At 62.3% G+C, this 95631-nt stretch carries 82 protein-coding genes, 2 pseudogenes and 1 riboswitch; of the genes and pseudogenes, 32 read left to right on the plus strand and 52 right to left on the minus strand.

Annotation, left to right across the window (positions count from 1 at the left end; all coding sequences use genetic code 11):
- Positions 1-139 precede the first annotated feature (139 nt).
- The 8 genes from CFE47_RS23865 to CFE47_RS23900 form a co-directional block, all read right to left on the minus strand.
- Entirely contained in the window at positions 140-1384 is a 1245-nt protein-coding gene (locus CFE47_RS23865) for an OprD family porin (RefSeq protein ID WP_286840839.1), read from the minus strand.
- 78 nt (positions 1385-1462) lie between these two features.
- The gene (locus CFE47_RS23870) at positions 1463-2848 is read right to left on the minus strand and encodes a tripartite tricarboxylate transporter permease (RefSeq protein ID WP_185710719.1); all 1386 of its coding nucleotides are present in this window, start codon (positions 2846-2848) and stop codon (positions 1463-1465) included.
- Positions 2848-3333 carry a hypothetical protein gene (locus CFE47_RS23875; protein WP_286840841.1) on the minus strand — a complete coding sequence of 162 codons (486 nt, stop codon included), beginning with the start codon at positions 3331-3333 and terminating at the stop codon, positions 2848-2850. Before CFE47_RS23875 ends, CFE47_RS23870 begins: the two co-directional genes overlap by 1 nt.
- Before the next feature lie 50 nt (positions 3334-3383).
- A complete protein-coding gene (locus CFE47_RS23880) occupies positions 3384-3779 on the minus strand; it encodes a hotdog family protein (RefSeq protein WP_185710717.1) in 396 nt (131 codons plus the stop codon).
- 2 nt (positions 3780-3781) lie between these two features.
- Positions 3782-4237, minus strand: a complete 456-nt coding sequence (locus tag CFE47_RS23885; protein ID WP_286840844.1) for an FAS1-like dehydratase domain-containing protein — start codon at positions 4235-4237, stop codon at positions 3782-3784.
- On the minus strand, positions 4234-5460 hold the full coding sequence (locus CFE47_RS23890; protein WP_286840846.1) for a CaiB/BaiF CoA transferase family protein: 1227 nt from the start codon (positions 5458-5460) through the stop codon (positions 4234-4236). Before CFE47_RS23890 ends, CFE47_RS23885 begins: the two co-directional genes overlap by 4 nt.
- Before the next feature lie 17 nt (positions 5461-5477).
- Positions 5478-6374, minus strand: a complete 897-nt coding sequence (locus CFE47_RS23895; protein ID WP_286840848.1) for a hydroxymethylglutaryl-CoA lyase — start codon at positions 6372-6374, stop codon at positions 5478-5480.
- A gap of 2 nt (positions 6375-6376) precedes the next feature.
- Positions 6377-7663 (minus strand): hydroxymethylglutaryl-CoA reductase, degradative, encoded by a 1287-nt coding sequence (locus CFE47_RS23900; protein WP_286840850.1) that lies wholly within the window; start codon positions 7661-7663, stop codon positions 6377-6379.
- 134 nt (positions 7664-7797) lie between these two features.
- Between CFE47_RS23900 and CFE47_RS23905 the strand changes: the two genes are divergently transcribed.
- Together CFE47_RS23905 and mntP are read left to right on the plus strand one after the other, a co-directional pair.
- Entirely contained in the window at positions 7798-9174 is a 1377-nt protein-coding gene (locus tag CFE47_RS23905; protein ID WP_286840852.1) for an aminotransferase-like domain-containing protein, read from the plus strand.
- A gap of 39 nt (positions 9175-9213) precedes the next feature.
- Positions 9214-9385: riboswitch (yybP-ykoY riboswitch) on the plus strand.
- A 10-nt stretch (positions 9386-9395) separates the two neighbouring features.
- Complete coding sequence (mntP, locus tag CFE47_RS23910; protein ID WP_286840854.1) at positions 9396-9959, plus strand: manganese efflux pump MntP; 564 nt, start codon at positions 9396-9398, stop codon at positions 9957-9959.
- Positions 9960-10083: 124 nt separating this feature from the next.
- On the opposite strand, the gene CFE47_RS23915 is transcribed toward mntP, so the two are convergent.
- A complete protein-coding gene (locus CFE47_RS23915; protein ID WP_286840856.1) occupies positions 10084-11151 on the minus strand; it encodes an NAD(P)-dependent alcohol dehydrogenase in 1068 nt (355 codons plus the stop codon).
- A 148-nt stretch (positions 11152-11299) separates the two neighbouring features.
- Between CFE47_RS23915 and CFE47_RS23920 the strand changes: the two genes are divergently transcribed.
- Together CFE47_RS23920 and CFE47_RS23925 are read left to right on the plus strand one after the other, a co-directional pair.
- Positions 11300-12118, plus strand: a complete 819-nt coding sequence (locus CFE47_RS23920; protein WP_286840858.1) for an alpha/beta fold hydrolase — start codon at positions 11300-11302, stop codon at positions 12116-12118.
- 182 nt (positions 12119-12300) lie between these two features.
- Positions 12301-13287 (plus strand): NAD(P)H-quinone oxidoreductase, encoded by a 987-nt coding sequence (locus CFE47_RS23925; RefSeq protein WP_286840859.1) that lies wholly within the window; start codon positions 12301-12303, stop codon positions 13285-13287.
- 186 nt (positions 13288-13473) lie between these two features.
- Here CFE47_RS23925 and CFE47_RS23930 read toward each other — a convergent pair whose 3' ends face one another.
- Entirely contained in the window at positions 13474-14592 is a 1119-nt protein-coding gene (locus tag CFE47_RS23930) for an alkene reductase (protein ID WP_286840861.1), read from the minus strand.
- A 78-nt stretch (positions 14593-14670) separates the two neighbouring features.
- Entirely contained in the window at positions 14671-15348 is a 678-nt protein-coding gene (locus CFE47_RS23935; protein ID WP_286840863.1) for a type 1 glutamine amidotransferase domain-containing protein, read from the minus strand.
- A gap of 158 nt (positions 15349-15506) precedes the next feature.
- Here CFE47_RS23935 and CFE47_RS23940 point away from each other — a divergent pair, with 158 nt between their 5' ends.
- Positions 15507-16445, plus strand: a complete 939-nt coding sequence (locus CFE47_RS23940; RefSeq protein WP_185710704.1) for a GlxA family transcriptional regulator — start codon at positions 15507-15509, stop codon at positions 16443-16445.
- Here the strand turns inward: CFE47_RS23940 and CFE47_RS23945 are convergent.
- The 3 genes from CFE47_RS23945 to CFE47_RS23955 are packed head-to-tail and all read right to left on the minus strand — an operon-like array spanning position 16432 to position 20663.
- The gene (locus CFE47_RS23945; RefSeq protein WP_286840866.1) at positions 16432-17853 is read right to left on the minus strand and encodes an aldehyde dehydrogenase family protein; all 1422 of its coding nucleotides are present in this window, start codon (positions 17851-17853) and stop codon (positions 16432-16434) included. The two genes, CFE47_RS23940 and CFE47_RS23945, sit on opposite strands and share 14 nt — an antisense overlap.
- On the minus strand, positions 17850-19145 hold the full coding sequence (gene aptA, locus CFE47_RS23950; protein WP_286840868.1) for an omega-aminotransferase AptA: 1296 nt from the start codon (positions 19143-19145) through the stop codon (positions 17850-17852). The genes CFE47_RS23945 and aptA overlap by 4 nt, the downstream gene beginning before the upstream one ends.
- 12 nt (positions 19146-19157) lie before the next feature.
- Entirely contained in the window at positions 19158-20663 is a 1506-nt protein-coding gene (locus tag CFE47_RS23955; protein ID WP_286840870.1) for a serine hydrolase domain-containing protein, read from the minus strand.
- Between the two features lie 141 nt (positions 20664-20804).
- On the opposite strand from CFE47_RS23955, the gene CFE47_RS23960 reads away from it, so the two are divergent.
- Complete coding sequence (locus CFE47_RS23960; RefSeq protein WP_286840871.1) at positions 20805-21683, plus strand: FCD domain-containing protein; 879 nt, start codon at positions 20805-20807, stop codon at positions 21681-21683.
- A gap of 248 nt (positions 21684-21931) precedes the next feature.
- Here CFE47_RS23960 and CFE47_RS23965 read toward each other — a convergent pair whose 3' ends face one another.
- The 6 genes from CFE47_RS23965 to CFE47_RS23990 form a co-directional block, all read right to left on the minus strand.
- The gene (locus CFE47_RS23965) at positions 21932-23170 is read right to left on the minus strand and encodes an OprD family porin (RefSeq protein ID WP_502695504.1); all 1239 of its coding nucleotides are present in this window, start codon (positions 23168-23170) and stop codon (positions 21932-21934) included.
- 155 nt (positions 23171-23325) lie between these two features.
- The gene (locus tag CFE47_RS23970; protein ID WP_286840875.1) at positions 23326-24954 is read right to left on the minus strand and encodes an ABC transporter ATP-binding protein; all 1629 of its coding nucleotides are present in this window, start codon (positions 24952-24954) and stop codon (positions 23326-23328) included.
- A gap of 2 nt (positions 24955-24956) precedes the next feature.
- Entirely contained in the window at positions 24957-25811 is an 855-nt protein-coding gene (locus CFE47_RS23975) for an ABC transporter permease (protein ID WP_185710697.1), read from the minus strand.
- Entirely contained in the window at positions 25808-26749 is a 942-nt protein-coding gene (locus tag CFE47_RS23980; RefSeq protein WP_286840877.1) for an ABC transporter permease, read from the minus strand. The genes CFE47_RS23975 and CFE47_RS23980 overlap by 4 nt, the downstream gene beginning before the upstream one ends.
- 12 nt (positions 26750-26761) lie before the next feature.
- Complete coding sequence (locus CFE47_RS23985; protein WP_502695505.1) at positions 26762-28294, minus strand: ABC transporter substrate-binding protein; 1533 nt, start codon at positions 28292-28294, stop codon at positions 26762-26764.
- A 275-nt stretch (positions 28295-28569) separates the two neighbouring features.
- Positions 28570-29076 carry a GNAT family N-acetyltransferase gene (locus CFE47_RS23990; RefSeq protein ID WP_185710694.1) on the minus strand — a complete coding sequence of 169 codons (507 nt, stop codon included), beginning with the start codon at positions 29074-29076 and terminating at the stop codon, positions 28570-28572.
- 315 nt (positions 29077-29391) lie between these two features.
- On the opposite strand from CFE47_RS23990, the gene CFE47_RS23995 reads away from it, so the two are divergent.
- Positions 29392-30264 carry an undecaprenyl-diphosphate phosphatase gene (locus CFE47_RS23995; RefSeq protein WP_286840882.1) on the plus strand — a complete coding sequence of 291 codons (873 nt, stop codon included), beginning with the start codon at positions 29392-29394 and terminating at the stop codon, positions 30262-30264.
- A gap of 131 nt (positions 30265-30395) precedes the next feature.
- On the opposite strand, the gene CFE47_RS24000 is transcribed toward CFE47_RS23995, so the two are convergent.
- From CFE47_RS24000 to CFE47_RS24020, 5 genes are read right to left on the minus strand one after another with little or no spacing between them, the layout of a single operon-like run.
- Positions 30396-31358: a Dyp-type peroxidase gene (locus CFE47_RS24000; protein WP_286840883.1), complete on the minus strand. Its 963-nt coding sequence runs from the start codon at positions 31356-31358 to the stop codon at positions 30396-30398.
- A 49-nt stretch (positions 31359-31407) separates the two neighbouring features.
- Positions 31408-32226, minus strand: a complete 819-nt coding sequence (locus tag CFE47_RS24005) for a sugar phosphate isomerase/epimerase family protein (protein ID WP_286840885.1) — start codon at positions 32224-32226, stop codon at positions 31408-31410.
- Position 32227: 1 nt separating this feature from the next.
- On the minus strand, positions 32228-33427 hold the full coding sequence (locus tag CFE47_RS24010; RefSeq protein ID WP_286840887.1) for an NAD(P)/FAD-dependent oxidoreductase: 1200 nt from the start codon (positions 33425-33427) through the stop codon (positions 32228-32230).
- A 2-nt stretch (positions 33428-33429) separates the two neighbouring features.
- The gene (locus tag CFE47_RS24015) at positions 33430-33750 is read right to left on the minus strand and encodes a MocE family 2Fe-2S type ferredoxin (protein WP_286840889.1); all 321 of its coding nucleotides are present in this window, start codon (positions 33748-33750) and stop codon (positions 33430-33432) included.
- A 58-nt stretch (positions 33751-33808) separates the two neighbouring features.
- On the minus strand, positions 33809-34930 hold the full coding sequence (locus tag CFE47_RS24020; protein WP_286840891.1) for a fatty acid desaturase family protein: 1122 nt from the start codon (positions 34928-34930) through the stop codon (positions 33809-33811).
- A gap of 161 nt (positions 34931-35091) precedes the next feature.
- Here CFE47_RS24020 and CFE47_RS24025 point away from each other — a divergent pair, with 161 nt between their 5' ends.
- Positions 35092-36135: a LacI family DNA-binding transcriptional regulator gene (locus CFE47_RS24025; RefSeq protein ID WP_286840893.1), complete on the plus strand. Its 1044-nt coding sequence runs from the start codon at positions 35092-35094 to the stop codon at positions 36133-36135.
- Here CFE47_RS24025 and rtcA read toward each other — a convergent pair.
- Genes rtcA through CFE47_RS24040 form a run of 3 tightly spaced genes read right to left on the minus strand, consistent with a single transcriptional unit; the run spans position 36132 to position 39185 of the window.
- On the minus strand, positions 36132-37145 hold the full coding sequence (gene rtcA, locus CFE47_RS24030; protein ID WP_286840895.1) for an RNA 3'-terminal phosphate cyclase: 1014 nt from the start codon (positions 37143-37145) through the stop codon (positions 36132-36134). The genes CFE47_RS24025 and rtcA overlap by 4 nt on opposite strands.
- An 11-nt stretch (positions 37146-37156) precedes the next feature.
- Positions 37157-37945: a nucleotidyltransferase domain-containing protein gene (locus tag CFE47_RS24035; protein ID WP_286840897.1), complete on the minus strand. Its 789-nt coding sequence runs from the start codon at positions 37943-37945 to the stop codon at positions 37157-37159.
- A gap of 13 nt (positions 37946-37958) precedes the next feature.
- A complete protein-coding gene (locus CFE47_RS24040) occupies positions 37959-39185 on the minus strand; it encodes an RtcB family protein (protein WP_286840899.1) in 1227 nt (408 codons plus the stop codon).
- Between the two features lie 214 nt (positions 39186-39399).
- On the opposite strand from CFE47_RS24040, the gene rtcR reads away from it, so the two are divergent.
- The gene (gene rtcR, locus CFE47_RS24045) at positions 39400-40980 is read left to right on the plus strand and encodes an RNA repair transcriptional activator RtcR (RefSeq protein ID WP_286840901.1); all 1581 of its coding nucleotides are present in this window, start codon (positions 39400-39402) and stop codon (positions 40978-40980) included.
- Here rtcR and CFE47_RS24050 read toward each other — a convergent pair.
- Complete coding sequence (locus CFE47_RS24050; RefSeq protein ID WP_286840903.1) at positions 40977-42932, minus strand: sigma-54 interaction domain-containing protein; 1956 nt, start codon at positions 42930-42932, stop codon at positions 40977-40979. The genes rtcR and CFE47_RS24050 overlap by 4 nt on opposite strands.
- 186 nt (positions 42933-43118) lie before the next feature.
- Between CFE47_RS24050 and CFE47_RS24055 the strand changes: the two genes are divergently transcribed.
- From CFE47_RS24055 to CFE47_RS24065, 3 genes are read left to right on the plus strand one after another with little or no spacing between them, the layout of a single operon-like run.
- A complete protein-coding gene (locus CFE47_RS24055) occupies positions 43119-44123 on the plus strand; it encodes a Gfo/Idh/MocA family oxidoreductase (RefSeq protein WP_286840904.1) in 1005 nt (334 codons plus the stop codon).
- A complete protein-coding gene (locus CFE47_RS24060) occupies positions 44120-44899 on the plus strand; it encodes a TIM barrel protein (RefSeq protein WP_286840906.1) in 780 nt (259 codons plus the stop codon). The genes CFE47_RS24055 and CFE47_RS24060 overlap by 4 nt, the downstream gene beginning before the upstream one ends.
- A gap of 19 nt (positions 44900-44918) precedes the next feature.
- A complete protein-coding gene (locus CFE47_RS24065; protein ID WP_286840908.1) occupies positions 44919-45845 on the plus strand; it encodes a sugar ABC transporter substrate-binding protein in 927 nt (308 codons plus the stop codon).
- 124 nt (positions 45846-45969) lie between these two features.
- On the opposite strand, the gene yghU is transcribed toward CFE47_RS24065, so the two are convergent.
- From yghU to CFE47_RS24085, 4 genes are read right to left on the minus strand one after another with little or no spacing between them, the layout of a single operon-like run.
- Positions 45970-46803, minus strand: a complete 834-nt coding sequence (gene yghU, locus CFE47_RS24070) for a glutathione-dependent disulfide-bond oxidoreductase (protein WP_286840910.1) — start codon at positions 46801-46803, stop codon at positions 45970-45972.
- 4 nt (positions 46804-46807) lie between these two features.
- Positions 46808-48253, minus strand: a complete 1446-nt coding sequence (locus CFE47_RS24075) for an efflux transporter outer membrane subunit (RefSeq protein WP_286840911.1) — start codon at positions 48251-48253, stop codon at positions 46808-46810.
- A complete protein-coding gene (locus tag CFE47_RS24080; RefSeq protein ID WP_185710676.1) occupies positions 48246-49418 on the minus strand; it encodes an efflux RND transporter periplasmic adaptor subunit in 1173 nt (390 codons plus the stop codon). Before CFE47_RS24080 ends, CFE47_RS24075 begins: the two co-directional genes overlap by 8 nt.
- A 1-nt stretch (position 49419) precedes the next feature.
- Positions 49420-52599, minus strand: a complete 3180-nt coding sequence (locus CFE47_RS24085; protein ID WP_286840913.1) for an efflux RND transporter permease subunit — start codon at positions 52597-52599, stop codon at positions 49420-49422.
- A gap of 211 nt (positions 52600-52810) precedes the next feature.
- Here CFE47_RS24085 and CFE47_RS24090 point away from each other — a divergent pair, with 211 nt between their 5' ends.
- Entirely contained in the window at positions 52811-53281 is a 471-nt protein-coding gene (locus CFE47_RS24090) for a MarR family winged helix-turn-helix transcriptional regulator (RefSeq protein WP_286840915.1), read from the plus strand.
- Here the strand turns inward: CFE47_RS24090 and CFE47_RS24095 are convergent.
- From CFE47_RS24095 to CFE47_RS24110, 4 genes are all read right to left on the minus strand, one after another.
- The gene (locus tag CFE47_RS24095; RefSeq protein WP_286840917.1) at positions 53278-54378 is read right to left on the minus strand and encodes an agmatine deiminase family protein; all 1101 of its coding nucleotides are present in this window, start codon (positions 54376-54378) and stop codon (positions 53278-53280) included. The genes CFE47_RS24090 and CFE47_RS24095 overlap by 4 nt on opposite strands.
- A gap of 142 nt (positions 54379-54520) precedes the next feature.
- Complete coding sequence (locus tag CFE47_RS24100; RefSeq protein WP_286840919.1) at positions 54521-55597, minus strand: extracellular solute-binding protein; 1077 nt, start codon at positions 55595-55597, stop codon at positions 54521-54523.
- On the minus strand, positions 55594-56475 hold the full coding sequence (gene aguB, locus CFE47_RS24105) for an N-carbamoylputrescine amidase (RefSeq protein ID WP_286840920.1): 882 nt from the start codon (positions 56473-56475) through the stop codon (positions 55594-55596). The genes CFE47_RS24100 and aguB overlap by 4 nt, the downstream gene beginning before the upstream one ends.
- On the minus strand, positions 56472-57521 hold the full coding sequence (locus tag CFE47_RS24110; RefSeq protein ID WP_286840922.1) for an agmatine deiminase family protein: 1050 nt from the start codon (positions 57519-57521) through the stop codon (positions 56472-56474). Before CFE47_RS24110 ends, aguB begins: the two co-directional genes overlap by 4 nt.
- Positions 57522-57655: 134 nt before the next feature.
- Between CFE47_RS24110 and CFE47_RS24115 the strand changes: the two genes are divergently transcribed.
- Entirely contained in the window at positions 57656-58528 is an 873-nt protein-coding gene (locus tag CFE47_RS24115) for a LysR substrate-binding domain-containing protein (protein WP_286840924.1), read from the plus strand.
- Positions 58529-58566: 38 nt separating this feature from the next.
- A complete protein-coding gene (locus CFE47_RS24120) occupies positions 58567-59163 on the plus strand; it encodes a glutathione S-transferase family protein (protein ID WP_286840926.1) in 597 nt (198 codons plus the stop codon).
- A 598-nt stretch (positions 59164-59761) separates the two neighbouring features.
- Here the strand turns inward: CFE47_RS24120 and CFE47_RS24125 are convergent.
- On the minus strand, positions 59762-60529 hold the full coding sequence (locus CFE47_RS24125) for an SDR family NAD(P)-dependent oxidoreductase (protein ID WP_286840928.1): 768 nt from the start codon (positions 60527-60529) through the stop codon (positions 59762-59764).
- A 137-nt stretch (positions 60530-60666) separates the two neighbouring features.
- On the opposite strand from CFE47_RS24125, the gene CFE47_RS24130 reads away from it, so the two are divergent.
- Positions 60667-61815 carry an aldose epimerase family protein gene (locus CFE47_RS24130; protein ID WP_286840930.1) on the plus strand — a complete coding sequence of 383 codons (1149 nt, stop codon included), beginning with the start codon at positions 60667-60669 and terminating at the stop codon, positions 61813-61815.
- Between the two features lie 112 nt (positions 61816-61927).
- On the opposite strand, the gene araH is transcribed toward CFE47_RS24130, so the two are convergent.
- From araH to CFE47_RS24165, 7 genes are read right to left on the minus strand one after another with little or no spacing between them, the layout of a single operon-like run.
- Entirely contained in the window at positions 61928-62896 is a 969-nt protein-coding gene (gene araH, locus CFE47_RS24135) for an L-arabinose ABC transporter permease AraH (protein ID WP_286840932.1), read from the minus strand.
- A 9-nt stretch (positions 62897-62905) separates the two neighbouring features.
- Entirely contained in the window at positions 62906-64408 is a 1503-nt protein-coding gene (gene araG, locus CFE47_RS24140; RefSeq protein WP_286840934.1) for an L-arabinose ABC transporter ATP-binding protein AraG, read from the minus strand.
- Complete coding sequence (locus CFE47_RS24145) at positions 64405-65409, minus strand: substrate-binding domain-containing protein (RefSeq protein ID WP_286840936.1); 1005 nt, start codon at positions 65407-65409, stop codon at positions 64405-64407. The genes araG and CFE47_RS24145 overlap by 4 nt, the downstream gene beginning before the upstream one ends.
- 50 nt (positions 65410-65459) lie before the next feature.
- Positions 65460-66323 carry an SMP-30/gluconolactonase/LRE family protein gene (locus CFE47_RS24150; protein ID WP_286840938.1) on the minus strand — a complete coding sequence of 288 codons (864 nt, stop codon included), beginning with the start codon at positions 66321-66323 and terminating at the stop codon, positions 65460-65462.
- A gap of 38 nt (positions 66324-66361) precedes the next feature.
- Positions 66362-67942, minus strand: coding sequence for an aldehyde dehydrogenase (NADP(+)) (locus CFE47_RS24155; protein ID WP_286840940.1), 1581 nt, complete (start codon positions 67940-67942; stop codon positions 66362-66364).
- 10 nt (positions 67943-67952) lie between these two features.
- Positions 67953-68942 (minus strand): AraD1 family protein, encoded by a 990-nt coding sequence (araD1, locus tag CFE47_RS24160; RefSeq protein ID WP_286840942.1) that lies wholly within the window; start codon positions 68940-68942, stop codon positions 67953-67955.
- Between the two features lie 15 nt (positions 68943-68957).
- Entirely contained in the window at positions 68958-70280 is a 1323-nt protein-coding gene (locus tag CFE47_RS24165; protein ID WP_286840944.1) for an MFS transporter, read from the minus strand.
- A 192-nt stretch (positions 70281-70472) separates the two neighbouring features.
- On the opposite strand from CFE47_RS24165, the gene CFE47_RS24170 reads away from it, so the two are divergent.
- The 5 genes from CFE47_RS24170 (at position 70473) to CFE47_RS24190 (ending at position 76958) form a co-directional block, all read left to right on the plus strand.
- The gene (locus tag CFE47_RS24170; RefSeq protein ID WP_286840946.1) at positions 70473-72209 is read left to right on the plus strand and encodes an IlvD/Edd family dehydratase; all 1737 of its coding nucleotides are present in this window, start codon (positions 70473-70475) and stop codon (positions 72207-72209) included.
- A gap of 48 nt (positions 72210-72257) precedes the next feature.
- Positions 72258-72980, plus strand: coding sequence for a FadR/GntR family transcriptional regulator (locus CFE47_RS24175; RefSeq protein ID WP_034103835.1), 723 nt, complete (start codon positions 72258-72260; stop codon positions 72978-72980).
- Between the two features lie 218 nt (positions 72981-73198).
- Complete coding sequence (locus CFE47_RS24180) at positions 73199-74548, plus strand: MFS transporter (RefSeq protein WP_286840949.1); 1350 nt, start codon at positions 73199-73201, stop codon at positions 74546-74548.
- Positions 74549-74569: 21 nt separating this feature from the next.
- Positions 74570-75559, plus strand: coding sequence for a LysR family transcriptional regulator (locus CFE47_RS24185; protein ID WP_185710665.1), 990 nt, complete (start codon positions 74570-74572; stop codon positions 75557-75559).
- The gene (locus CFE47_RS24190; RefSeq protein ID WP_286840952.1) at positions 75546-76958 is read left to right on the plus strand and encodes an aspartate ammonia-lyase; all 1413 of its coding nucleotides are present in this window, start codon (positions 75546-75548) and stop codon (positions 76956-76958) included. Before CFE47_RS24185 ends, CFE47_RS24190 begins: the two co-directional genes overlap by 14 nt.
- 47 nt (positions 76959-77005) lie before the next feature.
- Here CFE47_RS24190 and CFE47_RS24195 read toward each other — a convergent pair whose 3' ends face one another.
- Positions 77006-79132: a TonB-dependent siderophore receptor gene (locus tag CFE47_RS24195; RefSeq protein WP_286840954.1), complete on the minus strand. Its 2127-nt coding sequence runs from the start codon at positions 79130-79132 to the stop codon at positions 77006-77008.
- 202 nt (positions 79133-79334) lie between these two features.
- The gene (locus CFE47_RS24200; RefSeq protein ID WP_286840955.1) at positions 79335-80426 is read right to left on the minus strand and encodes an NADH:flavin oxidoreductase/NADH oxidase; all 1092 of its coding nucleotides are present in this window, start codon (positions 80424-80426) and stop codon (positions 79335-79337) included.
- A gap of 90 nt (positions 80427-80516) precedes the next feature.
- Here CFE47_RS24200 and CFE47_RS24205 point away from each other — a divergent pair, with 90 nt between their 5' ends.
- From CFE47_RS24205 to CFE47_RS24220, 5 genes and pseudogenes are all read left to right on the plus strand, one after another.
- Positions 80517-80816 carry an ArsR/SmtB family transcription factor gene (locus CFE47_RS24205; protein WP_286840957.1) on the plus strand — a complete coding sequence of 100 codons (300 nt, stop codon included), beginning with the start codon at positions 80517-80519 and terminating at the stop codon, positions 80814-80816.
- A gap of 90 nt (positions 80817-80906) precedes the next feature.
- Positions 80907-81797, plus strand: a complete 891-nt coding sequence (locus CFE47_RS24210; protein ID WP_286840959.1) for a bestrophin family protein — start codon at positions 80907-80909, stop codon at positions 81795-81797.
- Positions 81798-81954: 157 nt separating this feature from the next.
- Positions 81955-83034, plus strand: a pseudogene (locus CFE47_RS31850) (HAMP domain-containing protein); the annotation flags it as partial.
- A gap of 348 nt (positions 83035-83382) precedes the next feature.
- Positions 83383-83898: pseudogene (locus tag CFE47_RS31855) on the plus strand (methyl-accepting chemotaxis protein); the annotation flags it as partial.
- A 106-nt stretch (positions 83899-84004) separates the two neighbouring features.
- Positions 84005-84826, plus strand: coding sequence for a DeoR/GlpR family DNA-binding transcription regulator (locus CFE47_RS24220; RefSeq protein ID WP_286840963.1), 822 nt, complete (start codon positions 84005-84007; stop codon positions 84824-84826).
- Between the two features lie 138 nt (positions 84827-84964).
- Here the strand turns inward: CFE47_RS24220 and otnI are convergent, their stop codons facing one another.
- The 5 genes from otnI to ltnD form a co-directional block, all read right to left on the minus strand.
- Positions 84965-85750: a 2-oxo-tetronate isomerase gene (gene otnI / locus CFE47_RS24225; RefSeq protein WP_286840965.1), complete on the minus strand. Its 786-nt coding sequence runs from the start codon at positions 85748-85750 to the stop codon at positions 84965-84967.
- A 15-nt stretch (positions 85751-85765) separates the two neighbouring features.
- On the minus strand, positions 85766-87226 hold the full coding sequence (locus CFE47_RS24230) for a GntT/GntP/DsdX family permease (protein WP_286840967.1): 1461 nt from the start codon (positions 87224-87226) through the stop codon (positions 85766-85768).
- Between the two features lie 91 nt (positions 87227-87317).
- Complete coding sequence (gene otnC, locus CFE47_RS24235; protein WP_286840968.1) at positions 87318-87962, minus strand: 3-oxo-tetronate 4-phosphate decarboxylase; 645 nt, start codon at positions 87960-87962, stop codon at positions 87318-87320.
- Positions 87959-89251 carry a 3-oxo-tetronate kinase gene (gene otnK, locus CFE47_RS24240; protein WP_286840970.1) on the minus strand — a complete coding sequence of 431 codons (1293 nt, stop codon included), beginning with the start codon at positions 89249-89251 and terminating at the stop codon, positions 87959-87961. The genes otnC and otnK overlap by 4 nt, the downstream gene beginning before the upstream one ends.
- Before the next feature lie 10 nt (positions 89252-89261).
- Positions 89262-90167 (minus strand): L-threonate dehydrogenase, encoded by a 906-nt coding sequence (gene ltnD, locus CFE47_RS24245; protein ID WP_286840972.1) that lies wholly within the window; start codon positions 90165-90167, stop codon positions 89262-89264.
- Between the two features lie 230 nt (positions 90168-90397).
- Between ltnD and CFE47_RS24250 the strand changes: the two genes are divergently transcribed.
- The 6 genes from CFE47_RS24250 (at position 90398) to CFE47_RS24275 (ending at position 95274) form a co-directional block, all read left to right on the plus strand.
- The gene (locus tag CFE47_RS24250) at positions 90398-90988 is read left to right on the plus strand and encodes an amino acid synthesis family protein (RefSeq protein ID WP_049708911.1); all 591 of its coding nucleotides are present in this window, start codon (positions 90398-90400) and stop codon (positions 90986-90988) included.
- A 43-nt stretch (positions 90989-91031) separates the two neighbouring features.
- Entirely contained in the window at positions 91032-91865 is an 834-nt protein-coding gene (locus tag CFE47_RS24255; RefSeq protein WP_286840975.1) for an alpha/beta fold hydrolase, read from the plus strand.
- On the plus strand, positions 91862-93343 hold the full coding sequence (locus tag CFE47_RS24260) for an aldehyde dehydrogenase (RefSeq protein ID WP_286840976.1): 1482 nt from the start codon (positions 91862-91864) through the stop codon (positions 93341-93343). The genes CFE47_RS24255 and CFE47_RS24260 overlap by 4 nt, the downstream gene beginning before the upstream one ends.
- A gap of 12 nt (positions 93344-93355) precedes the next feature.
- Positions 93356-93841, plus strand: a complete 486-nt coding sequence (locus CFE47_RS24265) for a flavin reductase family protein (RefSeq protein ID WP_185710649.1) — start codon at positions 93356-93358, stop codon at positions 93839-93841.
- Between the two features lie 114 nt (positions 93842-93955).
- The gene (locus tag CFE47_RS24270; RefSeq protein ID WP_185710648.1) at positions 93956-94708 is read left to right on the plus strand and encodes a GntR family transcriptional regulator; all 753 of its coding nucleotides are present in this window, start codon (positions 93956-93958) and stop codon (positions 94706-94708) included.
- A 2-nt stretch (positions 94709-94710) separates the two neighbouring features.
- A complete protein-coding gene (locus CFE47_RS24275) occupies positions 94711-95274 on the plus strand; it encodes an NUDIX hydrolase (RefSeq protein WP_286840978.1) in 564 nt (187 codons plus the stop codon).
- The last annotated feature ends 357 nt before the right edge of the window (positions 95275-95631 follow it).

A 95631-nucleotide genomic window follows, 5' to 3' on the forward strand; every position in this document is an offset into this window, starting at 1 on the left:
AGGCAGACCACTGTCTATCTGAAAAATGGAGATCCAAATGTGGGAGCGGGCTTGCTCGCGAATGGAGTGTGTCAGTCAACAAATTCATTGGCTGATCCACCGCATTCGCGAGCAAGCCCGCTCCCACATTTTGAGAGTGTTACAGCAGCGACAACGGGTAACTGATGATCAACCGGTTCTCATCAAACTCATTCGTACTGAAGTCGCGCCGCAGCGTGGAGTTGCGCCAGCGCACATTCAGGTTCTTCGCCGGGCCGCTCTGTATCACGTAGGCCAACTCCGACTCGCGGCCCCATTCCTCACCATCGGTAACCGCACCGACGTGCGCATTGCTGCCCCGGATATACCTGGTCATCAACGTCAACCCCGGCACGCCTTGGGCGGCAAAGTCGTAGTCGTAGCGCAGTTGCCACGAGCGCTCCTTGGCCGCGTCATAGCTGGAGTTGTAGCTGTCGTTGGCCAGGCTGGTACCGGCGGTGCCATTGACGCGCATCCAGCCGTTGTCGCCGGACAGGCGTTGCAGGCCCACATAGAAGGTGTGCGCGCCGGTCCTGGCCGAGAGCATGGCCGACAGTGCACGGTTGTCCAGGGTGCCAGCGCGGGCGCTGCCGTTTTCTTCGCCGGAGAAGTACCCAAGGTTTGCACCCAGTACCCAACCGCCTACCGGTTGGCTGTGGATCAGGTTGAAATAGCGTTGCTGATAGATGTCCGCCAGCACTGAATACCAGGCGCCGACTTGGGTTTTCTTGTCGTTGAACTGGTATTCGGCGCCGCCGAAGTTGAAGCGGTCGGAGGTGGCATCCGGGCGGCCGCCCATGAACATGTCCTCCATGCTTGCGTCATTGCGCGGGCTGTTAGCGCGGAACTGGCCGCCGTACAAGGTCAGGCCAGTGATTTCCTTCGAGGTAATCTGCGCGCCGTGAAAGGTCTGGGTCAGTGAGCGGCCATCGTCCGAGCGCAGTACCGGCAAGGCCGGTGCCCACTCGCCCGCCTTCAATTCGGTGTTCGACAGTTTGGCTTTGAGCGCAACCCCAAGCCGGCCAAAATCGTCCGCCGGGCGGCCATCGCCATGCACCGGCAGCAACTGGGTGTTGGCGGTGCCCTTGCCACCGTCGAGCTTCACCGAGTACAGCCCCAGCACGTCCACACCAAAGCCCACCAGGCCTTCGGTATAGCCGGAACGCGCATCCAGGATAAAGCTCTGGGTCCACTCCTCGGCCTTGGCCTGGGGGTAGTTGCCATTGACGAAGTTGCGATTCAAATAGAAGTTGCGCAGGTTCAGCGAGGCCTTGCTGTCGTCCAGGAAGCCCTCGGCATGGCTGCTGCCGGCGGTAAGCGCCAGGCACGTGAGTACCACTGGGTTGGAGCGCAAAAGGATCTTCATTTTTATTATTCCTTTTTGGGAGGCGAACGCCTCCCGTCGCAGATAACGGGTATCTGCTGGCTGGTGGGATGGAGGGAGTTAGTTGCCGGTCAACGCGATGATCGCGGGTACTGTAAGTACGGCGGTGTAATAGCCCATGAACTGCACACCGATGTTGAAGCCCAGGAAGCGTGCGAGGAACCCGCCGAGCAAGCCTATGGTGACAATCACCATCAACCCCAGCAGCCCGCCTTCCCAGATACCGATCACCAGCACCAGGCCGATAAAGGTCGCGATCACCGCTTCATGGCTGATCTTGCGCACCACAAAGGCCGCCGCGCCATGGGCGAAGTTCATGGTGAACGGGTACGCCACCAGGATCGCCACAATCACCGCGAGCATGCCGTAACCGAGGAACTCCCAGGTATTGAGCAGGTTGTGCAGGTTGTTGATCTCGCCGGTGGCGTTGTCGACGAAGAAGCGCGGCGGTGCGTTGAACAGCGGCGCAGCGGGGCCAGCAGCCACCGGGCTCAATGGCAAACCAAAGGCCATCAGCGGGATCAGGGTTTCAGCGATGTAAGTGGACTCGGTCACGCCGTTACGCGCGGTGATCACGGTGGTCAGGCGGTCGTAGGCATGCTTGATGCGCGAGCCGATCACTTCGCCCATGATCACCGTCATCGCCACCGGGCTGAACACGAACGTCGCGCTGGAGACGCTGGCGGCCATGGCCGTGACGCGCACCTGGCGTGGGTTGATGACCTTGAACGGGTTGGGGAAATAGCCGCTCCAGCCCTTCACGTCCGGGGCCAGGGAAAACACCCGGTATTGGTCGCGTCGCATGCGCTGGCGCTCGCCGGGGGCCAACAGGGAAAACAGCGAGGCAATCAGCGGTGCCACGGCGATGCCGAGGAAGTAGCTCACCGACAACTTGACCCCGTACTGCCCGGTCAACGCCTGCAACGCCACGATTACCACCACAAACGGCACCAGGGCCAGCACCGCTGCCCAACGGCCAGCGGAGAAGTAGGCGATGGTAAACGCGGCACACAGGAACACCCACGGTGCGAACTGCTTGATCACCGCGCCGAACGGCGCCAGCAACACCGCGAACAACACCGACAACGGCACCGCGATCAGCGCCGCCACCGCGCCACCGGAGATCATCTTGCGCAGCGCGATATGCGGCACGCCGAGCTTGCGCAGGTAGTTGGCATCCGCCAGCAGCGCCGTGGCCGAGGTATCGCCAGGAATCCCCAACAACGCCGTGGGCACGGCGTGGGTCATGTGCTTGGCCACAGCGCCGGCGAGGAAGAACGTGAGCACCCCGGCCGGCGGCGCACCCAACAGCACCACCAGCATGGTCAGCGGTGCGAGCGTGGTGGTTTCATCCGTACCGGACACCAGGCCGATGGCGGCGAACACCACCGCGCCCAGCAGCCCAAGGGCGAAGGCCATCATGATTTCGTGCAGTAACACTTCCATCACCCGCGCCCTCCACTGAGGCTGGCGGTGAGTGAGGTGGCCGGCGTTTCACGCAGGCTTTCTTCACGTGCCTGGGCCTCGCGAAACAGCTCGTACAGCTCCAGCTCGCGCAGTTCGGCAATCACCTCAGCAGACAAGTCTTGCAAACGCCCTAGGCTGCCGTACTCCTTGAGCAGGTCGGCCACCACTTGTTCGCGAAAACCCTGGTCGGCGAGGTTCTCTTGCACGTCACGTTTGGGCGGGAACAGTTTGGCGCTGATCGCCCCGCCCGCCAGGCAGCCGAGGATGCCGATCAACATGGCATAGGCACGGGCCATCTGCGCCGACTCCACCAGGTAGTGCAACAGGTGCTGCGCAGCAAAGTAGGCGCCCAGGCTGACCACGGCGCCAATGCCGATGGACATTGCCAGGTGGCGGCCATCGATGGTGTCGCCCCACACCTCATACAGGTGTTGCTTGTCCGGCGGTAAAAGAGGTTGTTGCATGGTGCCCTCCGGCCCTTTCGGGCTTGTTGTTTTTATAGGGGGGTGAAGCATTAGCCACGGCGGACAGTGGCCCGTCCGACGGTAGTCGCTTGGCCGTGCCTGTTGACGATGCGCAAGGCGAACGTGACGTCTGCCTGCTCAACCGCCTCGACTTCGGCGCAAGCGGTGAGCACATCGCCGAGATAGGCGGCGCGACGGTTGCTGTACTCGAACGCCAGCAATTCATCGTTGGCGCCCATCCAGTCGTAGAGCAATTGGGTCAGCCAGTCGCCCTGCAACGGGCCGTCCACCAGCAGCGCCGGGTGCCCTTCGCCGTCCTGGGCGTAAGGCAGGTCGTAATGGATGCGATGGGCATTCCAGATCGCCGCGTTGTACAGGAACAATTGCACGCTATCCGGGGTGTATTGGCGCTCAGGCAGCGCCTGGCCGACTTCAGGAATGGCCATGCTTACCTCGCTATCCGGGTCAGGTGTTCGATCACCAGCGGCTCGCCGGCTTCGTTTTCAAAACGGTTCTCGAACACCAGGAAAATCAATGGGCCGTCGCTGCCCTGTTTCTCGTGGATGTCTACCAGGCTCTGGCGACACACCAGCACGTCGCCGGGGTAGATGCGCCCGTGCACCTGATAGCGGCTGCCCCCGGCCAGGATGCGTTTGAGCGGCAGCTGCGGCAGCAACGGGTTGTCGGGGCAATGGCCGTCTTGACGCAGTTGGTCCAGGGGCAGCACCGGCATCAGCACGCTGAACAGGAACATCAGCGGCGCTTCGTCACCGGCAAGAAACCGCGCCTGGCGTTGGCCGGTGGCTACGGCGTACTTGCGAATGTCATTGCGGCTGACCTCAAAGCGCACCGGCGGCAAGGCCAGGCCGATGCAACTCATGATCTGTTCGGTGAGCAGGCTCAAATCACACCTCGGGCGACCAGTTCATCGTATTGGTGTGGGTCCAGGCCCAGCCATTCGCGGTAGACCTGCTGGTTGTGCTGGCCGACAGCGGGGGCACTGGCGCCCTTCTCCAAGGTGCCGCCGGAGAGTTTGACCGGGTTGCCGAACACCTCGAAATGCGCGCCCTGGCATTCCACACTGACCACCATGTCGCGCTCACGCACGTGGGGGTCTGCAACCACTTCGTCCATGCTTTTGATCGGCGACAACGGGAAGCGGTCGCCGGTCAGGGCTTCCAGTTCGGCCTTGGTGTACGCCGCACACCATCCTTCGACGATGGGTTTGACCCGACGCAGGTAGGTGGCCTGCTCGAAGCGCTTGGCCATGGTGTCCAGTTCCGGGTCGCTGGCCAATTCAGGCGTGCCAAAGGCCTGGCAGGCCTCGCGCCAGAACTTGTCGGTGTAGGCACCGAAAAACACGAAGCCGTCCTTGCACGCATAGCGCCCGTAGGGTTTGACAAAGGGATGACCATTGCCAGTGGGGCCGACCACCTCGCCGGTTTCGGTGTAGGTGACCAGGGCGTTTTCGGTCAGGGAAATGATCGAATCCTGCTGGGACACGTCCACCAGTTGCCCGTGACCACTGCGCTCGGCCTCACGCAGCGCACCAAGGGTGCCGATGGCCGCATACAGGGCCGCCGACAGGTCACCCAAAACCGTGCCGACGCGCATCGGCTCCTCCACGGTGCCATTCATCGACCACAGCCCGCCGGATGCCTGGGCGCTGCTGTCGAATGCCGGTCGTGAAGAGTTGGGCCCGTGCTGGCCAAAGCCGCTGATGGCGGTGAACACCAGTGCCGGGTTGACGGCCTTGAGCACCTTGTAGCCCAGGCCGAGCTTGTCCATGGTGCCGGGGCGGAAGTTCTCGATCACGATGTCGGCCTTGCCCACCATCTGCAGGAACGTGGCCTTGCCGTCCGGGTGCTTGAGGTCCAGGCACACCGCCTGTTTGTTACGGTTGAACTGGGCGAAGAAGCCGCTGACCGGCGTGTCGCTGCTGCGGCTCATGGGTGGGAATTCGCGGGTCAGGTCCGGGTCGGTGGGGTGTTCGATCTTGATCACGTTGGCGCCCATGTCTGCCAGTAGCATGGCGCAATAGGGGCCTGCGACCACGCGGGTCAGGTCAAGGATGGTCACGCCCTTGAGCGGGCCGAAACCGGCCAGGGTGGTTGCGAGAGGGTTCATGGGTGCTCCACTTATTGTTATTGGATGCGTGCGCGCAATGCCTTGGCGACCCGCGATTCACCGCTGCGTTGCAGCTGGCTATCAATAAAGACGCCTACCTCGATCAATTTTGCAAGGTTGACCCCGGTGGCAATGCCCTGCCCTTCAAACAGGTACACCAGTTCCTCGGTTGCGACGTTGCCGGTGGCCCCCGGTGAATACGGGCAGCCGCCCAAGCCCGACACCGAACTGTCGAACACCCGCACCCCGGCTTGCCACGCAGCCTGCACATTGGCCACGGCCATGCCGTAGGTGTCATGGAAATGCCCAGCCAAGGCACTGATGGGAACCTCGCCGGCGCAGGCCTCGATCAATCGGCGCGTCGCACCCGGCGTGCCGGTACCAATGGTGTCGCCCAAACTGATTTCGTAGCAGCCCATGGCATACAGCGCCTGGGTGACCGCCACCACCTGGGCGACGGGAACCGCGCCGGTAAACGGGCAGCCGAGCACGCAGGATACGTAGCCACGCACCGCGACGCCCGCTTCCCTGGCCTTGGCAAGCACGGGTTCGAAACGCTCCAGGCTCTGGGCAATCGAGCAGTTGATGTTCTTTTGCGAGAACGCCTCGGACGCCGCCGCAAACACCGCGACCTCCCGACACCCGGCGGTCAGGGCCATGTCCAGGCCTTGCAGGTTGGGCACCAGGGCGGTGTAGGTCACGCCCGCACGCGGGCTCACTTGGCGCAGCACTTCATCGGAACCGGCCATCTGCGGCACCCAGCGCGGCGACACGAATGCCCCGGCCTCAATGGTGCGCAAGCCACAATCGGCGAGGCGCTCCACCAGGGCCACTCGGGTGTCCACGGGCAGGCAACGGGCTTCGTTCTGCAAACCGTCCCGTGCGCCCACTTCCACCAGCCTGACGGCGTGCATGCTCACTGACCGCGCTTATCGAGCAACAAAGCCCGCGCACTGTCGGCGCGCACGTCGTGGGTCGCGACCATGCGCTCCACCAACCATTGCACTTCATCACCACGGGCACCGGCCGACAGCGCCACATTGCGCGCATGCAAGGCCATATGCCCGCGTTGGATACCCTCGGTGGCCAGGGCACGCAAAGCGCCGAGGTTCTGCGCCAAGCCGACGGCAACGGCGATTTCACCCAATTCCTGGGCCGTTTTAACCCCGAGGATACGCAGCGACAATTGCGCCAGCGGATGGGTCTTGGTGGCACCGCCGACCAGGCCCAGCGGCATCGGCATTTCCAGGGTGCCGACCAAATGGCCCTGGCTGTCTTTTTCCCAGGTGGTCAGCGACCCGTAGTGGCCGCTGCGGCAGGCGTAGGCATGGGCACCGGCTTCCACGGCACGCCAGTCGTTGCCGGTGGCGACCACCAGCGGGTCGATGCCGTTCATGATGCCTTTGTTGTGGGTGGCGGCGCGGTACGGGTCGATGGCGGCGAAGGTATACGCGTCGATCACCCCTTCAATCACGTCTTCACCGCTGTATTCGCTGGTGGCCAAGTGTTCCGGAGCAATGCGCAATTGGGCTCGGCACAGGCGCAAGTCCGCCAGGTTGGACAGGATGCGCAGGCGCACCTTGCCACCCGTGAGGCGTTCCATCAGCGGCGCCACGGCTTCGGCCATGGTGTTGACGGTGTTGGCGCCCATGGCGTCGCGCACGTCAACGATAAGATGCGCCACCAGCATCGGCCCGCGTGGGCTGTCGGCAAAGGTGTGTACCTCGATGTCGCGGCAGCCACCGCCGAGGGTGTTGAGCAACTGGTCCTTGCTGTTGGCCAGCGCGATGATTTCGTCTTTGTTGCGCAGCAGGCTCAAGCGCGCATTGAACGGGTCGCTGATACCAATGATCTGCACCTGGGCGCGCATCAGCGGTGCGCTGCTGGAGGTTTGGAAACCACCGGTCGGACGGGTCAGCTTGGCCATGAACGAGGCGGCAGCGACCACCGAAGGTTCTTCCACCACCAGCGGGATCAGCACATCGCGACCATTGATGCGGAAGTTGCTGGCCACGGAGTACGGCAGTTCGAATTTGCCGATGACGTTTTCGATCATGCCGTCGGCGATTTCCAACGGCAACGCACCGGCGTCGCGCAGCAGTGCCAGGTCTTCGTCACTCAGGCCAAGCAAGGGTTGCAGGTGTTCAAGGCGCTGGCGGGGGGACAGGCTGCGGAAATTGGGCAAGCGGGAATCAATCGACATTCAGGGGCTCCTCGAGGAGTCATTTGTTATTGGATGCCGCCAAATTGCCCCATCTGTAGCCTTGAAAGAAGGTACAGTTTTGCCGGACAGTTCGCTGACTGTACCCATAACAAGAACCTACGAGGAATTGCAGCATGTCGCGCCCTACCCTCGCGCAACAGGTGGCCAGCGCCATCGCCCAGCAGATTACCGATGGCGCGCTCAAGGCGGGCGAGAAGCTGCCGTCGCTGCGCGAATACATGCGCTTGCATGGGCATTCGAAGAACACGGTGATCACCGCCTACGAGCACCTGGCCGCCGATGGGCTGGTGGAGGCGCGCCATGGCCAGGGCTTTTTTGTGATCAAGCGCGTGGCCCACACCAGCGAAGAGGAAGACAGCCTGCCGTACAACCGCGCCCTGGACACCATCTGGATGATGCGCCAGCAGTTTGTGCGCGACCCGGGCCATTCCCACCTCGGCGAAGGCTTCCCGCCGGTGGAATGGTTGATGGACATGCGCCTGGACAAGTTCCACCGCCAAGTGGTGCGCGCCGGGGTCACCACGCTGTTTCGCTATGGCACGCGCCTGGGCAACGCCGGGTTGCGCGCGCGGCTGGTGCAAAAACTCGCGGACTACGCGCTGCCCGTTTCGCCTCGGCAACTGGTGACCACCCTGGGCGCCAACCACGCGATGGACCTGATCATCCGCCGCTACCTCAACCCCGGCGACCCCGTGCTGGTGGAAGACCCCGGTTACTACCCGCTGTTCGGCAAACTGCAATTGCAGGGCGCACGCATGTTCGGCGTGCCCCGCGAGCCCGATGGGCCAGACCTGCAGGCACTGGAGCAACTCATCAAGGCCCATCGCCCGCGCCTGTTCTTTTTGCAGTCCATCGGCCACAACCCCACCGGCTCCGACCTGTCCCCGGCCAAGGCGCACCAACTGCTGCGCATCGCCGAGACCTATGACCTGCTGTTGGTAGAGAACGACGCAATGGCCGACTTCAAACCCAGTTCGGCGATCAAGCTGTCGGCGCTGGACCAACTCAATCGCACGCTGTACGTGGGCAGCTTTTCCAAGTCGGTTTCCGCGGCGCTACGCGTTGGCTTTATCGCTGGCAGCAAGCAGCGTGTCGAAGAGTTGGCGGATATCAAGATGATCCTGCACAACAGCGGCGCCGAGTACAGCGAGCGCACCATCGATGTGATCCTCGGCGAAGGCCAGTTCCTGCGCCACCTGTCGCGCCTGCAAGACCGCTTGCGCCACGCCACCGCGCGCGGCCTGGACCTGCTTGACGAACTCGGCGCCGAGGTGTTCTGCCGACCGGAACAGAGCCTGTACCTGTGGGCACGCTTCCCGCATATCGAAGATGCCAATGCCCTCACCCGCCACTGTCTGGCCCAAGGGGTGATGCTGGCGCCAGGTTCGATCTTCTCGACCCAACCCAAAAACACCTCGCCTTGGACCCGGCTGAACGTGGCCTACCTGGATGACCCGGTGTTCTGCCGGATCATCCGCGAGTTGCGATAACGGGTTTAACAAAATTTTCATGCTTGCCCACCTATGATCGCCTCCCTCGTTGGGGAGTAACCGGCTTCTGACCCTGTTGGAAGCGTTCGTATCAACATATTCGGCAACCTGCCGTGGTACGAACACCGTTTTTCGGTTGGTGAGACCAGCGACACTTCCATGCCTAAAGTCGGGCGCGTGGGGGTGTCGTTGCGTCCCATAGCCCGACTGGAAGCCTTACCGTGAATCCCATTTCCCTGATCCTCCTGGCCCTGGCCATGTCTACCGACGCCTTCGCGGCGGCCATCGGCAAAGGCTCCAGCCTGCACAAACCGCGCCTCACCGAAGCCCTGCGCGCCGGCCTGATCTTTGGTGTGATCGAAGCCATTACGCCGATGATCGGCTGGGCCATCGGCCACGCGGCCACCCGCTGGGTGGAAGACTGGGACCACTGGATCGCCTTTACCCTGCTGGTCGCCCTGGGCTTGCACATGATCTACAACGGCTTCAAGGCCGATGATGAAGAAGCAGAGAAACCCACCCAGCACTCGTTCATGATTCTGGCCGTCACAGCCTTTGCTACCAGCATTGATGCGCTGGCGGTGGGCGTAGGGCTGGCGTTTGTCGATGTGAACATTCTGGTGGCGGCTGCGGCGATTGGTTTGGCGACGATGACCATGGTGACCATCGGCATGATGCTCGGGCGGGTGTTGGGGACAGTGGTGGGCAAACGCGCAGAGATGGTCGGGGGTGTGGTGCTGATGTTGGTGGGTGCGACGATTTTGTATGAGCACCTGTCCGTTTAAGGTCAACACATAACCCATGTGGGAGCGGGCTTGCTCGCGAATGCGGTGGGTCAGTTGCCACACCTGTGGCTGATACACCGCATTCGCGAGCAAGCCCTCTCCCACATTGGATTGGCGGTGTTTTTTACGCGGCGTGATGCTCTTTTTTCAAACTTTCCATATCAATCACAAACCGGTACTTCACATCCCCCTTGAGCATCCGGTCATACGCGTCGTTGATGCCCTGGATATCGATCATCTCGATGTCCGAGACAATCTTGTGCTTGGCACAAAAATCCAGCATGTCCTGGGTCTCCTGAATACCGCCGATCAACGACCCCGCAAGGCTGCGGCGCTTGAAGATCAGGTTGAACACCGCAGGCGAAGGGTGCGGGCTGTCTGGCGCACCGACCAGGGTCATGGTGCCGTCGCGCTTGAGCAGGCTGATGAACGCATCGAGGTTGTGCGGCGCAGCCACGGTGTTGAGGATGAAGTCCAGGCTGTTGGTGACCTTGGCCATTTCATCAGCATTCTTCGACACCACCACCTGGTCGGCGCCCAGGCGCAGGCCGTCTTCGCGTTTGTTGGGTGAGGTGGTGAACAACGTGACATGCGCGCCCATGGCATGGGCGATCTTTACCGCCATATGGCCCAGGCCGCCAAGCCCGACCACACCGACCTTCTTGCCAGGGCCGACCTTCCAGTGATGCAGCGGCGAATAGGTGGTGATACCGGCGCAGAGCAACGGCGCCACAGCCGCCAGGTTGGCGTCGCCGTGGGAGATGCGCAGCACGAACTTTTCCTTGACCACGATATTGTCCGAGTAGCCGCCGAAGGTGTTCTCGCCGCCGAACATCGGCCCGTTATAGGTGCCGGTAAAGCCGTTCTCGCAGTACTGCTCCTCGCCCTCGGCGCACGACGCACAGTGTTGGCAGCTGTCGACCATACAACCGACGCCCGCCAGGTCGCCCACCTTGAACTTCTTCACATTGGCGCCCACCGCCGTGACGCGGCCGACGATCTCGTGGCCCGGCACCGAGGGATACAGGGTGTTCTGCCACTCGTTGCGCACAGTGTGCAGGTCGGAGTGGCAGACCCCGCAGAACAGGATGTCGATCTGTACGTCATCCGCCCCCGGCGCGCGACGCTCGAAGGTAAAGGGCTTGAGCGAATCCTTGGAGTCCCGAGCGGCGTAGCTGTATGTCTTGGCCATTTTCGTTCACCTGTGTGATCGGACAGTGGAAGTCAGTGGACCAGCATAGACGCTGAACCGTTCAACCGAGCACATGCGTACAAGCCCTTCGTCCGGTTTACCGCAATAGTGAGCCTGAGCTGTTTCGCCCACCCCCAAGGAGTTTTCCATGAGCACATTCGTTGCCAAAGACGGTACCCAGATCTACTTCAAGGACTGGGGCAGCGGTAAGCCCGTGCTGTTCAGCCACGGCTGGCCGTTGGATGCGGACATGTGGGAATACCAGATGGAATACCTGAGCAGCCGCGGTTTTCGCACCATCGCGTTCGACCGCCGAGGCTTCGGGCGCTCGGACCAACCGTGGACCGGCAACGACTACAACACCTTCGCCGACGATATCGCCCAACTGATCGAACACCTGGACCTCAAGGACGTGACCCTGGTGGGCTTCTCCATGGGCGGCGGCGACGTGGCGCGCTACATCGCACGCCACGGTAGCGCACGCGTGGCCGGCCTGGTGCTGCTGGGTGCGGTAACGCCGATCTTCGGCCAGACCGCCGATTACCCGCAAGGCGTGCCCGCCGAGGTGTTCGACGGTATCAAGGCCGGCCTGCTGAAAGACCGCGCGCAGTTCATCTCCGAGTTCAACACCCCGTTCTTTGGCCTCAACAAAGGCCAGGTCGTCTCGCCCGGCGTACTGACCCAGACCTTGCAGATCGCCCTACAGGCTTCGCTCAAATCGACGGTGGATTGCGTCACCGCTTTCGCCAACACCGATTTCCGCCCGGACATGGCCAAGATCGACGTACCCACCCTGGTGATCCATGGCGATGGCGACCAGATCGTGCCATTCGAAACCACCGGCAAAGTGGCCGCCGAACTGATCAAGGGCGCCGAGCTGAAAGTCTACAAGGACGCGCCCCACGGGTTTGCCGCCACCCACACTCAGGCCTTGAATGAAGACCTGCTGGCGTTCCTGAACCGCTGACTAAGACCGAGCCACGGCACGCACAACATGACTCTGTAGTGAGCGGGCAAGCCCGCTCACTACAAATGCCGCCGCCGTTTGTTGCGGTTTTTTTTGTGAGGCGCCGGTTCGCTTAACACTTGAATCAACAGAGGGGTATGGTGGTCTCAATTCTTACGTTCTCGGATACAGGAATTTGCACGATGCCCCTGCCCAACACCATGACCCTGATCGAAATCACCACCCCCGGCGGCCCCGAGGTGCTCAAGCCGCGCCAGGTGCCCGTGCCCTCCCCGGTGGCCGGCGAGATTCTGATCCGCGTGCACGCCGCCGGGGTCAACCGCCCCGATGCCCTGCAACGGGCAGGCACCTACCCGATGAAACCCGGCATGAGCCCGTACCCCGGCCTGGAAGTGGCCGGTGAAGTGGTGGCATTGGGCGAAGGCGTCAGCGCCTATGCCCTCGGCGACAAGGTCTGCGCGCTGACCAACGGCGGCGGCTACGCCCAATACTGCACGGTGCCTGCCGGCCAAGCGTTGCCGATTCCCGAAGGTATGCAGTGGATTCAAGCCGCCGCGATCCCGGAAACGTTCTTCACCGTCTGGGCCAACTTGTTCGGCCTCGGCGGCGCGCATAAAGGCCAGCGCGTGTTGATCCATGGCGGTACCAGCGGCATCGGTACCACCGCGTTGATGCTGTGTCGCGAGTTCGGGATCCAGGCGTTTGCCACCGCTGGCAGCGAAGACAAATGCGCGGCGATCCGTGCGCTGGGTGCCGAAGCGATCAATTATCGCCAGCAGGATTTTGTCGAGGTTATCGGTAGCCAAGGCGTGAATGTGATCCTCGACATCATGGGCGGCTCCTACCTCAACAATAACCTCAAGGCCCTGGCCATGGACGGGCGCCTGGTGATGCTGGGCTTCCTCGGCGGCGCCAAGGCCAACGAGGTGGACTTGCTGACCATCCTCGGCAAACGCGCAATCGTCACCGGCTCGCTGTTGCGGGCGCGGACCCGGGATGAGAAAGCCGAAATTGCCGAGCAACTGCGCGAACACGTTTGGCCGGTGCTTGCAGCAGGGCGCTGTCTGCCGATGATCGACCAGGTGTTTGACTATACCGAAGCGGATAAGGCCCATGCGCGGATGGAGGGCGGGGAGCACATTGGGAAGATTGTGTTGCGGGTGATCTAGCAACACCGCAAATCCCCTGTGGGAGCGGGCTTGCTCGCGAAGGCGGCGTGTCAGCCGACACACATGCAAGCTGACCCACCGCTTTCGCAGGCAAGCCAGCTCCCACATTCAACTTTGTGCCAGGCCCGAAAAATGGGTGCATCGCTGATCCCACATTTGACCTGCTTTGTATTGAAGACCGGGTTTCTAACGGTATGCGGGGTAATCGGTATAGCCCTGCTCCGAACCACCGTACATCCCTTCCGCCCGCAGCGGGTTCAGCGGCCAGCCGTTGAACAGTCGCTGCGGCAGGTCTGGGTTGGCAATGAACGGTCGGCCAAAGGCGATCAAGTCTGCCAGCCCTGCGTTCACCAGTTTCTCGCCGCGTTCAGCGGTGTAGCGCCCGGCATAGATGATCCGCCCGCTGAACGTCTCGCGCACGGCTCGGCGAAAGGTTTCCGGCAGTTCGGGGGCGTTGTCCCAGTCCGCTTCGGCGATGGAGACGTAGGCGACGCCCGCCGCTGCCAGCACCTTGATGGCTTCGATATAGGTGGTGTGCGGGTCTTCCTCCACCAGGCCGATGTACACGCGGTCCTGGTCGGTGCCGCTGAACAACGGTGAAAAGCGCACGCCCAACCGCTCTGCGCCCACTGCATCGCTCACCGCCTCGACAATCTCGCGCAAGAAGCGCAGGCGATTATCCAACGAGCCGCCGTACTCGTCGTCGCGGCGGTTGGCGTGGGCCGAGATGAACTGGTTGACCAGATACCCGTTGGCCGAGTGAATCTCCACGCCATCAAACCCAGCGGCAATGGCATTGCGCGCCGCCTCGGCGTACAACCCGACCAACTCCTTGACCTCACGCGTGCTCAACGCACGCGGCACCGGCGGTTGCACCAGTTCACCCGCGCCCGGCGCGGTTTCGATAAAGGCCTTGGCCTGCAAAGGCGCGATGGCCGACGGCGCGACCGGTGCCGCCCCCTCGGGCTGCAAACCGGTATGAGACACACGCCCCACGTGCCACAACTGGGCAAAGATCACCCCGCCGTCGGCGTGCACCGCGTCGGTGACTGTGCGCCAGCCGTCGACTTGCGCCGCGTTGTAGATACCCGGCGTCCACGCGTAGCCCTGGCCACGCGGCTCGATCTGCGTGCCTTCGCTGACCATGAACCCGGCACTTGCGCGCTGGCGGTAATACTCGGCCATCAGGTCGGTGGCAATATCACCGGGTTGGGCGCTGCGCTGGCGGGTCAGCGGAGGCAGGACGACACGGTTGTTCAGGGTATGTCGGCCCAGTTTTACCGGGGTGCTTAAAACGTTTGTCATGTGCTTTTTTCCAAATCCGGGACGAGCAAAAGCATTGGCGACTCCTGAGAGTCGCCAATCAATAACGGGTTAACTGAGTTAGGCGGTGAGTTTCAGCAGGGCCTTGGCCACATCGCTGGAGCTGCCAGGGTTCTGCCCGGTAACCAGCAGCCCATCGACGATCACGAAGGATTGCCAGTCGGCGCCCTTCTCGTACTGACCACCGAGTTTCTTGAATTCATCTTCAACCAGGAACGGCACCACATCGGTCAACTCCACCGCCGCTTCTTCCGAGTTGGAGAACCCGGTCACGCGGCGGCCCTTGACCAACGGTTCACCGTTGACTGCCTTGACGTGGCGCAACACGCCCGGTGCATGGCAGACAAAACCGATGGGCTTGCCGGCGCGCTCAAAGGCTTCGATCAACGCGATGGAGGTCGGGGACTCTGCCAAGTCCCACAGCGGGCCGTGGCCGCCTGGGTAGAACACCGTGTCGAAGTCACCCGCGTTGACCGCGTCCAGCTTGAGGGTGTTGGCCAGCGCTTGTTGGGCGGCCGGGTCAGCAGCGAAGCGGTGGGTCTGTTCGGTCTGGAAGTCCGGCAGGTCGCTGACCGGGTCCAGCGGCGGCTGTCCACCCGCCGGGGATGCCAGCACGATCTCGGCACCGGCGTCCTTGAACGCGTAATAAGGTGCGGCAAATTCTTCGAGCCAGAAGCCGGTCTTGCGGCCGGTGTTGCCCAACTGATCGTGAGAGGTCAATACCATCAATACTTTCATTGTCGAGTGCCTCGGGATGAGTGTGGGTTGAAGCTTAGGAGCCGGGGCGTGTTGTCACAACGTCATATCCGCAAGGTTTTCGGACATGCCCGATGGCAGTTGCCGTTTGCCCACGAGCCGCCGACAATCCCCCCTCCCACACCCCTTGGAGAATGACGATGCACAGCGTTGCGCTGCTGGTTTACCCGAATTTCGAATGCCTGAGCCTCAGCGTGGGCTCGGTGTTCGAATGCGCGAACCTGATGCAGGGCGAGCCGGCCTACGAATTTCACCTGGTGTCGGAAAACGGCGGCGCGGTGATGACTTCCCAGGGTTTTTCGGTGAACACCACGCCGATCCGGCCGCAGGGCTACGACACGCTGATCGTCGGCGGCTACATGGAGTTCCGTCTGCCGGAGGCCAACCTGCTGGAACAGGTCAAGACCGCCTCCGCCCAGTCGCGGCGTGTCGCCTCGTTGTGCATGGGCATCTTCGTACTGGCCGAGGCCGGCCTGCTGGAGGGCAAGCGCACCACCACCCACTGGATTCACGCGCCGGCCTTTCGCAAGCGCTACCCGCATATTCATCTGGAAGAAGACAAATTGTTCGTGGTGGACGGCCAGGTGTGGACCGGCGCGGGCATGAGCGCAGGCGTCGACCTGGCGCTGGCGATGGTGGAGAACGACCTGGGCAGCGACCTCGCCCGGCGTATTGCACGCAAACTGGTGATCGCCCAGCGTCGGGGCAGCGAGCAGTCGCAGTTGTCGGCCTTGCTGGAACTGGACCCCAAATCCGACCGCGTGCAACTGGCCCTGGCCTACGCCCGCGAGAACCTCACCCACGATTTGTCGGTGGATGCCTTGGCCGACGTGGCGCGCCTCAGCCCCCGCCAGTTCAGCCGGGTATTTCGCGAAGAAACCGGGCAAACGCCGGCCAAGGCCATCGAGTCGCTGCGAGTGGAAGCCGCGCGGGCACTGATGGAAACCAGCCGGCACCCAGTAGAAGTGGTAGCCCGCGAAACCGGCTTCGGTGATCGCGAGCGCATGCGCCAGGCGTTCCTGCGCGCCTTCGGGCAACCGCCGAAGGCAATGCAGCAGGCGCTGTTCAACCCGGTGTAGGTTGGTAGCCAAACAGCGACTTCACTTCCAGGTAGTCTTCCAAACCAAACACGCCCCACTCGCGCCCGTTGCCCGACTGTTTGTACCCGCCAAACGGCGCGCCATTGTCGGCCTTGCTGCCATTGAGATGGACCATACCGGTACGCAAGCGCCGCGCCACGGCCCGCGCCCGTTCCAGGCTGCCAGCGGTGACATAGCCCGACAGGCCGTAGGGGCTGTCATTGGCGAGGGCGATGGCCTGCTCCTCGCTGTCGTAGGGAATGATCACCAGCACCGGCCCGAACACTTCTTCACGGGCAATGGGCGAATTCGGGTCGACATCGGCAAACACCGTGGGCCGCGCATAGAACCCTGACGTCACGCCTTCGGGCCGCCCCACGCCGCCGCATACCGGCGGCGCATCCACGGCGCCGAGCACCCCCTGCACCCGTTCGAACTGCGCCTGGTTGGCCAAGGGGCCCATGGCCGTCGCGGGGTGGCTGTCATCGAAGCAGATACGGGCGGCGACGTCCTGGGCAATCTCCACGGCGCGGGCCTGAAGCGCACGCGGCACCAACATTCGCGTCGGTGCATTGCAAGACTGCCCACTGTTGCGAAAACAACTACTCACGCCATGGCGTACCGCCGCATCGAGGTCGGCATCTGCCAGGATCAGGTTGGCCGACTTGCCGCCCAGCTCCTGGGACACGCGCTTGACCGTGTCCGCCGCCGCCTTGGCCACCGCGATACCCGCGCCGGTTGAGCCAGTAAACGAGACCATATCGATGTCGGCGTGCCGGGCAATGCCGTCGCCAATCGTCGGTCCATCACCGTTGACCAGGTTGAACACGCCCTTGGGCACGCCGGCCTGATGCAGGATATCCGCGAGCAACAGGGCTGAGAGCGGCGCTTTTTCACTCGGTTTAAGCACCATCGTGCACCCCGCCGCCAACGCCGGAGCGAGCTTGCAGGTAAGTTGGTTGAGCGGCCAATTCCACGGCGTGATCAGGCCGCACACACCGATCGGCTCGCGGCTGATCAGCGTGCTGCCGTGGGGCTGGTCGAACGCGAAGTCCTTGAGCACTTCATAGGCACGCTGCAAGTGACCCAGCCCTGCCGGCACATGCGCGCTGCGCGCCAGCGATAACGGCGCGCCCATTTCCCGGTGCACACATAGCGCCAGGGCTTCGCTGTGCTGGCGATAACCGTCGATGATCGCCGCCAGCAGCTCCAGGCGCTGTTCACGCGACCACTGCGCGTAGCTGTCAAACGCGCGCCTGGCGGCTGCCACGGCCAGGTCAAGATCGGCAACGGTGCCCAGGCTGATGGTCGCGACGGTGCGCTCGGTGGCGGGATCGATCACCGGTAGGGTTTCACCGCCCAATGGCTTGACCCACGCACCGTCGATGTAAAAGTCCAGGGTGTTCATCGGGTCGCCTCAATCGCCTTGGCCAAGGTGCCGAACACCCGGTCGATCTGTTCTTCGCTAATGATCAACGGCGGCGACAGTACGATGTTTTCTCCAGACGCGCGCACCAGCACACCCGCGTCAAAACAGCGTTGGGCCACTTCGGTAGCCCTGGCACCCGGCGCACCCTCGCGGGGTTTGAGTTCGACCGCGCACAGCAGGCCGATGGCACGCACGTCCTGCACCAATGGGTTATCACCTAGCGCCAGCGCGGTGGTTTGCCACAGCGGTGCAATCTGCTGCACATGGGCGTTGATACCCAGTTCCTCGTGCACCTCCAGTGTCGCCAACGCAGCAGCGCAGGCCAGCGGGTGGGCGGAATAGGTGTAGCCGTGCATCAACTCGATGGCCTGTTCCGGGCCTTGCATAAAGGCCTCGTACACCATGCCGCTGACCAGCACCCCGCCCATGGGCACGGCGCCGTTGGTGAGCCCTTTGGCCAGGCTCATCAGGTCCGGCGTGACACCGAACGCCTGGGCGGCGAACGAATGCCCGACGCGGCCGAAACCGGTGATGACCTCGTCGAAAATCAGCAGCACGCCATGGCGATCACATATCTCACGTAGTTTCTGCAGATAACCCAACGGCGGCGCATACACCCCACCGGAACCGGTGACCGGCTCGACAATTACCGCCGCCACGGTGGCTGGGTCATGCACCTCCAACAGCTGCAGCAATGCGTCGGCGTAGTGCGCACCCTGCTCCGGCTGGCCGCGACTGAACCGCGAACCCGCATCGTAGGGCAGCGGCAAGTGCGCGACATCGCCAAGCAACGGGCCAAAGTCGCGTTTTTGCCGACCAATCCCCGACACTGACAAACCACCGAAGCCCATGCCGTGATAGCCCTTGGCGCGGCCGATGAATTTGGTCCGCCGGCAATCCCCCCGCGCCTGATGATAGGCCCGGGCAATTTTCAACGCGGTGTCCACCGCCTCTGAACCGGAGTTGGTAAAGAACACCTTGTCCAGGCCCGCCGGGGCGGTCGCCACCAATCGGTCGGCCAGGTTCAGTGCCGCTGGGTGGCTCATCTTGAACGAGGACACAAAGTCCAGGCGCCCCGCCGCTTCACGAATCGCCTCGACGATCCGCGCCTGGCCGTGACCGGCATTGACGCACCACAGCCCGGCCATGGCATCCAGCACATCACGTCCTTCTGGGGTGGTGTAGTGCATGCCGGCAGCGCGGTCGAACAGCATCGGCTGGCGGTTGAACGGGCGCATTGCGGTAAACGGGGCCCACAGGGAAGACGTCATGGGGTGTACTCCTTAAAGCTGGATTCGCGAACCGGTCAGGGTGGGTCGTTGCAAGGCACCGGCGTTGGTGTTGACGCCACGATCAAAGCGCAGCCGCCCGTCCTGCACGCGACAGGTGACGTGATCGCCGAAAGCGGTTTCGACAAAGCGCCAATCCATCAGCAGTTCACCTTCGGTGGACCAGCAGGCCTGGGCGACCACCGGGGTCTGTTCCGGTTGGTATTGGTGGTGCAAGTAGTTGCCGGTGATGCTGGTGATGCTCTCCACCGGCTCCTTGAAACCGGCGCGTACGTGGTGCGTGCCACGGTGGTCCACCAGGGTGAAATCACAATGGTCGCCCTGGAAATCGAAGGCGATTTCGCGCACGCCGTCTTCGTTCGGCTCAATCGCAAAGCGGCCGTGGAACGCGCTGCTGGCGGGTGAGGTTTTCAACCCTTGCAGGGTCGGCAAGTGCAGGTTGTCGAGCAGCGTATCCAGTTGTGCCTGGCTGGCCGGGGCGTCTTTGGCCGTGCGGCCCAATGCTGGGAACAGGTGCTGCCACAGCGCAGCGTGCAGGCGTTTTTCGCCCAGGCGCAGGCCACAGGTGAAGACCATCACCGTGTCCTGGTCCGGCAGCACCATGCACTGCTGGCCGAACACGCCAGAGGCGTAATAGCCGCCGTGTTCGGTCATCCACCATTGGTAGCCATAACCTTCGCGCTGGGCCTCATTGGCCTTGTTCTTGTCGCGCGGCAGGTATTGCTTGCCGTCGAACTCGCCCATCCACACGTCCTCCACCTGGTTGCGCGTGGCATCGGCCACCCACTGCGGCGACAACAACTGGCGCCCCTGCCATTGGCCGTGGTTGAGGTGCAGCACCCCGAATTTCAGCGAGTCTTCGCTGGTGCAGCTCAAGCCATTGCCACCGGAATTGAAACCGCCAGGGGCCAGGTCCCACTCCAGGTGATCAAGCCCCAAGTGATCGAGGACGCGTTCCTGTAACAACGCGTGCATCGTTTGCCCGGTGACCTGGGTGACGATGGCCGACAACATGAAGCTCGACGCGCTGCTGTAGATAAACGACTGGCCCGGCGGCTCATCCACCGGTTCATTGAGAAACGCCTCGACCCAGCTGCTTTGCAGGTTGCGCCAGTCGCCGCCGGAGATGCCACGGGTGTGACCGGTGCGCATGGTCAGCAGGTCCTGCACGGTCATCGCCGCAAGGTTGGCGCTGATCGGTTGCGGGCATAGCTCGGGGAAGAAGCTGACCACCTTGGCCTCCAGGCTCAGGCGACCGTCGTCGATCAACAGGCCGACGGCCGTGGCGGTCCAGCTCTTGGTTGCCGAATGCTGCACGTGCATGCGATGCGCCGCATACGGCTGCCAGTACGCCTCGACCACCACGGCGCCCTGGCGATAGAGCAGGAAACTGTGCAGCTCAAGGCCCATCTCGGCGACGGCCTGGAGGAAGTCGACAACGCCGGCCGGGTCGACGCCGCAGTCGTCGGGCAAGGCTCTGGGCAGCGGGATGTAGGTCATGATGGGTCCTCAATAATGTTTTTATATTTCAAATAATGCAGATAAAGATTTGTTCGCTGCGGCCCAGATGTATTTGAGCCCTCTATAATCCAGACTTTCCGGGTATCCTTGCCTCCCCTGTCACAGGAACGATCGCGCGCCATGTCCCAACTCACCTCGCTGCAGACCAAAGTCGCCGGCCAGATCCTGGCCGCCATCACCAGCGGCGACCTGCAACCCGGCCTGCACCTCAAAGAAGTGGAACTGGCCCAGCGCCTGGGCGTATCGCGCTCGCCCATCCGCAGCGCGCTGGTGTACCTGGCCGAGCGGAAAGCCATCGAACCGCTGCCCCAACAGGGCTATCGCGTACCGCTCGAAGCGGCAGACGGTCGGGTACAGCAGCTCACGCCGTTGCATAACGAAGAGGACGATCTGTACACCCGGTTGATCGACGACCGACTGAACCAGGTACTGCCCGACCAGATTTCCGAAAGCGACCTGCTGCGCCGCTACGGTGTCGGCAAAAGCGTGCTGCGCCGCTGCCTGCTGCGCCTGTCGGATGAAGGCGTGATGCAGCGCAAACACGGCCACGGCTGGCAGTTCCTGCCGACCCTGAACAGCCCGCAAACGCGTTTCGAGAGCTACCGCTTTCGCATGCTGCTGGAACCGGCCGGGCTGCTGGAGCCGACCTTCAAGATCAACCCCGAGCAATTCCGCCGCTGCCGCGAACGCCAGATGGAACTGCTGGAAGGCAAGGTGGATGGCCAACGCTTTATCGAATACAACGCAGAATTCCACGAACTGCTGGCAGCGGCCTCCGGCAATGGCTACATCCTGCAAGCCATCCAGCAACAAAACCGCCTGCGACGACTGACCGAATTCCACACCGTGAACAACCCGGAGCGGGTCAAGGTGTCGTGCTGCGAGCACTTGGCGATCCTGGATGCGCTGGAGCAAGGCGATAACGAATGGGCGTCGACGCTGCTGCATCGACATTTGGATGTGGCGAGCAAGTTGCGGGTGGCGAGGAATAAGGGCTAGGGAAACCTCCACTGTTCTGGAAGACCGAGGTGCGGCCTTCGCGAGCAAGCCCGCTCCCACATTTGGATAGCATTCGGCACACCTAATCGGTCGGCTATAAGGCCGCCGCGCTTTGGCTTTTGATCTGAGTCGCCCCGTTAAACCACGCTGGCCGAACGCAGGCTTGAATCCGTGGGTAACCCGGCAGGACGCCGGGTTAGCCGCGCAGGGCCAAGCAATGGATATGTACTGCGCCCCAAGCATGCGCATTACCAGAGCGCCACGGTATAACCAACAATCACCCGATTCTCATTCATGTCCCGGAAATAGTTGGCCTTGCTCAACCCATTGCGCCAGCGCAACGACACCCCTTTAAGCGCCCCAGACTGAAACACATAACCCAAGTCGATATCCCGCTCCCACTCACGCCCCTCCCCCGCAAACCCCTTCACCTCGGCCTGGTCCCCTTTGGCCCAACGCGTCGAAAACGTCAGCCCCGGCACACCCAGCGCAGCAAAGTCAAAGTCATAACGCGCATGCCACACCCGCTCATTGGTCTGCGAGAAGTTGCTCAACTGGTACTCGGAAAACAGGTAGGTATTGGTCCCGTCCACATAGGTAAACGGCGTCTCCCCATACTGCTCCTGATACCCCCCGCCAACGCTGTGGCCCTTGTAGCTGAACATCGCCCGCGTACTCAGCGCGCGGTTGTCCACCTTGCCCGCCAGGCCCGCGCCGGACTTGTCGGCATCGAAGTAACGGATATCGGTCTTGAGCGTGCCGCCGCCCAGGGCAAAGCTGTTTTTCACGCCCACGAAGTGCTGCTGGTAGATGTCCTCCAATTGCGCAAAGTGGTAGCTCAGGGTCATGCCCGGCGTGAGCTTGTAATCGCCGCCGGCAAAGCGGAAGCGGTCGCTCTTGGCGGTGCTTTTGTAGGCGCCGCTCTGGCTGGTCAGTGCCATGTCTTCGTAATCGGTGGACTCGCGTTGCTTGGTCTGGTCGATCTGCCCGCCGATCAGGGCCAACCCGGTAATGTCCGTGGACGTCATCTGGGTGCCGCGAAAGGTCTGCGGGAACAAGCGGCTGGTGTTGGGCTGCAAGGTAGGCAAATCGGGCAGCAGGTAACCGCTGCGCAACTCGCTCTGGGCAAAGCGCACCTTGCCGGTCACGCCATACTTGGAGTACTCGTCATGGGCGCGCTTGGCATAGCTCGGCTTGCCCGGCGTGGCGTCGTTGTCCCGCGACAACAAGCCAGAACCCGAACGGTCCGGGCTGGAATCGAGTTTCAGGCCGAGCATGCCAACCACGTCCACACCAAAACCCACGGTGCCTTCGGTAAACCCCGACTTGAGGTTGAGGATAAAACCCTGGGCCCATTCCTCGCGCTTGGATTGCCCCGCGTCTTCACGGTAATCGCGGTTGAAGTAGTAGTTCTTCAGGTCCAGATCTGCCTTGCTGTCCTTGATGAAGTCAGCCTGGGCCGGGGCGCACAGCAGGCCCCCGCTCATAAGGCCGACGCCTTTCAAGATCAGGTTGAGATTGTTGTTGTGCATGTTCTTGGCTCCTGGCAGTCGTTTGGGGTGAGTAGGTCTTATTGTTTTTTGGGCACGACATTCCCCTTCGCGCAGGTTCAAAAGCCTGCGCGCCGGGTGAAATCAGGGGATCAGATCGCCGGGCGTATTCGGTAGCCGCCGTCCGGCAATTTCTCCAGCGGGCTGGCGGCGGCCAGCAATTGCCGGGTGTACGGATGCTGTGGGTGATCGAAGATCTGCTCGCGCGTGCCCACTTCCACCACATTGCCCTGGTGCATCACCGCCACCCGATGGGCGATGCGCTCCACCGCTGCCAGGTCATGGGAAATGAACAGGCAGGCAAAGCCGTATTGCATCTGCAAGCGCTCGAACAGTTCGAGGATCTGCTTCTGGATAGTCATGTCCAGGGCCGAGATCGGCTCGTCGGCGATCACCAATTGCGGGTGGCGCACCAGGGCCCGGCCGATGGCCACGCGCTGGCGTTGGCCGCCGGACAGTTGATGGGGAAAGCGCTCGACAAACTGCTCGCCCAGGCCAATGTCCCTGAGGGTTTGTGTCACCCGTTCACGGCGCTCGGCGGCGTTGAGGCCGGGTTCGTGGCGCAGGGGCTCGGCGAGGATTTCGCCGATCTTCATCCGTGGGTTCAGGGACGAATACGGGTCCTGGAATATCATTTGGCATTGCAGGCGATGGGTGCGGTTGGCGGCCTTGAGGATATCCACGCCCTTGAAGCGAATCGCCCCGGCACACGGTTTGATCAGCCCCACCAGCGAGCGCCCGAGGGTGGTCTTGCCCGAGCCACTGCCCCCCACCAGCGCCAGGGTTTCGCCGGGGGCGATCACCAGGCTGGCGGAATGCACCACGCGGTTGAACTGGCGCTTGCCCCAGAACGAGGTCGGCCCGGGATGCTCGATGCACACCTGGTCCACCTCGACCAACGGCCCATTGCTTGCCGGCAGTGGTGCCAGCACGCCGCGACGCGGCAAGGCTTCCAGCAGTTGCCGGGTGTATTCGGCCTTGGGCGCCAGCAGGATGTCTTCGGTAGTGCCCTGTTCCACCGCCTTGCCGTGGCGCATCACTACCACCTTGTGGGCATAGCGGGCGACCAGGGACAGGTCATGGCTGATAAACAGGATGGCGGTGCCCTGCTCGCGGGTCAGTTCGAGCATCAACTCGATCACGTCCAATTGCGCCAGGCAGTCCAGCGCCGTAGTGGGCTCGTCGGCGATCAACAGCGCTGGGCGCAGCAACATTACAGAAGCCAACATGATGCGCTGGCGCATACCGCCGGAGAACTGGTGCGGATAGGACTCCAGGCAACGCTCCGCCGCCTTGATGCCGATGCGGCGCAGCATGGTCAGGCAGCGCTCGCGGATCTGCGGCGGGTCGAGATCGGTGTGCAGCTTGAGCGCTTCGCTCATCTGTTGGCCGATCTTCAACGCAGGGTTGAGCGACACCATGGGCTCCTGGAACACCATGCCGATGCTCGCACCACGAATGCCGCGCAGTTCCTCGGTGCTCACGCTGGCCAGGTCGCGCCCCTGGAAATCCAGGCGCCCGCCACATACTTGCATCGGCAACGGCAGCAAGCCGATGGCGGCGCGGGCGGCCATGGTCTTGCCGCTGCCGGACTCGCCCACCAGCGCCACGATCTCACCCGGCGCGATGCTGAAACTCAAGTCATCCACCGCCAGCGGGCCGTGCTCACCCACACGAATTTTCAGGTGTTCCACGTTCAGCAAAACAGGATTGGCCGACATGCTCACTTCCTCATCCGCGGGTCGAGGCGATCACGCAGTGCATCGCCAAACAGGTTGATCGCCAGTAACGTCAGGCATATAAACAGCCCGGGGAACACACCCAGCCACGGTGCCGAGGCGATGTACGGTCGGCTGCTGGCGAGCATGTTGCCCCAGGTCGCCGCCGGTGGCGGCACGCCAAGGCCGAGGAAACTCAAGGCACTTTCCGACAGCAATGCCCAACCGAACATGCTGGTGGCCAGCACGCACAACGGCGCCAGGCAGTTCGGCGCAATGTGCCGCAGCATGGTGTACAGCTCGGAATTGCCGATCACCCGCGAGGCTTCGATGTACTCCAGCTCGCGCAGGGACAGCACCGTGCCGCGCACTACTCGCACCACTGACGGCGTGTAGGCGATGCCCAGGGCCAGGACAATGCCGTACTTGCTCGCGCCGATAATCGCCATGATGCCCAGCGCCATGAGGATGCCGGGGAATGCCAGCAGCGCATCGTTGAACATCATCAGCACGCGGTCGGTCCAGCCACGCAGGTAACCGGCGAGCATGCCGATCAGGGTGCCTGCCATCACGGCGACGCTGACCGTCAGCAAGCTCACCCACAAACTGGTGCGCGCACCGATCAGCAAACGGCTGAACACATCGCGGCCAAACTCGTCGGTGCCCAGCCAGTGGACGGCCGAGGGCGCCTGGAAGCGCGACAGCAGGTCGATCTTCAGCGGGTCGAACGGCGACCACACCAACCCCATCAACGCCAGGGCAACCAATGCCACCAGCAACCCGCCGCCGATCAAGGCGTTGGCCGGTGCCCAGGCGCGGCGGCGCTTGGCGGGTGCCGGCACGGCAATCGTCGAACTCATAACTTCACCCTTGGATCGAACAGCGGATAGAGCAAATCCACACACAGGTTGACCAGCACGTAGATAAAGGTGATCAGCAGCAGGCAGCCCTGCAGCACCGGGTAGTCGCGGGCGAAAATCGCATCCACCATCAAGCGACCGATGCCTGGCAGGGTGAACACGGTTTCCAGTACGGCAATGCCGCCCAACAGGTTGCCGAGGATCAACCCCACCAAGGTCCAAGTGGGCGCGAAAGCGTTGGGCAAGGCGTGCTTCCACAACACCGCACGCTCCGACAACCCCTTGGCCCTGGCATGGGCGATGTATTCCAGGCGCAGCACTTCGATGGTGCTGGCCCGCGCCATGCGGGTGATCGCGCCGACTTCCACCAACGTCAGGGTGACCACCGGCAGCACCATGTAGCTCATGGCTTGCCACGGTGCCTGGGCAAAACTGACGTAGCCCACCACCGGCAACCAGCCCAGCTGGATGCCGAAAGCGTGCAGCAACAGCAAGCCAAGCCAGAAGCTGGGGATCGACAGCAACAAGGTCGCCACCGACACCAGCCCCAGGTCGAGCGCGCTGTTTTGCTTCCACGCGGCGATCAGGCCGATCGGTACCGCGATCAACGTGGCCAGCAACACCGCCACCAGCACGATGGTCGCGCTGACGCTGAACCGGTCCAGGATCAGCGGCAACACCGCCTGCTTGGTGCTGATGGAGAACCCGAGGTCAAAGCTCAACACGGCCTTGAACCAGATCAGGAACTGGGTCACCAACGAGTGATCCAGGCCCAGGGTGTGACGCATATCGGCCAGGCTTTGCGGGTCGGCCATATCGCCGAGCATCAACAACGCCGGGTCGCCCGGGATCAGCCGGATCAAGGCGAACACCATTACCGAAATCAGCAACAGCGTAGGGATCGCCATCCCGAGTTTTTGCAGGATAAAACGCAACATACTCAGGCCTCGTTACTGTGCCGCGAGGCTGACGCCCCACAACCGTGGCGACGACACCGGCCACGAATGGAAGCCCTTGACGCTGTCGCGCAGCGCTGCGGCGACCGTGCCGTTGTAGATGATCACCATCGGCGTGTCGTGGATCATCATCGTATGCAGCTGGTCGAACAACGCCTGGCGCTTGGCCGTGTCGCTCTCACGCACCGCCTCGCGCAGCACCGCCTGGGCCTGGGGGTTGTCCCAGACTTTGCGCGGTTCCTTGGTCTTGTCGCCCATCAGCGAATCGAAGCTGGTGGCCGGGTCCAGGCGCGACGAATAAGAGAACGCCATCATCTGGTAGTTGCCGCTTTGGTAACGCTCGAGCTGGGTGCCCCACTCCAGGGTTTCCATCTGGATATTCAAGCCGCTGGCCACTGCCATTGCCTGGCTGAGCAGGCCCATGTCGAACATCTGCGAGTAGCGTTTGTTGACGATCATCTTGATCGGCTGGCCGTTGTAGCCGGCCTCTTTCAACAGGCGCTGGGCTTGCTGCGGGTCGTAGTGGTAACCCTGCTTGGCGGTGGCGCTGTAGAACGGGCTGGTTTGCGGGATCGCCGAGTTGTTCGGCTCGGAGGTGCCGTTGGACAGCGCGGTGACCATCTGCCCGTAGTCGAGGGATGCAGCAATGGCCTGGCGGATGCGCACATCCTTGAGCAGCGGGTCGTTGGTCTGGAACAACAAACCACAGATGGCCATGATCGGGCTGAAGGAAATCTGCACGCCCGGCCGGGCCTTCAGTTCTTCGGCATCGCTGGCGCTGACGTTGGGCAGCAGGTCGATGTTGTTGGACATCAAGGCCGCCTTGGCCGATGACGGGTCCGGGATCACCATGAAGCGCAAGTCATCCACCAGCGCCTGCTTCTTGCCGGTGAAGCCGTCCGGCCCTGCCTCGTCACGTGGGCTGTAGTCCTTGAAGCGTGACAGCACGACATATTGGCCGGGCTTCCATTCGGTAAGGCTGAACGGGCCGGTGCCGATGGGCGCCTTCCAACTGCCGTCCGCCGCCAGCGAGTCGCGATGCAGGATGCCGCTGCCGCCGCAATCGGGGCGTGCCATCGAGGCCAGGAACAGGCCGCTCGGCTGGTCGAGGTGGAAGATCACGGTGAGCGGGTCCGGGGTGTCGATACCGGTGATCTTCGCCCCGCCACGGCCATCGAACTCAGCCAGGCAACGCCATTGGGTCTTGGGATTCAAGTAGCGCTCCCAGGTCCATTTCACGTCCTCGGCGGTCAGGGTTGCGCCGTTCTGGAAGTGCACGCCTTCACGCAGCTTGAAGGTGTAAGTCATGCCGTCATCGGAGTGTTGCACTTCACGGGCCAGCAACGGGCCGACGGAGGCGTCTTCGCGGTGGGCCACCAGGCCTTCGACGATGTGCAGCATCACGGTGTCGGTGTTTTCGTCGCGGTTGACGCCAGGTTCTGTGCTGCGGATATCGGCGTTCAAGCCCACGCGCAAAGTGGTCTGGGCCTGCGCAAGGCCGGCGCCGAGCGCGAGGGTGGCGCACAGCGTTCCATTGAGTAAGCGATTCACGGGAGACGTTCTCCTTCGCTGCAAAGACCGGCCTGGGGCAGGAGCCGGCTTCAAGCCTGTATTAGGTCGTTGTTGTTATGGCCTGACAGGAGCCAGGGCCGCGGATGATTTTTGTTTTTTTAAATTCGCCGGGACATATTCACAGCAAGCACATTGCTTGTAAATGTTTTTTTATGCATATAAAAACATTGATAGCTAAAACTCAGGCAAAAAAAAGAGGCCGAAGCCTCTTCCTCTGCAACCACCGCCACTTAATGCAGCGCAGCCCGCGTGATCAGGTAGCTCACCAATTGCGGGTCGTCGTCCAGCTCCAGGCTCTGCACCGGGCGCGGCAAGTTATCCAGCACGGTGCGCCAGAACGCCTGGGACACTTCATCCTGGTCATAGAAACGCACCAGCCAATTGGCCTCGCCGCTGCACAGCACCTGGCTGGCAATGGCACGGCCGATGCCTTTGCGGCGGTAGCGTTTGAGGATGAACAGGTCAGCCAGCTCCAGGGCGTCGATGCCCGGCAACTCGCTGCCTTCGATCAACAGGAAGCCGGCGATATAACCATCCACCAGCAGCAGGTTGGCGCTCCACTGTGGGTCTTCCCAGTAACGCACCAGGTGCTCGTCGTGGATGTAAAAACGCCCATCGGCCTCGACATCTTCCTGCTCCCAGTCCGACGACTCGTAGGCGTAATACTGATAGAGATTGCGGATCAGCTCGGCATCATCAGGGCCGGTCTGGATCAATTCGACGGTGGTTTCAGGCATGGGACTCTCGGTGAAAAAACGCAGGGCGCCATTGTTCACAAAACCCCTGCGCAGGCCAATACATTGTCTAACCTTTCTGTTTGCTGAACCGATTGCGGATTTGCGCTGGCCTGTCAAATTCTCTGAAACATTTAGAATAAACTCTACCCAAATTGTAGTGAGCGGGCTTGCCCGCGCTGGGGGGCGTAGCCGCCCTAAACCAAACACCTCGGTCTTTCTGAAACACTGCGGCGCCCTATTTGGGGCGGCTTCGCCACCCCGCGCGGGACAAGCCCGCTCACTACAAATCGATTTTTACTTTTGAGGGCACGTATTTTGACCAACGTCTGTTCCGCCGGCCTGGATGTGGGTTTTGCCTCCCTGGACTACCTGCAGATCTTCATCCTGGGCGTGATCCAGGGCATCACCGAACTGTTGCCGGTGTCGTCCACCGCCCACATGCGTGTGGTGCCTGCTCTGCTTGGCTGGCAAGACCCCGGCTCGGCGTTTTCGGCGGCCATGCAGTTGGCGGCGCTGGCAGCGGTGGTCAGTTACTTTTGGCGCGACGTACGCCAGGTGACCACCGGCAGCATCGGTGCAGTGCGCCGGGGCGACTACAACGACCGCTGGTTCAAGCTGGCGGTGGCGATCGTGCTGGCAACCATCCCCATCGGTATTGCCGGCCTCGCGTTGTCCTCGACCCTGAACGCATGCAACTCGCCGCTGCGTGGGCTGATGGTGATCGGCATTTCCTGCGTGGTCATGGCGGTGTTGTTGGCGGTGGCTGAAGTACGCGCGCGCCATACGCGGGAAGTGAGTGAAATGCGCCTGCGCGATGCGTTGATCGTGGGCATTGCGCAGATTGGTGCGCTGATTCCGGGCATTTCGCGCTCCGGCTCGACCCTGACCGCCGCGCTGTTCCTCAACTTCAAGCGTGAGGAAGCGGCGCGCTTTTCCTTCCTGCTGGGCCTGCCGGCGATTGCCCTCGCCGGCTTGAAAGAGCTGTGGGTGCTGCTGCACGCCGACATGCCCGCCCACGCTTGGCCGCATTTGTTGTTTGGGTTGGTGGTGGCGAGCATCTCGGCATTTTTTGCGATATGGGGATTGATGAAGTTTCTGGAGCGGTTTTCGACTTGGCCGTTTGTGATCTACCGGGCGTTGTTGGGGGTGTTCCTGATTGTGGCGGTGAGTACCGGTTTGCTGAGCTGACGCAAAATTCGATGTGGAAAGATCCAATGTGGGAGCGGGCTTGCCCGCGATAGCAGTGTGTCAGGCAATGCATTTCTGGCTGATACACCGCTATCGCAGGCAAGCCAGCTCCCACATTTGAAGTGTGTTGACTATAAATCTGTTGTTCGCTCGGCCAGCTCTTCAAGCAGGTCCGCCGAGGGCACGAAGAACAACCCCCCGGTCACTGCCGTGCTGAAGTCCAGCAAGCGATCATAGTTGCCCACCGGCCGGCCGACGAACATGTTCTCCAGCATCAACTCCAACGGCTGCGGCGAACGCGCGTAACCGATGAAATAGGTGCCGAACTCCCCCGCACCCGGTCGGCCGAAGGGCATGTTGTCGCGCAGGATCTTCACTTCTTCGCCGTTCTCATCCGTGATCACAGTGAGCGCGCTGTGGGAATTGCTCGGCTTGGTCTCATCGTCCAGCTCGATATCCGACAACTTGGTACGCCCGATCACTTTTTCCTGGGCTTCCACCGTCAGGCCGTTCCAGGCCGTCATGTTGTGCAAGTATTTCTGCACCAGCACATAGCTGCCACCTCGGAATTCGAGGTCTTCATCACCGACGATGGTGAAGCCCTCGGCCTTGCGCCCCACCGGGTTCTCGGTGCCGTCGACAAAGCCGATGATGCTGCGCATGTCGAAGTAGCGGAACCCCTGGACCTCATCCACCACCTTGACGCTGTCGCCCAGCGCCGCCATCAATTGGGTGGCCAGTTCAAAGCACAGGTCCATCTGTTCGGCGCGGATATGCAGCAGGATATCCCCAGGTGTCGACACGGCTTTGCGCCCTTGCACACCGAACTCGCGAAACGGGTGCAGCGCCGCCGGACGCGGTGCGCCGAATAGCCGATCCCAGGCGTCCGAGCCAAACCCGCAAACACACGTGAGGTTGCCTGCCGGCACGCGCTTGCCCACCGAGCGCACTAGCCCGGCGATATCGGCGCACCAGCCACGCACAGTGTCCTCAGTGCCGGGAGCGAGGGTGGCGACCATGAAAATCGCGCTGCTGGTGATCGGGTGGCATACGGACTGCGGTTCGAGAGGCGGCTCAACAGAGGATGGGGTCATGGTGAACGTCCAGGCTAATGGCAAGATTTAACCCGCGCAGATTAGCAGATCATTTCTGACAATTTCGCCACACCTCGCGAATCAACGCCTGCAGTTGTAGCGCCTCGGCCCAGCGATCACTGAGCTCGCGCCCGTCTGCGCCGGTGATCGCGTAAGGCGGCGGGCCCAGTTCGCAGGTGAAGGACAGGCTGTGCGAGGTGTGCGGGCGAGCCAGCCAGTCTTCGATCCCGTAGCGCCACCACTCGGTAAACCGCTGTACCCAGGCTTGATGCTGGGGAAAACCCAGCGCGACCTGTACCTGCTCGCTACTGGCCACGCGGCCGTGAAAGCCCCAGCTGTGGCGCAGGATCGTGCGGATCTGCTCGTCGTCTTCAGCGACGCCAGGCTCGGGCAATTCGCGCCCGACCACGTAGTGAGACAGGTCGGCCAGCAGTTTCAAATCCGGCATTTGCGCCAGCAGGTCGAGGGTGAACAACAGGTCGTTGGTCAGTCGATATCGATGGGTTTCCAGCAGCACCGGAAAGTCCACCTGCTCGGCCAACCGCTGCCAGCCTTCTACCAACCGCGCGGCCTCGGCTTGAGTACGCGGGCGCACATCGGCCTGCAAGGTGAGGTGGTGGCAACCATACCGGCTGATCACATCCAGCGCGGCAGCCAGGTCGTCAACCGATTGCGGAAACAACTGGCCTTCGATCTGCAAGCCCCGGGCGGTGGCGGCGGCATGCAGGTGAGCGACCTCGGCGGGCTTCCAATAATGGTCGGTGATGCCGTCGAAGCCGGCGGCTTTGATACGGTCAAGCTGAGCCTCCAACGGACCGGGCTCGGTTTGCATGGCCCACAGGGATTGGAACACTAGGAATTGGCGCATATCAGCCTCGCAGCAGGTGTTTGAGGGACAGTTCAGGGTCGGCCAGGCCGGTCGGATTCAACGGGATACGCGCAGCGATCAAGCGTTCACACAGCTTGATGTCCTTGGCCACGCTGTTGCCGGGCGCCCAGCCGCAGGCACCTTGCAAATGCTGCTCGGCGTCGAGGTAGAACAGCAGCAGACCGCCGCCGGGCAGTGCACGGGTGACCACGGAGGGGCTCATCACACCTACGGTCAGCAAGCCCCAGTGATACTGGTCGGACCAGAAACCGGGAAGCGCTTCGAACGGAGTCTCACGCCCCAGCAAGTTCAACGCGGCGTGCCGCCCCTGGGCTTCGGCATTGCGCCAAGTCTCTTGGCGTTGAAAGAGCCCGCCCAGGCGGAACTCGCACACATCGCCTGCCGCATAGATATTCGGGGCGCTGGTGCGCAGATAGTCGTCGACGCGAATGCCCTGCCCCACTTCTAGCCCAGCCGCCGTGGCCAGTTCGATATTGGGCTGCATGCCGATGCCCACCACCACCAGGTCGCAGGGCAGTAATTGCCCATCCACCAATTGCACGCTGTCGGCCTGAATGGATTCCAGGGCCACATTCAATCGCACGTCCACACCTTGTTCGCGATGCAATTCCAACAGCGCCTGGGAGATAACCGGCGGCAGCACACGGCCCGCCAGCCGTGGCCCGGCTTCCAGCACCGTGACCTCACAGCCCAGGCCACGTGCGGTCGCCGCTACTTCCAGGCCGATAAAACCGCCACCGACCACCACCAGCCGCGTGCCGGGGTTCAGCACACTGCGCAGGGCCAGCGCTTCATCGTGGGTGCGCAGGTACAGCACGTTGGCCTGCACCTGGGGCAAACGCCGCGCCCGCCCGCCAGTGGCCAGCAGCAAGCCAGCGTAGGGCAGCCATTGGCCGTCGGCCAGTTGCAGACGGTGTTGCTGGGGTTGCAATTGAGTAACGGGGTTACCGGCGATATGTTCGATGCCCAGTTCGGCCAGCCGGTCGCTGTCGCACAGGCTGCAGCCGGCCAGGTCCGTCGTGCCTTGCAACAGCCCTTTGGACAGCGGGGGCCGCTCATAGGGCAGGTGCGGCTCGTCGCCGATCAGGATCAGGCGCCCGGTGTAGCCTTCTTCGCGCAGGGTCAGCGCTGCACGGCCGCCGGCATGCCCGGCGCCCACGATGATCAGGGGTGCGTTCATCATCAGGCCGTGACGGCGAGCAGCACTCGCCCCGCTTCGACCCGTACCGGGTAGGTCTTGAGGTTGACGCACACCGGCGCACCCATGGCCTTGCCGGTGCGGTAATCGAAGCGGCCGTTGTGCTTGGGGCACTCGATCACGTGGTCCATCACCAGGCCGTCGGCGAGGTGGATTTTCTCGTGGGTGCACAGGCCGGCGGTGGCAAAAAACGCATTCTCGGCCGAGCGGTACACCGCGTAGGTGTGCGCGCCGTGGTCGAAGCGCAGCACGTCTTCTTCGTCTATTTCGCCCACGGCGCAGACGTCGATCCATTGATCGTTCATAAAGGTTCCTTGTAGTGAGCGGGCTTGTCCCGCGCTGGGGTGCGCAGCAGCCCCAAGATCAGCTGTCGAGATGGGTCTGAAAGAACGCAGTGGCCTCATTGGGGCTGCTGCGCACCCCGGCGCGAGCAAGCTCGCTCACTACAGGGGTTGGGCGTTGGACGAAATAGGTGGGGTCGCTGCGCTGGCGCCAGACCGTCGGGAGGATTTCCTTGTAGGCCTCGAAGAGATTGGCGTACGGCGGCGGGCAGTCGTTGCGGATTTCTTCGTGCAACTGGGCCAGGGCGTGGTACGGCACCATCGGGTACATGTGGTGTTCGAGGTGGTAGTTCATGTCCATGTAGATAAAACGCAGCACGCGGTTCATGTAGATGGTGCGGCAGTTGCTGCGGTGGTCCAGCACATCCTCGGCCAGGCCCACATGCTGGGTGAGGCCGAACAGGTAGCCGAGCCACGCGCCGTAGAGACTTGGCAAACCCACCAACATCAAGGGCAGCCAGCTGTGCAGGTACAACGCAGTGCCGATGACCACGGCATAAATGCCCACCCAGATACGCGCCGCACGGAACACTTTGGGCCATTCGGATTCAGGGATGAAATCCGCTTCCTGGGCACTCATCTTGCCGATCGCATGCCGCGCCACGCCGCTGAAGGTTTTCCAGGCCAGGGGCAAATTGAAAAGGCTCAGGAACATCATCAAGAAGCTCGGCGGACGCGGCTCGACGATCTCCGGGTCGCGGCCGACCACGATGGTGTCGGTGTGGTGCCGTGCATGGCTCCAGCGCCATACATGGGGTTCGAAGATGCACATGAAGCTGGCGACCTGGTACAGCACGTCGTTCATCCAGCGGGTCTTGAACGCGGTGCCGTGGCCGGTCTCGTGCCAGCGCGGGTTGGACGCGGTGCCGTAGAGCACGCCATAGGCGATAAAGAACGGCACGCAAGCCCAAGAGCCCCAGAACCAGTAGCCGCCAAAGCCCGTGGCGAACAATGCGGCAAACCAGATAGCGGTATCGCGCAGCGCCGGACCGTCGCGGCGCTGCATCAGTTCTTTCATGCGTTTGCGGGAAATCGGCGATTGGTACCAACTGGCTGATACCAGGCCTTTTTCGGCGGCGCGGGCGGCTTCGGGGCCGGTAAGGCTGTAGTCGCGCCGGGCGGTGTGAGCGGTGTGTTCAGGCATTGTTATTGTTCTCCGCAAGCGTGGGTTTCTGGTGCTTTGCGAAACCAACGATAGAGAACCGGTTATTCACCCTCAAGGCCTTGAATCCATTCCCTATCAAGCTATCATCCAGGCCCAGCGGGGCTTGATAGTTTTCTATCAAGACGCATAAAGGGCCTGCCATGAACAACAATAAACGCCCAACCATCGCCACCGTGGCCGCCCAGGCGGGCCTCAGTGTGGCCACCGTCGACCGCGTGTTGAATGCGCGTGCGCCGGTCAATCCGCAGACTGCCGAGCAAGTATTCCAGGCCGCTGAGGCCGTGGGATATTTTGCCGCCCGGCTGATCGGCCAACGCATTCGCGAACGTCGCCCCACGTACCGCTTCGGCATCCTGTTGCTGGCCACTGCCCAGGCGTTTTACACCAGCCTGGCGCAGGCAATCAGCGATGCCGCTGCACTGCACCCTGGCGCCAACCTGAGCTGCCAGTTCGAGCACATCGTGGATCGCACCCCCAGTGCCATCGTCGCGCAGATCGAACAGCTCGCCGTGCAGTGCGATGGCCTCGCCGTCGTCAGCTTTGCCCACCCACTGATCAACGCCACACTCAAGCAGATCCGTGAAGCCGGCGTGCCGGTAGTGGCGTTGCTCTCAGATATTCATGAACACGCCGCCGAACCCTACGTGGGCCAGGACAACCATGTGGTCGGGCGCACCATGGGTTGGTTGCTCGCCCGCACCTGCGGTGCACGCAAAGGCAGCGTGGGAATCTTGCTGGGCGGCCATCGTTTTCTCGGCCACCAGGCCCGGGTCGAAGGTTTGCACAGCTACCTTGCCGAGCACGCACCTGGGCTCAAGCCACTTGAGCCGCTGATCAACCTCGACAACAGCGACATCACCGAGGAAGCCACCCTCGACCTGATCACCCGCCACAACGACCTGCGCGGGTTGTGTGTGGTGGGCGGTGGCGGCGACGGCATCATCAATGCCCTGGCCCAGTTGCCAAAGCGCCCGGCGCTGTGCTGCATCCTGCAGGAGTCCACCGCACTGTCGCGTGATGCACTTCGCCAGGGGTTGATTGATGTGGTGATGGATTCGCAGCCGCGCCAAACAGCCAAGGCGTTGATCGAGTTGCTGGTGGAGCTGCAGGACGGTGAGGCGTTCGATCCGGTGCGGCACCGGGTGCACATACCGCCGCAGATCGTGACGTCGGAGAATCTCTAAAGCGCCCGGCACTCCACCTTCAACCCGCCCTCTTCCAGCACTTGGCTTTCAATCGCTACCGGCAAAAAGCGTTGGATGACTTGCATGTTGCTGTGCAAGTGGTCGCTCATATGCGGCGTGGTGAAACGCCCACCGCCCGCCAATGCCATCGGCAACAGCAACTGATCCGCCAGGTGCTCACCTACCGCTGTGTCCGTGCAGCGCCACTCCATGGCCTGGTCGATGGCCTGGTCTGCAACTTTTTCGGCCCTCACTGTGGTCATGCCAAAGGCGCTGAACACCTCGGTGACCTGTTCGTGGACGTACTCCAGCATCAGCATATTGCCCGGGCCTTGTTGCGGGTCGATCTCTGTCCAGAGCAATTGCGTATCGTCGAATTCCAAGCGCTGCCTCACACGCTTGAGTTCGCGTTCACCGACCTGGGCGGGCAACCCAGCGCTCAGCGCGATGGCGCGTGACGCCAGCAACTTTCCGCGCTGCATCAGGTGCAGAGGCTTCAGTTCGGACGGCTGGATGAATGCCTCCAGCTCCCCACCGCCCGCAGGGGAGAACCCATAGCGGTTCAAGCTCAACTCAATGCGCGCGCCCATGCGGCGCAACAACGGCAGCCAGGCCTGCTGCAGGAAGTCCACCGGCGGCGCCAATGGGTTGTGGGTGCCGCCGCAGATCGTCACACGACTGGCCGTCGGCGCGTGCAACAGCGCCGGCAGCAGCGTTTGCAGGACCAGGGTGCAACTGCCCGCCGTGCCGATGGCGAAGCGGTAGTCACCGCCGCGAATCGGGCCAGGCTCAAACCGCAAGGTCTGCGAACCCAACTCGGCCCCCTCCACCTTGGCGCCACACACCTCGGCCGCCGCCAGCACCGCGGTCAGGTGCTGGCGCATCAACCCCGGCCGGCTGCGCTTGGCGCGGATATTCTTGATGTGCAAGGCCTGCCCAGTGACCATCGCCAGGCTCAAGCCACTGCGCAGTACCTGGCCACCACCGATGGCGCCGTCGAGTTCAATCATTGTGCATATCCTTAAGCAAAGCGTTTAACCGTGTCGCGCAGGTAGTGGTCGAGTTGCAGTGAGTCTTGCTGCGTGCGTGGCAATACCGGCACTGTGCGTTCCAGTTCGCGCTGGATATACGCATGCAGCGCTGGACGCCGTGGCCCGTACGCCGCCTCACCGGCATTGCGTTTCAACACCAGCAAGCTCGCGACTTCGTCCAACAGTTGCGCGTCATCCACCGTACTCAGCAAGTCGGCGAAGGTCATCGGCGGGCGACCCAAGCCCAGGTCGATCCACCGCACCGCGAGCAACGGCCGCAGTACGTAGAAGTACTTCTTGAAGCGCACCGAGTCACCTTGCAGGTAGCCGCGAAAGTTTTTCTTGGCCATCGACAAGTAATGATTGCGCGCAGCCGGCGGGCTATAGAACGCCTCGGCCAAGCCACGCAGTTGCGCCGTGGCCTCAGCGTTCTGGCGATACACCAGTGGCGAATCCAACCACTCCAGCAACGTAGGATTGGATTTGCGCAGCAGGCCCAAGGTCTTGCGCAGCTCCCAGCCGCTTATGTCCAACTCGTCATCCAGCGGGCGCTCAATCACGTCCCGTGGCGCATCCACCTGCAAGAACCAATCAGGCTTCTCCACGTAGACGAAGCGCACATCGTAGTCACTGTCGGTGGAGGCAAAGCCCCAGGCCCGGCTGCCGGACTCACAGGCGTACAACACCGTGACATTGCGCTCGCGCTCTATGCGTGCAAGCTCCTGCAACACCCGCGTACGCATGGCGTCGCTCAATGGGTGGCGTTCTTCCTTTTGCATCTTGGATCCCCTTTTAACCTTTGACGCACACCACCTGACGCAAGGTGTGCAGTACTTCTACCAGCTCACGCTGGGCGTGCATGACGAGGTCGATGTCCTTGTAGGCCATCGGTATTTCATCGATCACATCCGCGTCCTTGCGGCATTCCACATGGGCGGTGGCGCGGATCTGGTCTTCTACGGTGAAGGTGTTCTTGGCCTTGGTGCGGCTCATGGTGCGCCCGGCGCCGTGGCTGCAGGAGCAAAACGACTCTTCGTTGCCCAGGCCGCGCACGATGAAGCTCTTGGCACCCATGGACCCCGGAATAATCCCCAACTCGCCCTTCTTCGCCGACACGGCACCCTTACGCGTGACCAGAACGTCCTCACCAAAATGCCGCTCTTTCTGCACGTAGTTGTGATGGCAGTTCACCGCCTCCAATGCGACCTCAAACGGCTTGCTGATCACCTTGCGTGTGGCCTGCACCACCGCTTTCATCATCAGTTCACGGTTCTGCCGCGCAAAATCCTGGGCCCAGCCCACCGCTTCCACGTAGTCATCGAAGTGCTGGCTGCCCTCTTCGAAATACGCCAGGTCGCGGTCCGGCAGGTTGGCCAGGTGCTGACGCATGTCCGCCTGGGCCAACTGGATAAACAGGTTGCCGATGGCGTTACCGACGCCACGAGAACCGCTGTGCAACATGAACCAGACCCGGTTGGCTTCATCCAGGCACACCTCGACAAAGTGGTTGCCGGTGCCCAGCGTGCCCAAGTGCTGGCGGTGGTTGCTGCGCTCCAGTTGCGGGTATTTGTCGGTGATCGCCTTGAAACGCGGATTCAGCACCGACCACACCTGGTCGGCCTGGGCTGGTACGTTTTCCCAAGCGCCTTTGTCACGACCGTTGCGGCTGCGAGTGCGGCCATGGGGCACGGCGGCCTCGATGGCGCAGCGCAGGCCATGGAGGTTGTCGGGCAAGTCGCCGGCCATCAGCGTGGTGCGCGCGGCGATCATGCCGCAGCCGATGTCCACACCCACCGCCGCCGGGATGATCGCACCCACGGTGGGGATCACGCTGCCGATGGTCGAGCCCTTGCCCAAATGCACATCCGGCATCACCGCGAGGTGCTTGAAGATAAACGGCATCTGCGCGGTGTTCATCAGTTGCTGGCGGGCTTCAGGTTCTACGGGTACGCCTTGAGTCCAGAGTTTGATTGGCTTGCCGTTGGCCACTTCCAGCAGTTGGTAGGTTTTCTCTTGCATGATCTCGATTCTTTTTTTGAAAGCCGTCGTTGCGGCGTTGGCTGGGATATAGCAGCGGTCGTGCCAGATTCCACTCAAGTCCACTTAAAAATATCCATCCAATTGTTTTATATACATATTTTAATTTTATTCAGCTTCAAGAGCTTAAAACCGATGACAAGCCCACCACCCTATTCATATCCTTACATATCGTTACTTATATTTTGGTCTAGCCATGAAACACAAGCGCACGGTCACCATCGGGTTTATCGGCTCCAAGCTGGATCGCGTCGGCAAGGGTGCCAACCGCTGGAATCACTGGCGGCCCAGCGTCGGCCTGTGCCAGCAGGATGACTTGCAGATTGATCGCCTGGAGCTGATCCACGACATCGACGCCCGCGACGTCAGCATCGCCGAACGGATACGTGCCGATATCCAGCAGGTTTCGCCGCACACCGAGGTGCGCCTGCACCCCATGCCGCTGAACAACCCGTGGGATTTCGAAGAGGTCTACGGCGCGCTGCACGACTTTACGGCCGCCTACTCCTTCGACACCGAGCGCGAGGACTACCTGGTCCATATCACCACCGGCACCCACGTGGCGCAGATCTGCTGGTTCCTGCTCACCGAGGCGCGCAATCTGCCGGCGCGACTGATCCAGACCTCCCCCAGCCGCCGCCGCGACGAGCATGAGCTCGCCACCGGCACCCACACCCTGATCGACCTCGACCTGTCGCGCTACGACCGCATCGCTTCACGCTTTAGCCACCAGCGCCTGGAAGGCCTGGCCTTCCTCAAGTCGGGAATCGCCACTCGCAACAGCGCCTTCAATAGCTCCATCGAACAGATTGAGCGAGTGGCCGTGCGCTCCACCGCGCCGATGCTGTTGATCGGCCCCACTGGCGCGGGCAAATCCTTCCTCGCCCGACGCATCTTTGAGCTCAAGCGCAGCCGCCATCAGGTGCAGGGACGTTTTGTCGAAGTGAACTGCGCCACCTTGCGCGGCGACGGCGCGATGTCGGCGTTGTTCGGGCATATCAAGGGCGCCTTCACCGGTGCGCAAAACGCCCGGGACGGCCTGCTTCGCGCGGCAGATGGCGGCATGCTGTTCCTGGATGAAATCGGCGAACTGGGCCTGGATGAACAGGCGATGCTGCTCAAGGCCATCGAAGAAAAACGCTTCTATCCCATGGGCGCCGACCGCGAAGTGGCCAGCGATTTTTTGATCATCGCCGGCACCCACCGCGACCTGCGCGGGCGCGTAGCCGAAGGGCTGTTCCGCGAAGACCTGTATGCCCGCATCAACCTATGGACCTTTGACCTGCCTGGCCTGGCGGGACGCCGCGAGGACATCGAGCCAAACATCGATTTTGAACTGGAGCGCCACGCCCGCGAACAAGGCCGCCGTGTGCGCTTCAACCTGGAAGCGCGGCGCCGCTATCTGGCGTTTGCCTGCTCCAGCGAAGCGGCGTGGCTGGGCAACTTTCGTGAGCTGTCAGCGTCGATCACGCGCATGGCGACGCTGGCCGACAGCGGGCGCATCGACGAAGCCCAGGTTGAAGAAGAAATCCAGCGACTGCGCTACGCCTGGGGGCTGTCCGAACCCCACGCCCTGCTGCCCACCGACCTCGACCTGTTTGACCAGTTGCAACTCAAGGCGGTGATCGATGTGTGCTTGCAGTGCGACAGCCTGTCCGAAGCTGGCCGGCGTTTATTCGGCGTAACTCGCCAGGCCAAGGCCCAGCCGAACGATGCGGATCGTCTGCGCAAATACCTGGCGCGCTTTGGGGTTGACTGGAAACAGTTGAAACCCTAGCGAAAATCCCCAGCAACAAGGCCAAACCGATTCATCTTGTTATAGAGGCCGCCTCGGGACACGTTCAGTTGGCGGGCGGCTAACCGGATATTGCCGCCAGTGCCTTGCAGCGCAGCGACGATGGCGTTCATTTCGTGACTACTCAAGTCCTGGACCGGTTGCGGCTCGTGCAGGCGTGCCGGTGAGCGTTGCCGGGCCTCCAGCGGCAGATCCACTGCCTGGATCAACTCCCCCATCGCCAGGTTGGTCGCCCGCTCGATGCTGTTTTCCAATTCACGCACATTGCCCGGCCAGCCATAGGCCGACAGCAACGCCAGCGCATCCGGCGAAAAACCTTGCACCGATTTACGCAGCGAACGCGCGCATCGCGTGAGGAAGTGCCGCGCCAGCAACGGGATATCTTCGCGACGCATGCGCAGCGGTGGCACGGTCAAGTTCAGCACGTTGAGGCGGTAGTAAAGGTCTTCGCGAAACGCACCCTCGGCCACCGCCTGGCTCAGGTTGCGGTGAGTGGCGGCGATGATGCGCACATTCACTTGCCGCGAGCTTTTTGCGCCGACACGGGTCACTTCACCCTCCTGCAATACCCGCAGCAGGCTGACTTGGGCGTCGAAGGACATGTCGCCAATTTCATCCAGGAAGATGGTGCCCCCATCCGCCAGTTCGAACTTGCCTGCCGACCCGCCACGGGCTGCGCCGGTGAAGGCGCCTTCGACGTGGCCGAACAGCTCGCTTTGCACCAGGTCCCGTGGGATCGCGCCGCAGTTCACTGCCACAAACGGGCCCTTGTGCCGGTCGCTGCCATTGTGGATCGCCTGGGCGAACAATTCTTTGCCGGTGCCGCTTTCACCGAGGATCAAGGTGGTGGAGTCGCTGCGGCTGGCAATGCGCCCCAAGTGCAGCGCGTCCTGGATCGCCCGCGAACTGCCCTGGATGGTGTCGAAGGTGTAGCTGGCCTGGGTGCCGATGATGCGCCGGGTGATTTCGCGGATGCGGCGGTTTTCGCGCAGTGACACGATCACCCCGCCCTGCTCCAGCGGGCACACCGACACCAGGCAGGCGAGTTGGCTGCGGTCGTGCAGGTGAAAGGTGCAATCGAGATCGCGCACCGGTTCACCCAGCACGTCACTCAACTCGCTGCGCCCCAGGCGCTGGAACGGGCTGCCGATCAGTTCCAGGCCCACTCCGAACAACTGCCGCGCATAGCGGTTGAGCGCCTTGATGCAGCCACGCTCATCCAGCACCACCAGGCCTTCATTGAGCACTTCGAGCACGGTTTGCTGCTCTTCCAGCAGCCCTTGCAGCGCCATCTGGCGTGACACCGCGTCGGCGGCTGCTTGCACGGTGCCGAGGGTATGGAAATGAAACCAGCCGGGTTCGGCGGTCAGGGTCAGCATGGCCAGCGTGTCGCCCTGGGCATTCTTGATCGGTGCGGCGGCGCAATGCATGCGGCGTTGGCGCAGGCCACTGCCGAAGTTTTCTTCGGCAAGCACGTACACCAAGTGGTCCTCGGCCAGGGCCAGGCCGGTGCAGTTGGTGCCTTGCACGGACTCCAGCAGGCGACTGCCCACCGGAGTGATATCCAACCCACAGAAGTACAGGGTGGTGCCATCGGCATCGGTGAGATTGATATGGCCACGCGGGTTATACGCCAGCAGGCCATGCATGACCTGTGCGGCGGCGGCGATCAGCACGCGATGAGTAGCCAGGGTAGCGACCAGGGTTTCGGGGGCGGCAAAACGGTACGCGCTGTCCGCAGGATCAATACCGGCCTCGACACTGCGCCGCCACGAATCCCAGATCACTTGGCGCACCGCCAGCGGGCGCTCGACCTGGCCGGCCAGACAATCGCTCCACGCCTGCTCCAGCGCGACAACCGGGCCGTCATTCAACACGGCAGGCCCCAGGCTCGTGAGGTAATCGAGGTCTTGCACGCTGAACGTCATGCTCATTTAAGGCTACTCATGTTCATGTTTTTGACATGTCAGTATAGGCATGTCATTGAAATGAACACTTTTTGTTTACATATTCTTATAAAGCTTTAAATATCAATTAGTTATTAATTGGCACAGCCCTTGCTCATACCCCTCTGCCCATCAGGAGCGTCCTGAGGCCAACAATAAAAAAGGGGTTATTTCATGAATACACAGAACATCCGCCTGGGTTTGATCGGCGCCGGTCGCATGGGCAGCTTCCACGGCTTGACCGCCGCACGGCATATCCCCGGTGCCAGCCTGGTGGCGATTGCCGACCCCACGCCAGGCCAAGCCGCCCGCCTCGCCGCTGAATTGAGCGTGGACAAGGTCTACACCGACCCACAGCAACTGCTCGACGACCCGGACATCGACGGCGTCATCATCGCCGCCCCCGCCCGCAGCCACGCCGAGCTGGTGATCAGCGCGGCCCGTGCCGGCAAAGGAATCTTCTGCGAAAAACCCATGGCCATCACCCTGGATGAAGCCGACCGCGCCATCGCCGCAGCAGCCGAAGCCCGCGTGCCGCTGCAGGTCGGTTTCAACCGGCGTTTTGCCAAGAGTTTTCGCACCGCCCACCTGGATGTCGCCGCCGGCCGTATCGGCACCCCGCAGTTGCTGCGTTCGTTGACCCGCGACCCGGCGCTGAACAATCCCGCCGCATCACCGCAGTGGGTGATCTTCCTGGAAACCCTGATCCACGACTTCGACACCCTGCGTTACCTCAACCCCGGTGCCGAAGCGGTGCAGGTGTACGTGATGGCCGACGCTTTGATCGCCCCGGCGTACAAGAGCAAAGGTTTCCTCGACACCGCGGTAGTCGCGATCCGCTTCGACAACGGCGCCATTGCCACTGCCGAGGCCAACTTCCAGGCCGTGTATGGCTACGACGTGCGCGGCGAAGTGTTCGGCAGCGAAGGCATGCTGAGCATGGGCAGCCTCAACGATTCCGACCTGGTGCGCTACCTGGCCCAAGGCATCCAGGCCGACACCCAGCGCCTGGACACTGACCTGTTGCGTGACGCCTACATTGCCGAACTCAACCACTTCGCCGATTGCCTGCGCACCGGCGCCAAGCCGATGGCCAGTGGTGAAGACGCCCGCGCCGCCCTGGCGATTGCCCGTGCGTGCATCGAGTCGTTCCAGCAAGGTAAGGCGGTGGCCGTATGAGCCCGTTCAAACTGGCGATCAGCGCCGAGATGGTGTTTCTCGACCTGCCGTTCATTGAGCGGGTCAAGCGCATTCATGAGTTGGGCTTCAGCGCCGAAATCTGGAGCTGGACCGACAAGGACATCAATGCCCTGGCCACCACCGGCGCCGACTTCACCTCAATGACCGGCTACATCAGCGGCAACCTCACCGACACGGATGGCATCCGCCAGTTGCTCGACAGCGCTCGCGAATCCATCGGCATCGCCGAGCAACTCAACTGCCCCAGCCTCAACCTGCATGGCACCGGCCTGGGCGAAGGCGGCCTGCCGGTGCAACCCGTGAGCCAGACCACCGGGCGTATGTGGCTGAGCGCGTGCAAGACCCTGGAAAAAATCGCCCGCCTGGGGGAAGACGCCGGCCGCGTGTTCCTATTGGAAAACCTCAACACCGAGGTTGACCACCCCGGCACCCCGTTCGCCCGCGCCGACGATACCCTGGCGTTGATCGAAGCGGTGGGCAGCCCGCATTTGAAGATGAACCTGGACCTGTACCACGCGCAGATCGGCGAAGGTAACTTGATCGAGCTGATCCAGCGCGCCGGCACCGCCATCGGCGAAATCCAGGTGGCCGACGTGCCAGGCCGCAAGGAGCCCGGCACCGGCGAAATCCACTACCCGGCCATCGCCAGGGCCTTGCATGCCATGGGCTACAGCGGCGTGGTCGGCCTCGAAGGCTGGGCCAGCGGCGACAGCGAGTTGGCCCTGCAGCGATTCCGTCAAGCGTTCACCCTATAACAATAAAAGGAACCCCCTTATGAACCGCTATGCATTGATTATTGCCTCGCTGTTGCTGCTGTTCAGCCCATGGTCGTTCGCCGATTACCGCATTGGCGTGAGCATTGCCCGGGTTGACGATAACTTCATGACCTACGTGCGCAACGGCCTGGACACCGCCGCCAAGCAACAAGGCGTGCAGATCCAGTTCGAAGACGCGCAAGGTGATGTGGTGCGCCAACTCAACCAGGTCGAAGGCTTTCTGAATCAAAAAGTGGATGCGGTGATTGTGCTGCCGGTGGACACCTCCGCCACTGCCAACATCACCCGCGCCGCCGTGGCGGCCAAGACGCCGCTGGTGTACGTCAACCGCCACCCGGACGAACGCACCCTGCCCAAGGGCGTGGTCACCGTAGCCTCCAACGACATCGAGGCCGGGCAACTGCAGATGCGCTTCCTCGCCGAAAAGCTCGGCGGCAAAGGCACTGTGGCAATCATCATGGGCGACCTTGCGCAGAACGCCACCCACGACCGCACCGAGGGCGCCAAGCAGGTGCTCAAAGACTTTCCCGGCATCAAGGTCGTCGAGCAGCAAAGCGCCGAATGGCAGCGCAACAAAGGCATGGACCTGACCAGCAACTGGCTGCTGGCCGGCACGCAGTTTGATGCGATTGTCGCCAACAACGATGAAATGGCGATTGGCGCAGGGATGGCGCTGCAACAGGCGGGCAAGGCTAAGGGCGAAGTGGCGATTGTCGGCATCGATGGCTTGCCGGACGGGTTGGCGGCGGTAAAGCGCGGGCTGTTGGCGGCGTCGGTGTTCCAGGACCCCAAGGCTCAAGCGGCCAAGGCGGTGGAGTCGGCGATCAAGATGATCAAGGGTGAACCGATCGAGGCCGAGGTGTGGGTACCGTTTGAACTGATCAAGCCAGAGCAGGTGGCAATGTTCGAGCAGCGCTATAAGTAGGCTTGAGAGCACGGATCTAAATGTGGGAGCGGGCTTGCTCGCGAAAGCGGTGGATCAGTCAATATTTTCAGTGACTGACACACTGTCTTCGCGAGCAAGCCCGCTCCCACATTTTTTTACCGTGTCAGTCCAGGTCGCTGGCGTCGTGGCGTTCGGCTAGTTGCTCGTGAGGCTCACCGGAAACACGGTTCACCCTGCGCCCGCGCTGCACGGCCGGGCGCGCTTCAATCGCGTCCGCCCAACGCAGCACATGCTTGTATTCATGCACCGACAAAAACTCCGCCGCGCCATACAAGCGGCCTTTGACCAGGCCACCGTACCAAGGCCAGATGGCGATATCGGCGATGGTGTACTCATCCCCCGCGATGTATTCGCTTACGGCCAAACGCTGGTCCAGCACGTCGAGCTGACGCTTGGTTTCCATGGCAAAGCGGTTGATCGCGTATGCCATCTTGCTCGGCGCATACGCATAGAAATGCCCGAAACCACCGCCCAGGTAAGGCGCGCTGCCCATCTGCCAGAACAGCCACGACAAACATTCCGCACGGGCCGCCGGTTCAGTAGGAAAGAATGCGCCGAATTTTTCCGCCAGGTACTGCAGGATCGCGCCCGACTCAAACACGCGGATGGGTGTGGCGCCGCTGCGGTCCAGCAGTGCCGGGATCTTGGAGTTCGGGTTCACGCCGACAAAGCCACTGCCGAACTGGTCGCCGTCGCCGATCTTGATCAGCCAGGCGTCGTATTCCGCACCGCTGTGCCCCAGGGCCAGCAGTTCTTCCAACAGGATCGTGACTTTCTGCCCGTTGGGCGTGGCCAGGGAATACAGCTGCAACGGGTGCTTGCCCACGGGCAGCTCTTTTTCGTGGGTCGCGCCGGCGATGGGCCGGTTGATGCTGGCGAAGGTGCCGCCGTTTTCGGTGTCCCAGGTCCAGACTTTCGGGGGTACATAGTCGGTCATGGTCTTACTGCTCCTTGGTTTCAGTACGGTTCGATGCAGCCAGTTGCGCGATGTTCCATCCGCCGCCCAGGGCCTTGATCAGGCCCACATTAGCGCTCAATTGCTGGGTTTGCAGTTGCAATACGCTGCGCTTGGCTTCCAGCGCCGCCACCTGGGCGGTCACCACGTCCAGGTAGGCCACGGCGCCTTGGCGATAGCGCGATGTAGAAAGGTCCTCGGCGTATTGCGCGGCAGCGGCGGCGTCACGTTGATCATCCAGGGCGCTGCCCAGGCCGGCGATCTGCGAAAGGTTGTCTTCGACTTGCTCAAATGCGCCCAACACCACGCCCCGGTATTTGGCCGCAGCCTCATCGGTATTGGCCTTGGCGATGTCCACCTGTGCCTGGCGTGCGCCGCCATCGAGCAGCGTGCCCACCAGCGACGGGCCGATGGCCCAGAACAGGTTGGGCGCACTTAACAGGCGCGCGAACTCAGCGCTCTGATAGCCGCCTTGCGCACTCAGGGTGATCTGCGGGAACCACGCGGCTTTCGCCACGCCGATCCGCGCATTCGCCGCTGCGATGCGGCGTTCTGCGGCGGCGATGTCTGGCCGACGTTGCAGCAGGCTGGAGGGTACGCCGGTGGGCACGTTGGGCAAGGCAATCGGCGCGACATTGATGGCCACGCTGTAGGTGGAGGCCGACTCACCCAACATTGCTGCGATTGCATGTTCCAGGATCGCCCGTTGCACCAGGCTCTGGCTCAACTGCGACTTGACCGTCGACAGCTGCGTGCGCGCCCGCGCCACATCAAGGCCCGAGACGATCCCGCCGCCGTGCAGGCCTTCGGTCAGGCCCAGGGCCTTGGCGTAGGCGTCGCGGGTCTGTTCCAGCAACTGGTTCTGCCAGTCGATGCCACGCAGGCGGATATAGCTGTCGGCCAACTGCGCCTGCAAACTCAGGCGCACCGATGCCAGATCAGCCTTGGCCGCCTCAGAGTCGCTGGTGCCGGCAGCGACGGTGTCACGTACGCGGCCCCACAGGTCGACTTCATAGTCCACCTCCACGCCCAGGGTCGCAGAGTTGTACACGTCCGGCGAAGTCGCCGAGCGCAAAGGCTTGGTGTCCGATTGGCGGATACGCTGGCCACTGCCAATGGCCGACAACGTCGGGAACAGCCCCGAACGCGCCTGGGCCACATAACCTTGGGACTGCTGGTAGTGGGCGAGCGCCGCACTCAGGTCCGGGTTGTTTTTCAGCAACTGCTGCTGCATCGCATCCAGTTGCGGGTCGTGGTAGATGCGCCACCAGCCGTCGCGGTTGGCCTGGTCATCGGGGGCGCCGACGGTCCACGGGCCTTGAGTGTGAAACTGCGCGGCCACAGGCGTTTGCGGAACATCAAGCGGTGGCGCCATCGAGCAGGCGCCCAGGCTCAAGGTGGCAAGCAGGCCTAGCACGCTGCGCTTAGCCATGGGGTTTGGCCTCGGCGACCGCAGCGCCAGCCAATTGCACCGGGTCGTCATCCGCCAGGCCATCCGGTGGGGTGTCGATCACACGGTCGTTGGCTTGCAGGCCGCTGGCGATTTCCACGCTGTCGCCAAAGTCACGGGCGATGCTGACGGTCTTGAAGTGCACATGGTCGTTGCTGTCCAAAGTAGCGACGCGCATGCCGTGGTCATCGAACACCAGGGCGCTGGACGGCACCCGCAAGACATCGGCCTGCACCGGCAGGTCGAACTGCACGCTGGTGTAGCCGCCCGGCAGCAGGCGTCCGCCGGGGTTGTCCACCAGCAATTGCACCAGGGTGCTACCGGAAGCCGCGTTGACTGCATCGGCGGTAGCGATCACCTTGCCGGTGAAGGTTTCGCCGCGATACTCCGGCACACTCAGGCGCGCCGTGGTGCCTTCACGGATCTGCGGCGAAAAGGTCTGCGGCACTTGCACATACACGCGCAGGCGGCTGACGTCAGCCACGGCAAACAACTCTTTACCGGCGGTGCCCCCGGCACTGATCAGCGCGCCCACATCGGTGCTGCGCGCAGTGACCACGCCAGCGAATGGCGCCACCAGGTGCTGGAAGCCCTTGGTCGCCACCAGTTGATCGACATTGGCTTTGGCCGCCGCCACCTTGGCCTGCTTGGCGGTGAGGTCGCCGGTGCGCTCGTCCACGTCCTGGCGCGACACCGAGTCAGTCGCCAACATCGCCTGCCAGCGCTTGGCGGTGGTGTCGGCCAGGTGCGCGTCAGCCTGGGCCGAGGCCAGGGTGGCACGCGCTTGCAGCAGTTGCTGGTCAAGTTCGGGGGTGTCGATTTCGGCCAGCACTTGCCCGGCTTTGACGCGGGTGCCGATGTCGACGTTCCAGGACTTGAGGTAGCCGTTGACCCGGGCAAAGATCGACGCCCGGGAATAGGCTTCCATGCGCCCCGGCAGGTTGAGCACCGGGCCCTGGGCTTGCACCACCGGTTTGATCAGGTTGACGCTGGGCAGCGCCTGGGCGTCGGTCCAGGTCTTGAGGTCACGCGATTCGCTGGCGCGCACGCCGAGGCCAACGCCAACAACGGCCACCACGATCACCCCGCCCCCGATCAGCCACAGCAGGCCGTGCGACGCTTTTGGTTTGGAAATAGAAGCGGACATGTCAAACCCCTTGGGTAACGGTGGTCGCCAACGTGGCGTGCTGGCGACGCCCGTGGACCAGACTGAAAATCAGCGGAACCAGAATCAACGTGGCGATGGTGGCAAACGCCAGGCCGCCGATCACCGCACGGCCGAGCGGCGCGTTCTGCTCGCCGCCCTCTCCCATGCCCAGGGCCATGGGCGCCATGCCGATGATCATCGAAATGGCCGTCATCAACACCGGGCGCAACCGGGTAAAGCCGGCCTCCAGCGCCGCCTGTACCGCGTCGCCATGCACCGCCAGGCGTTCACGGCAAAAACTCACGACAAGGATGGCGTTGGCAGTGGCCACGCCCATGCACATGATCGCCCCGGTCAGTGCCGGCACCGACAGCGGTGTATGAGTGACGAACAGCATCCACACAATGCCCGCCAGTGCGGCAGGCAGCGCGGTGATGATCACGAACGGGTCGGCCCAGGACTGGAAGTTGACCACGATCAGCAGGTAGATCAGCACCACCGCGCCGAGCAGACCGAACAGCAAGCCGCTGAACGCCGCATTCATGGTTTGCACCTGGCCCTGCAGGATCACCTTGGAGCCGGTGGGCACTTCACCGGCGTGGGCGGCGATGATCTTCTGGATATCGGCGGCGACGCCACCGAGGTCGCGGTCCTGGATCGCGGTGAGTACTTCCACCACCGGCTGGATATCCGACTGGGTGATCACTGAATTGCTGTGGCTGCGCTGGATGTTGGCCAGGCCGCCCAGGGTCTGGTCGGTGGCCGCCCCGCTGCTGCCGCTCAACGGCAGGTTATGCAGGGCCGCGAGGCTTTCGAGGCTGTATTGCGGGGTCTGCATGACAATCGGGTAGGAGATGCCATTCGCCGGATTCAGCCAGAACGTCGGCGCCACCTGGCTGGAACCGGCGAGGTTGACCACCAGGCTGTTGGTCACGTCACGCTCGGTGAGCCCGACCAACTGCGCGCGGGTGCGGTCCACGTCGATATTGAACGTCGGCAATTGCCGCGACTGCTGGATACGCGCATCCACCACACCCGGCACCCGGCGGATATCACGCAGCAATGCGCTGGCATAGGTGAAGTTGCCCGCCAGGTTGTTGCCGGTAATCTGCAGGTCAATCGGGGCTGACGAACCGAAGTTGAGGATCTGCCCCACGATGTCCGAAGCCGGGAACGAGAACACCGCACTCGGGAATTCCCGTGGCAGGCTTTCACGCAGTTCGCGCATGTATTCGGCTGTCGGGCGGTGGCCTTCGTTGAGGCTGATCTGGATATCGCTGTCCTGCGAGCCCACGGTGCCGGTGTTGTTGTACACCACGTTGATGCCACTGATGGACAGGCCAATGTTGTCCACCAGCGCCTTGAGTTCCTGGGCCGGCACTTTGCGGCGAATCGAATTTTCGATATCGGCGATCAGCCGCGCATTGCTTTCCACCCGCGTGCCCACCGGAGCGCGCACATGCAGCAGGATCAAGCCGGAATCGACTTCGGGAAAGAAGTTGCTGCCCAGGAACGGCACCAGCGCAAACGACACCGCGACAAACGCCAGCAGGCTGATCACCACGGTGCGCCGATGGTGCAAGGCGCTGTCCAGGACACGGTGATAACGCTCGCGAAAGCCCTCGAAACGCCGCTCAAAACCACGCTGGAAATTCACCAGCGGGTTGCGCGACGGCGCATGCCCATCCTCGCCGTGCACATGCGGTTTGAGCAGGTAGTTGGCGAGGGTCGGCACCAGGGTTCGCGACAGGATGAACGAGGCGATCATCGCGAAGATCACCGCTTCGGCCATTGGCACGAACAGAAAGCGCGCCACGCCGTCGAGGAAGAACATCGGCACGAACACGATGCAGATACACAGCAGCGAGACGAACGCCGGGGTGACGATCTGCGCGGCGCCGTCGAGGATCGCGGTCTCCACCGGCTTGCCCTGCTCCAGGTGCCAGTTGATGTTCTCGATGGTCACCGTGGCGTCATCCACCAGGATCCCCACTGCCAGCGCCAGGCCGCCGAGGGTCATGATGTTGAGGGTTTCACCAAGGGCCGACAGCGTGGCAATCGAGGCGAGAATCGCCAGCGGAATCGAGGTGGCGATGATCACCGTCGAACGCCAACTGCCGAGGAACAGCAGAATCATCAGGCTGGTCAGCGCCGCCGCAATCAGGCCTTCACGGGCCACGCCACTGATGGCCGAGCGCACGAACAGCGACTGGTCGCCGATCAGGTCGATATTCAGGTTGGGCGGCAAGGCGGCCTTGTTATCCGCGAGTTTCTCCTTGATCCCGGCGATCACGCCAAGGGTAGAAGCCGAACCGGTCTTGAGCACTGGCAGCAATACCGAACGGTTGCCGTTCACGTGCACGATATTGGTTTGCGGCGGGTTGCCGTCGCGCACCGTGGCCACGTCGCGGATCAACACGGTAGTGCCGTCGGCGGTCTTGATCGGCAGGTTTTCCAGGTCATGGAAGTCCGACGGCGCGTTGTTCAGTTGCAGGTTGAATTCGTAGCTGCCGATCTTTTGCGTGCCCACCGGGGTGATCAGGTTCTGGGTCGCCAACGCGTTGGCGACGTCTTGCGCCGACAGGCCACGGGCTTGCATGCGCGCTGAATCGAGGTCGATCTGCACCTGACGGCTCTTGCCGCCAAACGGGTAAGGCAACGCCGCGCCGGCCACGGTGGTGAGCATCAGGCGTACCTGGTTCAGGCCGATATCCCCCAGGCGCTGCTCGCTCAAGCCGGGGCCCGACAATGCCAGCTGCACGATGGGCACGGTCGAGGCGCTGTAGTTGAGCACCAGCGGCGGCACGGTGCCGGGCGGTAACTGGCGCAGGATCGCCTGGGACACCGACGTCACCTGGGCGTTGGCCGTACTGATATTGACGCCGGGCTGGAAGAACACCTTGACGATGCCAAAGCCATTCATCGACTGCGCTTCGATATGGCGGATGTCATTCACGGTGGTGGTCAGCACCCGCTCGAACGGCGAGGTAATGCGCCCGGCCATCTGGTCCGGCGGCAAGCCGGTGTATTGCCAGATCACGGCGATCACCGGAATGCGGATTTCCGGGAAGATGTCAGTGGGGGTTCGCCAGGCCGCAAGCGGGCCGATAATCAGAATGAAAATGGCCAATACCAGGAAGGTATAAGGGCGCCGCAACGCGATGCGCACGAGGCTCAGCATAGGGTTGAATCCAGACAGGAGTGGAACAGCCAAGCCCCCGCAAAAAGAGGCATACGCCACGATATCGAACTTAGTGGCGTACGCAACTAAATTGTTTCAAGCTGTCTCAGTCTTCATCTAGCCGGCTATCTTCGGTCTGAAAGGCCTTGTCCTGATGGGTCCGGTGGGCATAATTGCCCGCGTCGTTTTTTGTATCAGAGAGTATTCGCCCTTGAAAGCCGCCAACCCCTGCTCCGAGAACCCCAGCGCCTGCGTGAACGGTGCGGTGCGCCGCACCTCCCGCCGCCTGGCCCAGATCTACGACGAGGCCTACGCACCCTGCGGCTTGAAAGCGACCCAATATGCGGTGCTCAACCATATCGCCAAGGCCGGTACACCGAAGATGGGCGAACTGGCGCAAACCCTGGTCATGGACCTGTCTGCGCTTGGCCATACCCTCAAGCCCTTGGTGCGCGATGGGTTGGTGGAACTGCGCGTGGACGACCTCGACCGCCGCACCCGCCGCGTGTTGCTGACGGAGCAAGGCACGCTCACGCATGCGGCGGCCCGGCGTATTTCACTGAAAATGGCCGAGCGCTTTGACCAGGCGTTTGGCCGAGAGGCCGCCGCGAAACTGCGTCAGACCCTGGACTTTATCGCTTCCGATAAGTTTGCCCTGGCGCTGCTGGCCAAGGATGACTAAACCAGCGGCTGGTGGTTGGTCACGCAGTGAATGCCGCCACCGCCCGCTGCGATCGCATCAATGTTGAGTTGCACCACCTTGCGATTCGGGTAAAGCCGCGACAGCAGGTCCAACGCCGTGCGGTCTGCCACCGGGTCGCCGAACTCAGGCGCAATCACCGCGCCGTTGATCACGAAGTAATTGATATATCCAGCAGCAAAGTCGGCATTGCCTTTGCTGAACTTGCTTTTGCGCGGGTTAAGCGGAGGCGACACGGTGTAGACCTGCAAGGCGCGGCCATCGGCGTCGGTGGCGCTCTTGAGGATGTCCAGGTGCGCCAGGGTGACCTTGTGGTCATAAGACTCGGGGTCGGTGTCGAGGTTGGCGAGCACCACGCCGGGTGAGACAAAGCGCGCGTAGAAATCCACATGGGCATCCGTGATGTCCTTGCCCTTGATGCCTGGCAGCCAGATGATCTTGCGCAGGCCCAAGCGCTCCTTGAGTTCAGCCTCGACATCCGCCTTGCTCCAATCGGGGTTGCGGTTGCGATTGATCCAACTGCTTTCGGTCATGATGCCAGTGCCCAGGCCATCCACCTCAATCGCCCCACCCTCGCCCACCAGCTCGCTACGAATGTGGCGCGCGCCGGTTTGTTCGGCCACCAGGGCGGCCAATTGCGCGTCGTCTTCATGCTGCTGCTTGTTGCCCCAGCCGTTGAAATTGAAATCCACCGCGCCCTGGCCACCGGTGCCGTCGATGACGAAATTGGCGCCTGTGTCGCGCATCCAGATGTCGTCCAACTCGGTGTGCACGAAGGTGATATTGCGCGTGCCGCAGTGCTGCTGCGCTAGTGCGCGCTCATCTTCGCGGCAAAACACCGTGACCGGCTCATAGGCTGCGATTGCCCGGGCGATGCGACCCAGCGCGGCCTGTACGTCGGCGGTGAAATCCTCCCAGATCGCCTCCTGGGCACCGAAGGCGATGAAGGCCTGGTGGTGTTTTTCGCCTTCGTCGGGCATGTAGAAGCGACCGTTGACGGCTGCGCGGGCGTGGGTGGTGAGCACGGTCATGGCGCTGACCACAGCGGCTTGTTTGAGGAAGGTGCGGCGGGTTGGCATGGTGGTTCCTGAAATACAGTATCGAATCAAAAAAAGATCCCCGTAGTGAGCGAGCTTGCTCGCTTTGGGCTGCGTAGCGGCCCCAAAAAGAGCGGGAGCGCTACGCACTCCAGCGCGAGCAAGCTCGCTCACTACATATCAATCATTGTTGGGTTTTGAATTTAGTCCACACGCGCATCCGTGCACGCATATCGGCCTGAGGGATGTCCTTGCCGGCAATCAACCGGTCAAAGGTTGCGGCATCGGGATAGATCTGCGGGTTGTCACGCATGCTGGCCTCCACATCGGGCCGGGCCTTGGCGTTGGCGGTGGGGTAACCGGTGAAGTTGGTGATGGCGGCCATGTTCTGCGGGCGCATCACAAAGTTGATAAACGCGTAGGCGTATTCCGGGTGCTGGGCGTCGACCGGTATGGCCATGGTGTCCATCCACACCGTGGTGCCTTCGCGGGGGATGTGATAGCCGAAGGTCACCGGTTTGCCGGCGGCATCGGCGGCGCGTTGGGCCTGGGTCATGTCGCCGCTGTAGCCCAGAGACAGGCACAGGTTGCCGTTGACCAGGTCGGTCACCGGTTGCGACTGGAACTTGCGGATGTACGGGCGCAGCTTGAGCAGCAACTCGCTGGCCGCCGCCAGGTCTTCGCGCTTGGCACTGCGCGGGTCGCGGCCCAAATAGTTGAGCACCACGGCCAACACTTCATCCGGCGAGTCGATCAGCGAGATACCGCAGTCGGCAAACTTGGCAGCCAGTTCCGGCTTGAACAACAGGTCCAGGCTGTTGACCGGTGCATTCGGCAGGCGTTGTCCGATCTGCCGGGTGTTGTAGGTCAGGCCGATGGTGCCCCAGGTGTAGGGCACCGTGGCCTTGTTCGAGTTGACGTAGTGGCTGCGCAGTTTCTGCAACCCCGGCTCGATATCGTCGAGCGCGGTGAGCTTGCCAGGGTCCAGCGCCTGCAGGCTGCCCGCGCGCATCAGGCGCTCGGCTACGGTGTCGCCGGGGAAGATCAGGTCGTAGCCACTGCCGCCGGCCATCAACTTGGCTTCCAGGGTTTCGCTGCCGTCCATCACATCGTAGATCACCTTGATACCGGTCTCGGCGGTGAATTTGGCCAGGGTATCGGCGGCGAAGTAGTCGGCCCAATTGTAGAGCTTGAGGGTTTTGTCTTCGGCCGCGACGCAGGTGGCGGTGAGCATCAGGGTGCAGGTCAGGAGCAGCTTCATGATTGAAGTCCGTCCAGGGTGAGCAGGCTGCCGTACATTTCCGGGCGGCGGTCGCGGAAGATGCCCCAGGTCAGGCGTTCCTCGCGCATCGCGGCCAAGTCCAGGCTGTGCACGAGCACGCCGGTGCTGTCGCGGTCAGCCTCGGCCAACAGCGCGCCCTTGTGGTTGCAGATAAACGACGAACCGTAGAACTGCATGTGCAAGGTTGCGTCTGTGGTCGCCACTTCTCGTCCGACACGGTTGGCCGCCACCACCGGCAGCAGGTTGGCCGCGGCGTGTCCACGCATGGTCATCTGCCAGTGGTCGCGGGAATCAAGGCTGGCACAGCCCGGTTCAGAGCCAATAGCCGTGGGAAACAGCAGCACCTCGGCGCCTTGCAACGCCAGGCAGCGGGCGGTTTCGGGAAACCACTGGTCCCAGCAGATGCCGATACCCAGGCGCCCGAATGCCGTATCCCACACGCGGAAGCCGGTGTCGCCGGGGCTGAAATACTCCTTCTCCTGATAACCGATGGCGTTGGGGATATGGGTCTTGCGGTACACCCCCAGCAGTTGCCCGTCGGCATCGGCGACGCTCAGGGAGTTGAAGAACGCGTTGCCGGCTTTTTCAAACCAGCTCAGCGGCAGCACGACGCCCAGTTCCTTGGCCAAGGCGGCAAAGCGCTTGAGCACCGGGCTGCGTTGGTATTCTTCAGCCAGGGCCAAATGCTTGTGGTGCTGCTCGATACAAAAATACGGCGTGGCGAACAACTCCTGCAGCAGGATCACCTGGGCGCCCTTCGCCGCCGCCTCGCGCACCAACTGCTCAGCGCGATCAAGGTTGCCCGGCAAGTCCCAGGTGCACGGCATCTGCGTGGTGGCAATCGTCAACAGGCTCATGGCATCACCTGCACGGGTTGCTGCTGGGTGATGCAATGCACCCCGCCGCCGCCATGGGCCAGATGGTTGATGTGCACCGGTACGATTTCGCGACCGGGGAACGCCTGGGCCAACACCCCAGCCGCGACCTGGTCGGCGGCAATGCCGTAGGCCGGCATGATGATTGCGCCGTTGGCGATGTAGAAGTTGGTGTAGGAGGCGCAGAACACCTCGGCCTCGGTGTCGACGGCGTCAGTGGCTTCGAACAGTTCGAGCATTTCAAAGCGGCGACCTCGGGCGTCGGTGGCCAGCTCAAGGGCACGGCGGTTTTCGCGCACCACTTCGGCGTAGACCGAACCTCTGTCGTGGGTAGCGTCCACCAGCAGTACGCCGGGGCGGGCAAAGGCGCAAACGCCGTCGACGTGCCCGTCAGTCATGTCACCGGTAACATGATCCGGATCGCCGGGCAGCCAGATGGTTTTCTTGATGCCCAGCAGGCGCGCAAAAATGGCCTCCACCTCGGCTTTGGTCATGCCGGGGTTGCGGTTGGGGTTGAGCAATACCGACTCGGTGGTGATCAGCGTGCCTTCGCCGTCCACATGGATGGCGCCGCCTTCATTGCCCAGCGGTGTGCCGAAACACTCCAGGCCCAGGTCGTTGAGTACCCGGCGCGCCAGGCTTTCATCCAGGTCATGGGCCGACTTGCCGCCCCACGCATTGAAGCGCCAGCTCACGCCAGCAACGCCTTGCTGCGGGTGACAGATGAAACTCGGGCCCGAATCCCGGCACCAGCTGTCGTTAACCGCCTGCTCGATCAGCTCGATACCCGCCCCGCACAAGGCTTTGGCGCCAGCCGCTGCCGAGGGGTCAACGACCATCTTCACCGGTTCGAACCGCGCAATTGCATTGGCGACCCGAGCAAAGTCCTGCTGCACCTGGGCCAGGGTCACGCCCCAGGTGGTTTCCCACAGCGCCTGGTTATGCGGCCAGACCATCCAGGTTGCCGCATGCCGGGACCACTCCGCGGGCATCCACCAACCGTTGTTGTGCATTGCATTCTGCTGCATGACAAGTACCTTTGAGTTAAGTCATTGTGTTCAGGTAAAACTGACCGCGGAGTCTTGGCATGCATGCTACGGTGGCTCTAAAGACCAAACAAACGATGGATTTTGTAGAAAACTGATTAGAGGAACTTATCAGCATGCTCAACCACTGGCCGCCCCTCGGCACCCTGCGTGGCTTTGAAGCCGCTGCCCGGCTGGGCAGTTTCCACAAGGCCGCCGAAGAACTGCACCTGACCCAATCGGCGATCAGCCAGCAGATCCGCAGCCTGGAGGCGTACCTGGAGCAACCGCTGTTTTTGCGCAGCGGCCGCAGCGTGAGCCTCACCGACGCCGGTCATGACTTCCTCAGCACCACCCAGGCGCTGTTGCAGCAACTGGCGGTGGGCGTGCGGCGCCTGGGGCAGTACCGCAAACCCAATCAACTGGTGCTCAACACCACGCCGACCTTCGCCCGCCACTGGCTGCTGCCGCGCCTGGCTGATTTCCGCCAGCGCCATCCCGAGGTCGACCTGTGGATTTTCAGCACCGACGAAGTGCCTGACATGGCCAGCCAGACCATCGACCTGGCGGTACGCGATGACATCAGTTCCCAGGCCGAATGCAGCTTCACGGTATTGCACGCCGACCGGCTGTTCCCAGCGTGCCATCCGCGCGTGCTGAATGTGCCCCAGGCTCAGCGCACCACCCTGCACGGCGAGCGTGAAATGGACTGGAGCCATTGGGCGGTGGAAGCCGGGATCGACGTGGGCCAGCAGGATCAGGGGCTGAATTTTTCCGATCCGGGGCTGTTGCTCGACGCGGTGTGTGCGGGCCTGGGGATTGGACTGGTCAGCCAGTTGCTGAGCCGTCAGGCGCGAAAAGACGGGCTGCTCACGCCGCTGGTCGAGGCGACCATTCGCGGGCCGAGTTGGGCGCTGCTAACCCATCGCGACAGTGAGCATGACCCGTTGGCGCGCAGTTTTACGGCGTGGTTGCTGACCCACTTGAACGAGCCCCTGCTGTGCCCTTAATCTCTTGAGCCTATTTCGTTGTGAGCATTGGAGGCTTCATGAAACTGATCGGCATGCTGGACTCGCCTTACGTACGCCGCGTGGCCATTTCCCTGGACCTGTACGGGGTGGAATTTGAGCATCAATCGCTGTCGGTGTTCAGCACCTTCACCGAGTTTTCCAGGATCAACCCGGTGGTCAAGGCGCCCACGCTGGTGCTGGACGATGGCACGGTGCTGATGGACTCCAGCCTGATCCTCGACTACCTGGAAACCCTCGCCCCGACCGACAAAAAACTGTTGCCCCAGGCCCCCGCCGCCCGCGCCCATGACCTGCAAGTGCTGGGCCTGGCCCTGGCGGCGTGCGAAAAGAGCGTGCAGATCGTGTATGAACACAACCTGCGCCCGGCCGAGAAACTGCATGCGCCGTGGCTCGACCGTATCAGCGGGCAATTGCTGGCAGCCTATTCACTGCTTGAGAAGCAGTTGGGCGAGAGTGACGCACTGAACCAGGCGAACCTCACCGCAGCCGTGGCCTGGTCCTTCAGCCAGTACACCGTGGCGTCGGTGGTGAAGGTGGATGGGTTTCCCAAGCTCAAGCGCCTGACTGAGCAACTGGAACAGCACCCGGCCTTCAAGAAATACCCGATCGAATGAAGACCGCCGTTCAAATGTGGGAGGGGCTTGCTCCCGATTAGGGGGGGTCAGCTAACAAATTTGTAGCTGATACACCGCAATCGGGAGCAAGTCGAATCGTCGCACCGCCCCTCCCACATTTTGATCTCCATTTATCAGGTAGATGGTGATCTGCTCTGGCTCTTGATCTGCTTTTGATCTTAGGCGCCCCGTTAAACCACGCTGGCCGAACGCAGGCTTGAATCCGTGGGTAACCCGGCAGGACGCCGGGTTAGCCGCCCCGCGCCATGGATGGCGCGTGGCGGCGGCCCACGGATTCAAGCCGGAGTGAGGGCATGCCGAGCCTAGGCGAGGCACCGAGTGGTGGGGCAAGAGCGTTTTGCTTACTTTTGCGCTGTTCAAAAGTGAGCCGCCGTAAGGGCGGAACCAATAGAAGCCGTTACCGAAATAACGGATATGCCCCCAACTATCTGGCGCCTGACACATAGCCATCGCAGGCAAGCCAGCTCCCACCTCAGAGCGCGTACATCCAATAAAACTTAGTCGCCTAACAGGCCGTCTTCGCGAGCAAGCCCGCTCCCACATGTTGGCCAATGTTGCCTGAAGGATTGAGCCTGACTCAGACCCACCCACCATCCACAATAAAGTTCTGCGCTGAACACATCGACGACGCACCCGAAGCCAGAAACAACGCCATATTGGCAATATGTTCCGGCAACACACTGCCCGGTAAACACTGGCTACGGCTGATCAGCTCCCTGGCGGCATCGTCCACCCACATCGCCAGCTGTTTTTCGGTCATCACCCACCCCGGCACCAGCGTATTCACACGGATGCGGCTCGGCCCCAGTTCCCGGGCCAGGGCGCGGGTCATGCCGTGGGCGGCGGCTTTGCTGGCGGCGTACACCGGGTAGCCGGCCGAGGCCATCATCCAACCCACCGAGCCCAGGTTGATGATCGACCCGCCGCCCGCGCTTTTCATCATCGGTACCACGGCCTTGGCGGCGAAGAAGGCGTGCTTGAGGTTGACCGAGATCAGCTTGTCGAAGGTTTGCGAATCGACTTCTTCCAGCGTATGCCGCACGTCATTGGCGGCGTTGTTCACCAGCACGGTGATCGGCCCCAGGGAATGCTCGAAACGCCCTATCGCCGCCTTGTAGGCGATTTCATCCGTGATGTCGCCATTGACGAATTCCACTGTGTGCCCACGGGAACTCAGCAACGCCGCCAGGCGCTCGCCCTGGCTTTGCGCGCGGTCCACGAAGCCCACCTTGGCGCCTTGGGCAGCAAAGGCGCGCACCATGAACTCGCCAATGCCCGAGGCCCCTCCAGAGATCAGTACGGTCTTGCCTTCAAGGTCGGGGTAAACGGCGTGCTGGGTAGTCATAAAAGGTTGCCTCGCTTAATTAGTCTTATTTTATTTTGCAAAAACGCCTTTAAAGGCTATAAATTCGCTGTCCAATCGACAAAATATCGCACATTAGTAGAACTATTCCACTCAAAACAACAAAAGGAAGTTCGACCATGAAGCACCCTCGATACCTGCTCTCGGGCCTCGCCCTGTCCATGCTCATTGCCAGTGGCGGCGCCCAGGCGGCCGGGCTCACCAGCGAGCACAAAGCCTTCGGTAAAACCAATGACGGCACTGCCGTCGAGCAGTACATCCTGCGCAACAGCCACGGTATGCAAGCCACCGTGATCACCTACGGCGGCGTGTTGCAGTCGCTCAAGGTGCCGGACAAACACGGCAAGGTCGAAGACGTGGTGCTGGGCTTCGACGATGTGCAGGGCTACCAGGCCGGCACGGCGTTTTTCGGTGCGACCATCGGACGTTTCGGCAACCGCCTGGCCGGCGGTGCGTTTGAGCTTGATGGCAAGCGCTACCAGGTGCCGCTCAACGACGGCCCGAACTCCCTGCACGGCGGCGCCCAGGGCTTCGACAAGCACGTGTGGACCGCCACCCCCGTCAAGGCCAAGGACTCGGTGGGCGTCACCCTCACCTACCTGTCCAAGGACGGTGAAATGGGCTTCCCCGGCAACTTGAAGACCGAGGTCACCTACCGCCTCAACGACAACAACGAACTGCACATCGACTACAAAGCCACCACCGACAAACCCACGGTGCTCAACCTCACCAACCACAGCTACTTCAACCTGGCCGGCGCGGGCAATGGCGACATCCTCAAGCAAGTCGCTACCTTGCACGCCAGCCATTACACGCCGGTGAACGCCACGTTGATTCCCACGGGCGAGTTGGCGCCGGTGAAAGGCACGCCAATGGACTTCCTCAAACCCACGCCGATCGGCCAGCACATCAAGGATGACCATCCCCAGCTCAAGTTTGCCGAGCCCAAGCAAGGTGGGTTCGACTTCAACTGGGCGCTGGACACCAAAGGCGATGTGAAGCAGCTCGCCGCCGAGGTGCATGACCCTGAATCGGGGCGGCGTTTGCAGCTGTTCACCACGGAGCCTGGGGTGCAGTTTTATACCAGCAACTTCCTGGATGGGACGGTGAAGGGCAAGGCTGGGAAGACGTATCAGCATTGGAGCGGGTTCACGCTGGAGACCCAGCATTTTCCGGATGCGCCGAACCAGCCGAGCTTTGCATCAACCCGTTTGAACCCTGGGCAGACTTACAGCCAGCACACTGTCTTCAAATTCACCACCGATTAAAACCTGTGGGAGCTGGCTTGCCTGCGATAGCATCACCTCAGTACATCTGATGCACCGAGGTGCCTGCATCGCAGGCAAGCCAGCTCCCACACAAGCCCCTCATACAGAAAACTCAGCGTTGCTTCATGCGATCGATGACGACGGCCAGCAGCAGGATCGAGCCGCGAATCACGTACTGGTAGAAGGTGTCGATGTTCTTCAGGTTCATCGCATTCTCGATGATCGCCAGAATCAACACCCCGGCAATCACGTGGCGAATCATGCCCACCCCGCCACTCAACGACACGCCGCCCAACACACACGCCGAGATCACCGTCAGCTCAAACCCTTGGCCAATCATCGGCTGGCCGGAGGTCATGCGCGAGGCCAGGATCACCCCAGCCAATGCACCGATTACCCCGTGCACGGCAAAGATCAGGATCTTGGTGCGATCCACGTTCACCCCCGCCAGCAACGCCGCTTCCGGGTTACCGCCGATGGCCATGGTGTTGCGCCCGTAGGTGGTGTAGTTGAGCAGCCAGCCGAAGAACAGGAAGCACAAAATCGTGATCAGGATCGGCACCGGTACCCCCAGCAACTGGCCGTTGCCGAAGATGAAAAATTGATCCTGGGACACGCCCACCGCCTTGCCGTTGGCAAAGATATAGGCCAGGCCGCGCACGATCTGCATGGTGGCCAACGTGGTGATCAATGCGTTCACCCGCAGCTTGGCAATCACGATGCCGTTGATCAGCCCGACGATCAGGCCCATCAGCAACGCCGCGCCAATGCCGAGCATCACACTGTCGGTATCGCGCATCACAATCGCTGCAACCACACCGGCGCAGGCAATCACCGAACCCACTGACAAATCGAAATGCCCTGACGCCAGGCAGAACAGCATGGTGCAGGCGGCGATACCCACGGTGGAAATTGCCAGGCCTAAACCACGCATGTTCAGCGGGGAGAGAAAATTGTCGATCAGCAAGGCGCACAGCAAAAAGATGCTCACCGCAGCCAGCAGCATCGCCCAGTTATCGAGCAGCGCGCGCACATCCAGGGGTTTGCGTGCGGCCGGTAGCGCGTTGTGTTGAAGGGTCATAGTCGTCTCTCAGTTCGCCACGCTGCGCGGCAAAGCCAGTTGCAGCAGGTTGGATTCAGTCGCGTGTTCGCGGGTTTGTTCGCCGCGCAGCGCGCCTTCGCACAGCACCAGGATGCGGTCGCTGATGCCCATCACTTCCATCAGGTCGCTGGACACCACGATTACCGCAATGCCCTGAGCCGCAAGGTTATGGATGATCTGGTAGATCTCGGCCTTGGCGCCGATATCGATGCCGCGCGTGGGCTCGTCCAGCAGCAGCACCTTCATCGGCATCGACAGCCAGCGGCCCAGGATCGCCTTCTGCTGATTGCCACCGGACAGGTACATGATCTTCTGCGCCGCGTTGGGCGTCTTGACCTTCATCGCCTTGATCTGCTGGTCGGCATTGCCCTGTTCCCAGCCGTCACGCAGTAGCCAACCGAAGGTGGAATGGGCGCCACGGGCACTGATGTTGATGTTCTCGGCCACACTGGACAGCGGGATGATGCCCTCCTTCTTGCGGTCTTCCGGGCACAGCAGCACGCCAGCCGCGATGGCGTCGCGAGGGGACTGCAGTTGCAGCGGTTCGCCACAGAGCTGCAGGCTGCCGGCGGTGCTGCGGGTCAAACCGCTTAACAGCCGAAACAGCTCCGTACGCCCTGCCCCCACCAACCCGAACAGGCCGAGAATCTCGCCTTTGCGCACATCAAAGCTGATGGGCTCACGCAAGCCAGGGCCCACAAGACCCTCCACCTTGAGCGCCACCTCACCGTGTTCGCGCGGGCGGTAGTCGTAGATGTCCTGGATGTCGCGGCCGACCATGCAGGTCACCAGTTGGTCGTGGGTCAGCGCAGCCATGTCATCGAAGGTGCGTACGTAGCGACCGTCCTTGAACACCGTGACTGCGTTGCAGATGCGGAACACTTCCTCCATGCGGTGCGACACGTAGAGCACCACTTTGCCCTCGTCGCGCAGGCGCGTGATGATCGCCATCAAGCGGTCGATCTCCCGCGCCGACAGGCTGCTGGTGGGTTCATCGAAAGCAATCACTTGGGCACCACGCGACAGTGCCTTGGCGATTTCCACCAATTGGCGCTGGCCCAAGGACAGGCGTCCGAGCTTTTCAGCCGGGTCAATTTCATCCGCCAGGCCCTTGAGGCACGCGAGGGCCTGCTCTCGCAGGAGCCCTCGGTTGACCACGCCAAACCGCGACGGCAAATGCCCGAGGAACAAGTTCTCGGCCACGGTCATTTCGGGCACCAGGTGCAGTTCCTGGTGAATCACCGCCACGCCGCTGGCAATGCTGTCGGCAGCGTTTTTGAAGGCCATGACCTGCTCGCCGATCTGCAGCGTGCCCGTGCTGGGGATGTAGGCGCCGCCGAGGATTTTCAGCAGCGTCGACTTGCCCGCGCCGTTCTCGCCCATCAAGGCATGCACCTGTCCGGGTTGGGCGCTGAAGCTGATGCCATCCAGCGCCTTGACCCCGGGAAAGGTTTTGCCGATGCCGTCAAACCGCAAGGCGGCAGCGGTCATTGCCACAGCCCGATCTTGGTTAGTTCTTCCTTGAAGTTGGCGCGGGTAATCAGCGTCACTTCGTCCATGGCGGTGTATTTGGCAGGCTCAGTGCCTTTGGTGACCCACTCGTACATCATCAGCGCGGTGTTGTAGCCCTCGATATGCGGGCTAGGCAGCATCGAGCCGAAAAAACCGCTGTCAGCCTTTTTCAGTTCGCCGATGGCGTCGGTGCCATTGATGCCGATGCCGATCACGTTGGCCGCCTTGAAGCCGGCGCTTTCAGTGGCGCGCACGCCGCCGAGCACGGTGTTGTCGTTCATGCCGCCGATGATCAGGTTTTTCGCGCCGCTGGGCAGTTTGACCAGGGCCGAGTTGGTGGCGTCCATGCTGCCCGGTACGTCGAGGGTCTTGGCGGCGGTGAAAAGAATATGGTCCTTGGGAATACCCGCCTCTTCCAAGGATTTGACCGAACCGTCGGTGCGCTTCTTGCCGGTGTCGAGCTCGTTGAAGGTGTTGATCACCGCGTAGGTGTCCTTCCAGTCCCAACCACGTTTCTTCGCCTCTGCCGCCATGGCCGCGCCCTGCTTCTGGCCCACTTCAAAGGCGGCCATGCCCAGGTACGGCACGTCCTCCATGAAGTTGCCCTTGGCATCGACGAAACGGTCATCCACGGCGATCACTTTCAAGCCATTGGCCTTGGCCTTGGCAACAATGGCCGGGCCGAGGGACACGTCCGGTGGGCAGATCACAAAGCCCTTGGCGCCATTGGCGGCCAGGCTGTCGATGGCCGAGAGGGTTTTTTCGCCATCGGGCACGGCGATCTTGATCACGGTAAAACCATGCTCCTTGCCGGCTTTTTCGGCAAAGGCCCACTCGGTCTGGAACCACGGCTCCTCAGCCTGCTTGACCAGGAAACCGATCTTCACTTCTTCAGCGGCCAGCAACAGCCCGCTCAAGCTCATGGCCGAGACCGCCACAGCGGCGCAAGCCAGGGAACGCAAACCACGACGACGATTCATACGGTGACTCCTTGTTGTTGTTTTTAAGAAGTACAGCGGGAGCAAGCTTGTTATCCGGCAAAACGCGTGCAGGGAATTCCAGGTACATCCACTTCAATCGCCAGCACCGCTCCATCCAGGGGATGATCCAAAGGGCTGGCAGCGCTGGTGATATACAGGGTGGTGAAGTTGGGGCCGCCGAACACGCAACTGGTGGGGCGGCTGACGGGCAGTTCGAGGACGCGATCCACGCTGCCATCCGGCGCTATGCGCAGCAGGCAACTGCCATCCCAGCGGGCGTTCCAGAGATAGCCTTCGACGTCCATCGCCGAACCGTCAGGCCCGCCACGTTCGTGCGGGCCGAACCACACCTGGGCAGGCTCGAGTTGGCCATCGGCTTGGATCGCGTGGCGATACAGGGTGCGGTCCAGGCTGTCGCCAAAATGCACTTGGCTGCCATCCTCATTCCACAGCAGGGTATTGGGAATGCCCAAGCCACTGAGCAACGGCGTGACCTGCCCATCGGCGTCGATGCGAAACAAGCCACCGGAACGCCGGGTGATGGGCAGGTCTTCGCCCTGCTCGCCAATGTTGTTCTGCATGGTGCCCAGCCACAGGCGGCCCTGGGCATCACAGCGCGCTTCATTGCCCCGGTTGCCCACTTGCGGGTCAGGCACGCACAGCAAGGTCAAGGCCTCGGTGGCCAGGTCCAGCCGATACACGCCGCTGCTGAGGGTCACCAGCGCATCACCGCTTTGACACGGGATAAACGCCGAGACATGTTCGGGCAATTGCCACACCTGCAACTGCCCACCCATCAGGCGCAACGCCTGCTTGCCAGCGATATTGACCCAGTACAGCGCCTGGGTCGGCCCATCCCAAAACGGCGCCTCGCCCAACTGGGCACGGTGCGGGGTAACGGCGATACACGACATGTTGCCTCCTGGATTGTTTTTATTCTCAGGCGTGCGTTTTACAGCGGATCGCGGGATGGGGTGCCATCCACCAGCCGCTGGATACGCAACGGGTTGGCGTTTTTCAACGCGTCGGGCAGCAGGCTATCAGGGTAGTTCTGGAAGCACACGGGGCGCAGGAAACGGTCGATGGCCAAGGTGCCGACCGAGGTGCCACGCGCATCGGAGGTCGCCGGGTACGGGCCGCCGTGCACCATGGCATCGCAGACTTCCACGCCGGTGGGGTAGCCGTTGAGCAGGATGCGCCCGACTTTCTGTTCCAGCAGCGGCGTGAGTTCGGCGAACTGTTGCAGGTCATTCGGCTCGCCAATGATCGTCGCCGTGAGTTGGCCGTGCAGGCCGCGCAAGGCGGCGCCAAGTTGTGCCTGGTCGGCGACTTCGACAAATACCGTGGTGGGGCCGAAGACCTCTTCTTGCAGCACTTCATCAGCGTCGATCAGCAGGCGTGCATCAGCCTTGAACAGCTGCGGTTGCGCCTGATTGCCTGACTGCGTATTACCCGCCAGATGCTGGATGCCGGGGTGTGCCAGGAGTTTCTCCAGGCCCTTGCCGTAGCTGCCCAAGGTGCCCGCGTTGAGCATGGTTTGCGCCGGTTGATCGCCGATCAGTTGCGCGACCTGCTGGGTGAACGCGGTAAAGGCCGGCGATGCGATACCAATCACCAAGCCAGGGTTGGTGCAGAACTGGCCGCAGCCTTGTACCACCGAGGCGGTCAGGTCGCGGGCGATGCTGTCGGCCCTTGCGGCCAACGCCTGGGGTAGCACGATCACCGGGTTGATGCTCGACATCTCGGCAAACACCGGGATCGGCTGCGGGCGCGCGGCCGCCATATCGCACAAGGCCCGGCCGCCCTTGAGCGAGCCGGTAAAACCCACTGCCTGGATTGCCGGGTGTTTGACCAACGCTTCACCGACGCCAGCGCCGAAGATCATGTTGAACACACCGGCCGGCATCTCGGTGGCCTCGGCGGCACGCATGATCGCATTCGCAACCTGCTCAGCCGTTGCCATGTGCCCGCTGTGAGCCTTGAACACCACCGGGCAGCCTGCCGCCAACGCGGCGGCGGTGTCACCGCCTGCGGTGGAGAATGCCAGGGGGAAATTGCTCGCCCCGAATACGGCGACAGGTCCAAGGCCGATGCGGTATTGGCGCAGGTCGGGGCGCGGCAACGGTTGGCGCGCAGGCTGAGCTTTATCGATACGCGCGCCGTAGAAATCCCCACGGCGCAGCACCGTTGCGAACAGGCGCATCTGGCCGCTGGTACGCCCGCGTTCACCCTTGATCCGCGCGGCTGGCAGCGCGGTTTCGCGGCACACCAGTTCGACGAAATCATCACCCAGTGCGTCCAGCTCATCGGCAACCGCATCCAGGAATTGCGCACGGCGCGCCGCGCTCAGTGCGCGATACGCCGGGTAAGCCTGCGCGGCAGCCTCGGCGGCGGCGTCGACTTCCTGCGCCGTTGCCTGGAAAAAATCCTGTGGCAAGGCTTCGCCGGTGCTGGCGTCAAGACTGTTGAGGGTAACGCTGCCGTTGGCGCTGCGTTGGCCGCCGATGAAATTGTGGCCCAGAAACGGGGTCATGGCGTGCTCCTTAAAGGGTGATGACGTGGCCGGGTTGGAATGCTGCGTCGGCACTGCCGACACTGTTGACCAGCGGCGCACCGAACTCCGCCTGGCTGATCTCGAACACATCCCCCGGTTGGGTACGTATACCGTCGGCGAATGACAAGGTGGCGGTGCCAAAAAAGTGAATGTGCACATCGCCCGGCTTGAGGAACTGGCGGTATTTGAAGTGGTGGTATTCGAGGTTTTCCAGGCTGTGGCACATATTGGCTTCGCCACTGAGGAATTCGTTTTCCCATATGACCTCGCCGTCGCGCAGCAGGCGACTGGTGCCTGCCAGGTGCTGGGGCAACTCGCCCACCCGCAGTTCAGGGCCATAGCTGCAGCTGCGCAGTTTGGAATGGGCCAGGTACAGGTAGTTCTTGCGCTCCATGATGTGATCGGAGAACTCGTTGCCCACCGCAAAGCCCACGCGATAAGGCTTGCTGTCGTGGCCAATCACGTAGAGGCCGCCAATTTCCGGTTCTTCACCCGCATCCTCGGCAAACGGCGGTACCGGGAAGGCTGCGCCGGGGCGCACCACGGTGCTGCCGTCGCCTTTGTAGAACCACTCCGGTTGCACCCCTGCTACGCCGGCTGCCGGTTTGCCGCCCTCCACGCCCCATTTGAAGATGCGCATGGTGTCGGTCAGTGCGGTGTCGTCACCGGCCTGGTGCATTTTGTCCCGCGCCGAGGCGCTGCCCAAGTGGGTCAGGCCGGTGCCGCTGATCAGCATGTGGGCGGGGTCAGGGTGGTCCAGTGGTGGCAGCACTTTCAGCTCGGCCAGCAGTGCGGCGTAGTCGTGACTGGCGCCCAGGCCCAGGCTGTCGACGTGTTGCGCCAGGCCCTCCCCGGCTTCGATGGCGGCCAGCGCCAATTCGCGCACACTGCGGGCGCCCTGCACTTCACGCAATTGAGTGCCGTCCACTACGCCGACGCGGCGCTGGCCGTTGTGCAATTCGAACTGAACTAAACGCATGCGATGTCTCCTGAATTAAGTACGTGTAGCGCCACGGGCGCTAGCGGCGAATTGGTCGGCAGGCAATACGTGCTTGCGCTCCAGCACGCGGTACACCACGAGGGTCAAGACCAGCCCAAACACCATCACCCCGGACAAGAAGTACAAGCCCGAAGCCAGGTTGCCGGTGTATTCCTTGAGCGCACCAATCACGAACGGGCCGATATAGCCGCCCAAGTTGCCCACCGAATTGATCAACGCAATGCCCGCCGCCGCACTGGCACCGGCAAAGAAGCGCCCCGGCAAGGTCCAGAACACTGCCGTGCAGGAAAACAGCGCAAACGCCGCCAGGCACAGCGCCGCCATTTGCAGCACCGGCACACTCAGCCATGCGCTGAAGAACAAGCCGATGGCGCCCAGCACGTAGAGCACAGCGAGGTGGCCGTACCGGTCGTTCAGGCGGTCGGAACTACGCGGGATGATCAGCAGGCCGATGATGCCGAAGATGTAGGGCACGGCGGAGATGAAACCGGTGGTGAGGTCACTGCCGCCAAATTGCTTGATCAGGGTCGGCAGCCACAGCCCCAGGCCATAGATGCTCAGGGTGACCGGCAAATAAAACAGCGCCAGCAGCAACACGCGCTTGTCTTTCAAGGCATGCAACGGGTTGCCGTGACGGGTCTGGCCGTAGGCTTGCAGGTCTTTATTCAGCTCACCGGTGAGCCACGCCTTTTCGTCATCGCTCATCCAGTTGACCTGCTTGGGAGCGTCCGGCAAGTAGCGCAGCACCGGCCAGGTGAGCAGGATCGCCGGGGTGCCGATGACGATAAACAGCCACTGCCAGCCGTGCAGGCCGAGGATGCCGTCCATGCCCAGCAGGCCACCGGACACGGGGCCGGTGATCATCATCGCAATGGGTTGGGACAGGATGAACAGCCCAAGGATCTTGCCGCGATGGCGCACCGGGAACCACTGGGTGATGTAGTAGAGAACGCCCGGAAAGAACCCGGCCTCGGCCGCCCCCAACAAAAAGCGCATCACATAGAAGCTGTGCGGCCCCTGCACAAACGCCATGCCGATGGTGATGGCGCCCCAGGTGATCATGATCCGCGCAAACCAGCGCCGTGCGCCGAAGCGGTCGAGCATCAGGTTGCTGGGGATCTCAAACAGGAAGTAGCCAACAAAGAACAACCCCGCGCCCAAACCGTACGCGGCGTCGCCGATGCCGACGTCGGCGCCCATGTGCAATTTGGCAAAACCCACGGCAGAGCGGTCCACGTAGGCGATCAGGTACAGCAGGATCAGGAAGGGAATCAGTTTCAGCGTGATGCGCCGAATAAGCCGCAGTTCCTGGCTCATGGGGGTCGATCTCCGATTGTTGTTTTTATAGAAGCTCGGGGGACGCCTCTCGCGAAAATCCGCCAGGGCCATACCTCAGTTGGACCGACTATATAGTATGACTATTTGCAAAACAACTCTTCCAAAGCTTCGATTTTGCGCTTATGTTTAAGCACGAATAGAACATATAGTCATACAATAAGAGAATCGATCATGCCTGATAAAAAGCCCGGCCTACGCTCCGCCCAGTGGTTTGGTACCGCCGACAAGAACGGCTTCATGTACCGCAGCTGGATGAAGAACCAAGGCATTGCCGACCATCAGTTTCATGGCAAGCCGATCATCGGCATCTGCAACACTTGGTCGGAGCTGACCCCCTGCAACGCGCACTTCCGCCAGATCGCCGAGCACGTCAAACGCGGGGTAATCGAGGCCGGTGGCTTCCCGGTGGAATTCCCGGTGTTCTCCAACGGCGAATCCAACCTGCGTCCCACCGCAATGCTCACCCGCAACCTGGCGAGCATGGACGTGGAAGAAGCCATTCGCGGCAACCCGATTGACGGCGTGGTGTTGCTGACCGGCTGTGACAAGACCACTCCTGCCCTGCTGATGGGCGCCGCCAGTTGCGACGTGCCGGCCATCGTGGTCACCGGTGGACCGATGCTCAACGGCAAGCACAAGGGTCAGGACATTGGCTCGGGCACGGTGGTGTGGCAGCTCAGTGAACAGGTGAAAGCCGGCACCATCACCCTGGACGACTTCCTCGCCGCCGAAGGGGGCATGTCGCGTTCGGCGGGCACCTGCAACACCATGGGCACCGCGTCGACCATGGCGTGCATGGCCGAAGCACTGGGCACCTCCCTGCCCCACAACGCGGCGATCCCCGCCGTAGATGCGCGTCGTTACGTGCTGGCGCACATGTCGGGCATGCGCGCGGTGGAGATGGTGCGCGAAGACTTGAAGCTGTCGAAGATCCTGACGAAAGAAGCGTTTGAAAACGCGATCCGGGTGAACGCCGCCATCGGCGGCTCGACCAACGCAGTGATCCACTTGAAAGCCATCGCCGGGCGCATCGGCGTCGAACTCGACCTGGATGATTGGACCCGCATGGGCCGTGGCATGCCGACCATCGTCGACCTGCAACCTTCCGGGCGTTTCCTGATGGAAGAGTTCTACTACGCCGGCGGCCTGCCTGCCGTGTTGCGTCGCCTGGGTGAAGCGAACCTGATCCCGCACCCGAATGCGCTGACGGTGAACGGCAAGTCCCTCGGCGAGAACACCAAGGACTCACCGATCTACGGCCAGGACGAAGTGATCCGCACCCTCGACAACCCGATCCGCGCCGACGGCGGCATCTGCGTATTGCGCGGCAACCTGGCGCCGTTGGGTGCGGTGCTCAAGCCGTCCGCTGCCAGCCCGGCACTGATGCAGCATCGCGGCCGCGCAGTGGTGTTCGAGGATTTCGACATGTACAAGGCGCGCATCAACGACCCGGACCTGGAGGTGGACGCCAACTCGATCCTGGTCATGAAAAACTGCGGGCCCAAGGGTTATCCAGGCATGGCCGAAGTCGGCAACATGGGCCTGCCCGCCAAGCTGCTGGCCCAGGGCGTGACCGATATGGTGCGTATTTCCGATGCGCGCATGAGCGGCACCGCGTACGGCACGGTGGTGTTGCACGTGGCACCGGAAGCCGCTGCCGGCGGGCCGTTGGCCACGGTGAAGGAAGGTGACTGGATCGAACTGGACTGCGCCAATGGCCGCTTGCACCTGGACATCCCCGACGCAGAGCTGGCGGCACGCATGGCGGACCTGGCGCCGCCGCAAAAGCTCATCGTCGGTGGCTACCGCCAGCTGTACATCGACCATGTATTGCAGGCCGACCAAGGCTGCGACTTCGACTTCCTGGTGGGTTGCCGAGGGGCGCAAGTCCCACGGCATTCCCACTAATTGGGATGCTATGATGCCGCGTCTTTAAGCCAGAGCCTTCCCGTCGTCATGGATCACCAGCCGCCCAAGCCGCGCAAGAGCCAGCATGCCCAGATCGTCCAGGACTTGGGCATGCACATCGTCTCCGGTCGCTTCAAACCGGAAGAAAGACTGCCCATGGAGGCCACGCTCTGCGAGGAATACAAGGTCAGCCGCTCGGTGTTGCGTGAAGCCACTCGGGTGCTCAGCGCCAAGGGTCTGGTGTATTCCAAGCCACGGGTGGGTGCGGTGGTGCGCCCGCGCTTGAAATGGCACCTGCTCGACCCGGACGTGCTGTCCTGGTTGATGCAGTCCACGCCCCATAGCGAGTTCTTCAACACCTTGGCGGGTGTGCGGCGCATCCTAGAACCGGAGATCGCCGCCATGGCCGCGACCACGGCCACCGATGAAGACATCGCTACCATCGAAAAAGCCTACTTGGGTATGGAAACCGCCCAGACCCACGAGCAGTTGCTGCAAGCCGACCTGGACTTCCACCGCGCCATCGCCGACGCCACGCGCAACGACCTGCTGGCGTACATGTGCAACATGCTGTCGTTGCCGCTGCGCGAATCCATCAACATCACCAACCGCCGTCCCGATATCCAGGGCCTGAGCCTGCCCCGGCACAAGGCGATCCTTACGGCGATCCAGAACCGCGACGCACTGGGCGCGCGGCACGCGTCGCTGGTGCAACTGGATGACACCCGCGTGGCGCTGGATACCGTCATGAACGTATTGACCCCGCTCTAACCCTCGCCCTCCCGATCGCAACCTGCCTGTGGCGAGCCCCTCGCCACTGCAAACCCTCGCCAAAAACGCTCAAGCTTCAAGAAATCCGGCACCGAGTATCAGCTATCCTGATACTCACAAAGCGGTTGCTGTTTTCATGAAGTTGTCGCCCTAGACTCGCTCTCAACGGTGCTCATGCACCGGACCCCACAACTATAAAAATGCAAGTGGAGAGATGAATGAGTGGTCAAGTCGCGTTCGAAGACCTTCCGCTGAGCCGCTTCCATATCCGCACGGTATTCAGCGGTACGGGCGGCCAGTTCAGTGATGGTTTTGTGCTGGGCATTATCGGGATCGCCGTCAGCATGGCAGCCGGGCCGCTGCAACTGACGGCACTGTGGATGGGCCTGCTGGGTGCAGCCTCCTTGGCCGGCCTGTTCCTCGGCAGCCTGTTTGCCGGCCCTATCGCCGACAAGTTCGGCCGGCGGACGATTTTCGCCTGGGACATGCTGTTGTTTGCAGTCATCAGCGCCTCGCAGTTCTTTGTCACCTCCCCCGAACAGCTGTTGGCACTGCGCCTGTTGCTGGGCCTAGTGCTGGGGTTCGACTATGTGGTGAGCAAGTCGCTGGTGACCGAGTTTGCCCCCCGCCGATACCGCGGGCGTTTGCTCAGCGTGCTGGCGGCGGCGTGGGCCGCGGGTTATGTGGCGGCCTACCTGGTGGGCTTTGCCATTCGCGACATTGGCCCGGATGCCTGGCGAGTGATGCTGGCGCTCAGTGGGGTGCCCGCGTTGCTTATTCTGCCGCTGCGCATGGGCGTGCCTGAGTCGCCCATTTGGCTGATGGCCCGCGGGCGCAGCCAGGAAGCGATGGCGATTGTGCGCAGCAAATTCGGCCCCCACGTGTACCTGCCTGCACCCGTGGCCCAGGCCGACGTGCAAAAACGGCGCGGCAGCTGGAGCGAACTGTTCAGCCCGCGCTGGCGCAAAAACACCTTGGTGGGTTGTGTGTTCTACACCTGCCAGGTGATTCCCTTCTTCGCCCTGGGCACCTTCGCACCCAAGGTGCTGGAGGCGCTGAATGTGCAGGACAAGTTTGTCGGTGGCCTGGTCTATAACGTGTTGCTGTTTCTCGGCGCCTTGCTGGGTTTGCTGGTGATTGACCGCGTGTCCCGGCGCGTTTTCCTGGTAGGCACCTTCTACCTGAGTGCAGCAGGCCTGGCCGTGCTGGCCTATGCCGGTTTTGGCCCGCTGGGCACCATCCTCGCCTTCGGCTTCTTTGCCTGTGTGATGGCGGCTGCGGTCAACCTCGAATTCGTCTACCCACCTGAATTGTTCCCCACCCACCTGCGGGCCTCGGGGATCGGCCTGGCTGTGGCTGCAAGCCGGTTCGGCTCGGCTGTGGCGACGTTCTTGCTGCCGATCGCCGTGCAGCAAGTGGGCGTTCATGCGGCGTTGGGCGTGTGCGTCGGCGTCCTGATCATCGGCGGCGTGGTCTGCCATGTGTTTGCTCCGGAAACCAGCCAGGAAGACTTGTCGGGAGTCACCCCCGAGTCCCCTGCGACACAGTCCACCGTCGCCATCGAATAACAGCATCAAGCGAGGATGAAGATGTCAGCGAACAGGCTTATCGACATGTATGCGGTCCAGGTGTTTATCGCGGTTGCCGAGGAAGGCAGCATGTCGGGGGCGGCCGCGCGCATGGGCATCTCCCAGTCGGGCGTGTCGCAGATGGTGCGCCAACTGGAAGATGAACTGGGCGTGGTGCTGGTGGACCGCACCACCCGGCCGATGGCCCTTACCGCGTTCGGGGTTGCACTGCGCAACCGAGGCTCGGTGTTGAGTGAGGAACTTTCGCACCTCAAGGCCCAGGTGATCGACGCCGGGCGCGGCGTGAACCCGGACCTGCGCATCGGCCTGGTGGACTCCTTTGCGGCCACCTGTGGTTCGGTGTTCACCCGCCAACTGCTGGGCAAGGTGGCGCAGTTGTCGATTCGCACCGGGCTCAGCCCACAACAGGGTGAATCCCTGCTGCGCCGAGACCTGGACCTGATCGTGACCAGCGACCCGCTGATGGACGCCAATGACGTGATTCGTTATCGGCTGTTTTCAGAGAAGTACTTTGTCATCACACCCAAGCAGTTGCGCAGCGACATCAACACTGTCGATGACGTACGAGCGCTGGCCAATGTGCTGCCGGTGGTGCGCTTCAACCGGATGTCCCAGGTAGGGCTGCAGATCGAGCGTCATTTGCGCAGCTTGAATGTGCGAGTCCCCAACCGCCTGGAACTGGACAACGCTGATGCACTGACGTCCATGGTGGCCGAAGGTATCGGCTGGGCCGTGACCAGCCCCATGTGTTTTTTGCAGGCCAGTGCCTGGGTCGACAACGTGACCGCGCACCTTACTCCGGACCTGCAACTGGAGCGTTCGCTTTACCTGGTAGCACGACGCAATGAATACAGCGCCTTTTTCGCCGATGCCTGCGAAACGGCGCGTGATGTGATCCGCCATTCCTTCCTGCCCAGGCTCAAGGCGCTGGACAAAGGGGTGGAGGCGTTAATCCAATTTGATGAGGGTGATGCTCGTGAGTATTTTTGATTCTGCCGCTACACGGTCGGAAACCGATTACGTCGGTGAAGTACAGATTCCAGCCAACAAGCTGTATGGGGTGAACTCGGTACGCGGGTTCGACAACCTCAGCGTTTCACCGCTGACCATTGCGCATTACCCGGCCTTTCGTGACGCTTTCGCACAGTGCAAATGGGCGGCCGCGCTGGCCAACCAAGCCTGTGGCGTGCTTGCCCAACCCCAGTGTGAAGCCATCGTGCAAGCCTGCGCCGAGGTGATTGCCGGCCAGTGCGACGACTCGCTGATCGTCGACCTGCTGGAAGGCTCCGGTGGCACGTCCACCAACATGAACTTCAACGAGGTCATCGCCAACCGTGCCCAGCAGTTGATGGGCCATGCTGCGGGTTCGTACGAGGTGGTTCACCCCAATGACCACGTGAACGCCTCACAGTCGACCAATGATGTGTACCCGGCCGCCCTGAAGATCGCTACACGCGCCATGCTCGGGCCGTTGATCGATGAAGTGGAACAATTGGCCGCCAGCTTCGACCACAAAACCGCACAGTTTGCCGACATCCTGCACCTGGGCCGCACCTGCCTGCAGGACGCCCAGCCCATGCGCCTGGGCCAGCTGTTTTCCGGCTATGCCGCCCTCACCCATCGCCTCGCGGCAGAGCTGACCAGCGTGCGCGACACACTGCGCACCCTGCCGCTGGGCGGCACCGCTATCGGCACTGGGTTCGGTGCGCCGGCAGCGTATCGCGACGCGGTGTACCAACACTTGGTGCACATCACCGGCATCGGGTACCAGGCACCGTCGAATGCCTTCGATGCGATGCAGAACATGGATGTGTTTTCCCGGGTGTCAGCGGAGCTGCGCACCTGCTCGGCGTCCCTGGCCAAGATCGCCACGGACCTGACCTTGCTGTCGTCCGGCCCGGTCGGCGGGATTGGTGAGTTGAAACTGCCCGAAGCCCAGGCTGGCTCGTCGATCATGCCCGGCAAGGTCAATCCGGTGTTGCCGATGGCGATGATTCAACTGAGCTTCGCGGTGATCGGCAACGATGCGGCGGTGGCGCAGGCGGTTCAGGCAGGCCAGCTGGAGATCAACCACTTCGAGCCGCTGGTGGCGTCTCGGGTGTTCGACAGCATTGCGCTGTTAACCCAAGGCATCCAACGTTTTCGTGAAAAGTGCATCGTCGGGATCACCGCGAATGCCGAGCGTAACGAGTACCATCTGACCCAATCGATGGCGGTCGCCACCGCGCTGGTGCCGCAATTGGGCTACGCGCGTGTCAGCAAGCTGGCGCGCCAGTCAGTGGAGCAAGGGCGCTCGTTGTTGTCGATCCTGGAAGAGTCCGGCTTGATGAGCCGGGCCGACGCCATGGCGGCAATCGAAAAGTCGTCCCACCCGGTGTTCGAGGGCTGACGACTACCGCTTGCAATCACACCGTGTGATTGCAAGCGGTGTTGCCGTTACAGGGTGTAGGCAATGCCGACCTGCACCGTGCGCGGTGCGCCCGGGTAGGCGTAGATGTTGCCGAACGCGCCTTCTTCATAATCACGGTTGAACAGGTTCTTCACGTCCAGGTTCAGCCGTACTTTTTCGTTGACCTTGTAGTAGCTGAGCAGGTCGACCACGGTGTACGCGCCCATCGAGAACGGTGTGTTGGAGGTCTGGCCAACACGTTCAGCGACGTACTTGCTGCCGGCACCAAGGCCCAGGCCCTTGAGGGCACCGTCCTGGAACTCGTAGACGTTGAGCAAACTGAAACTGCTGCGCGGGATGTTGGCCAGTCGAGAACCGACGCGAATGCTGTTGTCCTTGGTAACCTCGGCGTCAACGTAGGCGTAGCCGCCGATCACGCGCCATTCAGGCGTGAAGTTGCCGGCCACATTCAGGTCAAAACCGCGGCTGCGCACTTGGCCGGCGGCCACGCTGAACGTGGAGTCCACAGGGTCGGTGGTGAGCACGTTTTTCTTCTCGATCTGGTAGATCGCCGCATCGACGCTCAACTGGTGATCCAGCGCTTCCCACTTGATGCCCATTTCATAGGACTTGCCTTTTTCCGGTTCAAATCCACCACCTTGGCGGCTGGCGCCAGTATTGGGCTTGAACGAACGTGCGGCGTCGGCGTAGACCGCGACGGTCTCGGTCAGGTCATAGGTCACGCCCACGCGTGGAGTGACGGCGTTGTCGCTGGCTTCCCAGCTTTTACCGCCCGGCACATAGGTGTGGTAGTCGTGCTCGAAACGCTCGAAGCGCGCGCCGGCGAGAACTTTGAGCCGCTCGGTGAGGGCGACCTGGTCCTGGACGAAGGCGGCGTAGGTCTTGAGGTTTTCCTTGTCGTGGGTCGGCGTGCGCGTCAGCGCTGGGCGCGGCTGGCCGTAGACCGGGTTGAAGATGTCGATTGGATAAGTGCCCGCCGCACCGCTGGAACGCTGGATGATCGACTTGTAGTCGTAGTCTTCGAACTCCACGCCCGTGAGCAGGGTGTGCTCAAAACCACCGGTGGAAAAATGGCCAGTGAGATTGAGCTGGGTGTCTTTGTCGGTCCACTCCAACTTGCGGTAGTTGAAGTTGCGGCTGAGGGTGCGGCCGTCGGCGGCCAGGCTGTTGGCTTCGATCGCATTGCCTTGCAGGGTGCCGTCCAGCCATTGGAAGCCACCGCCCAAGGTCCAGTTATCGCTTAGCAAATGCTCGAAACGCAGCTGCGCCATGCTGTTGTCGTTGTGCAGTTTGCCGATGTCTTTCTCGCCCCAGAAGGTGTCGCGCGATGGCGTGCCTTTCTGGTTTGCGTAGCGCGTGAGGCCGCGATCCAGCGGATGGTTGTTACGCATGAAGTCGCCTTCGAAGATCAGCTTGGTGTCTTCGGTGGCCTGCCAGGTGATCACCGGGGTGACGCCGTAGCGCTCGGTCTCCACATGGTCACGGAAGGTGTCACCACCCTCGCCCACCACGTTCAGGCGATAGGCCAAGCGGCCTTCGTCATCCAGCGGGCCGGAAGCATCCAGCGTGCCGCGACGCATGCCCTGATCGCTCAACTGACTGCCCAGGGTCACGCTGCGCTCAGGCAGCGGTTGCTTGGACACCACGTTGAACGTGCCGCCCGGATCGCCACGCCCGTAGAGCATGGTCGCCGGGCCGCGCAGCACTTCAAGGCGTTCGATGGTGTTGGCGTCCGGCATGTTCGGGTAGCCACGGTTGATCGGGAAGCCGTTGCGGTAGAACTCGCCGGTGGTGAAGCCCCGCACGGTAAAGGTGGTGAGGCCCTGCCCGCCGAAGTTGTTGGCACGGCCAACGCCGCCGGCGTAGTCCAGCGCGTCCTGCAAGCGGGTGGCGCCGATGTCTTCGACCGCGTCCTTGGTCACGACGCTGATGGACTGCGGGGTTTCATGAATGGACGTGTCGGTACGCGTCGCACTGGCCGAACGCGTGGCGCGGTATCCCTGCACCGGCCCCTGGGCGGTTTCATAGTCGGCAGTGCCGGTGATGTTGGTGGCCTGCAACTCAAGACCGGCTTTTTCTACCGGCTCGACTTCGGCCCAACTCAAAGGGGAAAACGCCTGAAGCACACAGATGGAAACCAGGGTACGACGCATGGGGGAGGAACCTAGTGAATGAGCCAGATGGGGTGGCATACCTGCCAGATTTTCGCGGCAGGATGGTATACCAACTTACTCATTATTGATATGCGTTCTCATTCACTATTTCTTGAGTAACAGCTTTGTATCCACTTGATGAAAACCCGTCGCAAAAAAAAGCCACTCTTGCGAGCGGCTTTCGAATCACACTCGGTTCGCCTCAGCGATACCGCTCCAACCAATGCGCGTACGGCGCCGGCAAGGTCCATGACGACTTCTCGACCCCCAGCTCCTTGGCCGCAAAGTACGCCCAATGCGGGTCAGCCAAATGTGCACGGCCCACCGAAACCAGATCCAGCTGCCCAGCCTGCAACGCACCTTCGGCCAGTTGCGGCGTGCCAAAACCCCAGGCCGAGGTGACGGGGATACCGGCTTCACGGCGCACGCGCTCGGCGACTGGGCCCAGGAACGCAGGGCCCCACGGGATGTTGGTATCGGGAATGGTGAAACCGACACTGACGCTCAGCAGGTCGAGGCCGCCGGCCTTGAAGTTACGCGCCAGTTCGATGGATTCGGCGAGGGTCTGCTCGTCGCGACCGTCGTATTCGATCACGCCGAAACGCGCAGTCAGCGGCAGGTTTTCTGGCCAGACTTCACGCACGGCGGCCAGGGTTTCCAGGAGGAAACGGCTGCGGTTGTCAAAGCTGCCGCCATAGGCGTCGGTGCGCTGGTTGGAGTGTTCAGAGAAGAAGCTTTGGCCCAGGTAACCGTGGGCGAAGTGCAGTTCAATCCACTCAAAACCGGCGTCACGGGCGCGGCGGGCGGCGTCGACGAAGTCCTGGCGTACGCGGGCGATGTCGTCCAGGGTCATGGCGCGGGGCACTTGCGGCAGGTTGGCACCAAACGCAATGGCCGACGGCGCGATGGTTTCCCAGCGGCGTGCATCGGAGGCAGCCATATGGTCATCGCCTTCCCACGGGCGGTTGGCGCTGGCTTTACGTCCGGCGTGGCCGATCTGGATGCCCGGCACGGAGCCAGCGGCCTTGATAGCTTTGACGATCGGCTCGAACGCTTGGGCGTGTGCGTCGCTCCACAGGCCGGTGCAGCCTGGGGTGATACGGCCTTCCGGCGCCACCGCAGTGGCTTCGACCACTACCAGCCCTGCCCCGCCACGGGCCATACCGGCCAAGTGCACATGGTGCCAGTCGTTGACGATGCCATCATCGGCCATGTACTGGCACATCGGCGGGATGGCGATGCGATTGCGCAGGGTGACGTCTTTGAGTTTGAACGGTTCGAACAATGCGGACATGGTTGACTCCAGCAAGTGTGTGGATGATTCTATAGTTCGATAGTAGTCGAACTATAGCCTTGAACGAAACCCCCAGTTATCATGCGCCCCATGCGAGCCTTCAAACACCCAGCCCTGCAAGACCTGACCCTCGAACGCGTGCTCTACGCCCTGAGCGACCCGGTGCGCCTGGAAATCGTGCGCTGCCTGGCCGGCGTGCCCGAGGCCACCTGTGGTGAACTGGACGGCGGGCGGCCCAAGTCCAGCATGTCTCACCACTTTCGCGTGTTGCGTGATGCCGGGTTGGTGCAAACCCGCAGCGTGGGCACCACCCACATGAACGCATTGCGCGCCGAAGATCTTGAAGGACGGTTTCCCGGCTTGCTGGCGAGCATCCTGGCCCAGCATTAAGTTTCGCTTCAGCTAACCTGCGAACCTTTCCCCCCTACCCCGCGTCCGAGCTAAGGCACTGTTGCTTACCGCTCGCCGCGAGGTCCTCGTTTGAAAGCCGCCATCGTCAAAAAATACCGCCTGATCATCAAGACCATGGGCTACGTGGGCTGGGCCCTGTTCTGGCTGTTGCTGTGGGACATCGCCGTCACCGTGGACTTCATGCTGTTTCTCAACGCCAAGCTGAATCTGCCGCTGATGCCGCTGACTCTGCTGGGTTCGGCACTGATTGTGCTCATCAGCTTTCGCAACAGCAGCGCCTACAACCGCTGGTGGGAAGCCCGCACGCTGTGGGGCGCGATGGTCAACAACTCGCGCAGTTTTGCCCGCCAGGTACTGACCTTGCTGGATGACCCCGGCAACGAGGTGAACCCGGTCAAAGCCACCCTACTGCGCCGTCATGTCGCTTATGTGAATTGCCTGGCTGCCCACCTCAAGGGCCAGCCGTGCCCCGACGAAGTGCGTGCGTTTATCCCGTCGGATGAATTTGCCCGCAGCGGCGCCACCAATAACTTTGCCAACGATATCCTCACCGGTTCAGCGGCGTTGCTGGCCAAGGAATACAAGGCCGGCCACCTGGACAGCATTCGCCTGGCGCGCCTGGAGTCTACGCTGGTGGACCTGTCCAACGCCCAGGGCGGCATGGAGCGCATTGCCAACACCCCATTGCCCTACCCCTACGTGTACTTCCCGCGCCTGTTTATTTCGTTGTTCTGCCTGATCGTGCCGATAGGCTTGGTGGAATCCCTCGGCTGGTTTACCCCGCTGGCGTCAACCGTGGTGGGCTTCATGCTGCTGGCCATCGAACGCATCGGCACCGATCTGCAAAGCCCCTTCCGCGCAAGCGAACACCAGATTCAGATGGAAGCCATCTGCGAAACCATCGAGAAAAACCTGCAGTCGATGCAGCGTGATGCGCTGGGTGGCGACCGAATCGGCTAACCGTCCGTCCGCCCTGTATTACTGGCCTAAAGTGCGTGACCCATCGGTCGATATACCGAGGGTACGCATGGGCCATACCCCCTCAATAACAACACATGCGACGCCACCGCTACCGTTTCCTTCCTTGCCAAAACTATAAATACCCGCAGGAGAAATCATGAACATCAAGCAAAAGCTGACCTGGGCGTTTGCGGCCATCGCGTGCGTCCCGGTTGTCCTGGTGGCTGTATTGGTCGTGCTGAATGTGCGTGACGGGGCCCTGGCCAACTTCCTCGACAGCAGCGGCCGCGAGATCCGTCAGATCGACAATGGCATGAAGCAGTTCTTCGACGGCATCAGCCAGAACGTCGAGTACGTGGCCAAGGACCCGCGCGTTGTCGCGGCCAAGGACCTCAAGAGCTATGCCGGCGCCGACGCCGCGCAAATCCCGCTCACACCCACGAATAAAGAGCTGCTGGCGATTTTCGACCAGTTCGCCAAAAGCCACCCCAGCACCGCCTACCTGTCACTGGGCCTCGCCGGCGGCGGCTACGCCAGCTGGCCGGACGACACCAAACTGAACAACTACGACCCACGCGTACGCCCCTGGTACAAGGCCGCCATCGCCGCACCGGGCACCACCGTACGCACGGGCGCCTACTACTGGGCGCCGGACGACGTGGTGCTGATCGGCACCGTGCACACCGTCGCCGATGCCACCGGCAACGTCCTCGGTGTGGTCGGCCTGGACGTGTCGCTCAAGCAACTCACCGAACTGGTGCGCAACATCAAGCTGGGTGACAGCGGCTACCTGATGCTGGTGGAAGCCAACGGCAACGTGCTGGTCGACCCCAGCGATGCCAAGCACAACTTCAAACCCATGGCCGACCTGGGCCCCAACTACGCCGAACTGGCCAAGCGCGGCGACGGCGTGACCCAAATCGACATCGACGGCGTGGCCTACATGGCCAATGTGGTCAGCTCCAAAGACCTGGGCTGGCGCTTTATTGGCCTGATCAAGCGCGACGAAGTGATGGCCGGCGCCACCAGCCTCACCTGGTTGATCGCGGCCATTGCCGCCGCGTTGGCCGTGGTCTTTGCGATTGTCGGCGCCAGTTTCGCCAGCGTGATTGTGCGCCCGATCCGTGGCGTGGCAGATGGCCTGCAAGAGATTGCCGAGGGTGAAGGCGACCTGACCCGCCAACTCAAAGTCCAGGGCAAGGACGAAACCGCCAGCCTGGCGGGCTGGTTCAACCAGTTCCTGAGCATGATCGCCCAACTGGTGCAACGCATCGGCAACGCCTCTTCCGACCTGCAAACCGCCGCCGCCGACACCAGCGAAGTGGCCAACAACATGAACCAGGCCGCTGGCCGCCAGCGCGAAGCCGTGGAACTGGTGAGCACCGCGTTCAACGAAATGGTGGCCACCGCCAACGAAGTCGCGCGCTCCTGCAGCGCTGCCGCCACCAGCGCCGATGAAGGTTATCGCGATGTGCACGACGGCCAGCAGCACATCGGCGAAGCCACCGGCAGCGTGCTCAAGCTCAGTGAAGACCTGCAAAAGTCGACCCAGACCATGCAGTTGCTGGAGCAGGACAGCCAGAACATCAACACTATCCTCGACACCATCCGTTCGATTGCCGAGCAGACCAACTTGCTGGCGCTCAACGCGGCTATCGAAGCGGCACGCGCCGGCGACCAGGGCCGTGGCTTTGCGGTCGTGGCCGACGAGGTCCGCGCCCTGGCCCGCCGCACCGCCGATTCCACCGGCGAGATCGACAGCCTGCTGGGCAACCTTGCCCGTCGCACCCAGGAAGTGACGCAGCAGATGCAAGGCAGCCTGCTGGTGTCCCACACCAGCGTGGAACGTATCCAACAGGCCCGCGACAGCTTCGACAAGATCCGTGGTTCGGTGGACTCGATCCGCGACCAAAACACCCAGATCGCCACCGCTGCCGAAGAACAGCACCAAGTGGCCGAAGAGATCAACCGCCACATCGCGCAGATCCATGCCGATGCGCAACTGGTGGAAGGGTTTGCGCATTCGGCGCAGACCGGGTCAGGCCGGCTGACGGACATTTCCGGCCAGCTCAAAGGGTTGGTGGGACGCTTCAAGTTCTAGGCCGCTTCCCACGCCGTTCGCCTGCAAGGGGGCAGGCGAACGCCGCGTGTATTCGCTACTATGTGCGGCAGTTTCCCGACCTTAGCCAAACCGATCCGGAGCCTTAATGCCGACCCCCAAGGACACCGCCCCCGACAGCAGCGCCCCGATGATTCCCGAGCAGCGTCGCGAGCAAATCCTGCGGCAGTTGCGCAAGCATCAGGTGATGAGCGTGCACCAGTTGATGGAGATGTTCGACTGCTCGCACATGACCGTACGCCGCGACATCGCGCTGTTGGAGCAGGAAGGCCGGGCCTATTCGGTGACCGGTGGGGTGCGCATCGCCAGCCAGTTGCACAGCGAGCCGAGCCATCAATCCAAAGCCGTGGTGGAGCTTCCACAGAAGCAAGCCATGGCCCGGTTGGCGGCGCGACTGCTGCACGCGGACATGACCGTGTACCTGGACGCCGGCACCAGCACCCTGGAGATCGTGCCGTATATCAAGGCGCTGTCAGGCATGACGGTTGTGACCAACGACTTCGGCATCGTGCAAGCGCTGATGGACGCGCAACAAGTGACGGTGATTCACACCGGCGGCCAGTTGGACCATGACAATCACTCGTCCGTCGGCGGGCTGGCGGTGGCGACCTTGCGCCAGGTGGTCACGGATATCGCGTTTGTGTCCACCAGTTCCTGGGACCTGCACCGGGGCATCACCACGCCTTCGGCATTGAAGGTGGAGGTCAAGCAAGTGGCGATGCAATCGGCGTCCCAGGTGGTGCTGGTGGCGAGCAGTTCCAAGTACGGCACGTTCAGCATGTACCGCATCGCCGGGCTGGAACCGTTCGACGTGATCATAAGCGACGACGGCCTGGCGCCGGCGGCAGCGGATGGGATTCGCAAGCGGGGGATTGAGTTGATGTTGCCGGGGGATCAGTTGCCAACCTGATCCCATCCTTGGGAATGAGGTCAAAAATGTGGGAGCTGGCTTGCCTGCGACGGCAGTGGGTCAGCTGGCACCTGCACCCACTGATACACCGCTATCGCAGGCAAGCCAGCTCCCACATTCAAACCACATTCGGCTCGGTTATCGGGTCGCCTTCCAATCTCGCAGCCATTGCAGGCCAGTCGAGGTATCCCCCTTCGGCCGATACTCGCAACCGACCCAACCGCTATAACCCAACTGGTCCATCAGCTCGAACAAATACCCATAGTTCAGCTCGCCCAAATCCGGCTCATGCCGGTCCGGCACGCCAGCAATCTGGATATGGCCAATCCCCGCGAAATCCCGACGCAACTTGGTCGCCACGTCACCCTCGACAATCTGGCAGTGATAGCAATCGAACTGCACCTTGAGGTTGCTCGCCCCCACTTCACGGCAGATGGTCTGGGCCTGGTCCTGGCGATTGAGGAAAAAACCCGGCATGTCGCGGGTGTTGATCGGCTCCAGCAAGACCGTGACCCCAACCCTGGCCGCCGCAGCGCTGGCGTAGGCGAGGTTTTCCAGGTACACGGCGTGGTGACGCTGGCGCAGCGATTCGGACGGCAGCAAACCCGCCATCACATGCACACGGTCGTTGCCCAGGACGGCGGCGTATTCCAGCGCCCGGTCGAAGCCGATACGAAACTCGGCCTCACGCCCAGGCAAGGTTGCAATGCCCCGCTCCCCCGCCGCCCAGTCGCCCGGCGGCGCGTTGAACAGCGCCTGGACCAGGCCGTTGTCAGTCAGGCGCTGCTTGATTTCGGCAGCGCTGTAGTCGTAGGGAAACAGGTATTCCACCGCGTCAAAACCGTCAGCCTTCGCCGCCGCGAAGCGGTCGAGAAAGTCGTGTTGCGGGTAGAGCATGCTCAGGTTGGCAGCAAAACGAGGCATAAAAACTCCCAGGGGTCAGACAAAAGGCCAGATCAGCAGGGTAATCAGGAAACCCAAGGTGCCGAGCAACGTGGTGATCACCGTCCAGGTACGCAGACCATCGGCCACATTAAGCCCGGCCAGCTTGGTGAAAATCCAGTAGCCGGCATCGTTGATATGGGACATCGCCAACCCGCCACCACCCATGGCCAGGCACAACAGCGCCATATGGTTGGGCGTGAGGTTGAGGGTGACGATCAACGGGCTGATGATCCCGGCCGTGGTCACCAGCGCCACGGTGGTGGAACCCTGCACCGCACGCAGCAACATGGTCAACAAGAAGCCCAGGGCCAACACCGGCAGGCCGGTGGTGCGCAGCATGTCGGAGACTACCGCGCCAATGCCGGTGTCCACCAGCACCTTGCCGAACACGCCACCGGCGCCCGCGATCAGGATCACCATGGCCACGCCCGGCAACGCCGAACCAATCACGTCAGACACTTGGCTGCGGCTCCAGCCACGGCGCGAACCCAGCAGCCAGGCGCACAGCAAGGTATCGATCAGCAACGCCACCAGCGGCGCACCGAGTACCGTCATCACCCCGCGCAAGGTCGACTCGATCGGCAGCAGCGAAGTGGCCAACGTGCCCAACAGGATCAATACAATCGGCAGCAGGATCAGGCTGACGATCAGTCCAAAACCCGGCGCAGGAGCCGCAGGCAGCTTGGCGGCGATGGCACTGGTGGATTCTTCCAGGCCCCTATGCGACTCGGCCACGGCGGACTGTTGCACGGTGTGCTCGGTGCCGTTGGTCCAGGCCTGCAAGTCGGCGTTGGTCACATGAGGGCCATACACCTCAGCGCGGATATCGTCGGTCATCGGATAGAAGCGACGCGTCATGCGCCCCGCTACGCGGTAGCCGATGTAGCACAGCAACGCGGTGATCGGCAGGCCGAACATCAGCACCCGGCCCAAGTCCGCGCCCAGTTGGCTGGCGGCGGCCACGGCACCCGGATGCGGTGGCAAAAACGCATGCACGGTGAGCAGCGCCGCACACATCGGCAACGCAAATACCAGCAGCGGCTTGCGCGCCCGGCGGGCCACGCCATAGGCCAGCGGCATCAGGATGATCACCCCGACCTCAAAGAACACCGGCACACCGATGATGAACCCGGCGATGGTCAGCGCCAGCGGCGTGCGGCGGTTGCCGAAGCGTTCGATCAGGGTCTTGGCCAGGGCTTCGGCGCCGCCGGACAACTCGATGATCCGCCCGATCATCGCGCCCAGGGCAATGATGATCGCGATGTGGCCGAGGGTCTTGCCCATGCCGCCTTCGATGGTTGCCACCAGGTCGGCGGGCTTCACCCCGGCTACCAGCGCCACCACGATACTCACCAGCATCAGCGCAACAAACGGCTGGAATTTGTACTTGAGGACCAGAAACAGCAGCAGCGCGATACCGGCGCCGGCGGTCAACATCAAAATCAGTGGGCTCATTCGAGAATGTCCTGTTGTTATTGTTTTTCAAGCAAGCCGGGGCCGTCGAACGCCTGGGCAGGTGCTCGGGGCAACGCGTGCGGTGTGGGTGTTACCAGTGCGCGCCGAACGTCTCGCGCAGTTCATCCAAAGCGGCCTGGTCCAATGGCGCCGGGCGCGGGTTGCTCATCAACCACAGGCGTGCGGTCTCTTCCAGTTCTTCCAGGGCGTAGCTGGCCTTGGCTACCGAGCTTTCCCAAACCACCGGCCCCAGCCGTTCGAGCATCACGCCGCGCACGCTGTTGGCCAGTAACGCGACCTGTTCGGCGACCTTCGGCGAACCGGGGCGCTGGTAGCCGATCAACGGAATGTGCCCGACCTTCATCACCTGATACGGCGTGAGCGGCGGCAAGATATCGTCCGCGCGCCACACGCCCGCCAGGGTCAACGCCACCAAGTGCGTGGAATGGGTGTGCACCACACCGCCCACCGTCGGGTTGCGGTCATACACCTGGCGATGCAGGGCCAGGGTCTTGGACGGTTTATCGCCCGACACCCACTCCCCTTTCAGGTTGACCTTGGCGATAGCGGCGGGTGACAGCCGCCCCAGGCACACATCGGTCGGGGTGATCAGCCAACCATCATCGAGGCGCGCACTGATATTGCCCGCGCTGCCGACGGTATAACCGCGCAGGTACAGGCTGTGGCCGACGTCGCAGATTTCTTCGCGCTGGGCCTGTTCGTCGATGCCGCTCATTGGGCACCTCCGGCCAGTTGCGCAAGGGCTTTGGCGAAGAAATCGCGGCCACCGAAGTTGCCGGATTTCAGCGCCAGCGCCAGCGGTTCGGCAGAGCTGCTGACCGTAGCAGGCACACCCGGATCAATCTGCGCACCGATCTGCAGCAGGTTCACGCCCAGCGCCTTGACCACCGCACCGGAGGTTTCGCCGCCGGCAATCACAAAGCGTCGTACGCCGCTTTCGCGCAGGCCGTGGGCAATCTCGCCCAACGCGTCCTCGACCAAGGCACCCGCGCGTTCGACACCCAGTTGCTGCTGCACTGCCTTGACCTCTTCCGGGGTGCTGGTGGCGTAGATCAACACGGTTTGCGCGCTGTCGCGGGCAAACGCCAGGGCCTGTGCCACCACCGGTTCACCGGCTGCCACAGCCAGCGGGTCGATGCGCAGCGCCGGGCGACCGGCCTCGCGCCAAGCTGCGACCTGGCCGAGTGTGGCCACCGACGCACTGCCGGCCAGCACCACTTCGCCACCGCCTACCACCGGTAACGACGCCACATCGAAGTCACGCAGTTTGCCCGCTCTGCGAAAATTATCCGGCAGGCCCAGGGCCAGACCCGAACCGCCAGTCAGCAACGGCAGGTCGGCACAGGCGCTGCCCAGGGTGTAGAGGTCTTGATCCGACAACGCATCGGCGATGGCAATGCCCACGCCTTGCTCGCGCAGTTCGGCGATTTTCTGGCGGGTGGCGTCTACGCCCGCCGCCACGCTGTCATAGCGCAACAGGCCGACCGACAACTGGGTCTGGCTTTGCAGCACACGCACCAGGTTGGCATCGCCCATCGGCGTCAGCGGGTGATGCTGCATGCCGGATTCGCTGAGCAACTGGTCCTGCACAAACAGATGTCCACGGAAAATCGTGCGGCCGTTTTCCGGGAATGCCGGGCACGCCAGGGTGAAATCGCTGTCCAGAGCCTTGAGCAACGCTTCGCTGACTTGGCCGATATTGCCGGCGGCGGTGGAATCGAAGGTGGAGCAATACTTGAAAAAGATCTGCTCGCAGCCCTGCTCACGTAGCCAGGCCAGCGCGGCGAGGGATTCCTCCACAGCCTCGGTGGCTGGCGTAGTACGGGACTTGAGGGCGATGACAATGGCGTCCGCATCCAACCCGGCCGCAACTTCGCGACTCGGGATGCCGATGCTCTGCACCGTGCGCATACCGCCACGCACCAGCATGTTGGCAAGGTCGGTGGCGCCGGTGAAATCGTCGGCGATGCAGCCCAGCAAGGGGCGCGCGTTGGCAGTGGTCATGACGCGTTCCTTAAACAGAGTCGGGCTTGGCGGTTGGCAGATCGATGCCGGGGAAAATCTTGATCACCGCCGAGTCATCCTCGCGGCCAAAACCGGCGCTGGAGGCTTGCATGAACATCTGGTGCGCCGTGGCCGACAGCGGCAGTGGGAATTTGCTGGCACGTGCGGTATCCAGCACCAGGCCGAGGTCCTTGACGAAAATATCCACCGCCGACAGCGGCGTGTAGTCAGCCTTGAGAATGTGCGGCACGCGGTTCTCAAACATCCAGGAATTGCCGGCGCTGTGGGTGATCACCTCGTACAAGGCATCGGCGTCCACGCCTTCGCGCAGGCCAAGCGCCATGGCTTCGGCGGAAGCAGCGATGTGCACGCCGGCCAGCAGTTGGTTGATGATTTTGACTTTGGAGCCCAGGCCATGGGCATCGCCCAGGCGATAGACCTTGCCCGCCATGCCTGCCAGTACGGCTTCGGCCTTGGCATACGCAGCTTGCGGGCCGGAGGTCATCATGGTCATTTCGCCAGCCGCGGCCTTGGCCGCGCCGCCGGAGATCGGCCCGTCTATATAGAGCAGGCCTTGATCAGCCAGGCGTTGGCCCAGCTCTACGGCGTAAGTGGGTGCAACGGTGGCGCAACCGATCACCAGGCTGGCGGGGCGCATTGCGGCTACGGCGCCGTTTTCGCCGAACAGCACGGTTTCAGTCTGCTCGGCGTTGACCACCACCGTGATGATCACATCACAGGCTTCGGCCATTTGCGCCGGTGACGCGCACGCCACCCCGCCTTCGTTGGCGAATTGTTGGGTGACGGCGTCACGCACATCACAGGCATGCACCTTAAAGCCGGCACGCAGCAGCGAGCGGGCAATGCCCAGCCCCATCGCGCCCAGACCAACAACACCGACATTCTTATTATTCATGGGGTACTCCAGGGGAAAACGGCGGCAGACACCACACCGGCGAGCCGCGTTGGAATTGGAGTCGATCATCCACCAATGAACAGATTATGTGAAGTATTTTTTCTACTTAACATTTTTTAACATCGCACTTCACAACCACGTCCATCAGCGAACTCATCGGTGGCGCTTGTGCTTTACGTATTATGGTATACCATCATACGCAAACCACCCCACCTCAGATGGAGCAGCTCATGAGTTTCGAAATCCGCAAAATCGTCAGCTATGTAGAAGAAACCTTTATCGAAGGCGGCAAGGCCTCCGACACCCCAGTGAAAATGGTCGGCCTGGCCGTCGTGCTGAAAAACCCTTGGCTGGGCCGTGGTTTTGTCGAAGACCTGAAGCCGGAAATCCGTGCCAACTGCTCCGACCTCGGCGCACTGATGGTCGAGCGCCTGGTGGGCATCATCGGCGGTGCCGAGAACATTGAGGCGTACGGTAAAGCAGCGGTAGTCGGGGCTGATGGCGAGATCGAGCACGCCTCGGCAATCATCCACACCCTGCGCTTCGGCAATCACTACCGTGAAGCGGTAAAAGCCAAGAGTTACCTGAGCTTCACCAACAAGCGTGGCGGCCCGGGTACTTCGATCCAGATCCCGATGATGCACAAGGACGACGAAGGCCTGCGCTCGCACTACATCACCCTGGAAATGCAGATCGAAGACGCGCCGCGTGCCGACGAAATCGTCGTGGTACTGGGTTGCGCCGATGGCGGCCGCCTGCACCCACGCATCGGCAACCGCTACATCGACCTGGAAGAACTGGCCGCCGAAAAGGCTCAGTAAGCACGGCAGGCACCCCAATAAAAAAGGCATGCAGGAGCGCTCCATGATTCGGCTCACCGCTGAACGCACCCCGGCTGGCACCAGTTATCTGGCGACCGGCCAAGGCCAGCCTGTGGTTTTGATCCACGGCGTGGGCCTGAATAAAGAAATGTGGGGCGGGCAAGTCGTTGGCCTGGCCACGAATTACCGCGTGATCACCTACGACATGCTCGGCCATGGCGCCAGCCCGCGCCCGGCCGCCGGCACGCCCCTGTTGGGCTATGCCGACCAATTGCTGGAACTGCTCGATCACCTGGAGCTGCCGCAGGCCACGGTGATCGGGTTTTCCATGGGCGGCCTGGTCGCCCGAGCGTTTGCCCTGCATTACCCCGAACGCCTCAAAGGCCTGGTGGTGCTTAACAGTGTATTCAACCGCAGCCCCGAGCAGCGTGCCGGCGTGATCGCCCGCACCGCCCAGGCCGCCGAACACGGGCCGGACGCCAACGCGGAAGCTGCGCTGTCACGCTGGTTCAGCCGTGAATACCAGGCGGCCAACCCGGCGCAAATCGCGGCACTGCGCGAAACCCTGGCGGGCAACGACCCACAGGGCTACCTCACGACTTACGAGCTGTTTGCAACCCAGGACATGTACCGCGCCGACGACCTCAAGAGCCTGCGCGCGCCCACCCTGGTTGCCACCGGCGAACTCGACCCCGGCTCAACGCCGGAAATGGCCCGGCAACTGGCCGATCGAATTCCCGGCGCCACCGTTGCGGTGCTGGCCGAGCAACGGCATATGATGCCGGTAGAATCGCCGCGCCTGGTCAACCAGTTGCTGCTGGGCTTTCTTGACACGGTGTACGCCCAAAACAATCCAATAAAGGGGATCGTTGCATGACGCTTGAACGCTTCCAGATGTGCATCGGCGGTGAATGGGTCGATGCCCTGTCCGGCAAGACCTTCGACAGCCTCAACCCGGCGCTGGCCGAACCCTGGGCGCAACTGCCCGACGCGGATGAAGCCGATGTGGAGCGCGCCGTGCAGGCCGCGCAAACGGCTTTCGACAGCCCGGCCTGGCGTGGCCTCACCGCCACGGCGCGGGGCAAATTGCTGCGCCGCCTGGGCGATTTGATCGCCGAGAACAAAGAGCAACTGGCCCAACTGGAAAGCCGCGACAACGGCAAGCTGATCCGCGAAACCCGTGGCCAGGTCAGCTACCTGCCGGAGTTTTTCCACTACACCGCAGGCTTGGCCGACAAGCTTGAAGGCGGCACCCTGCCGCTGGACAAGCCTGACCTGTTTGCCTACACCGTGCACGAAGCCATGGGCGTGGTTGCCGCGATCATTCCGTGGAACAGCCCGCTGTACCTGACCGCGATCAAGCTCGCCCCGGCCTTGGCGGCGGGCAATACCATCGTGATCAAGCCTTCGGAACACGCCTCGGCGACCATTCTCGAGCTGGCGCGTCTGGCGCTGGAAGCAGGCATTCCGGCGGGCGTGGTCAACGTGGTCACAGGCTTTGGCCCCAGCACCGGCGCCGCCCTCACCCGCCACCCGCTGGTGCGCAAGATCGCCTTCACCGGCGGTGCAGCCACCGCTCGCCATGTGGTGCGCAGCAGCGCGGAGAACTTCGCCAAGCTGTCCCTGGAACTGGGCGGCAAGTCGCCGAACATCATCTTCGCCGATGCCGACCTGGACAGCGCCATCAACGGTGCGATTGCCGGTATCTATGCCGCGTCCGGGCAAAGCTGCGTGTCCGGTTCGCGCCTGCTGGTGCAGGATGAAATCTACGACGAATTCGTCGAACGCCTGGTGGCGCGTGCCCAACGCATCCGCATCGGCAACCCCCAGGACGACGCCAGCGAAATGGGCCCCATGGCCACCGCGCAGCAACTGGCGGTGGTCGAAGGCCTGGTGGCTGACGCGATTGCCGAAGGCGCTCGCCTGCGTACCGGCGGCAAACGCCCGCAGAACCTGGGCGAAGGCTGGTTCTATGAGCCGACGCTGTTCGAATGCGACCGCAACTCGATGAAGATCATGCAGGAAGAAGTGTTCGGCCCAGTGGCCTCGGTCATTCGCTTCAAAGACGAAGCCGAAGCCCTGGCCATCGCCAATGACTCACAGTTTGGCCTCGCCGCCGGCATCTGGACCCGCGACCTCGGCCGCGCCCATCGCCTGGCCCGTGACGTGCGCTCAGGCATCATCTGGGTCAACACTTACCGCGCCGTGTCGGCCATGGCGCCGATTGGCGGCTTCAAGAACAGTGGCTATGGACGCGAAAGCGGCATCGATTCGGTGCTGGCCTACACCGAGCTGAAAACGGTGTGGATCAACCTGTCCCAGGCACCGATGCCTGATCCTTTTGTGATGCGTTAAGAGGCCAACTCCATGATCGAACCCGGCATTTACAAAGACGTGATGAGCTCGTTCCCGTCTGGCGTCACGGTGGTCACCACCCTCGACCCGGACGGCGGCATCGTCGGTATCACGGCCAGCGCATTCAGTGCGCTGTCGATTGACCCGGCGCTGGTGCTGTTCTGCCCCAACTATGCGTCCGACACTTACCCGATCCTGCGCGACAGCAAGCGCTTTGCGATTCACCTGCTGTCCGCTGACCAAACCGCCGAAGCCTACGCGTTTGCCGGCAAGGGCAAGGAAAAGGCCAAGGGCATCGAGTGGCACCTGAGCGAGCTGGGCAATCCGCTGCTGGCCAAGGCCACGGCGATCATCGAGTGCGAGCTGTGGCGCGAGTACGACGGCGGCGATCACGCGATCATCGTCGGCGCGGTGAAGAACCTGATCCTGCCCGCGCAACCGGTCACGCCGATGATCTACCACAAGGGCAAGCTTGGGCCTTTGCCAGCCCTGGCCTGAGGCGCGCCGGGGGTCGTGAGGGTTTGTCGCTTAAAGGACGCCGCGTGATAAACTCGCCGACAATTTAGGCCCACGATCGGCCCCCAGTTAACCGTTACATACAGAGCAGACCCCATGAAACGCCTGCCACTCGACGACAGCTTCAAGGTCAATCACAACCCGGTCACCCTGCGGGAAATCGTGCTGGAGAAACTGCGCAGCGCGATCATGAACTTCCAACTGTTGCCAGGCGACCGCCTGGTGGAGCGCGACCTGTGCGACCGCCTCGGCGTCAGCCGCACCTCGGTGCGTGAAGCCTTGCGTCACCTGGAGTCCGAAGGCCTGGTGGAATTCGCCGATGCCAAGGGCCCACAGGTGGCAATCATCACCCTGGCCGACGCGGTCGACATCTACGAGCTGCGTTGCGTGCTCGAAGGCTTGATCGTGCAATTGTTCACCCTGCGCGCCAAGGCCAAGGACATCAAGGCCCTGGAAAAAGCCCTGGACGACAACCGCAAGGCCCTCAAGGACGGTGAGTTGCAGCAGGTGATCGACTCGGTGCAGGGCTTCTACGACGTACTGCTGGAAGGCTCGGGCAACCACGTTGCCGCCACGCAACTGCGCCAGTTGCAGGCGCGTATCAGCTACTTGCGTGCCACCTCGGTGTCCCAGGAAAACCGCCGTGGCGCCAGCAACCAGGAAATGGAACGCATGGTCGAGGCAATCAAGAGCCGCGACCCACTGGCCGCCCACCAGGCCTGCGTCGATCACGTGCGCGCCGCCGCCGCCGTGGCCCTGGACTACCTCAAGCGCAAACAGGAAGAGACCGGCAAGGTCCCTGAGATCACCCTGCCCATCGCCCTCAAAGAACCGCGCATAGGTCACTGACCGTGTTCAGCCCCAGCTTTTGCCCGAAATGCGGCGGCAGTGACTTAGGTCACCAGCTGCCACCGGGCGACACCCATGAGCGCCTGATGTGCCGGGGCTGCGGCTATATCCACTACATCAACCCGAAGATCATTGCCGGCTGCATCATTGAGCAGGACGGCAAGTACCTGTTGTGCCAACGCGCGATCCCACCGCGCCCCGGCACTTGGACGCTACCGGCTGGTTTCATGGAAGGGGGTGAAACCACTGAGCAGGCGGCGTTGCGCGAGGTGTGGGAAGAAAGCGGCGTGCGGGCGGAAATCGTCTCGCCTTACTCGATCTTCAGCGTGCCCAAGATCAGTGAGGTGTACATCATCTTTCGCGCCATTGCGCTGGAGATCACCGGGCAATTTGGGCCGGAGACGCTGGACTACAAATTCTTTGCACCCGAGGACATTCCTTGGGAGAGCATCTACTACCCGGCGATCCGGCAGATTCTCGAGCGGTATATCGAGGAGCGGCAGGCCGGGGTGTATGGCATCTACATCGGTAATGACGACAGCGGCAAGATCCATTTCATCCGCTGATCTCCCGGTTGGACACAATTCAAAATGTGGGAGCTGGCTTGTCGGGTCGCCGCATCGCTGCGATAGCTATGTGTTGGGCGCTAAGCCTTTTGGTCGGAGTACATATCCGTTATTTAGGTGAAGGCTGATATGGGTTCCGCTCTTACAGCGGCTCACTTTTGAAAAGCGCAAAAGTAAGCAAAACGCTTCGCCCCACCACTCGGTGTCTCGCCTAGGCTCGACATGCCCTCACTCCGGCTTGAATCCGTGGGCCGCCGCGATGGGCCATCCTTGGCCCAGCGCGGCTAACCCGGCGTCCTGCCGGGTTACCCACGGATTCAAGCCTGCGTTCAGCCAGCGTGGTTTAACGGGGCGTCT

The sequence above is a fragment of the Pseudomonas sp. PGPPP1 genome (genome assembly GCF_002255865.1).
GTDB classification, from domain to species: domain Bacteria; phylum Pseudomonadota; class Gammaproteobacteria; order Pseudomonadales; family Pseudomonadaceae; genus Aquipseudomonas; species Aquipseudomonas cremoris.

Coding starts and splice junctions, on each gene's coding strand:
- CFE47_RS23865 (WP_286840839.1), bottom strand. CDS start 1,384: ATGAAGATCCTTTTGCGCTCCAACCCAGTGGTACTCACGTGCCTGGCG.
- CFE47_RS23870 (WP_185710719.1), bottom strand. CDS start 2,848: ATGGAAGTGTTACTGCACGAAATCATGATGGCCTTCGCCCTTGGGCTG.
- CFE47_RS23875 (WP_286840841.1), bottom strand. CDS start 3,333: ATGCAACAACCTCTTTTACCGCCGGACAAGCAACACCTGTATGAGGTG.
- CFE47_RS23880 (WP_185710717.1), bottom strand. CDS start 3,779: ATGGCCATTCCTGAAGTCGGCCAGGCGCTGCCTGAGCGCCAATACACC.
- CFE47_RS23890 (WP_286840846.1), bottom strand. CDS start 5,460: ATGAACCCTCTCGCAACCACCCTGGCCGGTTTCGGCCCGCTCAAGGGC.
- CFE47_RS23895 (WP_286840848.1), bottom strand. CDS start 6,374: ATGCACGCCGTCAGGCTGGTGGAAGTGGGCGCACGGGACGGTTTGCAG.
- CFE47_RS23900 (WP_286840850.1), bottom strand. CDS start 7,663: ATGTCGATTGATTCCCGCTTGCCCAATTTCCGCAGCCTGTCCCCCCGC.
- CFE47_RS23905 (WP_286840852.1), top strand. CDS start 7,798: ATGTCGCGCCCTACCCTCGCGCAACAGGTGGCCAGCGCCATCGCCCAG.
- CFE47_RS23915 (WP_286840856.1), bottom strand. CDS start 11,151: ATGGCCAAGACATACAGCTACGCCGCTCGGGACTCCAAGGATTCGCTC.
- CFE47_RS23920 (WP_286840858.1), top strand. CDS start 11,300: ATGAGCACATTCGTTGCCAAAGACGGTACCCAGATCTACTTCAAGGAC.
- CFE47_RS23925 (WP_286840859.1), top strand. CDS start 12,301: ATGCCCCTGCCCAACACCATGACCCTGATCGAAATCACCACCCCCGGC.
- CFE47_RS23930 (WP_286840861.1), bottom strand. CDS start 14,592: ATGACAAACGTTTTAAGCACCCCGGTAAAACTGGGCCGACATACCCTG.
- CFE47_RS23935 (WP_286840863.1), bottom strand. CDS start 15,348: ATGAAAGTATTGATGGTATTGACCTCTCACGATCAGTTGGGCAACACC.
- CFE47_RS23940 (WP_185710704.1), top strand. CDS start 15,507: ATGCACAGCGTTGCGCTGCTGGTTTACCCGAATTTCGAATGCCTGAGC.
- CFE47_RS23945 (WP_286840866.1), bottom strand. CDS start 17,853: ATGAACACCCTGGACTTTTACATCGACGGTGCGTGGGTCAAGCCATTG.
- aptA (WP_286840868.1), bottom strand. CDS start 19,145: ATGACGTCTTCCCTGTGGGCCCCGTTTACCGCAATGCGCCCGTTCAAC.
- CFE47_RS23955 (WP_286840870.1), bottom strand. CDS start 20,663: ATGACCTACATCCCGCTGCCCAGAGCCTTGCCCGACGACTGCGGCGTC.
- CFE47_RS23960 (WP_286840871.1), top strand. CDS start 20,805: ATGTCCCAACTCACCTCGCTGCAGACCAAAGTCGCCGGCCAGATCCTG.
- CFE47_RS23965 (WP_502695504.1), bottom strand. CDS start 23,170: ATGAGCGGGGGCCTGCTGTGCGCCCCGGCCCAGGCTGACTTCATCAAG.
- CFE47_RS23970 (WP_286840875.1), bottom strand. CDS start 24,954: ATGTCGGCCAATCCTGTTTTGCTGAACGTGGAACACCTGAAAATTCGT.
- CFE47_RS23975 (WP_185710697.1), bottom strand. CDS start 25,811: ATGAGTTCGACGATTGCCGTGCCGGCACCCGCCAAGCGCCGCCGCGCC.
- CFE47_RS23980 (WP_286840877.1), bottom strand. CDS start 26,749: ATGTTGCGTTTTATCCTGCAAAAACTCGGGATGGCGATCCCTACGCTG.
- CFE47_RS23990 (WP_185710694.1), bottom strand. CDS start 29,076: ATGCCTGAAACCACCGTCGAATTGATCCAGACCGGCCCTGATGATGCC.
- CFE47_RS24000 (WP_286840883.1), bottom strand. CDS start 31,358: ATGACCCCATCCTCTGTTGAGCCGCCTCTCGAACCGCAGTCCGTATGC.
- CFE47_RS24005 (WP_286840885.1), bottom strand. CDS start 32,226: ATGCGCCAATTCCTAGTGTTCCAATCCCTGTGGGCCATGCAAACCGAG.
- CFE47_RS24010 (WP_286840887.1), bottom strand. CDS start 33,427: ATGAACGCACCCCTGATCATCGTGGGCGCCGGGCATGCCGGCGGCCGT.
- CFE47_RS24015 (WP_286840889.1), bottom strand. CDS start 33,750: ATGAACGATCAATGGATCGACGTCTGCGCCGTGGGCGAAATAGACGAA.
- CFE47_RS24020 (WP_286840891.1), bottom strand. CDS start 34,930: ATGCCTGAACACACCGCTCACACCGCCCGGCGCGACTACAGCCTTACC.
- CFE47_RS24025 (WP_286840893.1), top strand. CDS start 35,092: ATGAACAACAATAAACGCCCAACCATCGCCACCGTGGCCGCCCAGGCG.
- rtcA (WP_286840895.1), bottom strand. CDS start 37,145: ATGATTGAACTCGACGGCGCCATCGGTGGTGGCCAGGTACTGCGCAGT.
- CFE47_RS24035 (WP_286840897.1), bottom strand. CDS start 37,945: ATGCAAAAGGAAGAACGCCACCCATTGAGCGACGCCATGCGTACGCGG.
- CFE47_RS24040 (WP_286840899.1), bottom strand. CDS start 39,185: ATGCAAGAGAAAACCTACCAACTGCTGGAAGTGGCCAACGGCAAGCCA.
- rtcR (WP_286840901.1), top strand. CDS start 39,400: ATGAAACACAAGCGCACGGTCACCATCGGGTTTATCGGCTCCAAGCTG.
- CFE47_RS24050 (WP_286840903.1), bottom strand. CDS start 42,932: ATGAGCATGACGTTCAGCGTGCAAGACCTCGATTACCTCACGAGCCTG.
- CFE47_RS24055 (WP_286840904.1), top strand. CDS start 43,119: ATGAATACACAGAACATCCGCCTGGGTTTGATCGGCGCCGGTCGCATG.
- CFE47_RS24060 (WP_286840906.1), top strand. CDS start 44,120: ATGAGCCCGTTCAAACTGGCGATCAGCGCCGAGATGGTGTTTCTCGAC.
- CFE47_RS24065 (WP_286840908.1), top strand. CDS start 44,919: ATGAACCGCTATGCATTGATTATTGCCTCGCTGTTGCTGCTGTTCAGC.
- yghU (WP_286840910.1), bottom strand. CDS start 46,803: ATGACCGACTATGTACCCCCGAAAGTCTGGACCTGGGACACCGAAAAC.
- CFE47_RS24075 (WP_286840911.1), bottom strand. CDS start 48,253: ATGGCTAAGCGCAGCGTGCTAGGCCTGCTTGCCACCTTGAGCCTGGGC.
- CFE47_RS24080 (WP_185710676.1), bottom strand. CDS start 49,418: ATGTCCGCTTCTATTTCCAAACCAAAAGCGTCGCACGGCCTGCTGTGG.
- CFE47_RS24085 (WP_286840913.1), bottom strand. CDS start 52,599: ATGCTGAGCCTCGTGCGCATCGCGTTGCGGCGCCCTTATACCTTCCTG.
- CFE47_RS24095 (WP_286840917.1), bottom strand. CDS start 54,378: ATGCCAACCCGCCGCACCTTCCTCAAACAAGCCGCTGTGGTCAGCGCC.
- CFE47_RS24100 (WP_286840919.1), bottom strand. CDS start 55,597: ATGAAGCTGCTCCTGACCTGCACCCTGATGCTCACCGCCACCTGCGTC.
- aguB (WP_286840920.1), bottom strand. CDS start 56,475: ATGAGCCTGTTGACGATTGCCACCACGCAGATGCCGTGCACCTGGGAC.
- CFE47_RS24110 (WP_286840922.1), bottom strand. CDS start 57,521: ATGCAGCAGAATGCAATGCACAACAACGGTTGGTGGATGCCCGCGGAG.
- CFE47_RS24115 (WP_286840924.1), top strand. CDS start 57,656: ATGCTCAACCACTGGCCGCCCCTCGGCACCCTGCGTGGCTTTGAAGCC.
- CFE47_RS24120 (WP_286840926.1), top strand. CDS start 58,567: ATGAAACTGATCGGCATGCTGGACTCGCCTTACGTACGCCGCGTGGCC.
- CFE47_RS24125 (WP_286840928.1), bottom strand. CDS start 60,529: ATGACTACCCAGCACGCCGTTTACCCCGACCTTGAAGGCAAGACCGTA.
- CFE47_RS24130 (WP_286840930.1), top strand. CDS start 60,667: ATGAAGCACCCTCGATACCTGCTCTCGGGCCTCGCCCTGTCCATGCTC.
- araH (WP_286840932.1), bottom strand. CDS start 62,896: ATGACCCTTCAACACAACGCGCTACCGGCCGCACGCAAACCCCTGGAT.
- araG (WP_286840934.1), bottom strand. CDS start 64,408: ATGACCGCTGCCGCCTTGCGGTTTGACGGCATCGGCAAAACCTTTCCC.
- CFE47_RS24145 (WP_286840936.1), bottom strand. CDS start 65,409: ATGAATCGTCGTCGTGGTTTGCGTTCCCTGGCTTGCGCCGCTGTGGCG.
- CFE47_RS24150 (WP_286840938.1), bottom strand. CDS start 66,323: ATGTCGTGTATCGCCGTTACCCCGCACCGTGCCCAGTTGGGCGAGGCG.
- CFE47_RS24155 (WP_286840940.1), bottom strand. CDS start 67,942: ATGACCCCGTTTCTGGGCCACAATTTCATCGGCGGCCAACGCAGCGCC.
- araD1 (WP_286840942.1), bottom strand. CDS start 68,942: ATGCGTTTAGTTCAGTTCGAATTGCACAACGGCCAGCGCCGCGTCGGC.
- CFE47_RS24165 (WP_286840944.1), bottom strand. CDS start 70,280: ATGAGCCAGGAACTGCGGCTTATTCGGCGCATCACGCTGAAACTGATT.
- CFE47_RS24170 (WP_286840946.1), top strand. CDS start 70,473: ATGCCTGATAAAAAGCCCGGCCTACGCTCCGCCCAGTGGTTTGGTACC.
- CFE47_RS24175 (WP_034103835.1), top strand. CDS start 72,258: ATGGATCACCAGCCGCCCAAGCCGCGCAAGAGCCAGCATGCCCAGATC.
- CFE47_RS24180 (WP_286840949.1), top strand. CDS start 73,199: ATGAGTGGTCAAGTCGCGTTCGAAGACCTTCCGCTGAGCCGCTTCCAT.
- CFE47_RS24185 (WP_185710665.1), top strand. CDS start 74,570: ATGTCAGCGAACAGGCTTATCGACATGTATGCGGTCCAGGTGTTTATC.
- CFE47_RS24195 (WP_286840954.1), bottom strand. CDS start 79,132: ATGCGTCGTACCCTGGTTTCCATCTGTGTGCTTCAGGCGTTTTCCCCT.
- CFE47_RS24200 (WP_286840955.1), bottom strand. CDS start 80,426: ATGTCCGCATTGTTCGAACCGTTCAAACTCAAAGACGTCACCCTGCGC.
- CFE47_RS24205 (WP_286840957.1), top strand. CDS start 80,517: ATGCGAGCCTTCAAACACCCAGCCCTGCAAGACCTGACCCTCGAACGC.
- CFE47_RS24220 (WP_286840963.1), top strand. CDS start 84,005: ATGCCGACCCCCAAGGACACCGCCCCCGACAGCAGCGCCCCGATGATT.
- otnI (WP_286840965.1), bottom strand. CDS start 85,750: ATGCCTCGTTTTGCTGCCAACCTGAGCATGCTCTACCCGCAACACGAC.
- CFE47_RS24230 (WP_286840967.1), bottom strand. CDS start 87,226: ATGAGCCCACTGATTTTGATGTTGACCGCCGGCGCCGGTATCGCGCTG.
- otnC (WP_286840968.1), bottom strand. CDS start 87,962: ATGAGCGGCATCGACGAACAGGCCCAGCGCGAAGAAATCTGCGACGTC.
- otnK (WP_286840970.1), bottom strand. CDS start 89,251: ATGACCACTGCCAACGCGCGCCCCTTGCTGGGCTGCATCGCCGACGAT.
- ltnD (WP_286840972.1), bottom strand. CDS start 90,167: ATGAATAATAAGAATGTCGGTGTTGTTGGTCTGGGCGCGATGGGGCTG.
- CFE47_RS24250 (WP_049708911.1), top strand. CDS start 90,398: ATGAGTTTCGAAATCCGCAAAATCGTCAGCTATGTAGAAGAAACCTTT.
- CFE47_RS24255 (WP_286840975.1), top strand. CDS start 91,032: ATGATTCGGCTCACCGCTGAACGCACCCCGGCTGGCACCAGTTATCTG.
- CFE47_RS24260 (WP_286840976.1), top strand. CDS start 91,862: ATGACGCTTGAACGCTTCCAGATGTGCATCGGCGGTGAATGGGTCGAT.
- CFE47_RS24265 (WP_185710649.1), top strand. CDS start 93,356: ATGATCGAACCCGGCATTTACAAAGACGTGATGAGCTCGTTCCCGTCT.
- CFE47_RS24270 (WP_185710648.1), top strand. CDS start 93,956: ATGAAACGCCTGCCACTCGACGACAGCTTCAAGGTCAATCACAACCCG.